This is a genomic window from Bacillota bacterium (assembly GCA_013178305.1).
GTDB lineage: Bacteria > Bacillota > Sulfobacillia > JABLXB01 > JABLXB01 > JABLXB01.
This window is the reverse complement of sequence record JABLXB010000007.1, coordinates 1-115343: the sequence shown is the minus strand read 5'-3', so window position 1 is coordinate 115343 and position 115343 is coordinate 1. Positions and strand designations below refer to the sequence as shown.

Annotated in this window: 102 protein-coding genes, 7 tRNA genes, 3 pseudogenes and 2 riboswitches (1 of these 114 running past the window's edge); of the genes and pseudogenes, 27 read left to right on the top strand and 85 right to left on the bottom strand. The window is 61.3% G+C overall.

Annotated features, from left to right (window positions below; translation table 11 throughout):
• The 17 genes from HPY55_13190 to HPY55_13110 form a co-directional block, all read right to left on the bottom strand.
• Nucleotides 1–379: the 5' portion of an endonuclease MutS2 gene (locus tag HPY55_13190; GenBank protein NPV71573.1), read on the bottom strand. 1994 nt of this gene lie to the left of the window's left edge; 379 of the gene's 2373 nt are visible here — the first part of the coding sequence; it begins with the start codon at nt 377–379; its stop codon lies beyond the left edge, outside the window.
• A 56-nt stretch (nt 380–435) separates the two neighbouring features.
• Complete coding sequence (locus HPY55_13185; protein ID NPV71572.1) at nt 436–960, bottom strand: methylated-DNA--[protein]-cysteine S-methyltransferase; 525 nt, start codon at nt 958–960, stop codon at nt 436–438.
• Complete coding sequence (locus HPY55_13180; GenBank protein ID NPV71571.1) at nt 957–1898, bottom strand: metalloenzyme; 942 nt, start codon at nt 1896–1898, stop codon at nt 957–959. The genes HPY55_13185 and HPY55_13180 overlap by 4 nt, the downstream gene beginning before the upstream one ends.
• A gap of 16 nt (nt 1899–1914) precedes the next feature.
• Nucleotides 1915–2541, bottom strand: coding sequence for a DUF421 domain-containing protein (locus HPY55_13175; protein ID NPV71570.1), 627 nt, complete (start codon nt 2539–2541; stop codon nt 1915–1917).
• A gap of 116 nt (nt 2542–2657) precedes the next feature.
• The gene (gene polX, locus HPY55_13170) at nt 2658–4367 is read right to left on the bottom strand and encodes a DNA polymerase/3'-5' exonuclease PolX (GenBank protein NPV71569.1); all 1710 of its coding nucleotides are present in this window, start codon (nt 4365–4367) and stop codon (nt 2658–2660) included.
• Between the two features lie 33 nt (nt 4368–4400).
• A complete protein-coding gene (locus tag HPY55_13165; GenBank protein NPV71568.1) occupies nt 4401–6839 on the bottom strand; it encodes a phenylalanine--tRNA ligase subunit beta in 2439 nt (812 codons plus the stop codon).
• Nucleotides 6840–6865: 26 nt separating this feature from the next.
• Nucleotides 6866–7870: a phenylalanine--tRNA ligase subunit alpha gene (gene pheS / locus HPY55_13160; GenBank protein ID NPV71567.1), complete on the bottom strand. Its 1005-nt coding sequence runs from the start codon at nt 7868–7870 to the stop codon at nt 6866–6868.
• A 503-nt stretch (nt 7871–8373) separates the two neighbouring features.
• On the bottom strand, nt 8374–9198 hold the full coding sequence (locus tag HPY55_13155) for an RNA methyltransferase (protein NPV71566.1): 825 nt from the start codon (nt 9196–9198) through the stop codon (nt 8374–8376).
• Nucleotides 9195–9848 (bottom strand): TrkA family potassium uptake protein, encoded by a 654-nt coding sequence (locus HPY55_13150; GenBank protein NPV71565.1) that lies wholly within the window; start codon nt 9846–9848, stop codon nt 9195–9197. The genes HPY55_13155 and HPY55_13150 overlap by 4 nt, the downstream gene beginning before the upstream one ends.
• 56 nt (nt 9849–9904) lie before the next feature.
• Nucleotides 9905–11224, bottom strand: coding sequence for a Trk family potassium uptake protein (locus tag HPY55_13145; protein ID NPV71564.1), 1320 nt, complete (start codon nt 11222–11224; stop codon nt 9905–9907).
• Between the two features lie 57 nt (nt 11225–11281).
• Nucleotides 11282–11932, bottom strand: coding sequence for a TrkA family potassium uptake protein (locus HPY55_13140; GenBank protein ID NPV71563.1), 651 nt, complete (start codon nt 11930–11932; stop codon nt 11282–11284).
• 19 nt (nt 11933–11951) lie between these two features.
• On the bottom strand, nt 11952–12311 hold the full coding sequence (gene rplT / locus HPY55_13135) for a 50S ribosomal protein L20 (GenBank protein ID NPV71562.1): 360 nt from the start codon (nt 12309–12311) through the stop codon (nt 11952–11954).
• A gap of 21 nt (nt 12312–12332) precedes the next feature.
• Complete coding sequence (rpmI, locus tag HPY55_13130) at nt 12333–12530, bottom strand: 50S ribosomal protein L35 (protein ID NPV71561.1); 198 nt, start codon at nt 12528–12530, stop codon at nt 12333–12335.
• 18 nt (nt 12531–12548) lie between these two features.
• Nucleotides 12549–13064, bottom strand: coding sequence for a translation initiation factor IF-3 (locus HPY55_13125; GenBank protein ID NPV71560.1), 516 nt, complete (start codon nt 13062–13064; stop codon nt 12549–12551).
• Nucleotides 13065–13294: 230 nt separating this feature from the next.
• On the bottom strand, nt 13295–14188 hold the full coding sequence (locus HPY55_13120) for a serine hydrolase (GenBank protein NPV71559.1): 894 nt from the start codon (nt 14186–14188) through the stop codon (nt 13295–13297).
• A 171-nt stretch (nt 14189–14359) separates the two neighbouring features.
• A complete protein-coding gene (locus HPY55_13115) occupies nt 14360–15217 on the bottom strand; it encodes a serine hydrolase (GenBank protein ID NPV71558.1) in 858 nt (285 codons plus the stop codon).
• A gap of 93 nt (nt 15218–15310) precedes the next feature.
• Nucleotides 15311–15973 carry a F420-0:Gamma-glutamyl ligase gene (locus HPY55_13110; protein NPV71557.1) on the bottom strand — a complete coding sequence of 221 codons (663 nt, stop codon included), beginning with the start codon at nt 15971–15973 and terminating at the stop codon, nt 15311–15313.
• A gap of 85 nt (nt 15974–16058) precedes the next feature.
• On the opposite strand from HPY55_13110, the gene HPY55_13105 reads away from it, so the two are divergent.
• Complete coding sequence (locus tag HPY55_13105; protein NPV71556.1) at nt 16059–16979, top strand: N-acetylmuramoyl-L-alanine amidase; 921 nt, start codon at nt 16059–16061, stop codon at nt 16977–16979.
• Here the strand turns inward: HPY55_13105 and HPY55_13100 are convergent.
• The 6 genes from HPY55_13100 to HPY55_13075 all read right to left on the bottom strand — a co-directional run bounded on the left by HPY55_13100 (nt 16976) and on the right by HPY55_13075 (nt 22824).
• Nucleotides 16976–17437, bottom strand: a complete 462-nt coding sequence (locus HPY55_13100) for an arginine decarboxylase, pyruvoyl-dependent (GenBank protein NPV71555.1) — start codon at nt 17435–17437, stop codon at nt 16976–16978. The two genes, HPY55_13105 and HPY55_13100, sit on opposite strands and share 4 nt — an antisense overlap.
• A gap of 100 nt (nt 17438–17537) precedes the next feature.
• Entirely contained in the window at nt 17538–18650 is a 1113-nt protein-coding gene (locus HPY55_13095) for an endospore germination permease (protein NPV71554.1), read from the bottom strand.
• Between the two features lie 17 nt (nt 18651–18667).
• Nucleotides 18668–18883 carry a hypothetical protein gene (locus tag HPY55_13090; GenBank protein ID NPV71553.1) on the bottom strand — a complete coding sequence of 72 codons (216 nt, stop codon included), beginning with the start codon at nt 18881–18883 and terminating at the stop codon, nt 18668–18670.
• A 36-nt stretch (nt 18884–18919) separates the two neighbouring features.
• Nucleotides 18920–20113, bottom strand: coding sequence for a Ger(x)C family spore germination protein (locus HPY55_13085; GenBank protein ID NPV71552.1), 1194 nt, complete (start codon nt 20111–20113; stop codon nt 18920–18922).
• Nucleotides 20110–21207 (bottom strand): endospore germination permease, encoded by a 1098-nt coding sequence (locus tag HPY55_13080; GenBank protein NPV71551.1) that lies wholly within the window; start codon nt 21205–21207, stop codon nt 20110–20112. The genes HPY55_13085 and HPY55_13080 overlap by 4 nt, the downstream gene beginning before the upstream one ends.
• Nucleotides 21208–21219: 12 nt before the next feature.
• Nucleotides 21220–22824, bottom strand: coding sequence for a spore germination protein (locus tag HPY55_13075; protein ID NPV71550.1), 1605 nt, complete (start codon nt 22822–22824; stop codon nt 21220–21222).
• A gap of 228 nt (nt 22825–23052) precedes the next feature.
• On the opposite strand from HPY55_13075, the gene HPY55_13070 reads away from it, so the two are divergent.
• Complete coding sequence (locus tag HPY55_13070) at nt 23053–23385, top strand: CGGC domain-containing protein (GenBank protein NPV71549.1); 333 nt, start codon at nt 23053–23055, stop codon at nt 23383–23385.
• Here HPY55_13070 and HPY55_13065 read toward each other — a convergent pair.
• The 9 genes from HPY55_13065 to HPY55_13025 form a co-directional block, all read right to left on the bottom strand.
• The gene (locus HPY55_13065; protein ID NPV71548.1) at nt 23379–23522 is read right to left on the bottom strand and encodes a hypothetical protein; all 144 of its coding nucleotides are present in this window, start codon (nt 23520–23522) and stop codon (nt 23379–23381) included. The two genes, HPY55_13070 and HPY55_13065, sit on opposite strands and share 7 nt — an antisense overlap.
• Nucleotides 23523–23554: 32 nt before the next feature.
• On the bottom strand, nt 23555–25489 hold the full coding sequence (thrS, locus tag HPY55_13060; protein ID NPV71547.1) for a threonine--tRNA ligase: 1935 nt from the start codon (nt 25487–25489) through the stop codon (nt 23555–23557).
• A 129-nt stretch (nt 25490–25618) separates the two neighbouring features.
• Nucleotides 25619–26533 carry a putative sporulation protein YtxC gene (ytxC, locus tag HPY55_13055; GenBank protein ID NPV71546.1) on the bottom strand — a complete coding sequence of 305 codons (915 nt, stop codon included), beginning with the start codon at nt 26531–26533 and terminating at the stop codon, nt 25619–25621.
• Between the two features lie 97 nt (nt 26534–26630).
• Nucleotides 26631–27185 carry a 2-oxoacid:ferredoxin oxidoreductase subunit gamma gene (locus HPY55_13050; protein ID NPV71545.1) on the bottom strand — a complete coding sequence of 185 codons (555 nt, stop codon included), beginning with the start codon at nt 27183–27185 and terminating at the stop codon, nt 26631–26633.
• A 50-nt stretch (nt 27186–27235) separates the two neighbouring features.
• Nucleotides 27236–28111 carry a 2-oxoacid:ferredoxin oxidoreductase subunit beta gene (locus HPY55_13045; protein NPV71544.1) on the bottom strand — a complete coding sequence of 292 codons (876 nt, stop codon included), beginning with the start codon at nt 28109–28111 and terminating at the stop codon, nt 27236–27238.
• Nucleotides 28108–29247 carry a 2-oxoacid:acceptor oxidoreductase subunit alpha gene (locus HPY55_13040; GenBank protein ID NPV71543.1) on the bottom strand — a complete coding sequence of 380 codons (1140 nt, stop codon included), beginning with the start codon at nt 29245–29247 and terminating at the stop codon, nt 28108–28110. Before HPY55_13040 ends, HPY55_13045 begins: the two co-directional genes overlap by 4 nt.
• A complete protein-coding gene (locus tag HPY55_13035) occupies nt 29231–29449 on the bottom strand; it encodes a 4Fe-4S binding protein (GenBank protein ID NPV71542.1) in 219 nt (72 codons plus the stop codon). Before HPY55_13035 ends, HPY55_13040 begins: the two co-directional genes overlap by 17 nt.
• A 47-nt stretch (nt 29450–29496) precedes the next feature.
• Nucleotides 29497–30699: a butyryl-CoA dehydrogenase gene (locus HPY55_13030; protein ID NPV71541.1), complete on the bottom strand. Its 1203-nt coding sequence runs from the start codon at nt 30697–30699 to the stop codon at nt 29497–29499.
• A 646-nt stretch (nt 30700–31345) separates the two neighbouring features.
• The gene (locus HPY55_13025; protein NPV71540.1) at nt 31346–32317 is read right to left on the bottom strand and encodes a SpoIID/LytB domain-containing protein; all 972 of its coding nucleotides are present in this window, start codon (nt 32315–32317) and stop codon (nt 31346–31348) included.
• A gap of 373 nt (nt 32318–32690) precedes the next feature.
• Nucleotides 32691–32795: riboswitch (TPP riboswitch) on the top strand.
• A gap of 90 nt (nt 32796–32885) precedes the next feature.
• Here HPY55_13025 and HPY55_13020 point away from each other — a divergent pair.
• Nucleotides 32886–34463: an AIR synthase gene (locus HPY55_13020; GenBank protein ID NPV71539.1), complete on the top strand. Its 1578-nt coding sequence runs from the start codon at nt 32886–32888 to the stop codon at nt 34461–34463.
• 68 nt (nt 34464–34531) lie between these two features.
• On the opposite strand, the gene HPY55_13015 is transcribed toward HPY55_13020, so the two are convergent.
• On the bottom strand, nt 34532–34717 hold the full coding sequence (locus tag HPY55_13015; protein NPV71538.1) for a hypothetical protein: 186 nt from the start codon (nt 34715–34717) through the stop codon (nt 34532–34534).
• A 234-nt stretch (nt 34718–34951) separates the two neighbouring features.
• On the opposite strand from HPY55_13015, the gene HPY55_13010 reads away from it, so the two are divergent.
• The 3 genes from HPY55_13010 to HPY55_13000 all read left to right on the top strand — a co-directional run bounded on the left by HPY55_13010 (nt 34952) and on the right by HPY55_13000 (nt 39430).
• A complete protein-coding gene (locus tag HPY55_13010; GenBank protein NPV71537.1) occupies nt 34952–36706 on the top strand; it encodes a sigma 54-interacting transcriptional regulator in 1755 nt (584 codons plus the stop codon).
• A gap of 183 nt (nt 36707–36889) precedes the next feature.
• Nucleotides 36890–38260 (top strand): sodium:glutamate symporter, encoded by a 1371-nt coding sequence (locus tag HPY55_13005; protein ID NPV71536.1) that lies wholly within the window; start codon nt 36890–36892, stop codon nt 38258–38260.
• Nucleotides 38261–38305: 45 nt separating this feature from the next.
• A complete protein-coding gene (locus tag HPY55_13000; GenBank protein ID NPV71535.1) occupies nt 38306–39430 on the top strand; it encodes an ornithine cyclodeaminase in 1125 nt (374 codons plus the stop codon).
• A 120-nt stretch (nt 39431–39550) separates the two neighbouring features.
• Here the strand turns inward: HPY55_13000 and HPY55_12995 are convergent, their stop codons facing one another.
• A complete protein-coding gene (locus HPY55_12995; protein ID NPV71534.1) occupies nt 39551–40912 on the bottom strand; it encodes a hypothetical protein in 1362 nt (453 codons plus the stop codon).
• 237 nt (nt 40913–41149) lie between these two features.
• Here HPY55_12995 and HPY55_12990 point away from each other — a divergent pair.
• Nucleotides 41150–41338 (top strand): annotated as a pseudogene (locus HPY55_12990) (IS256 family transposase).
• A gap of 30 nt (nt 41339–41368) precedes the next feature.
• Nucleotides 41369–41433: riboswitch (TPP riboswitch) on the top strand.
• Between the two features lie 146 nt (nt 41434–41579).
• Nucleotides 41580–42331, top strand: a pseudogene (locus HPY55_12985) (MBL fold metallo-hydrolase).
• Nucleotides 42332–42368: 37 nt separating this feature from the next.
• On the opposite strand, the gene HPY55_12980 reads toward HPY55_12985, so the two are convergent.
• Entirely contained in the window at nt 42369–42548 is a 180-nt protein-coding gene (locus HPY55_12980; GenBank protein ID NPV71533.1) for a hypothetical protein, read from the bottom strand.
• Nucleotides 42549–42928: 380 nt separating this feature from the next.
• Between HPY55_12980 and HPY55_12975 the strand changes: the two genes are divergently transcribed.
• Complete coding sequence (locus HPY55_12975; GenBank protein NPV71532.1) at nt 42929–44494, top strand: DUF1343 domain-containing protein; 1566 nt, start codon at nt 42929–42931, stop codon at nt 44492–44494.
• 342 nt (nt 44495–44836) lie between these two features.
• On the opposite strand, the gene HPY55_12970 is transcribed toward HPY55_12975, so the two are convergent.
• Nucleotides 44837–45253: a type II toxin-antitoxin system VapC family toxin gene (locus HPY55_12970; protein NPV71531.1), complete on the bottom strand. Its 417-nt coding sequence runs from the start codon at nt 45251–45253 to the stop codon at nt 44837–44839.
• The gene (locus tag HPY55_12965) at nt 45250–45507 is read right to left on the bottom strand and encodes an AbrB/MazE/SpoVT family DNA-binding domain-containing protein (protein NPV71530.1); all 258 of its coding nucleotides are present in this window, start codon (nt 45505–45507) and stop codon (nt 45250–45252) included. The genes HPY55_12970 and HPY55_12965 overlap by 4 nt, the downstream gene beginning before the upstream one ends.
• A 468-nt stretch (nt 45508–45975) precedes the next feature.
• Here HPY55_12965 and HPY55_12960 point away from each other — a divergent pair.
• A pseudogene (locus tag HPY55_12960) lies at nt 45976–46107 on the top strand (IS256 family transposase).
• Nucleotides 46108–46175: 68 nt separating this feature from the next.
• On the opposite strand, the gene HPY55_12955 reads toward HPY55_12960, so the two are convergent.
• From HPY55_12955 to HPY55_12890, 14 genes are all read right to left on the bottom strand, one after another.
• Nucleotides 46176–46252, bottom strand: a tRNA-Val gene (locus HPY55_12955).
• A 7-nt stretch (nt 46253–46259) separates the two neighbouring features.
• Nucleotides 46260–46333 (bottom strand) — tRNA-Cys (locus HPY55_12950).
• Between the two features lie 9 nt (nt 46334–46342).
• Nucleotides 46343–46417 (bottom strand) — tRNA-Gly (locus tag HPY55_12945).
• A gap of 7 nt (nt 46418–46424) precedes the next feature.
• Nucleotides 46425–46500 (bottom strand) — tRNA-Phe (locus tag HPY55_12940).
• A gap of 162 nt (nt 46501–46662) precedes the next feature.
• Nucleotides 46663–46740: transfer RNA gene (locus tag HPY55_12935), tRNA-Asp, on the bottom strand.
• 183 nt (nt 46741–46923) lie between these two features.
• Nucleotides 46924–47478: a GNAT family N-acetyltransferase gene (locus HPY55_12930; GenBank protein NPV71529.1), complete on the bottom strand. Its 555-nt coding sequence runs from the start codon at nt 47476–47478 to the stop codon at nt 46924–46926.
• A gap of 122 nt (nt 47479–47600) precedes the next feature.
• Nucleotides 47601–47676, bottom strand: a tRNA-Val gene (locus HPY55_12925).
• 129 nt (nt 47677–47805) lie between these two features.
• Nucleotides 47806–48210, bottom strand: a complete 405-nt coding sequence (locus HPY55_12920) for a hypothetical protein (protein ID NPV71528.1) — start codon at nt 48208–48210, stop codon at nt 47806–47808.
• Nucleotides 48211–48343: 133 nt separating this feature from the next.
• Nucleotides 48344–50119 carry a HAMP domain-containing protein gene (locus HPY55_12915; GenBank protein ID NPV71527.1) on the bottom strand — a complete coding sequence of 592 codons (1776 nt, stop codon included), beginning with the start codon at nt 50117–50119 and terminating at the stop codon, nt 48344–48346.
• The gene (locus HPY55_12910; GenBank protein ID NPV71526.1) at nt 50119–50802 is read right to left on the bottom strand and encodes a response regulator transcription factor; all 684 of its coding nucleotides are present in this window, start codon (nt 50800–50802) and stop codon (nt 50119–50121) included. Before HPY55_12910 ends, HPY55_12915 begins: the two co-directional genes overlap by 1 nt.
• Before the next feature lie 115 nt (nt 50803–50917).
• Nucleotides 50918–51874 carry a DUF4349 domain-containing protein gene (locus HPY55_12905; protein ID NPV71525.1) on the bottom strand — a complete coding sequence of 319 codons (957 nt, stop codon included), beginning with the start codon at nt 51872–51874 and terminating at the stop codon, nt 50918–50920.
• Between the two features lie 85 nt (nt 51875–51959).
• Nucleotides 51960–52295, bottom strand: a complete 336-nt coding sequence (locus HPY55_12900; protein NPV71524.1) for a hypothetical protein — start codon at nt 52293–52295, stop codon at nt 51960–51962.
• Nucleotides 52296–52586: 291 nt separating this feature from the next.
• Complete coding sequence (locus HPY55_12895; protein ID NPV71523.1) at nt 52587–53309, bottom strand: sporulation protein; 723 nt, start codon at nt 53307–53309, stop codon at nt 52587–52589.
• 367 nt (nt 53310–53676) lie between these two features.
• Nucleotides 53677–55287: a DUF3794 domain-containing protein gene (locus HPY55_12890; protein ID NPV71522.1), complete on the bottom strand. Its 1611-nt coding sequence runs from the start codon at nt 55285–55287 to the stop codon at nt 53677–53679.
• A gap of 160 nt (nt 55288–55447) precedes the next feature.
• Between HPY55_12890 and HPY55_12885 the strand changes: the two genes are divergently transcribed.
• Nucleotides 55448–56287 (top strand): glycosyltransferase family 2 protein, encoded by an 840-nt coding sequence (locus tag HPY55_12885; protein ID NPV71521.1) that lies wholly within the window; start codon nt 55448–55450, stop codon nt 56285–56287.
• Nucleotides 56288–56313: 26 nt separating this feature from the next.
• Nucleotides 56314–57384, top strand: a complete 1071-nt coding sequence (locus tag HPY55_12880) for a M23 family metallopeptidase (GenBank protein ID NPV71520.1) — start codon at nt 56314–56316, stop codon at nt 57382–57384.
• A 3-nt stretch (nt 57385–57387) separates the two neighbouring features.
• Here the strand turns inward: HPY55_12880 and HPY55_12875 are convergent, their stop codons facing one another.
• From HPY55_12875 to HPY55_12830, 10 genes are all read right to left on the bottom strand, one after another.
• Entirely contained in the window at nt 57388–58191 is an 804-nt protein-coding gene (locus tag HPY55_12875; GenBank protein NPV71519.1) for a histidine phosphatase family protein, read from the bottom strand.
• Nucleotides 58188–58943 carry an adenosylcobinamide-GDP ribazoletransferase gene (gene cobS / locus HPY55_12870; GenBank protein NPV71518.1) on the bottom strand — a complete coding sequence of 252 codons (756 nt, stop codon included), beginning with the start codon at nt 58941–58943 and terminating at the stop codon, nt 58188–58190. The genes HPY55_12875 and cobS overlap by 4 nt, the downstream gene beginning before the upstream one ends.
• Entirely contained in the window at nt 58940–59590 is a 651-nt protein-coding gene (cobU, locus tag HPY55_12865; protein NPV71517.1) for a bifunctional adenosylcobinamide kinase/adenosylcobinamide-phosphate guanylyltransferase, read from the bottom strand. The genes cobS and cobU overlap by 4 nt, the downstream gene beginning before the upstream one ends.
• Complete coding sequence (locus HPY55_12860; GenBank protein NPV71516.1) at nt 59587–60891, bottom strand: ATP-binding cassette domain-containing protein; 1305 nt, start codon at nt 60889–60891, stop codon at nt 59587–59589. Before HPY55_12860 ends, cobU begins: the two co-directional genes overlap by 4 nt.
• Nucleotides 60892–60895: 4 nt before the next feature.
• On the bottom strand, nt 60896–61909 hold the full coding sequence (locus tag HPY55_12855) for an iron ABC transporter permease (protein NPV71515.1): 1014 nt from the start codon (nt 61907–61909) through the stop codon (nt 60896–60898).
• A 160-nt stretch (nt 61910–62069) separates the two neighbouring features.
• Nucleotides 62070–63125, bottom strand: a complete 1056-nt coding sequence (gene cobT, locus HPY55_12850) for a nicotinate-nucleotide--dimethylbenzimidazole phosphoribosyltransferase (GenBank protein ID NPV71514.1) — start codon at nt 63123–63125, stop codon at nt 62070–62072.
• 109 nt (nt 63126–63234) lie between these two features.
• A complete protein-coding gene (locus tag HPY55_12845) occupies nt 63235–63408 on the bottom strand; it encodes a 4Fe-4S binding protein (GenBank protein ID NPV71513.1) in 174 nt (57 codons plus the stop codon).
• A gap of 40 nt (nt 63409–63448) precedes the next feature.
• On the bottom strand, nt 63449–66235 hold the full coding sequence (locus HPY55_12840) for a PAS domain S-box protein (GenBank protein NPV71512.1): 2787 nt from the start codon (nt 66233–66235) through the stop codon (nt 63449–63451).
• A 162-nt stretch (nt 66236–66397) separates the two neighbouring features.
• Entirely contained in the window at nt 66398–66616 is a 219-nt protein-coding gene (locus tag HPY55_12835; GenBank protein ID NPV71511.1) for a NifU family protein, read from the bottom strand.
• 138 nt (nt 66617–66754) lie between these two features.
• A complete protein-coding gene (locus HPY55_12830) occupies nt 66755–67249 on the bottom strand; it encodes a hypothetical protein (protein ID NPV71510.1) in 495 nt (164 codons plus the stop codon).
• A 157-nt stretch (nt 67250–67406) separates the two neighbouring features.
• Between HPY55_12830 and HPY55_12825 the strand changes: the two genes are divergently transcribed.
• On the top strand, nt 67407–69311 hold the full coding sequence (locus HPY55_12825; GenBank protein NPV71509.1) for a hypothetical protein: 1905 nt from the start codon (nt 67407–67409) through the stop codon (nt 69309–69311).
• Here HPY55_12825 and HPY55_12820 read toward each other — a convergent pair.
• Genes HPY55_12820 through HPY55_12810 form a run of 3 tightly spaced genes read right to left on the bottom strand, consistent with a single transcriptional unit; the run spans nt 69298 to nt 72168 of the window.
• Nucleotides 69298–70404 (bottom strand): AIR synthase, encoded by a 1107-nt coding sequence (locus HPY55_12820; protein ID NPV71508.1) that lies wholly within the window; start codon nt 70402–70404, stop codon nt 69298–69300. The two genes, HPY55_12825 and HPY55_12820, sit on opposite strands and share 14 nt — an antisense overlap.
• Nucleotides 70401–70931: an ECF transporter S component gene (locus HPY55_12815; protein NPV71507.1), complete on the bottom strand. Its 531-nt coding sequence runs from the start codon at nt 70929–70931 to the stop codon at nt 70401–70403. The genes HPY55_12820 and HPY55_12815 overlap by 4 nt, the downstream gene beginning before the upstream one ends.
• Nucleotides 70900–72168 carry an MFS transporter gene (locus HPY55_12810; protein ID NPV71506.1) on the bottom strand — a complete coding sequence of 423 codons (1269 nt, stop codon included), beginning with the start codon at nt 72166–72168 and terminating at the stop codon, nt 70900–70902. Before HPY55_12810 ends, HPY55_12815 begins: the two co-directional genes overlap by 32 nt.
• 202 nt (nt 72169–72370) lie before the next feature.
• On the opposite strand from HPY55_12810, the gene buk reads away from it, so the two are divergent.
• The gene (gene buk / locus HPY55_12805) at nt 72371–73471 is read left to right on the top strand and encodes a butyrate kinase (protein NPV71505.1); all 1101 of its coding nucleotides are present in this window, start codon (nt 72371–72373) and stop codon (nt 73469–73471) included.
• A gap of 178 nt (nt 73472–73649) precedes the next feature.
• On the opposite strand, the gene HPY55_12800 is transcribed toward buk, so the two are convergent.
• The 6 genes from HPY55_12800 to HPY55_12775 all read right to left on the bottom strand — a co-directional run bounded on the left by HPY55_12800 (nt 73650) and on the right by HPY55_12775 (nt 79911).
• Nucleotides 73650–74936 (bottom strand): PTS ascorbate transporter subunit IIC, encoded by a 1287-nt coding sequence (locus HPY55_12800; GenBank protein ID NPV71504.1) that lies wholly within the window; start codon nt 74934–74936, stop codon nt 73650–73652.
• 66 nt (nt 74937–75002) lie between these two features.
• The gene (locus HPY55_12795; GenBank protein ID NPV71503.1) at nt 75003–75311 is read right to left on the bottom strand and encodes a PTS sugar transporter subunit IIB; all 309 of its coding nucleotides are present in this window, start codon (nt 75309–75311) and stop codon (nt 75003–75005) included.
• Nucleotides 75308–75961: a hypothetical protein gene (locus HPY55_12790; protein ID NPV71502.1), complete on the bottom strand. Its 654-nt coding sequence runs from the start codon at nt 75959–75961 to the stop codon at nt 75308–75310. The genes HPY55_12795 and HPY55_12790 overlap by 4 nt, the downstream gene beginning before the upstream one ends.
• Nucleotides 75962–76016: 55 nt before the next feature.
• On the bottom strand, nt 76017–76823 hold the full coding sequence (locus HPY55_12785; protein NPV71501.1) for a TIM barrel protein: 807 nt from the start codon (nt 76821–76823) through the stop codon (nt 76017–76019).
• A complete protein-coding gene (locus HPY55_12780) occupies nt 76820–77668 on the bottom strand; it encodes a BtpA/SgcQ family protein (protein ID NPV71500.1) in 849 nt (282 codons plus the stop codon). Before HPY55_12780 ends, HPY55_12785 begins: the two co-directional genes overlap by 4 nt.
• A complete protein-coding gene (locus HPY55_12775; protein ID NPV71499.1) occupies nt 77665–79911 on the bottom strand; it encodes a PRD domain-containing protein in 2247 nt (748 codons plus the stop codon). The genes HPY55_12780 and HPY55_12775 overlap by 4 nt, the downstream gene beginning before the upstream one ends.
• Nucleotides 79912–80176: 265 nt before the next feature.
• Here HPY55_12775 and rsmD point away from each other — a divergent pair, with 265 nt between their 5' ends.
• Nucleotides 80177–80812: a 16S rRNA (guanine(966)-N(2))-methyltransferase RsmD gene (gene rsmD, locus HPY55_12770; GenBank protein ID NPV71498.1), complete on the top strand. Its 636-nt coding sequence runs from the start codon at nt 80177–80179 to the stop codon at nt 80810–80812.
• Nucleotides 80813–80820: 8 nt separating this feature from the next.
• Here the strand turns inward: rsmD and HPY55_12765 are convergent, their stop codons facing one another.
• The 7 genes from HPY55_12765 to HPY55_12735 all read right to left on the bottom strand — a co-directional run bounded on the left by HPY55_12765 (nt 80821) and on the right by HPY55_12735 (nt 90632).
• Complete coding sequence (locus HPY55_12765; protein NPV71497.1) at nt 80821–82281, bottom strand: sigma 54-interacting transcriptional regulator; 1461 nt, start codon at nt 82279–82281, stop codon at nt 80821–80823.
• 266 nt (nt 82282–82547) lie between these two features.
• Nucleotides 82548–83927 (bottom strand): hypothetical protein, encoded by a 1380-nt coding sequence (locus HPY55_12760; GenBank protein ID NPV71496.1) that lies wholly within the window; start codon nt 83925–83927, stop codon nt 82548–82550.
• 503 nt (nt 83928–84430) lie between these two features.
• Nucleotides 84431–85429 carry an electron transfer flavoprotein subunit alpha/FixB family protein gene (locus HPY55_12755; protein ID NPV71495.1) on the bottom strand — a complete coding sequence of 333 codons (999 nt, stop codon included), beginning with the start codon at nt 85427–85429 and terminating at the stop codon, nt 84431–84433.
• A 36-nt stretch (nt 85430–85465) separates the two neighbouring features.
• On the bottom strand, nt 85466–86272 hold the full coding sequence (locus HPY55_12750; protein NPV71494.1) for an electron transfer flavoprotein subunit beta/FixA family protein: 807 nt from the start codon (nt 86270–86272) through the stop codon (nt 85466–85468).
• Between the two features lie 11 nt (nt 86273–86283).
• Nucleotides 86284–87429 (bottom strand): acyl-CoA dehydrogenase, encoded by a 1146-nt coding sequence (locus HPY55_12745; GenBank protein NPV71493.1) that lies wholly within the window; start codon nt 87427–87429, stop codon nt 86284–86286.
• A 124-nt stretch (nt 87430–87553) separates the two neighbouring features.
• The gene (locus tag HPY55_12740; protein ID NPV71492.1) at nt 87554–89017 is read right to left on the bottom strand and encodes a 4-hydroxyphenylacetate 3-hydroxylase; all 1464 of its coding nucleotides are present in this window, start codon (nt 89015–89017) and stop codon (nt 87554–87556) included.
• Nucleotides 89018–89066: 49 nt separating this feature from the next.
• A complete protein-coding gene (locus tag HPY55_12735) occupies nt 89067–90632 on the bottom strand; it encodes an acyl CoA:acetate/3-ketoacid CoA transferase (GenBank protein NPV71491.1) in 1566 nt (521 codons plus the stop codon).
• A gap of 350 nt (nt 90633–90982) precedes the next feature.
• Here HPY55_12735 and HPY55_12730 point away from each other — a divergent pair, with 350 nt between their 5' ends.
• Complete coding sequence (locus tag HPY55_12730; protein ID NPV71490.1) at nt 90983–91147, top strand: hypothetical protein; 165 nt, start codon at nt 90983–90985, stop codon at nt 91145–91147.
• A 63-nt stretch (nt 91148–91210) separates the two neighbouring features.
• Here HPY55_12730 and HPY55_12725 read toward each other — a convergent pair whose 3' ends face one another.
• From HPY55_12725 to HPY55_12705, 5 genes are all read right to left on the bottom strand, one after another.
• Complete coding sequence (locus HPY55_12725) at nt 91211–92779, bottom strand: hypothetical protein (GenBank protein NPV71489.1); 1569 nt, start codon at nt 92777–92779, stop codon at nt 91211–91213.
• Between the two features lie 67 nt (nt 92780–92846).
• Nucleotides 92847–93485, bottom strand: coding sequence for a sigma-70 family RNA polymerase sigma factor (locus HPY55_12720; GenBank protein NPV71488.1), 639 nt, complete (start codon nt 93483–93485; stop codon nt 92847–92849).
• 122 nt (nt 93486–93607) lie between these two features.
• The gene (locus HPY55_12715; GenBank protein ID NPV71487.1) at nt 93608–95272 is read right to left on the bottom strand and encodes a PAS domain S-box protein; all 1665 of its coding nucleotides are present in this window, start codon (nt 95270–95272) and stop codon (nt 93608–93610) included.
• Nucleotides 95265–95924, bottom strand: a complete 660-nt coding sequence (locus tag HPY55_12710) for a response regulator transcription factor (protein NPV71486.1) — start codon at nt 95922–95924, stop codon at nt 95265–95267. The genes HPY55_12715 and HPY55_12710 overlap by 8 nt, the downstream gene beginning before the upstream one ends.
• Before the next feature lie 130 nt (nt 95925–96054).
• The gene (locus HPY55_12705) at nt 96055–96585 is read right to left on the bottom strand and encodes an RnfABCDGE type electron transport complex subunit G (protein ID NPV71485.1); all 531 of its coding nucleotides are present in this window, start codon (nt 96583–96585) and stop codon (nt 96055–96057) included.
• Between the two features lie 377 nt (nt 96586–96962).
• Here HPY55_12705 and HPY55_12700 point away from each other — a divergent pair, with 377 nt between their 5' ends.
• From HPY55_12700 to HPY55_12670, 7 genes are all read left to right on the top strand, one after another.
• Nucleotides 96963–98168: an ABC transporter substrate-binding protein gene (locus HPY55_12700; protein ID NPV71484.1), complete on the top strand. Its 1206-nt coding sequence runs from the start codon at nt 96963–96965 to the stop codon at nt 98166–98168.
• A 97-nt stretch (nt 98169–98265) separates the two neighbouring features.
• A complete protein-coding gene (locus HPY55_12695; GenBank protein NPV71483.1) occupies nt 98266–99138 on the top strand; it encodes a branched-chain amino acid ABC transporter permease in 873 nt (290 codons plus the stop codon).
• Nucleotides 99139–99152: 14 nt separating this feature from the next.
• Nucleotides 99153–100112 (top strand): branched-chain amino acid ABC transporter permease, encoded by a 960-nt coding sequence (locus HPY55_12690; GenBank protein ID NPV71482.1) that lies wholly within the window; start codon nt 99153–99155, stop codon nt 100110–100112.
• Nucleotides 100109–100957: an ABC transporter ATP-binding protein gene (locus tag HPY55_12685; protein ID NPV71481.1), complete on the top strand. Its 849-nt coding sequence runs from the start codon at nt 100109–100111 to the stop codon at nt 100955–100957. The genes HPY55_12690 and HPY55_12685 overlap by 4 nt, the downstream gene beginning before the upstream one ends.
• A 14-nt stretch (nt 100958–100971) precedes the next feature.
• Nucleotides 100972–101694: an ABC transporter ATP-binding protein gene (locus tag HPY55_12680; GenBank protein ID NPV71480.1), complete on the top strand. Its 723-nt coding sequence runs from the start codon at nt 100972–100974 to the stop codon at nt 101692–101694.
• Between the two features lie 142 nt (nt 101695–101836).
• Nucleotides 101837–101921 (top strand) — tRNA-Leu (locus HPY55_12675).
• Between the two features lie 137 nt (nt 101922–102058).
• Entirely contained in the window at nt 102059–102988 is a 930-nt protein-coding gene (locus tag HPY55_12670; protein ID NPV71479.1) for a phage integrase family protein, read from the top strand.
• Nucleotides 102989–103051: 63 nt separating this feature from the next.
• On the opposite strand, the gene HPY55_12665 is transcribed toward HPY55_12670, so the two are convergent.
• Nucleotides 103052–106834 carry an AAA family ATPase gene (locus HPY55_12665; GenBank protein ID NPV71478.1) on the bottom strand — a complete coding sequence of 1261 codons (3783 nt, stop codon included), beginning with the start codon at nt 106832–106834 and terminating at the stop codon, nt 103052–103054.
• A 726-nt stretch (nt 106835–107560) separates the two neighbouring features.
• Here HPY55_12665 and HPY55_12660 point away from each other — a divergent pair.
• On the top strand, nt 107561–108145 hold the full coding sequence (locus tag HPY55_12660; GenBank protein NPV71477.1) for a hypothetical protein: 585 nt from the start codon (nt 107561–107563) through the stop codon (nt 108143–108145).
• 124 nt (nt 108146–108269) lie between these two features.
• Nucleotides 108270–108995 (top strand): DUF3991 domain-containing protein, encoded by a 726-nt coding sequence (locus HPY55_12655; GenBank protein ID NPV71476.1) that lies wholly within the window; start codon nt 108270–108272, stop codon nt 108993–108995.
• 69 nt (nt 108996–109064) lie between these two features.
• Here the strand turns inward: HPY55_12655 and HPY55_12650 are convergent, their stop codons facing one another.
• Both HPY55_12650 and HPY55_12645 read right to left on the bottom strand, forming a co-directional pair.
• Entirely contained in the window at nt 109065–109781 is a 717-nt protein-coding gene (locus HPY55_12650; GenBank protein NPV71475.1) for an ATP-binding protein, read from the bottom strand.
• A 54-nt stretch (nt 109782–109835) separates the two neighbouring features.
• A complete protein-coding gene (locus tag HPY55_12645) occupies nt 109836–111374 on the bottom strand; it encodes an IS21 family transposase (protein NPV71474.1) in 1539 nt (512 codons plus the stop codon).
• 194 nt (nt 111375–111568) lie between these two features.
• Here HPY55_12645 and HPY55_12640 point away from each other — a divergent pair, with 194 nt between their 5' ends.
• Together HPY55_12640 and HPY55_12635 are read left to right on the top strand one after the other, a co-directional pair.
• Entirely contained in the window at nt 111569–111736 is a 168-nt protein-coding gene (locus HPY55_12640) for a hypothetical protein (GenBank protein NPV71473.1), read from the top strand.
• A 610-nt stretch (nt 111737–112346) separates the two neighbouring features.
• Entirely contained in the window at nt 112347–115184 is a 2838-nt protein-coding gene (locus HPY55_12635) for a DEAD/DEAH box helicase (protein ID NPV71472.1), read from the top strand.
• The last annotated feature ends 159 nt before the right edge of the window (nt 115185–115343 follow it).

The window sequence follows — 115343 nt, the reverse complement described above, 5'->3', positions numbered from 1 at the left end:
TGACCTCGGCCTCGTCGGTCAGGCACTCCATTATCGAAAGCGAGAGGTCTCTCAGGTTGCAGAGCCGCGCCGCGCGCGAATGAAGCGGGGACCCGGGCTGGGTGACCTGCGACAGGAATCGCTTGAGATCGGATGTGACAGAAGCTGTGGCAGCTACGTCCACAAGCTCACCAGGACCGGCAGTACCGCCGAGTTCGCAGCGCTTCACAACCGCCGCGATGTCCCGTATCCCGCGTAGTGGGGGCGATTTCGTCTCGAGTATCGCGGCCGCCTCCGTAGTCTCGGCCAGCGCGCGGCTCGCCTGTCCGCGCTCTGTGCAAGGCGCCACGTCCATCGCTTTCCGCCTGCCGCGATCCGTGATCGCACGCTCGGCCAGCATGGCGACTATCTTATCGAATTCGAGTACTCTCAGAGTCCTCTCATCAACCAACTAAGTCAACACTTCCGTTCCCCGTAGCTCTTGACGCCCTCAATGCCCAGCAGCAGGCGTTTGAGTTCGAGACGCCCCCCGAAACCACCTATCCCGCCCGCCGCGACCACCCGGTGGCAGGGAATGATCAGCGGGACGGGATTGTCCGCGCAGGCCTGCCCCGCGGCCCTCGCGGCGCGGGGGTTCCCCGCCCCTGCGGCAACCTCGCCGTAGGTGCGGACCTCTCCCCAGGGTATGCCGCGCATCACGGCGTACACCCTGCGGGCGAACGGGCCTGTCCCCGTCAGGTCCACGGGGTACGAATAGAACTCGACCCGCTCCTTGCCCTCAAAGTACCTCCGGACGTCCGTGACCAGCCCCCTCCACGGGGCGGGAATGCCGTCCTCCGGCCTCAACGCGGCCCGCGCCATTTCCTCAATCAATACCGCCTCAGAAGGCATCGGCAAGCCGAACGCGGTCAGCCCTCCCGCGGACCACGCGAAGCCGCACCATCCGGCGCCTGTCTCGAAAACCGTCGCTTGCAGACTCATACGCCAGCCCCCTCCCGCACACCGAGCAGCCTCATTACCGCGCCGGCGATGTCGCAGATACTCCTCAAACCGAATATGCGGAACAGTCCGCCCCCCGGTGGCGCCCCGAAGAACATCCCCGGAACGGGGTTACATGTGTGGGACGGAGTCGACAGGTCCTCGATATTACCGTGGTCGCTCGTGATAATAACACAAAGATCGCGCGGGTGTCTCGCTGCAGCGACCCCCAGCGCCGCGCCGAGAAACGCGTCGAGCCTCTCGAGCACGCGCCGCGCCCGCTGCATCTCGCCACGGTGGCCCGTTATGTCGGTGAGGAAGAACTCGAACATCGAGAAGTCGTGCGCCAGCGCGATCCTCGCGGCGCGTATGCCCGCCTCCTCCGGCGACACCTCCGGGACGTCGTAACCGTGTTCTCGCAGGATGCCGGACGTGACGTCGTGGTAGACTGCCTGACCTTCGAGCAGGTCCTTTATCGTCCTGAGCTTGACGCCCGCCCGGAGCGCCGCCATCGTGCTGACCGATGCCGGGTAAGTGCCGTCCTTCATCATGTCGAACGCCTCGTCGCGGTAGGCATTGATGAACGTGACCGACTTCCCCGCCGCGAGCACGCGCCGGTATATGCTGGACCGCTCCAGCACAGCGACGAGTTCGGGCGTCGGGTGCGCGTTGACGTGGCGCCCCGCCAGGGCCGCGGCGTTTTCCCCCGTCAGGATCGTGGTCTGGCCGGTAGCGCTCTGGGGCAGGCCCGGCACGCCAAGTGTGGCGTCGAGCGGGACCGCCGCCACCTCGCCCGACACCACGGCCGCCCCCGCGGGCGGCCCCCCGCGGCGGCCGAAGATTCCGCGCAGAAACGGGATGCCGGCAGTAAGAAAGGGATTGACCGAAGGGTCCTCGGGGCCAATCCCCATGCCGTCAACGAATATCAGGAGAACCTTCATGGATTCCGGTGGGGTCCTACGGGGGCATCCTGAGCCTGGACCGCCGCCCTACCTCCTCAAACAGGTCGTCCGCCCTGGCACGCGCCCTGTGTATGCCCTGCACCATGAGCGCGTCCAGCCTGTTCAACGTCAACACCTGGATTGTTTCGGGGGTAACGGGTTGCTTCTCCTTCTTTTTGATCACGCTTACCTTGCCGTCGGGCTCCAGCACCGCGAGCTGCACGTCCTGGATGTCATCGGTGTCCTTCTGCCTGAGCCCGATGTAGAGGTCGGCGAGGGTGATCTTTTCTCGCCTGAGGTTCTCCTCCAGTATCTGCCCGTCCTGCACCAGGACGGTGGACTGGCCCTGCGTGATCTTCTCGAGTTTCCTGAAACGCATGTTGAGCGTCGCCACCGTGTACTCGAGCGCCCCCAGGATCGCGATGGACAACGCGGCATCAAGTACCCTGATGCGCTTCTCCTCGATCGGAATCGCGGCCACTGACCCGATGATGATTATCACAACCAGGTCGAACGGGGCCATCTGCCCTATCGACCGTTTGCCGACGAGTCTCACCACCGTGAGCGAGACGATGTACAGGATTATGGTCCTGTAGCTGACTATCAGAAGATCGAGCCACAGCGGCAGTTGTTCGCCCTCCACGTGATCCCCCCGGCGCTGGAGTGGCCCCGCGCAACACCAGCGCGGGGCGCCTTGCTCTAGTATGCCGCGGGCGCCGCAAGCCTAAATGACCGGCTGGAGCGGCTGACGGCGCCGGCTCAGCGGATGGCCTCGAGCAGGTCGTCCACAGGCAGGGTGTTCAGGATGTCGTGGCGCGTGGCCCAGGCGCGGCGCGCCACCGCTACCCCATACCTGGTGTCGTGCAGGCAGGTGGTGGCGTGGGCGTCGGTGTTGATCACCAGCCTGCACCCCGCCTTTATCGCCTGCCTGGCCCAGTAATCCGAAAGGTCCAGCCTGTCGGGTGACGCGTTTATCTCGAGGAACGTTCCCGTCTTCGCGGCCATGTCGATGAGACGCCCCACGTTTACCTGGTACGGCTCGCGCCTGCCGATCAACCTCCCCGTGGGGTGCCCGATGACATCGACGTGGGGGCTCTTCATCGCCTTCTCTATTCGCGCGGTCATCGCTTCCTCGTCCATGTGGAACGCGCTGTGAACCGAGGCGGTGACGATGTCGAGGCCGGAGAGCGTCTTATCGTCGAGGTCGAGATCGCCGCTCCTGGCGATGTCCACCTCTATGCCCGCCAGTACCCTGAATCCGTCGAGCCGCGCGTTGACCTCGCTTATCTCCTCAGCCTGCCGCGCGAGCTCCTCCTCATCGAGCCCCCCGGCCACGCCCAGGGACTTCGAGTGATCGGATATCGCCACGTACTCGTGGCCGAGTCCGCGCGCCGCCTGCGCCATCTCCATGATGCTCGCAGTCCCGTCGGTCCACCTCGTGTGCACGTGGAGGTCTCCCTTGATGTCGCCGGCCTCCACCAGGTCCGGTAGCCGGTGCTCCAGGGCGGCCTCGGCCTCGCCCGTGTCCTCCCTGAGTTCCGGAGGGATGTAGTCCATATCGAAGATCCTGTATATGTCCGCTTCCGATGAGACCCCGCGGGGGCGTTCCTCTTCATCGAAGATACCGTATTCGTTTATCTTGAGGCCCCTGTCCTTCGCCATACCCCGCATCCGTACATTGTGCTCCTTCGAGCCCGTGAAGTGATGCAGCGCCGTTACGAACTGCGCGGGAGCGACGGCGAGCAGGTCTACCTGGCCGATGTCCTCCATCTTGACGGACGCCTTCGTGTCCCCGCTGGCCACGATCTCCGTCACGCCCGGAAGCGATGTAAACAATTCGATTAGCCCGGCGGGGTCGGTTGTGGAGGCAACCAGGTCTATGTCGCCGATCGTCTCGCAGCGCCGCCTGATACTCCCGGCCACATCAACGCGCTCAACCCCGCCCACGCCCCTCAGCGCGTCCGCGATCTGCTCGGAAACCGGCCACATGAAGCCGAGCGGTTTGCGCGTTCCGCGGCGCCTGACCTGCTCGACGCCTTTCTTGAGGGCCTGTTCCTTCTTCTCGCCTATCCCGGTGAGACCCTTGAGCCGCCCCTGCGAGAGCGCCGCTTCGAGCCCGGCCAGGTCCCGTATGTTGAGATCCTTCAACAGGACCGACGCCGTCCTCGGCCCGAGGCCCGGCACCTCGAGGAGTTCGAGGATCGTGTGAGGCGCCTTCTCGCGAAGCTTCTCGAGGTGGCGCACGGTCCCCGTCGCCAGGTACTCCTCGATCTTGGCCGCGATGTTCTTCCCGACTCCGGGGATTTCCATGAGGCGCCCATCGCGGGCAAAGTCGCGGATGTCCCCCGGGAGCTTGGCGATGGACTCCGAGGCGCGCCGGTATGCCCTCGCCTTGAACGCCTCCTCGCCGATGATCTCGGTGAGGTCCGCTATCTCGTTGAGCACACGCGATACCTCGAAGTTCTTCACCCGCGTCACCTCCGCGACCGCCTACCGCGGTGTCTACCTCAGGACGAGTCCCTTCGATTCGAGCGCTTCACGCACATCGCCCTGGGCGCGGTCGACCTCCTCGTCCGTCAGTGTGCGGTCCTCCGCGCGATACACGATCGAAAACGCCAGGCTGCGCTTTCCTTCGGGTATCTGGCCCCCGGTGTACAGGTCGAACAGGGTCACACCCTTGAGCAGGACTCCGCCCGCCTGCCTGATGGTGTCCAGGATTTCGGCGACAGGCATGACCTCCGGGGCCACCACCGCGACGTCACGCTCGATAGCCGGGAACCTGGGGAGCGGCGTGAACACCTTCTCCTCGCGCCCGAGCGACAGGATGAGCGTCAGGTCGACCTCGGCGAATGCCGCCCTGCGGGGCAGGTCGTATTCCTGGGCAACCGCCGGGTGGACCTCGCCCAGTATGCCGGCGATCCCGCCTTCCGTCACGATGGCCGCGTGCCGGTACGGGTGCATCGCGTGCGCGATGTCCGCCACCGGAGGCGCCCCATCATTCAGAGGCTCGAACCGGGCGCGAACGCCGGCCCGCTCGAACATCGCCTCCAGGAGGCCCTTGATAAAGAAGAATCCCACCTCCGCCGGCCTCTCACTCCAGTGAGGCGGACCCGAGTGGCCCATGACGGCCACGCCGAGGTGCTCGTTCTCGTCGGGGAGTTCCTGAAGGGGCACGGTCTTCGGATGGAACACCCTGCCTATCTCGAACAGCCTCGCGTCGAGAACCCGGTGTGAGGCGTTGGTCCTCAACGCCTCGAGCAGGCCCGGGAGGAGAGTCGTCCTCATGATGCTCTGCTCCTCGACGAGTGGCTTGGCCAGCGGCGCGGCAACGCGCAGCCGGCTGGACTGCGGTAGTCTGACGCGGTCGAATGACCGCGGGTCGATGATCGAATACGTCGCCACCTCGTCGAGGCCGCAGCCGAGCATCGCTTCGCGCACGACGGCCGCGAAAGCCCGCGCGGCCGGCCGCGACGTGCCCGCCGGCGACCCGCGCAGCATGGTGGGCTCGATGTTATCGTAGCCATACAGGCGCGCTACTTCCTCGCTGATGTCGACCTCCTCGGATATGTCGACGCGCCGCGTAGGCACCGTGACCCGGAGAGCGCCCGCGCCGGGGGCAGCCACCTCGAACCCGTACCGTCGCAGGAGCGCGGCGATCTGGTCGTCGGTGACGGGTGCGCCGACTATCGTCCTGATCCTGTCAGTGCGCACGCGCACGGTCTTTGGCTCCACCTTGACCGGGTGGCAGTCCACGATGTCGGGGGACGGGATGCCCGCCCCGGTCTCCTCCAGGAGCCTTGCGGCCCGCTCCGCGGCGTAAACCTGTCCGTCAGGGTCGACTTGCTTCTCAAACCTCAGCGATGCCTCTGACCGCAGCGCCAGCGCAGCGGCGGTACGGCGCACGTTGAGCGGCTGGAAGTACGCCGATTCGAGCAGCACCTTCCGGGTGGCCGGTGTTACCTCGGTGTCCAGTCCACCCATGACCCCCGCGATACCCACAGCCCGCTCGGCGTCGGCGATCACGAGCATCCTGTCCGTCAGTTCGCGCGTAGCCCCGTCCAGCGTGACGATTGACTCCCCCGCGCCTGCGCGCCTGACGACTATCCGCGAACCCTTCAGGGTGTCGTAATCGAACGCGTGAAGCGGCTGGCCGGACTCCATCATCACGTAGTTAGTCACGTCCACCACGTTGTTGATCGGCCGCAGCCCGGCAGCGATTAGCCTGCGCTGCATCCAGAACGGCGAATGCGCAATCTTCACGTCGTATACCAATTTGCCGGCGTACCGACCGCACAGGTCGGGGTCCACGATCGTTATCGTGATGTCGCGGGCGGACGACCCCGCGTGGGTTGAAGCGTACCCCGCGGGTGGAACTCTGACCTGTCCTCCCGCGAGCGCCGCGACCTCGCGCGCGACCCCCAGCATCGAGAGGCTCGGCGAGTAATTCGGTGTCAGGTCCAGTTCGAGGACGTAGTCATCGAGGTCGAGCGCCCGGACGAGGTCCGTGCCCGCGGATATGCCCTCCAGCCCGAGGATTCCCTCGCCCTCGAGGTGCGGCGCGCCCAGCAGTATCTCGGTCGCCGAGCAGAGCATGCCCTCCGACTCGACCCCCTTGAACTGCGCCTTTCCGATGTGGAGCCCCTCCAGCAGGGTAGCCCCGGGCGCAGCCACGGCCACGGTCTGCCCGCGAGCGAGGCCGGTGGCGCCGCTCACTATCGCCAGGACGCGCTTGCCGGCGTTCACGCGGCAAACGAACAAGCCGGCCGCGCCCGGATGGGGCTCGACGGACTCGATGACCCCAGCCACGAGGCCGGCGACGCCGGCCCACGGCCGGTCGACGTTCTCCACCTTGACCCCAACCATCGTGAGGCGGTCGGCGAGCTCGAGAGCGTCCCAGGGTATGTCAACGTATTCCCGAAGCCAGATCAAAGATACCCTCATGTCTCAAAGCCTCCCCGTGTACCGCCTTAGAATTGCTTGAGGAACCTGAGGTCCCCACTGTAGAACAGGCGGATGTCGTCGATCCCGTACTTGAGCAGCGCGATCCTCTCGACTCCCATGCCGAACGCGAACCCTGTCACCTTTTCGGGGTCGTATCCGCCGTTCTCCAGGACGCGCGGGTGCACCATGCCGGATCCGAGTATCTCGAGCCACCCCGTCCCCCCGCACAGCCTGCAGCCCGAGCCGTGGCAGACGGTGCACGAGACGTCCACCTCCGCGCTGGGCTCGGTGAACGGGAAGTAGCTCGGCCTGAACCTCGTCCTCGCCTCCGGGCCGTAGAACTGCCTCGCGAACTCGGCCAGCGTGCCCTTCAAGTCGCCCAGGCTGACGCCCTCGTCGACGGCCAGCCCCTCGACCTGCGTGAACACCGGGGAATGGGACGCGTCGGCCGGGTCGCGCCGGTACACGCGGCCCGGCACTATAAGCCGGAGGGGGAGTCGCGGCTTCCTCTTCAGCATGCCCCTGACCTGCACCGGCGAGGTATGCGTCCTGAGCAGTATATCCGGGGTGATGTGGAAAGTCGCCTGCATGTCGCGCGCGGGGTGGTCCTTCGGGAAGTTGAGCGCGACGAAGTTGTACCAGTCGGTCTCGACCTCGGGGCCGTCCTCGATCTCGAATCCAAGGCCCGCGAATATCGCCTCGATCTCCTCGATCACCTGCTGAATCACGTGCTTGGTCCCTATGGTCCTCGGGATGCCGGGCAGCGTCACGTCGACGGCCTCCGCGCGAAGGCGTTTCTCCATCTGGGCCGCCTCGAGGGCGGCCTTCGCCCCCGACAGATTCTCCTCGATCGAGTCCCGGAGCTCGTTGGCGATGCGCCCAACCTCCGGCCTCTCGGCCTCGGGCACCGACCCCATACCGCGAAGTGCCTGCGTGAGCTCGCCCTTGCGCCCGAGATACTTGATGCGCAGGCTCTCGACGGCCTCGAGCGTCTGAGCCTCCAGGATGGAGATGCGCGCCTCCTCCCCCATCCGCAGGAGTTCCTGCTTGAGTCCTCCAGCCAACACCGGACCCCCCTCTTCAGTAAAAAGAGGCTTTCGCCTCAAGGGCGAAAGCCTTGCCTCCGTGGTACCACCTCCGGTTGGGTGACTCCTGTCACCCCACTCCGCGGGCACACCCCGTCTTGATCTGAGCCACGTCCCGGGTTCGTGCCCTGCCCTTTTAACGGTGGGCGCCGGCTCGGCCTACTCTGCTTCAGCCTGCGGCTCCGGAGCGAACTTCGACCGGTCCCGCCACGGGGATGCTTCCAGTCCCGGCATTCCCCTCCCTTGGTGGCTCCTCCGGCCTACTCCTCTCCTTCCTAGCCTCTCCGCCTAATTCAGGTTCAACCTGCGATAAATCAAGTACGCTTCAACCCAGCCCGTCAGCTCGAAGATCCTCCAGAACACCTCTGCGCTCATGATCATCTTGCACGCCCTTTCGAAGGCCTCAAGACGCTTGTGCTAAAAAGGATTATAGCATAGTGAAAAATGCGTTACAAGGCGACAGCCCGCTGCCTGCGGGCCTCGTAAAGCATTGCCGTCATTGCCATTGCGGCGTTGAGCGACTCCGCCCTGCCGTAAATTGGCACTGATACCGGTGTACCCCGGCTTCGCACCTCGCCGGACACCCCCGCGGCCTCGCTTCCCACGGCCAGTGCGGCTCGCCCGGTGAGACGCGCCGAATAGACCGCGACGGCCGACGAGGCGTCCCCGTAGTACAGCGAGAACCCCGTTTCCGCCAGCGCGTCGAGCGCCGGGCCGGCGTGCTCCTCGACGGGGCAACTCAAGTGGAAGACCGATCCCATGCTCGCCCTGAGCGCCTTGGGGTTGTATGGGTCGGCGCAGTCGTTGACCAGCACGACCAGCGCGGCGCCGAACGCGTCGGCCGACCGGATGATGGTCCCCACGTTACCGGGGTCCTGCACCCCGTCCAACAGCACTGTGATGGGCTCCTCGCCCGCGCCCCCCGGGGCGCCGGGCAAACGCCGGACCTCGGCGACCGCGTCCGCGAAAGGCACTTTAATCGCCGCCACGATCCCCTGCGGGGATTCGGTCATGGCGACGCTCTTCAGCACGTCCGCCGAAACCTCCAGCAACTCGACGCCGGCCCCGCCGAGAGCGTCGAGCAATGCGCCGCCCCGCTCCGAGCGCCGCATACGCTCGTCGTACGCAGCCAGTACAAAACCGGCCCCCGACTTCAGGGCTTCTTCCACAAGCCGTATGCCCTCTACGACCGTGCAAGCCGTGCGCCGCCTCACCTGCGGTTCCGACAGGCCGCGGATGAACTTCACCCGCTCGTTGCGCGCGCTCGTGATCATCTACTCTCGTCTTCCAGGTTCTTGATGGCGCCGTTCTCGCCGACGATGATCAGCACGTCGCCGTGAAGGATTACGTCGTCCCGCTTCGGCATGAGGTTCACGTCTTTGCCGCGGCGTATGCCTATCACGTTGATTCCATACCGGTTCCTGAGGTCCAGCTCCTGGAGGTTCCGGCCGACGAGCCTCTTCCCGGCCGCGAGTTCCACGATGCTGTACTGCGGAGACAGTTCTATCAGGTCGAGTATGGTGCTCGACGCCAGGTTGTGAGCGACTCGCTTTCCCATCTCCTGCTCCGGGAACACCACCCGGTCCGCGCCTATCTTCGTGAGGACCTTGCCGTGGTGTTCGTTGGCGGCCTTGGCAATAACGTTATGCACGCCGATCTCCTTCAGGAACAGGGTTACCAGGATGCTCGCCTGCAGGTCGCCGAGTGCCACTACGACCACGTCCACATTCCTCAGGCCGAGCGCCCTCAAGCTCTGTTCGTCGGTGGCGTCGCACTGCACTGCTTTGGTAGTGAACTCGGACGCGGCGTTTACGATCGCCTCGTCCTTGTCGACCCCGAGCACGCTGCGGCCCAGTGAATGGAGGCTGCGCGCAACGGACGACCCAAACCTGCCCAGGCCTATCACGGCGAAGTCTTTCACCATCACCCCTCCATTCATGCGCCGTCCTGCGTCACCGCACGCGGTCTTCTACCCTACTTCTAGCCAACGAGCACCTTGTCCTCCGGCAGCCTGACCTGGCCGGCGTGCACGCGCTGCGCGATGGCCACCGCTAGCGTGAGGGGGCCGACCCTTCCCGCGAACATCATGATAATGACGAAGGCCTTCCCCAGAGTAGATAGTGACGGTGTGAGGCCAGTGGAGAGGCCCACCGTCCCGAAGGCGGACGTCGCCTCGAACAGGATTTCAATAAAGAGGGCGTTTTCCGTGATCGTCAACAGTGTGGTGACCAGGACCACGAGTCCCAGCGATATGAACGTTATTGCCAGGCTGCGGTCCACGACGTCCCGGGTCAGTCGCCTGTCGCCGATCTCGACGTCCTGCTTTCCCGACATTATCGCCCATACCGTGGCAAGTATGGTGGCAAAGGTAGTCGTCTTTATCCCGCCGCCCGTCCCACCGGGAGATGCCCCGATAAACATCAGCACAATGGTCAGGAGGAGCCCGGGGATGGTCATCTTACCCGTTGGCAGCGTGTTGAAACCCGCCGTCCTCGGGGTCACCGAGTGGAAATAGGAGGCGAGGAACTTGGCGTGAGGCGGTAGCGGCGATAGCGTGGCGGGGTTACGGTACTCGAACGCGAATATCAGGACGGTGCCAAGGACGAGCAACGCCGCTGTGACCTTAAGCGCGAGCCGCGAGTGCAGGGACAGCCTGCCCCGCCGTCCCAATTTGGTCGAGTACAGTTCGGTGACCACGCTGAACCCTATCCCGCCGATGAGGATGAGCGATGTCACGACCAGGTTGACGAACCAGTCGCCCACGTAGGTCATGAAGCTCCTCCCGAAAAGGTCGAACCCCGCGTTGCAGAACGCGGATATCGCGTGGAAGATACCGAAGTAGACGGCCCTGCCCGGCGCCATGTCAAACGTGAACCGTGACGCCAATAGCACGGCGCCGGCGCCTTCTATTATGAGGGTCGCGATCAGTATCGCCCTCGTCAGCCTGACGAGGCCCGCTATCTGCGTGAGCCCGGTGGCCTCCTGGATCAACAGTCTCTCCCTAAGCGAAATCCGCTTCCCCATCAGGAACGCGAACGCCGTGGAGACCGTCATGATACCGAGCCCGCCCACCTGGATCAAGAGCAGGATGATGAGCTGTCCCGGCACGCTCCAGTGACTCCCCGTATCCACGGTGACGAGGCCCGTCACGCACACCGCCGACGTCGAGGTAAACAGGGCGTCGATATACGGCGTGATTTTGCCGGGGGCCCTCGTCCAGGGCAACATGAGCAGCACGCTGCCGGTGAGAATGACCGCGGCGAAGCCGAGCGCCAGCACCTGCGCGGGTGTCAGCCTCATCTTCCATTGCGAATGGTTTATCACTATCCCACTTCCGCACGGTGCGATATCCTGAGCCTACGCTCTGTGCTCGAGACTCCTGATACTTGCGTTACGCCCTATGATTACGAGGACGTCGTTTTCGCCTATGACCCTGTCGGGCTGAGGGGCCAGGTCAACCTGGTTATCCCGCTTGATCGCTACCACGTTGACCCCGTACCGCTGGCGAAGGCGTAGCTGCTCGAGGGTCTTGCCCACCATGTCGCCACTGGCCATCATCTCGACAACGGCGCATTCGGAACCCAGTTCCATCAGGTCGAGCACGTTGTCAGCCACAAGGTTCTCGGCGAGCTTCGCGGCCATTTCCCTCTCGGGGAACACGACGGTGTCCGCTCCCACCTTGGCCAGGATCTTGCCATGGAGATCGCCGTGCGCCTTCGCAACGACCTTCTTGATCCCGAGTTCCTTGAGGTTGAGCGTGATCAGCACGCTCGATTCCAGGTTGGCGCCGACGCTTACGACAGCGCAGTCGAAGTTTCTCAGCCCCAACCGGTTCAGCACCTCTATGTCGGCGCCGTCGGCCACGATCGCGTGAGTAAGGGATTCGCCCAGGGCCTGCACCCTGGCCGGGTCGTTGTCGATGCCGAGCACTTCGTTCCCGCTCGCCTCGAGCGCCCTGGCGACCTCACCGCCGAAGCGCCCGAGACCGATCACGACATACTGCTTCACAAGCCGGGGCCTCCCTCAGTCAGGCCTTCAGGCCCTGCCTCGCAACCTCGACCATCCTGACGAACGCATCGGAGTCTCTTACGGCCAGGTCCGCGAGCATCTTCCGGTTCACCGCTACGCCGGCCTTGCGAAGACCGTTCATCATGCGACTATACGACATACCCTCGTTCCTCGCGGCGGCGTTGATCCTCGCTATCCAGAGCCTCCTGAACTCCCTCTTCTTGGCTCTCCTGTCCCTCAGAGCGTACGAGAGCGCCTTCATGACCGTCTCGTTCGCCATCCGGAAAACCTTGGACTTCCTGCCCCAGTATCCTTTTGCGAGCTTTAGAAGCTTCTTGTGGCGTCTCCGGGTGGTGACGCCGGTCTTAACGCGTGCCATGAAAACCCGACCTCCCGTGAACTATCTGTAAGGCAACAGCCTCCGCGCCCTGGCGGAGTCAGCCCCGCTGGCGACCGTCGCTTTACGCAGCCAGCGCCTGCGCTTGGCGGCCTTGACCTCGAGCTTGTGGGTCTTGCCCGCCTTCATCCGGCGTACCTTGCCGGACCCAGTGAACCGCATTCTCTTGGCTGCTCCACGATGCGTTTTCATCTTTGGCATGGAAAAGTGCCCTCCTAATTAGCCGGCCTGCTTGGGCGTAAGAATCATTATCATATTCCTTCCCTCGATCCTGGGCGCCCGCTCGATCAGGCCTACCTGCGCTACTTCCTGCGCGAGCCTTTCCAGAACCTGCCGCCCCAGTTCGGAATGGACGATTTCACGCCCGCGAAACGTGATCGTAACCTTGACCTTGTCCCCCTCTTGCAGGAACCTGGCGGTGTTTTTCGCCTTGACACTGAAGTCATGCTCCTCGATGGTGGGCCTCATCTTGACTTCCTTGACGTCGAACACCCGCTGCTTCTTGCGCGCTTCCTTGGCCCTCTTAGACTGCTCGTACTTGAACCTGCCGTAGTCCATGATGCGGCACACTGGAGGACGCGCCGTCGGAGCGACCTCGACGAGGTCCACTCCCTTCTCCGACGCCAGCTTGAGGGCGTCCCGGAACTGGACTATCCCCAGCTGCTCGCCTGTATCGGATACCAACCTGACTTCTCGGGCCCGGATTGCTTCATTAATCCGAAGGTCCTTAGATATAGTTCAGCCACCCCCTGTCTCTGATCACTTGCCTATGATGGACAACAAAAAAGCGGGCCCCCACCCGCTCTCAGCCGTCATCCAACCCGCCCCGGAGGGCGAACCGTCTACCAGGCTTGTGGTGACCTTACAGGCAACCGGCCGTAAGGTGAGAAGCGGATGGCTTCTACTTCGCTGGGACTTTCCAAGTATACCATGGGGTCTTCGCAGGCGTCAAATGCGCGGCCTCGTCAATTGCCGCCGTATACCTGCTCCTGATAATCGTACACCATCCTGGAAATGTCCGCTATCTTGCTGAATCCCGCCTCGGCGTCGGGCTGGCCCTTCGACAAGATGCAGATGACGTACGGATGCCTCGAGAACACTACGCCGGCATCATTGGAGACCCCCGTGATATCGCCCTCCTTGTGAGCCACCCGCACCCCTTTGGGCAGGCGCCCCGGAAGACCCACGTGCCAGATGCTGTGCGACAGGTCGTCGAGGAGCCTCTGACCGAGATCCGGTCTCTCGCGCGATAGACTCAGTATGGCCTGCAGGTAAACGGCCATATCCCGCGCGGTCGTCGAGTCCTCGCCGTTCACGTGAGGCTGCGAGGCGCCGAGCGATGACATGTACTTGACCAGGTTTCCCGCCCCAACGTACCTGACGAGCATGGCCTTCGTGACGTTATCGCTGAGGGTTATCGCCAGGTTGGCCAGGACCCTCACCGAATAGGTCCACCCGGGCTGCGCGAAGAACTGCATCGCGCCCGCGCCGCCACGGTAGTCGGTGTCCGGCCGGTAGGCCACCTGGTCGTCCCAGGTCATTTCCCCCCGCGAGACGAGGTGGTTTATGTACAGAACCAGCGGCACCTTGACCAGGCTCGCCTGGGGTATGGGGGTGTCCGGGTTGACACCGAACGTCTTGCCCGAGTCGAGATCGATGAAGTATATCCCCCACGTGGCGGGATCCCGCGAAAGGTACGCCCTTATCCTGGATTCAAGGGGTGCGTATCCAGGATGCCCGGAAGCCTCAGCGCCGGCCGGAGCCACCGCGGGGTTCACAGACGCCGCCTGAGCCACAGCCATCGCAAGCGTCAGGACGGCAAGAACGGTGATTGCAACGACGGTCCTGTGCCTTCTCAATGGTCCACCCCGCATCCTCACCTGATTGTTTGACCCGCCGCGATCCAGCGCGACGACCAGAGCTTAACATAAAGTGAGGGTGGCGGGGAAGATGATAACTGCTGGTAGAAGGGTTTTCGGCAACTGCGCTTCCGGTTGCGCGGGCGGGTGCCGGCGGTGTGGCGCCGGCACCTACTGGCTGCTGAGGTAGTCGTAGACGATCCGCGAGATCCGCCCTATCGCATTGAAGCCGGGCACCTCGGTGTCGCCGACGTCCTCTGTAAGCACGCTGAGCACATACGGCCGCCTGTCGAGGAACACTATCCCCGCGTCGGTGGCTACAGTGCCGGCGGCTCCGACCTTGTGGGCGACCTTCACCCCATCCGGAAGGTCCTGGGGGATACCCTCGTTGGTTATGGTGTGGCTGAGGTCGTAGATGAAGGTCCCACCGAGGCCCGGGTTGGCCTCGGCGAATTGCCGCGTCGCCCTCACATAGAGGCCGAGGTCCCTCGCGGTTGAAACGTACCTGTTATCCGGGAACAGGACCGTGCCACCGAGACTCGCCATGAACGACCGGATATTATCGAGGCCGAGCCTCCTGATGAGCATCTTCGTGGCCGCGTTGTCGCTTATGGTTATCGCCAGGTTTCCGAGAGTCCTCAGGGAGTACCGGTTGCCTGGCGCGGCCGTATACTGGATGACCCCGGACCCCGTGGCGTAGTCGGAATCCGGTCGGTATGAGACCATCTCCTCCAGCGACACCTCGCCGCGGGCAGCCAGCGTGTACAGGTAGAGCACGATCGGCACCTTGATCGAACTCGCGGCGTACATCGGGGTCTCGGAGTCGATCCCCAGTTCGGAGCCGCTCTCGAAATCATAGATGTAGACGGCGAACTTGCCCCTCTGGCTGCCAATATACGACTGGATCGACTGCCTCAGCGGCTGCCAGTCGGGCCCTGCGCCCTTCTGCCCGTATGGCGGCGCGGGCCTCCTCAGCCTGGGAATCCTCGTTCCGAAATAAGCGATCGCGGCCAGAGCGACCACCGCCACCAGTCCAGCCGCGATCAGTCTCCGAGTCGAAATAGCGCTCTCTCCTTTCCCGTGCTGGTTGCCGGATATTATCGTGTCACCAGCGTGCGGGTTCTATCCGGCGTTCTGCACGGGATCGGTGGACAACCTCTTCAGCACGACTATGGGCGTCTGCTCGTCGTCATTTCCCATCGGGTTCCTTTCGAGCGCCCTTGCCACGGCCGCGCGGTCGAGGTTCCTCGTAGCAGCCATGAAGTCCACGCAGCGGATGTCGTTCACATCCACGATGGCGGCTTCGAGCCCCGTGCGGTCGCGAATGGCGTCCACCACGGCCTGACCGTCCCTGGGCGCAAGTACGATGTGCTCATCAAACGGGTACAGGGTCCCCGCAATGTCGTCGATGGCTGCGAGCCCCCTGCCGGCGATCCTGTAGAATAGCCCTCTTATGCCAACGGCCTTCGCGAGACCTCCGACGACAGCCGCTGCCAGGACTCTCGGGACTCCCGCCTCGCTTATCGCCAACTGCATGGCCTGAGGGGTCGCGAGGCTCCCGTGCTTCTGCGGAAACCGGCACAGGAACCTCGCAAGAAACCCGGGCTTCACGCCCCGCGAGAGCACCGCCCTACCCTGGCTGACGGCCACGGCGCTCTCGGAGATCGCCACCACGTCACCGGACGTGGCCACCCCGCGGACGTACTGGCACACCACGTCCACAATGTCCTCGCCCGCGGAGATGAGGTGCGTCCTGAGCGGTATCAGGGCGTATGAGTCAGTCATGCTCACCCTCCCATCACGCTCGGGGATTTGCGTCTAGCCGGGCGTGCTACAACATAGCCCTATTCGTGGGAAGCGCGGAGTGTGATTGTCTACGGACAGGCTGGTGACCAACATACAGGCGGGGCCGCCCAAAAGCGCGACCGCGCACGCTGGGCCGGCAGACCTCTCGACCCGGATCCTGGTGGAATCGACCGTGGCGCTGGAGCCCGGGATCTCCTCGCGGAAGTCCGGGCGAGGCAGCGTGCTGGTCCTGGAATTTGGTGGGGTGCGGCTTAACATGCCGGATTGCTCTATCCCGGTGTACGACGGCCTCATCGACCACCTCGTTGCCTGGACGGCGCCGGCGGGTTCGGTCCTTGAGGCGTACCTCGAGCACGACGTCCCGTACTCCGTGGACTCCGTGGCCGGCGTGCCGCACAGGCTGGAGATCCGCTTCGACATGAAGCCCATCTACCGTGTGCTGGCAGGCAGGACGCTGGTCGTGGACGCCGGTCACGGCGGCATGGACCCGGGCAGGTGCGGCCCCGTGGATCTGGTCGAGAAGCACGTCGTGCTGGACCTCGCCAGGCGGCTCAAATCGGCGATCGAACGGGCGGGTATGCGCTGCATCATGACAAGAAACGGTGACGTGTTCCTGTCGTGGGAAGCGAGGCTCGAGCTCGTCAACCGCCATGGCGCAGCGGCGTTCGTTTCGCTTCATACCGGTGGGGCCTCGGAGTCCGCCGTGCGTGGGGCGGGAGTGGCTTACGCCGGCCCGCGCGGTGAAGGCCTGGCACGGCTCGTGCTGGGCGAACTCACGAAGAGGCTCCACCTCCCGTCCAGAGGCATACGGCCGTCCTCGTTGGCCTCAGCGCCCCCTGTGCCCGCGGCCGTGGTAGAGTTCGTGACAATTACCAACCCCGTTGACGAGGGCCTGGTCAGGAGCTACGTGTTCATGGACCGTGTCGCCCAGGCCGTCCTCAACGGGATCAAGAACTTCTACTGGGAAGCGGAGCCGGCGGGTTAATCGTACCACAGCAGCACGGCGGCGAACACGGACCCGCACCGGGCGACCGTGTGCTCGACGGCCCGCACGTAATACTCCGTGGCTTTCAACCCACGGCGCTCGAGAGATTCGTGCACCATCCGTTCGAGCAGGGCCTCTACTTCCTCTTTCGGGCGCCTGCCCGAATACTCCATTATCATCCCGAACGTGTGGCCCGTCAGCCCGACGGCGACCCCTGCCGAAATGACCTGGCCCGGATCCTGGCTCGTGATTGTCCCGTAGGCAACCGGGACCAGAGACCCCGGCGGCACGGCCGGTGTTTCCACCAGCCTGGCCCCCGGCGGGACTATGCTGGAAACCTTGAGCAGATTGAGATTTCCGAGACCGGCGTCCAGGAGGGCAGCGTCAAAAGCGGTGAGCGGCGTGCCTCCCTCGGCGCGCCCGGCGGTGAGACTGAACGTGGTGGGGGTGATGAGCATCTGCCTGACTCCCTTCATTCAAGGGTGAGCCTGTTGCCCCCTCATATTACGCTGAATCCTGCTCCGATGACAGCGAGAGTCAAGGCTACCTGCACCCCGGTTACGCAGCCCGATCAGGTCCGACCAAAGATACCGCGAGAAGCAGCAGGGGGATACCCACTTCGAAGGGGAGGCTGTACACCGGCCAGACTTTCACGGCAAAATCGATTTGCTCCATGATGTTCTCATAGACCAGAACGGATAGCGCGGTCATTATTACCCCCGAAGGGAGGAGGAGGGGCCTGTAATCTTTTAGATTGAGCATTTGAGCGCTGCCGGTAACGAAAACAAACAGGCATACCGCTATCTTGATCAGCCCCGACAGTATCCAGACCGATATCGAAATAGCATCGATCCGCTCGGGAGCAGCAACAATACTTATGCATCTGGTTAAAGAATGGGTGGGGTACAGGTAGTCAAGCGCTGTGACGCCGAAGACCGCCACCACTGCCACCGTGATCAGGGTCAGCAGGGTTCCTGCGCCGGCCATGGCAACGATATGGGCTCGCCTGGCCTTTTCCTGTTCGTCCAGGTACGGGATGATCATCGTAAAAAGGACCGTTTCACCGAAAGGAAAGGTGATGGGGATCAGGGAAGTCTTCAGAACCGGTAGCAATCCATTTTCGAAAGGTGGAAGGAGTTTCTTCAGATCGAAGCCCTCGATACTCAACGACAGGACCAGGACGAATATTATCGATACAACCACCAGGAACGTCAAACCCTCGTTGAATCTGCACAGGACCTCGAGACCCCCGTACAATGCCAGGACAACGACCAGCATGATTACGGCGTGAAACACAATGCGAGGGGTTTCGGGCATCAGCGTAATGACCATGAAATCGCCGAAATTCCGAACAACCAGGGCTCCCAGGTGCAGAGCGAACCACATGAAAAGCAGCCCCACCATCTTGCCAGGAACCCTCGCGAGGATGACCTGGGCATACTGAACCAGCGTTTGCCGGGGGTACCTCATGCCCAGGGTGGTATGAAGCATGGTGAGCCCTATCCCCGTTACGGTCGCCAGGGCGATAGTCATCCACCCGTCCTGCTTGGCGCCCTTCACCGCCGCGGAGGGGATGATGATGAAGGCGTTCGCCAGGAGGAAATTCAACATCAGGAGCAGCTCCTGCCTGTAAGATATCCTGATTTCGTCCCGTGCGTTCGTGCCTTTCATGAACTGCGTCGCTCCGCCTATTTCAGTAATTCCGACAGCGGCCTGAACAGCGCCTCAATGGCCTTGGTGGGGTTAGGCAGCCTTACCCCCAGCGCCTGCGGGATGCTCAAGGCCATGCCGATCAACAGGTATATCGAAAAGGCCGCCAGTTCCCGCCACATCTTCTTCTTTACCAGGCCGGGCACCTCAAACAGGACGATACCGGCGAACAACGCGATGAGCAAGCCGACCACGTCTCATCCCCCTTATATGCCGGCTTCTGAGCAAGCCTATTCTTCCATGGTATCGGCGCGCCTGGTCGAGAGACCGATCTCGCGCACGTGCGCTTCGGCGGCAATACTGACGTCCGCCCTGGCGAATTCCTCGTCCCACCGGTCTTTCAGATGCCGCCACTCCTTTTTGTACCTCCGGTGAAAAGCATCGCCGAAGCCGAATATGTCCACGCCGTATTCCTTCTGCGCTTTCTCCAGGACGGCGGCTATCCTTCTCCTTACATCCTCCGCTATCGCGTTTTCCAACGCCTTGATCTTCTCCGGTTTGGACAGGTCCTCGCGGCTCTGCTGTTCCACCATGTCGCCCTCCAGTCTGACTTTCACCTCGAACCGCGGGCGCACCCCGTCGTATCTCGGCACAACGCTTGTGCTTCCCTGCCTGATCCGGATGGATATCTCCTTGTCGGGCTCGCCCGGGCTCGGAACGGTGATCATGCCCCTGCGGATCTCACCCTTTACCCAGAGGAGGCCCCTGGTTTCGCTATCATCCAGCCACCCCACGAGCCTGTGCTCCTTGAACACCGCCACGCCAGAGATCTCAACCTGCCTGTGCGGCTCCGGTTCCTTCTCCTCGGTCGGCCCAGCGGCAATGCCCGCTTCTCTTGCCACAACGCGGGTCGCCACGGGCTGCACCCCTTTACTGGCCAGCATTTCCGTGAACTCCCTGAGCTGGACGGTGAACCCAATCTTCATCCTGGCGAGGAGCCCGGCGGCCTGCGCCGAGGTCTTCTCCAGGTAAGAACAGGTTTCGAGGAAATGCCTCGCTTCTCCCTCGGACACCATTACCCCCATCGTCTCGCGGGGTTGCCTGTCCCGGTTGAAGAAATCCATGATCGTATCGGTTCCCTCCAGGGCCATTGCCTCTCCGATTACCAGGATAACGCAATGACCCCAGTAGATTTCGCGAGGGACCATCATGGCGAGGCGCCTGGCAGCTTCCTCGACGGTCTTGCCCTCCGCGGAAACCACCCAGCATGCGGGTTCCCGCCCCCTGGCGCCCCCTTCGCCGCCACCGTAGAAACCGCCGGGCCTGGCGATTTGCACCGTCAACCGGATCCGCCCGTCCGGGGCCAGGTCAACCCCTGTGCCCAGGACAATGGCAATTTCGGTGATTTCCTTTCGGCTCCAGCAGCCTCCAAGGCAGCCGGCCAGGGATACCAGCAAGAGGAACACGGCGGTCTTCCTGATCAACGGTTTTCCCCTCCCCTCCCCCTGATGAAGGCGACGATGAGCAATGCCAGCGGGATTCCCGCTTCAAAGACGATCAACGCGTAAGGAGGCCAGCCTCCGGCGATGAAGTCGAACAGATCCACGATGCTCGGGCAAAGGGATGCAAGTCCCATCAGGACCACTCCTACCGGCGCCACGAGCGGGCGGTAATCCTTGAGTCCCAGCCACTGTGCGCTGCCCAGCACGGCGGCATAGTAGAACACCCCGATTTTCGCGATCCCGCCGAATATCCACACCGCCACGGTTACGGACTCAAGCCGCTCCAGGAAGCCGGCGACGGAAACCGCCCGTACCGCGCTGAAGACAGGAAAGGTCCAGTGGCTCGTCATGTTCGGGCCAAAAGTGAGCAGCGTCACCAGTATGCTCACCGCCATGAACAGACTGGTTCCCAATATGGCCAGCATGGCGACCCTGTGTGCGTCGGATGGCTTCCTGAGATAGGGAATGAACATGGAGAAGATCACGATCTCTCCCAGCCAGCTTGCGGGCGTGGCGGCCCCTTTCACAACGGACGAAAGGCCGCTGTCCAGCACGGGCAGGAGCCTGGCCAATTTCATGTCTTTCACGGTCAAAATGAAGACAGCTAGCAGCAAGGTCATGACATGAGGCAGGAACATCTGGTTAAACCGGCTCAAGACCTCCAGGCCATTGCGCACCGCGTAGGCTGCCACGGCGATCCCCACGAGGAAGAAGATCATGAAGGGGGTGTCGGGCATCATGGCGACGCACAGGAAGGACGCAAATACGTCTATTATCAGGCCATTCGTATGCAGAAGCCACCAGATGTACAGAAGGCCGACGATCTTCCCAGGCACTTTGCCCAGGATCTCCTCAGCGTACTGAAAAAGGGTTTTGCCCGGGAAACGGAGGCTCAGGGTGACTACCAGCCGGGCGATCACCAGGCCCACCGCGGTGGCGAGGATAACCGACAGCCAGGCATCCTGTCTCGCGGACCTCGCCACTACGGACGGGATAGTAAGGATTGCCGTAGGCAGAATCGTGCTTATCATCAACAGTATAGCCTGACCGGAGTCGATTTTCCCCCGTTCCAGCATCTGACCAGCCCTTCAGTCTTCCGTTCGCGTCGGCGGAGGCGACGGCCTCAATCCCTGCGCCTCCCTGACCCGGTTCTGCCTTACGATCGACCTGGGCCGGGTGAGCATGGCCCACCAGGGCGCTCTGAACACAGTGTCCTTGAGGTCAGCGGTGGGGACCATCGGGGACAGGTACGGAACCCCAAAGGAGCGCAGCGCGCACAGGTGAATGCCGATTACAGCTATCCCGCCGATCACCCCGAGCAGGCCCAGTGTGGCCGCCAGGACTATTAAGACGAACCTCAACAGGCGAAACGCAATACTTGCGCTGTACATCAGGACGAACGAGCCGATGCCGGTAAGGGCCACCACGATGACAGTCGAGGCGGCAACCAATCCCGCCCGCACAGCAGCCTCCCCGATAACCAGGGCGCCGACAATGCTCACCGCCTGGCCAATCGGCCGTGGGAGGCGGATCCCTGCCTCCCTCAGGACTTCAAAACTCAGCTCCATGATGAGCACCTCGATGAGAACCGGGTAGGGAACCGCTTCTCTCTGCGCGGCGATGCTCAGAAGAAGCGTGGTCGGGAGCAGCTCGTGGTGGAAGCTTACCACGGCAATATACAGCGCAGGCAGGACGAGCGAAATGGTCATGGAAATGAAACGGACTATCCGTACTGCCGTGGCGTAAAGAAAGCGTTCGTAGTAGTCCTCCGAGGCGTGAAGATACTCTATGTACAGGTTGGGCACGGTCAATACGAAGGGGGTCCCGTCAACCAGGATGGCCACTCTTCCCTCGAGTAGCATTGCCGCCACACGGTCGGGCTTCTCGGTATGGTTGACTGTGGGGAAAACGCTCCAGGGGTTATCTTCGATCAATTCCTCGATGTAACCGCTTTCCAGGACGGCGTCGACTTTTATCCTTCCCAGCCGGTTCTTTACTTCTGCCACCAGCTTGTCGTTGACAATGCTCTCGACATAAGCTATGGCTACATCGGTGTCGGTAACCTCACCTAGCCTGAAGAACTCGATTTTCAGGTTGGGGCTCTTGATCCTCCGCCGGATCAGCGACGTATTGGTCCGCAAGGTTTCGACAAAGGACTCCCGTGACCCTCGAACCGTCGGTTCTGCTTCCGGGTCGGCGATGGGACGCGCTTCCCACCCCCTGGCCCCGTTGATGATGGCGGTGGCGTGTCCGTCCACGAGCAAAGCGGTATCGCCGGACAGGATGGCCTGGATGACATCCTGTAGCCTGCCGGTTTCCCTGACCTGGTGTATGCACAGGCCGCGTTGCTTGATGAATTCAAGGGCCTTTGCCCTGGAGATCGTCCGGCCTGGTACGACCATCGCCACTTCCAGGGCCAGCGCCCTCATGATCTGGTCGCTGACCTGCGCTTTGTCCGCCAGCCCGTCCGTATAGATCAGGGCAAGCCTCACCCGTTCGTTCTGGGCAAAAACGAACTCCCGGTAGACCACGTCGCTGCACCTGTCGAGGATGGCCTTGATTGACCGGAGGTTGGTTTCCAGGTCCGGGCTCAGGGGTTCCTCTGAAGATGTGCTGGAAAGGGCAATGTCCTGGCCCTTCTTCCTGCCTCGATCTGGCAGCACGGCTCTGGTCGCCTTGCGGAAACCGAACATTTGCCCTCCTCTTTTCTCGTAACGCCGTGCCAATGAGTATCACGGCAACTGCATTCCACAACGTGGTTTGCTGTGCATTATCTGCCAGTTATGGCTTCGTTATACCTGAGAAGCAACGGGGGAGAGGGAGTCGGAGGGCCTTGACTGAATGTGGGCGTGCGCTCTACTATGTCAACTAGCAAGGCACTGTGGACTCAGACACGGCTCTTAGGGGAGGCGGACCCGGCAATGCGAATCGGCTTGATCAGGTGTATGCAGACAGAGGATATGTGCCCCGCTACAACCGACTTCAAGGTGATGAGAGAGAAAAAGCAGGCATTTGAGGGTGTGGAGGGGGACATCGAGGTAATCGGTGTCAGCACCTGCGGTGGATGCCCAGGCAAGAAAGCGATAACCAGAGCCATCGAGATGGTCAAGCGCGGAGCAGACGCGATTGCCCTGGCATCCTGCATAACGAAGGGTAACCCAATCGGCTTCCCCTGCCCGCACGCAGACAGAATGAGAGAGGCGATCCAGAAGAGACTAGGTGACACGGTGAGACTGATAGACTACACTCACTGACAGACGCCCCCGCCGGGATCCTTCACCAGGTCGCCGGGCGGCAACACCGGCTTCCCCCTGTTCTTGAAGAATCGCCCGACGAGTGGTTCTTTCTCCTGCGTAGCCCGAACATGCTTCCCCGTCTCGTCTGCGATCACGAGCTTCGTCCCGGGCCTGGCAGACTAAGTTCTCAGGAGCGCCCCGCCCTGCGCGGGTCCGCCTCGCGCGCGGCCTCCGCCACGAACTGCTCGAGCGGCCTCTTCCCGAGGTCGCCCTCACCGCGCTTACGCACAGAAACCTCGTCCATGGTGGCCTCTTTGTCGCCGACGATCAGCATGAACGGCACTTTCTCCATCTCAGCCTGGCGTATCTTGTAATTGACCTTCTCGTTCCTGGTGTCCACCTCGGACCTCAGGCCGGCCGCCATGAGCCTTGTCTGTACCGCCATGGCGTAGCCGTGATGCCGCTCCGCGATAGGCAGAACCTTCACCTGCACCGGCGCCAGCCACAGCGGGAACGCGCCGGCATAGTGCTCGATCAGCCCGCCGAAGAACCGCTCCATCGAGCCGAGCACCGTGCGGTGCACCATGACCGGCCGGTGCATCTGGCCGTCCTCACCGACATACGTCATGTCGAACCTCTCGGGGAGGTTGAAGTCGGCCTGTATCGTCGGTCCCTGCCAGCCGCGGTTCAGCGCGTCCTTCAGCGTAATATCGATCGCCGGCCCGTAGAACTTCGCCTCTCCCTCGCCAATAACGTACGGGAGACCCTTCCTCTGCAGAGCGTTCTTCAATGCGGCTTCGGAGATCTCCCATATCTCGTCGGTGCCGGCGTACTTGGCCTTATTGCTGGGGTCTCTGACCGACAACATCATCTCGTAGTTCTCGTACCCGAACGCCCTCATCATGAACTGCGCGAGATCGATGACCCCGACAATCTCGTCCTCGAGCTGGTCGGGCCTGCAGAATATGTGCGCGTCGTCCTGGGTGAATCCCCTGACGCGCAGCAGGCCGTGAAGCACACCGGAGCGTTCGTAGCGGTATACAGTACCGAGTTCCGCCCACCTCATCGGCAGGTCACGATAGCTCCGCGTCGCCGACTTGTACATCAGGATGTGGAACGGGCAATTCATCGGCTTGAGCAGGTATTCCACCTCGTCGATCTTCATAGGGGAGTACATGTTCTCGCGGTACCAGTCCCAGTGGCCGCTCGTCTTCCACAGGTCCAGTTTGGCGATGTGAGGGCTGTACACGATGTCGTAGCCGCGTCGCCGGTGCTCATGGCGCCAGAAGTCCTCGATGAGCTGGCGCACCAGGCCGCCCTTGGGATGCCAGTAGATGAGCCCGGGTCCACCCTCCTCGTGCATGGAGAACAGGTCGAGCTCCTTCCCGAGCCTGCGGTGGTCTCGCCGCTTGGCCTCTTCGAGGCGCGCGACGTACTTGTCGAGCGTGGCCTGGTCCTCGAACGAGGTACCGTATATCCTCTGCAGCATGGGGTTTTTCTCGTCCCCGCGCCAGTACGCCCCAGCCACGCTGAGTATCTTGAACGCCTTCACCATTCCGGTCGAAGGCAGATGCGGGCCGGCGCAGAGGTCGACGAATTCCCCCTGCGTGTAGTACGAGATCTGCTCGCCCTCCGGCAGGTCGTTTATCAACTCCACCTTGTAGTTCTCGCCCTTGTCCTTGAAAAGGCGAACCGCCTCTTCCCTCGGGGTCTCGTGACGCTCGACGGCATAGTCCGCCTCGACGATATTGCGCATCTCGGCCTCGATCCTCTCGAGGTCCTCTGGCGTAAACGGCCTGTCCACGTCGAAATCATAGTAAAAGCCGTCCTGTATGGCCGGCCCGATAGCGAGGCGCGCGTTGGGGAACAGGCGTTTCGCCGCATGGGCGAGGATGTGCGACGTGGTGTGCCTGTACACGTCCTGCCCGTCGGCGGAGTCGAATGTGACGAATTCTATCGAGCCGTCGGTCTCAATGGCCTTCCGGAGTTCGATCAGTTTCCCATCGAGTCGCGCGGCAACGGCCCTGGCGGCGTCCTTGCCGCCCGCCTCCTTGGCCACCCTGCCGGCGGTGGTGCCCTTCGGGTACTGGACTACCCCACCGTCCGGAAGCCTCAGGCTCACACTCTCCACTAACACTCCCCCCAATTCGGTCGGCAACGCAAAACCTCCCGCCCTCAAGCGACGGGAGGAAAGGGCGTGTCGCGCGTCGTTTGCCTTTTCATCAAGTATATCCCTGTGGAAGAAAAAGCGTCAAGTTCGCGTGTCCTTGGCGTTGTGGGAAGCCCTGCACCTGTCACAGTCACGGCATACCCTGACCTTGTCGCCGAATATCTTGCGTATCGTCTGTATCCCCGTGGTCTCGTCCTTCCCCGGGGGCAAGTGGAGTGTTATCGACCTGGGGGCGAGTGTGATGAGTGACGATATCAGCAGGTCTTCGCAGTCTCCCTCGCTTTGCCTTATCTCCATGACGAGGTCGTCGAGGTATTCGCGCGCTACCGGCTTCCCCTCGCGATCGCTCAGCCTGAACGACCCCTCCTGCAGTATCACCGCGTGTATCTCATCGAACTTCGGTTCCTGGGCCTCGACGAAATAGCGAAGCAGCCGTATGAATTCCTTGTATTCCTTCTCCATCAGGTAATCGTCTACGGCCTTGTTTACGCATTCCTCGATCTCCTCGACGTAGTCCCTGAGCCTGAACGTGACGAACCCCTCGAGCACCAGTTCGCTGTGTTTGTTCAGGTATTCGACCAGCCGCGAGAGCACGCGGCTCTTGCGGTCCATCTTGTGAAACAGGTCCCTTTCGCCGGTAACCTGTCCTTCGAGACTCTTCCTGACGAATTCCAGCACTCCCTCTCTCTCGTCCCTGGAGAAGTCCCGGTAGTTGTCGTGGATTATCTTCTTGATGAGGCCGCTCTCCCAGTCATTGACGATAACGTCGGATAGGGCGTTCGCGATAAAGTGCCGCAGTATGGTGGCCGTGTCATCGGAGGAAAACCTGTCCTTGTTCCCCCTCACAAGTTTGCAACCGAGGAACGTCAGGTTTCCTCGGTTGGTCTGCTGAACGTCTATGTCGATGCCTTCCTCCTGGAGGGTCTGGAATTCGTAGTTCAGTCTCTCCAGGATCTGGTCGGCATGTCTTGCGGTGCCGATGGAGACGACCTGCATCTGGCGTTCATCTCCCCTGCTATTGTGTCAATATTATATGTGGTGGCCGGGATTTGTATCCAGATGGAAGGCCGTTCCAGTTGTCGAACCCGGCGGTCTAGCCTCCTTTTTGAGCGAGCGCGTAGCCCGCGCGGAATGCCTTTAGCGAGTTCTCGAGATCATCTCCGGAAAAATGTTCCCGCAGCGCCTTCTCGATCGACCCGGCGCTAATCAGCCCCGTCAACCCGGCGGTCGCGCCTATTGCCACGATGTTGGTTGCCTGCGGGGCTCCGCAGCTCTTCGCCTCGGCGCTCAACGGAAATGCGCGGAAATCGAGGCGATTGCCCGCCGCGGTCTCGCAACCGCCGGCCGGCCGTATCGCCGAATCGTACACGACCAGGCATCCTTCGGGCAGTGCCGGCGCCAGCCTGTCGAAAGCGAGTTTCGCGAGGATGATCGCCAGGTTGGGCTCTGTCATGCCGGGATAAACGATCTCGCCCTCGGAGATGACGAGCTCCGACTTCGAGAAGCCGCCCCGCGTTTCGATCCCGTATGACTGGGTCTGGGATGCGTTCTTCCCGTCATACACCGCCGCTTCGCCGAGCAGCAACCCGGCGAATATCAACCCCTGGCCGCCGACTCCTCCGAGTACGACCTGCCATGTATCAGTCATATGCCGTGCCCCCCTGAAGCCGCGCGTTTCCCTACTGTCCTTTCCCGACTCTACCTGCCGCTAACGACCTCGCGAGTCCTGAAGCCGCGGTCGCGCGCCCTCTGCCGTATTTCCTCGTATCTCTGGTTGAAGTCGGGGTCGGTCCTCGAACAGAAGCGGCCGATGACGATGCGCTCCCGCAGGTCGTCCGGACTCATTCCCCCAGCCGCCTTCGCGGTGACGGCTGCCGACTTGAGCCAGTTCATCGACTCCACCGCCGTGCGCATGGAGTTTAGGCGACCAAAGTACGTGGGACAGGTGGACAACACCTCGACGAGGCCGAAGCCCGGCGCGGTGATCGCTTCCTTGATGTACGTCTCGGTCTGCGCCGCATGGTACACCGTCGACCGCGCGACGTAGTTCGCGCCTGCCACGGCCGCGACCCCCGCGATGTCGAGTCCCCTCTCGGGGTCTCCGAACGGCGAGGTGCTGGTTATCTTGTCGCCCGGCGTCGTTGACGAGTACTGGCCGCCGGTCATGCCGTAGTTCAGGTTATTCACCACAATGGCCTTGACGCCGATGTTCCTCCGCGCCGAGTGCAGCAGGTGATTGCCGCCTATCGTCGCGCAGTCTCCGTCGCCCATCAGCGCCAGGACGGTCAAATCCGGCCTGTTAACCTTGACGCCCGTGGCAAGCGGCAGCGCGCGCCCGTGCGTGCCGTGAAGCGCGTTGACGTTCAGGTAGTCGTCGGCCTTGCCCCAGCAGCCAATGCCGGTGACGACCACTACCTGGGAGGGCGACAGGCCCAGCGACGCCAGCGCCCTCACTATCGCGCCCAGCACCACGCCGTTCCCGCAGCCCGGGCACCAGAAATGCGGCAGAGCCCGTTGAAGTAAGAACCGCTTGTACGCCCTGTTTGCGCCGCGCGGCGCCTTCGACTCAGTCATGACAGGGTCCCCCTGATCGCCTCGAGTATCTCCACGGGCCTAATGCCCTCGCCGTTCACCTTGTTCACTCCAACAATTCGCGGTCCGCACGAAACGCGCCTGACCTCGCCGGCAACCTGCCCCAGGTTCATTTCGGGCACCACAATGGCCTTCGCACGCCCGCACACGCGGGTGACAGCCACGTCGGGGAACGGCCACATCGTGACGATGGTGAGACATCCGGCCTTGATCCCCTCCTCACGCGCCGCCATGGCGGCGGCGCGCGCGGCCCGGGCCGTAGCGCCGAACGATACCACCGCAACGTCGCAATCGCCGGTCATGTATTCCCTGGTGAGGCATATTTCGCCGGCCGCCCTGTAGACCTTGTCGTACAGGCGCCGTATCACCCGGGTCGCGTTGTCGGGCGTGTTGTTCGCAAACCCCGTCTCGTCGTGCATCGAACTGTTGGCGCGGCCGAGGTCGGCCAGGCCGGGCGGCGCAAACGAGGGAACGCCGTCGTCGCCCGCGAGGTACGGCATGTACTTGCCTGGCTCGCCGTCGTAGGGCTTCCTCCGTGTCGCGGCCTGCGCAGTCGGCGCGCCCAGGACGACCCTCTCTCGCATGTGCCCCACGATCTCGTCCGCCAGCAGTACTACCGGCGACCTGAACCGCTCGGCGTAGTCGAACGCCGTGATGGTGAGGTCGTAGCAGTCCTGGACCGAAGTGGGGCATAGCGCGATGATCGCGTGGTCCCCGTGAGTACCCCAGCGCGCCTGCATGACGTCGGCTTGCGCTGGTTTGGTGGCGAGCCCGGTGCTGGGCCCCGACCGCTGGATGTTCACTATCACGCAGGGCATCTCGGTCATTATCGCCAGGCCGATGTTCTCCTGCATCAGGGAGAACCCGGGGCCGCTGGTCGCGGTGAACGCCTTGACCCCGGCGAACGACGCCCCGATGATTGCCCCCATGCTGGCGATCTCGTCCTCCATCTGCATGTACACGCCGCCCAGTTCGAGGAGACGGCGCGAGCATATCTCGGCGATTTCGGAGGACGGGGTTATCGGGTATCCGGCGAAGAAACGTGCCCCCGCCGCGAATGCCCCTTCGGCGATCGCCTCGTTCCCCTGCATGTATCGTGTGTCACGAACCTGCGTCATCTTCCCCCTCCTCCACCTCGATGGCAAAATCGGGGCACCTGAGTTCGCAGAGCCTGCATATTGTGCAGGCGCCCGGGGACTGAACGGCAGGAATGCCGTCGGCCCCCGGGGCCAGTACGTCTTGCGGGCAGAACTCGATGCAGATGCCGCAGCGCTTACAGAGCCTCCGGTCGACTTTGATCAACGCTGCTTTCCCGCCCAACTCGACCCATCCCCTCACTATCCGCCGGCCCTGGGGCGCCGGCTATTTCACTCAAACGGCCAGGCTGGAAGGCTGCACCTCAGCGGCTTGTCCTTCCTGTAGCCCAGCGCGTAGTCGCCGTGCAGGAGCTTCTGTATCTCGCGCGCGCCCTCGTAAATGACGGCGCCCTTGCAGTTGCGGTAGAACCTCTCGACGGGGTACTCGTCGGAGTAGCCGTACGCGCCGTGGATCTGCACTGCGTCCGACGCCGCCCTCTCCGAGGCGTCGCAGGCGAACCACTTGGCGAGCGCAGTCTCACGGCTGTTGCGAAGGCCCTTGTTCTTGAGCCAGCCCGCCCTCATCCAGAGAAGCCTCGCGGCGTCGTAATCCCGCGCCATCTGGGCGATCATTTCCTTGATGAGCTGGTGCCGCCCGATCTCAACTCCGAAGGTCTGCCTTTCGTGCGCGTACTTCACGCTCGCGTCCAGGGACGCACGGACAAGGCCGGTCGCGCCGGCCGCCACCGTGTAGCGGCCCTGGTCGATAGCAAACATGGCTATCTTGAAGCCCTCTCCCTCGCGGCCGAGCAAGTTTTCCCTGGGGACCTCGACATCCTGGAACGATATGGACCCCGTGTTGCCGGCCCTGATACCGAGCTTGCCGTGTATCGTGGCGGTCGTGAGGCCCTTCATACCCCTCTCTACTATGAAGGCGGAGATACCGGTGTGGTCACGCTTGCGCTGCTTCTCCCTGTCGGTCCAGGCGAACGTGAGGAAGTTGTCGGCGACGTCGGCCAGCGAGATCCACATCTTCTCGCCGTTGAGGACGTACATGTCATCCTTCTTGTCGGCGACGGTCTGGATCCCCACGGCATCGCTTCCCGCGTTGGGTTCGGTAAGGGCGTAGGTAGCTATCTTCTCACCCTTGGCCTGCGGCACGAGGTATTTTTGCTTCTGTTCCTCGTTGGCCCACGCCATGAGGGTGCAGCAGTTGAGGCCCGCATGGACGGACATGATGACCCTGAGCGAGGTATCGACGTACTCGAGTTCCTCGCAGGCCAGTCCGAGGCTGATGTAATCCATCCCGCCCCCGCCGTACTTCTCAGGAACCGAGATCCCGAGGATCCCCAGTTCGGCCATCTGGCTGAGGACTGTCTTGTCGAACTTGTGCTCGCGGTCGAGGTCCTGTATCTTCGGCGCGCATTCCTGATTCGCGAAGTCGCGTACCATCTTCTCGACCATGCGCTGCTCTTCCGTCAGCTCGAAATCCACCATACGCGTCCCTTCCTTTCTCCCCGTCGAATGGCCTCAAGCGGCGTTACCCGGCTGGGGGCTCATGGAGCCGCATAGGCGACCATGATCGGCCACCCGTGTTACTTCGCCGTTCGGACCCCGCCTCCTTCCCACGCCCGGGAACAAGGTGGCCACCTGAATCGTCGTCAACAGGTGAAACCCGCGCCGCGCACCCGCGCCGCGCTTCGCGACGACAAGCGCCTGGCAGGCGTTTCCTCGTTGACCGTGCACGGTGGCAGGATTATAATGATAACAACAGTACGGGTGTCGTTGAACGCTGAATCCCTTCAGAGGGAACGGGGGACCCAGTACACCGGGGTGAATCCCTGCGAGAGCAGGGTAGGGTTACTTCTTCAACCCGAATCCGTCAGCTAACCTCGTAAGCGTGGAAGGAGGAACATTTCGGGGGCCCAATCGAGGGACCCGGGAGTAGCCTCCTGGGTCCTGTTTGTTTGTGGTGCGGGCGCCGCCGGCGCGCTGAGCGGGCGTCGCGACACAAGGTACACGTTGACAGGATAAAAAGAGCCCGAGGTCGCCTCCCCTTCCTCGGGCATCGCGGGAGCCCCCAGGCAGTTCCCCTCTCCTGGGGGCGGTTGTTTTCCCCGCCGGCGCTCGCGCGCTGCTGCTATTGCCACATCTTCGTCAGATCGACACCCTTGAAGTAGAACTTGATGATGTCCTCCGCCTTCTTCCCCGCTTTGGCCATCGCCTCGGCGCCCCACTGGGACATGCCTACACCGTGACCCCAGCCGCGCCCCTTCATGACGACCTTGCCACCAGACACACTCACGGAATCCAGGAGCGTCGATTTCATCCTCTCAGGCCCAAGGCTGGTCCGCAGTTCGGCTGCGGGAAACTCCTGTCCGTTGATTACGATGGTCAGCGCGCGGCCTGAGGGCCCCTTCTTCCCGATGGAGGCGGACTTGACCCCGCTCACGCTCTTGCCAAGTTTCGCGGCAGCCCCGCTCAGGTCGCCGGCGCTGAACGTGGCGGTCCATGACTTCTGGTCCGCGGGCGCGTTCTGGAGTGACATGGGGTCATCCACCGGTACAGCGTACGGTGCGGATTCCTGCGTGAAGTTCAAGCCTTCCTGCGCAGTGGCGGTCTTGCCACCCGAGTTGGAGTGGAACCACGCGCGTATCGGCTTCCCTCCGAACAGTATGACCATCCCCCGGGTCTCCTGCACGGCGCGCTTGACGTTCTCGTTGATCCTCGACGGATCGTATGCCTGGAAGTGGTCCTTGCTGTCACAGGCGTCGGTGCCGTGAATCGGCCTGACCGTGCCCTCGTCCCTTTTCTGGAGAGTAAAGGTCCTCGCCACGATAGCCTGCGCTTTCAGCGCCTCCATGGGCCAGTCGGGCTGTATCTCCGCGGCCACCACTCCCTGGATGTACTCCTCGAGTTTGATCTGCTTCGTGGTGTTGTCTTTGTGCGAGAACAACGTGAGGGTGGGTTCCTGGCCCGCGGGCGCCGGTCTCCGGAACAAGCGCAGGCTGCACCCCGTCGCCGATGCGAGAACGGCGGTTACGATTACCGCAATCGTCGCGAGGCGCAAGGCGGCGCGCGTGACCGGTTTCTTCCCCAACAGTCGTCTCATCTGAGATCACCCTCCGATTGGCGTGTGTGCCTATTATGCCCAGAGCCGTCGACGATACCCCGACCTAAGGTGTACTGGGATCCCAACGAGGATGAGGACACCGACCACGCGTGCCCGGACAGCGCGCTCAATCGCCAGGCCGACGTGATGTGATCCGCCTTTCGGGCTGCGCGGTCTAGCGCCCGGGTCAAAAGCGAGGCAGCGCCGGGGCGGGCATGCGCTTCCATGTATTGAGCCCGAAGGCGTTTCAGGAAGGGCTCCGTGAGGAGCTCGCGGCCCGTCTCGGTGCTGCCGTTTATCATTGTTCTCGCGGGCGCGCGCCTTTATGCAGCAAATCGTTTGACCATTTATTGGAATCCTGGATTGTGGTATTATTTGACTGACGGGGAGCTCTGGAGGGCTGAGAAAGGCGGCTTGCGCCTGACCCGAGGAACCTGATCAGGGTAATGCCTGCGCAGGGACGATCAAGTATGGTGTCAAGATCTGGCCTGTACCCAAGCCACTCCCGACCCGGGGTGGCTTTCCGTTTTCCGGAGCCCCTGAAATCCACAGCCAGGAGGGTCGAATGGTGATAGGTAAGGTAAACGACGACTTCTTCCGTCGCGCAATCCTGCCCCACACAGGGGCGCATTCCCCACACGTAGTCGTGGGCCCTAAGATGGGTGTTGACGCCGCGGTACTCAAATTCGGAGAGGAATACCTGGTGGTGGCCGAGGACCCCATATTCCCGGGTCCGACGACTTCCCCTGAGGACTACGGTTGGATCACCGTTCACATCGGCGCAAGCGACGTGGCGGTGCTGGGCGTGAAACCCGGGTTCATGACGTATACACTCCTCCTCCCTCCCGGAACCCTGGACGACTATACGGAGCGGCTGGTGAGGAGCATCAGCGATTGCGCGCGTGAACTCGGGATTGCCGTCGTCGGTGGCCACACCGGATTCTACGGGGCGGTGGTCGTTCCGACAATCGGCGGGATAACGGTGTGGGGGACCGGCCGTGAGGTAATCACTCCCGGCGGCGCCCGCGAGGGTGACGTGGTGGTGCTCACGAAGGGCGCGGCGATAGAGGCCGCGGGAATACTCGCCTCTGAACTGGGCGAAAGGCTGTTGGCAGCCGGTGTCGGGCCGGACCTAGTGGACCGCGCCCGTCTACGCTTCAAGGAGATGTCGGTAGTTGCGGACGCCGAGGTCGCTACCAGGGCGGGCGGCGTTCACGCGATGCACGACGCCACCGAAGGCGGAGTGGCCCGCGGCCTCTGGGAAGTAGCCGAGGCGTCGGGGGCCGGTCTTGAGATCGATCGCGCGAAGGTGCCGGTGCCCGCGGACGTAGCCGCAGTGTGTGACCATTTTGGGCTCGACCCGTACGAGGTCATCAGTGAAGGTACTCTCGTGCTCACGTGCGACCCCGCCCGGGCGGAAAACCTGCTAGAGGCGTTCCGGAGTCACGGAATCGAGGCGGCCGTGTGCGGGCGAGTCGTGCCCGCCGGCTCCGGGCGATGGTGGATAGGCGACGACGGGCGTCGCGAACCGCTTACCCCCCCTCCAGTCGACCGGTTCTGGGAGGTCTTCTTTAACGCGCTGGCACTCAAGTCGGACACGCGCACCCCGGCCGAGAGGACGCTCTGTGAGGAACTTGCTGAGGCGGTGAAAGCGCTGGAGAGGGCGGGCATCCTTCCGCTCATCCCCGAAATTGGGGCCAACATCGCCTACGCATCACTGGAGGCGCGTGAGACCAGGGACGTTGCGGCGATCCCGGGCCGCCTCGTCAGGGTCAAAGACCGTGTGGTGCCGACCGGCCAGCCCGAGATGGGCGCTTCGATCTACATGGCGGGGACGCTACTCATCGCGCGTGAGTTCTTCCCCGACACACGCTGCGTGATGAACCTCCGGAACAACCCACGGGTACTGGGGGCATGCGCAAAGGCGGGCCTGGTGGTAGCCGCGATGCCGGCTCCCCCCGATTACCGCCAGAGTGACGACGACTACTCCCGCGACCTGAGGGCCGTGCTGGCCGCGCGGTCGACGCTTCCCGACGTCGTGGACGTGCCCGATCGGATAAACCTGGAGAGGCTGATCCTGGTGTTTGCGACTGGGCTGGATGACCTGCTCCGGAAGGTCAAGGCGATTGCGGAACGGCTGGGCTAGGCCGATTGAAACAAGCAGCGGGGACGTCTGCGCCGGCAGCGCGTCCCCGCTTTGCCTCCGCCGCTTCCCTACTTAGAGGGTTCTTCGTAGACCAGCACACAATCGTCATCGCCCTTCAGCACGTTGCGGTCGTGGCGGAACCCCATCTCGGGATTGAAACCCCTCACCAGCGCGGGGTCGACTTCACAGTACAACCTGCCGAGGTCTTCCGCTCCGAGCGCTTTCCACGTGGCCGCCAGGGGGCAGTATGACACGCGGCTGACACGCCTGCCACCGCCAATTCCTCCTCCAATGCTGAGTCTTCCCTCCTGGTTCTACGTCGCGCTGCGGGACTCCCCCGTACGGTAGCTCCCCACGACAAGTGAATCGTCCCCGCAAGAAAGGAACCGGGCGCAATTCAATAGAACATGACCACTTGCAAGCAGGCTCTATAGGACCAGTCCATTCACCCGGAGAACAGCGCGCAGAAGACGGGGTGGTTCTCAGCGATGCGAGGTTCTCTTCTTAGCACGATCGCCGACGACGTAAATCAGGTGGCTGAAGCCATCAGCCTTGCCGTTGGTTGCGATGTCGAAGTGATCGATTCGAGCCTGATCAGGATAGCTGCGACCGGCTCCGTAAAGAGTACGCAAGGACGACCGCTCCGCCATGGGCACGGCTATTCCTTCATCCTGAACCACAAGCGGCTCCTCGTGATGGATGAGCCCGGGCTGCATTTGATATGCGAACCGTGCGATTTGAAGGGTAGATGCTATTACAAGATCGGTATTGCCGCCCCCATCGTGCTCGAGGGAGAATCGATAGGTGCAATAGGAATAGCTGCTTTCGAAGAGAAGAAGAGAATCCGCCTGAAGGAAAGCCTGCCCGAACTCACGGGATTCATCCAGAAAATGGCCGATCTGCTAGCAAGTAAAGCCAGGGAGCAGCGCCTGCTGGCCTCCCTGCAGGAGACCACGGCCGAGCTGACAGCTATCCTGAACGCGTCCAGTGAAGGGATCGTAGCCTTCGACGATCAGGGCCAGGTGCTGCATCATAACAACGCCGCTTTGCCGCTCCTGTGCGTCAAGACCACCATCGAGATGGAACAAGCAATAAAAGGGATCCTCGATCGTGAAACCAGGCGCCTCAGTCGAATGTCCAGGCAAACAGCCATAGGCACCCGGCGCATCCAGATCGACCTCGAGCCCATTCCGATTCTGGGCCAGAAGCTGTGGCTGTTGATATGCAGGGACTACGCTGCCGTCCGAAAATCGGCCAGCGCTATTGCGCTATCCGACAACAGCGTCTCGTTCGACAGTATCCTTACAGTCGACGACGATATGCTGAAGCTACTATCTATCGCCAGGAAGGTCGCACAGTCGGACTCGACAGTATTGATTAGCGGTGAAAGCGGGACGGGAAAGGAGCTCCTTGCGCGAGCCATACATTCCCAGAGTCGCAGGAGGAATGGCCCGTTCATCCCCATCAATTGCGGCGCGATTCCCGAGTCGTTGCTCGAGAGCGAGCTATTCGGCTATGAACCCGGGGCTTTCACCGGCGCAAGAAAAGACGGGAAGCCGGGGAAATTCGAGCTGGCCGACGGAGGCACGCTATTCCTGGACGAAATCGGAACAATGCCGCTGCATCTCCAGGTAAATCTGCTGCGGGTGATCGAAGACCGCAAAGTGGAGCGCCTGGGAGGCACTCTTGCCACTTCCACCGACGTGAGGATCATCGCCGCAACAAACGACGACCTTGAAGCGAGGGTCAAAGAGGGCAGGTTTCGCGATGACCTTTACTTCCGGATCAAGGTGATTCCCCTCCACATACCCCCCTTACGCCAGAGAAGGGGGGACATACCATTGCTTGCCGATTACTTCGTTCATCAATACGCTGACAGGTTCGGCAAACAGATTGACGGAATCGATGAACCCGTCCTCACAACGCTCAAATCGTACGATTGGCCTGGAAACGTCAGGGAACTGTCAAATGTAATTGAGTTCGCCGTGAACATGGAGGACACTACCTGCCTGACACTGGACAATCTGCCTGCATCTTTGAGATCTGTGAGGTCTCCAACAACCCCGACGAGCAAGCTGGTAGACATTAAATCGGATATCCTCACGCGTTATCTCGAGCAGTTCGGCTGGGATAAGAAAGGCAAGATTCAAACGGCTGATGCCCTGGGCGTGAGCCTGGCTACCATCTACAGGTGGCTCAAGAGATACGGGCTCAAACCCTCTCAGAAAACCATCTTAAGATGACGCCCGTCAGGTGTCATTTCGAGAATAGTGCCTAGCAGCCCTTTCGGTTCATAGGGTCTCACATTGAGAACGCACGGTTCCGACCCCCGCGGATTTTCGCAGTCCCGGGGGCATTTCTCTTATGGAACCATTCTTGCATCTGTGAATTGGAGTCATCACTCTTCGGAAGGAGGAGAGCAAGCGATGAGTTACAGTTCCGCGACCCTGCTGGTGGATTTCGCCTACGCATCCGCCTTTCTACTGGTGGGCAAATTCCTGCGCACAAGGGTCAGGTTCTTCCAGGAGTTCTTCGTGCCGTCCAGCCTCATCGCCGGTTTCCTGGGGCTAATCCTGGGTCCAAACGGATTCAACCTGGTGCAGTTCTCACGCGAAATGGGCGCCTACTCAGGACTACTGATAATACTCGTATTTGTTTCTGTGGGACTTCGCGGGTTCGACTTCTCCGTGAGGCGATGGAGGCAGGACATCGAGCGAATCGGAAGCTACATGTGCTTCAGAGAAATCGCATACATGAGCCAGTACACCCTGCCAATGGTTTTTGCCTACTATATCCTGAGTCCCGTGTTTAGTGGACTTCATCCTGGTTTCGGAATGACGCTGGGGGCGGGATTTATTGGAGGGCACGGGACCGCCGCGGCTATCGGGAATACGTTCGCCAAATACGGCTGGGCGGATGCGACCGACCTGGCCATGACGTCGGCTACTATCGGTATCCTGACAGGCGTTTTCGGCGGCGTAATACTCATAAGGTGGGCAGCCAGAAACGGCATAACCAGATACATCAAGGATTACGGGAACCTGCCTGACGAATTGCGCACCGGATTGATACCCGCAGGGATAAGGGGCGATATTGGAAAAGAGACCGTTTCTCCTCTGTCGATCGACCCCCTAGTCTGGCATTTCGCGCTGGTGCTGGTCCCCTCGGGCATAGGGTATCTGCTGGCGGGATTCATCGCAAAACAGTGGGGCCTGAACGTGCCGTCCTTCTCGGTGGGTTTCCTGGTAGCAGTCCTGATGTACTACATGCTTAGCCTGATCGGAGCCAACAAGTACGTAGATGACAAGGTCATTTCCAGGATAGGAAGCTCGGCGACCGACTTCCTGGTGTTCTTCGGAATCGCAGCCATAAGACTCCCCGTTGTGGTCAAATATGCAGCACCGTTCGGATTACTGATCGCACTGGGCATATTGCTCGTAGTGGGAGTATTCCTGTACTTCGCACCCCGCCTGGTAAGGAAAGACTGGTTCGAACGGGGGATCTTCGTGTACGGCTACGCCACAGGGGTTTACGCCATTGGGTTCATACTCCTGAGGATCGTCGACCCCGACATGAGGTCCAGGACCCTCGATGACACAGCGATCCTGTCTCCGTTTTTCGTCCCCGTTGACCTGCTGGTCATATCCACTGCTCCGATACTACTCTCCACCGGAAGATTCTGGACGATGGTGGGTCCGGCGTTTGCCTACCTGGCATTCTTCTTGCTCCTGCCGCGGATAATGGGCTGGTGGTACGCCAAGTTGCCCCTGGCAAGGCACGATCCGCCCCGGGATTGAGGCGAAACTGGATGCGGGTGTATCTAGAAATGGGAGGTAAGAATGGTGAAGGGGAAGAGGGTTAAGTTCCTGTACCTGTCCGAACCGGACATGATCAAGGCTGGCGTGCTGGACATGCACAAATGCGTGGAAACGATGGTGGAAACATTCGAGCTCGTGGGGAAAGGCGACTATCTCATGGGCGGCCCCGGCGAGAACCATCACGGGATGATGATCTATTTCCCAAAGGAGCGGCGGTTCCCCAATATGCCCGTAGCCGGGCCGGACAGGCGCTTCATGGCGATGGTCGCATATCTGGGCGGGAGGTTCAATGTCTGCGGCGAGAAGTGGTACGGTTCAAACGTGGAGAATCCCACCTGGGGGTTGCCGAGATCCATCCTCCTGGTGGTCCTGAACGACCCAGCAACGTCAGAGCCGCTGGCCATCATGTCGGCGAACCTCATCAGTGCCATGAGGACCGGAGCCATTCCGGGTGTGGCCGCCAGGTACCTGGCGCGGAAGAACTCCGAGGTGATCGGCATCATCGGCGGCGGAGTGATAAGTAAGGCCTGCCTGATGGCGCTGGTTGACGTGCTCGAGAACGCCAGGGAGGTCAGGGTGTATGACATAGTCAGGAGTAAGGCCGAGGAATTCTCGAAGCAGATGAGTGAGCAACTGAAGGTGGACGTACATCCCGTGGACAGTATGGAGCAGGCTGTCGTGGACTGCGATGTCGTCAACGTCGCTACTGCCGGCGAGGCAATGCCGTACGTAAAGACCGAATGGTTGAAAGAGGGATCGATGCTGTCTCTCCCCGCCGGTATCAAACTCGACGAAGAACTGTTGCTTACCTCAAAAGTCGTGGTGGATAACTGGAAGATGCACGCGGCCTGGCGTGACGAGCTCGAGGAATATGAGAAGGGCAGCTCGAAGACCAAAATAGTCCTCGGCACTTCCTACCTGTTCAAGTTGATTGAGGACGGGAAGATATATGAGAGGGACATCGTGAGTCTCGGCCAGGTGGCCATCGGAGAGAAACCGGGTCGGGTTAATGACAAAGAGAGCACGGTGTGTATGATGGGAGGAATGCCTGTAGAGGATGTCGCCTGGGGCTACGCTGTCTATCAGGAAGCCCTGAGACAGGGCATCGGCCAGGAATTGACGTTGTGGGAGGAGCCTTACTGGTTCTAAGCCTCATCTCGGCGGCTGCATTCAAGGTTGCAAGTGATTAGCGGGCCAGATTCTGAGACAGGCCGAAAACGCCAAGGCGTGGTTATTCACGGTCCTAGCTTTTCTACGCAAAAGCCTCGTTTAAGGCACTTCCTCAATCTTTGACGCCAAGACCGCACCTGGTAGATTGTCGTCAAAGACTTCCTTTGAGCTATCATCCCAGAAAACGGTTGTTCCCCGCCAGTACCAGCCGAACTGGTCTGATGACAGGAAGAACGCCTGTTGTTTGGCGACTTTGTTCATCAGGGTGACGCCTGTCTTGTAATCGACGTAGATCCCAAGCAGAGCCGGTTCCTTAGAAAGGCTGTAACGTGCCGTGGCTTCGGGCGGCGCATCGATCTGAAACGATCCGTCCTCTTTCACGATCACCTTCACCGTCGATCTGCCGTCCAACCGCCAGCCCCTGCTCTCGGTTGCAGCAGCAGGGAACACACTCATGATACCAGAAACGCTCTGGGGAACACTGAACTCGACAACCAGGCTACCTGTCTTTCGCTTCGCTTGCTCTGCCAGATGCAACATAAAAGACTCCCTGAAATCGGCGCTGCCCACCCCAAAAGCAGTACGGAAAGACTCCTCATGATTGCCGTTTTCCTTTAGGAAAGCCAGATACTTGGTAACGCCAGATGGTCCATACCATTTTACCAGCAGGTCTACTGCAAGATACGATTGCGCGTGATTGGGATACGCATCTATCTGTTCGTAGACTGTCCTGTAATCCTCAACCAAGGGCTGCACCGTACCATCTGCGACTCTAGAGAGCACCTGTTTCCGAACTTGATGCCAGTAACTGTTTCCCCGCGGTGAACCAACCTTCAGACCTGTGACCGCATTGGCTGCGTACTCTGCAAGTCCCTCGTTTAACCATGCAGGCATGGACTTCGCTAGCCCAGTTTCGCGAAATAGAACGTGGGCGAGCTCGTGTGCTACAGTATGGGAGATTTGATAAGGATCCCTTTCCTCAACCAGAATAGATGTCTGTTTTCCGGCCAAGCCGACAAGGCTTCGCGCCGCTTTTTCGGCCTGTTCCCCACCAGGAGTTCCCAGATCGATCATCTGTTGTAGCCAAGTTCCCCTGTTGCCAAAAGCCCAGATGAAGGGCATGTCCACCTTGAAACCAAGAAATCCGCATACCTTCTGCCACTGCTCAAGTGCAATTTCTTGAACTACCTTGATTACCTCATCGGCTACATCATAACCGGCAATCACCGGAGCTTTCCCAATCACAACCGAACGGAGATTCGGATTCCACCAGACCTTCTCGCCAAGCGCTTCAGAGACCACTCGCAGTGGGACCATCGTACGACCGTCGATAATCAGCGGAGGAACTTCGCTCTGTATATACCGCCCATTGACATACAGCTCAACCGTCGGAAAACCTTTATAGTGCCGTGGAGATGCATGAGCTGCTGGTACGCAACCGAATAGTATGGCAACTGCCAGGCCGACTAGGGCAGCCTTGCGATACACTCAGACCCCTCCCACACACAGTCTCTGGCCGTAATTCCCCTGAGATCCTTCTTCTTCCTTCATAGGCAAAAGGGCGGCTTCATTCGTTTTTATCGAAGTAAAGTCCGTATACTGGTGTAAAAATGGGTAGGCGATGGTAGCAGCAGGAAAGGCCGCCCTCCCTCTGGTAGATGAACGGTTGACGAAAACCCATCACCGGAGGTGTGGTGGCTTAAGGGCAGGGGACTCAGAGGGGTGGACCTGGTGGTCTCGGACGACCACAAGGGCCTGGTCAAGGCCATTACGACGCACTTTCAGAGCGCAACCTGGCAGCGCTGCCAGACGCACTTTGTGCGGAACATCCTGGATGCCTGCCCCAAGTCACTGCAGGGAGAACTACATGGGCGGCTGAGGCTCGTCTGACGAGGCCTGGTCTACCGGCCACCGTTAAACCTCCCTTGGCCCTTGAACCTGATCTGGATAATGCCAGCGTAGGAAAGTGGTGACCGATTTGGACCAAGGCCGCTCGGCGGGCAAGATTCTGGGGGGCCGGCGTCGAATACGGCTTGCGCGAGCCCGGCAACGGGCCTTTGGAATTCATGGCCAGGAGAAGAGACTCGACAGCGCATGAAGCGAAATGCTGTGGGGAGAGGGTGTTGAAATGGGACCCGTGAACCCTGTCAGAGTCAGGTTTCTCGGCAGTGGGGATGCGTTCGGCAGCGGAGGGCGCCTGCCACCTGCATCCACATCGAGTCGGGGGGAGTCCAGTTCCTGCTCGACTGCGGACCGTCGTGTCTGCCTGCAATGCGCCTGTCCAACATCGATCCCAACCAGGTCGAGATGGTCGTTCTGACCCACCTTCATGGCGATCACTTCGGCGGTCTGCCGTTTCTCATTTTGGACGCCAAGCTGATCAGCCGGCGCACGGTGCCCCTCACTGTCGTGGGTCCCAGTGGCACTGAGCAGAGGGTGTATCAAGCCATGGAGGTATTGTTCCCGGGTTCCTCGGGTGCCGACAGAAGGTTCACACTACACTTCGCAGAACTCGAACCGGGCAGGCCGTTTGAGCAACACGGCGTGAGAGTGACTTCATTCCTGGCAGATCATGCGTCTGGAGCGCCCGCCCTGGCCGTTCGCGTTGAGTGCGGGGGCAAGGTCATTGCCTACACCGGGGACACGCAGTGGACGGACAACCTGATTCCAGCAGGACGGGGGGCAGACCTGCTGATTGCCGAGTGCTACTTTCATCACAAGAAAGTGAAGTATCACCTGGATTATGAAACGCTCATGGAGCATTCTGGCGAGCTCGGGGCCAAGAGACTGGTCCTGACGCACATGAGTCAAGACATGCTCGGAGCGCTCGACGAGGTTGACTGTGAATGGGCCTGCGACGGGCGAGAATTCGAGGTGTAGGCATGAGGTGACGACTGCCGGACCGGTAGCAGGAGATTCATGTGGCAAGGCCCTGGGAACAGGCCATGTACTGAGCGTTCGCCGTCGTGGTTCCCGCCATGAAGGCTCCCATCGGGTACAGCCATCCCAGGAACGGGGGGGCCACGTTGATCGCCGCATGCACGGCCAGGTAGTCCGGCTTGACCGTGCCCGGCTTCACGAGACTGACAAGAGCCACGAACCCGAGGTAAGGGAGGAACGCGTACGGCCCCTTTGTATGTTTGTTCGGTGTCCTTCACTATGAAGGACTTGGCAATGGGGGTTCGGAGACGCGGACATAGGGCCAGGCGCGAGATGAGGTGATTTGGGTGGAGAATATCCCCTGGGAAGACGCCACAAACACCCGCAGGTCCACACGAAGCTATGAGGCGCGTGAAGTCGACGAGGCGACCATGTCCAGGCTCAGAAGCTTTGTGACCGGCCCGAAGGTTCCACGGGAATGGCGTGGTACAGGGTGAACGGGCGATTTGCATCACGCCGCTTGGATACTGTCCGTTGGAACCCGGCGGCGATTCCTGTCGTCCAAACAGCAGAGAATTCGACAGAAGGAGACAACAGATGCGCAAAGCACTTGCACTACTGGTCACAACAGCGATCGTACTACTCCCTCTCAGCTCACCAGCCAGAGCAGCAGTCCCCCCCTTCAAACTGGGCAATGAGGTGCTGTACAGTCGCTACCATCATTTGATTAAAGGCAAGCGGGTCGGACTGATCACCAATCAGAGTGGAGTGAACAGCCAGGGGCGCAGCACCATCGACGTCCTGGCCAGCGACCCATCGTTGCAGCTCACGGCCCTCTACGGGCCCGAGCACGGCATCGATGGCAAGGCGAGCGCGGGCGCTTCGGTGGAGTCCTATATGCACCCTACCTTGAACATCCCGGTTTACAGTCTCTTTGGCGCAACGCGTATGCCCACCGAGGCTATGCTGAAGGACATAGATGTACTCCTGTACGATGTGCAGGACATCGGGGCCCGCACCTATACGTATATTTCCACGCTTAATTACGCCATGAAAGCGGCCAAGCAGTACGGCAAGCCGGTCATCGTGCTCGATCGCCCCAACCCGCTTGGCGGCGAGACTGTCGAGGCGCCCGTGCTGGAAGACGCCTTCGAGACTTTTGTTGGCGTCGATAACCTGCCGATGGCGCACGGGATGACCGTTGGAGAGTTGGCTCGCTTCTTCAACCGCGAAATCGGCGCCAATCTGACAGTCGTGCCGATGGAAGGCTATACCCGCGACGTGATCTACCAGGACACGGGGCTTCCGTGGGTGGCCACGTCGCCCAATATACCGGACATCGATTCAGTGTTCGGTTACATGGCGACCGGCCTGGGTGAAGGGACCGGCATCCATCAGGCAGACAGGTTCAAGTGGATCGGCGGCAAGGGCATCGATGCCGAACGCTTCGCCGAGTTGCTTAAAGCCGCAAATCTGCCCGGCGTGAACTTCATTCCCGAGGTGATCGGAACGGACGGCGGCGTCAGGTTGCAGATTACCGACTACCGCAAGTTTAACCCGGCCAGGACAGGCCTCTATGCGCTGGCCTACGCCAAGCAGTTGAACAACTTCACCGTGCCCAGGAGCGGCTCGACCCCTGCCAGCGTGGTCATGTTCGACAAGATCATGGGCACCAACCGGGTGGGAGAATGGCTGGAGCAGAGACTCTCACCACAGGAGATGGAGAGTCGCTACGCAGCCGAGCTGGCGGCGTTCAAGGAGCAGCGCCAGCAATACCTGATCTACGGGTATGCGGGTAAGCCAGGGCAGATCGGTGTCATCGTCAACAACGTCCCGGTTTTCTTCGACTCAGAGCCCTACATCGACGGAAGCAACCGCACCATGGTTCCGCTGCGTGCAATCGCGGAGAGCCTCGGTGCGCTGGTGCACTGGGATGGTGACCGCCGGCTGGTCACGATCGTCAAGGGTGAGTTGACGGTCAAGTTGACCATCGGCAGCAGGACCGCCGAGGTGAACGGCCTGCGGAAGTCCATGGACACGGTTCCTGTCATTCGGCAGAACCGCACCATGGTGCCACTGCGTTATGTGGGTGAGTTCCTGGGCGCTTCCGTAGACTGGGACGGCGCCAGCCGCACTGTGACAGTGGACCTCGCCCATGGTTAGCCAGGGAGCTGCAGGGAAAAAGAGGGGCGTCCACCCATACTGCAGGTAAGGCCCGGCAGGCAAAACAATAGTCCGGGGCAAGTGGACTTGAACCAACGGTTTCATGGTCCCGAACCATGCGCGGTCTCAAATCGATGTATTGTGGAGTGTCCCATAATGCCGTCTGCCTGGGGCGATTCCACACGCAATTCGCAAAGTGTCACCCAGATCCATCACTTTCCGGGCGGTGCGTTAGCAAAATGTTTGCAGACGCAGCGACTCACATTGGCAACGATACGTGGTCATCCGAAGCAACAAGCCCGTGCAGTGGAGACGCTCTACTGCAATTACAGCCGGGGTGTATCACGGTCCTATCCAGAGGAGTTCGACTTCATCTTGCGCTCGGAGTTCGGGGTCTCCTGTCACCAGGGCCGCGCCCAGTTGCCTCGCGAGGGCCACACCAAAGCAATCAGCGTAGGACATCCGGTATGCCGCTTTGTAGTGCGCCGCCTGGAGAGTCACCTCACGGGAGGCGTTCACCTGCCTGACCGGAAGGCCGTCAATGGTCGCCAGCGCTATCTGAGCGGCCTGAACTGATTCCTCCCGTTCGATGATGTAGAGAACCTCGCCCAGATTGACCATACACACACTGAGCAGAGTGTCTCCACGCCTCGCCCGTTCAAGAAGATCCGCCACGACTGCACCGCCGGCCTCGCCCTGCAGCCATGCCAGAATAGCATAACTGTCAAGGACATATCGGGGCTTGGTCTTGCCGTTCATGGTTCGATCTCTCTGTCCCTTTTGCGCTCCTCCAATAGGCTCTGGGTGAGCCTGCGGCCCTTGAGCATCCCAAATCCCTGCTTGATGGGGTCCCTTGAAACAGGCACAATCCCCATGACTCCGCCGTAGTCCACGAAGCGGACTGCGGCTCCCTTCGCCAGCCCGTACTTGTTCCGCAACTCCTGCGGGATCACGACCCAGCCCTTTTCTGACACGCGGCGGGTATCCGGATCATTGGACATCTGTGTTTTCATCGGGAAGCCTCCCTGTTACACTGTCGTCATCACCAGTATAACCGGCACCCGAATGCGGCGCAATGTCAATCCACTTGAGGGTCTTGCGATAAAGGCTCTTTGGGCCCTTTTGGGCGTCGGCAAGACCGTCTCGGTTCACGGTCCTGTGTCGAGTACGGCGCTAATCCGACCATTAGAGGCTCAGATTCACCTGCTCCCCGAGCCCTTGTCCAGATTAGCCGACACGTCGCCCTTGGTTCTCTCCTTCAGGCTGTTTCTCTGATTTTTCAGGTCCTTTACGCCGCAGCCATCTGCACTATCCGCCTGAGGTCTGCCCACTTCTCCCGCTTAGCCATCGACAGTGCGCTGGCCAGCGTCACCAATAGGCTTCTCACTTTTGGACTGGCTACGCAAGACGGGCATGGAGAAGAACGCCGATTTCCTCAGGGAGTCGGTACAGGTGCTGGCCCAGGCGCTAATTGACCTCGAAGTTTCGAAGAGGTCCTAGAGGCCGAGATGGCGGATCACCTTGGCTATGCAAAGCACAGTCCTGAGGGAGACAACTCGGGGAACAGTCGCAACGGGTACAGCAGAAAGACTCTCAAGACGCGCCAGGGTGAAATGGACGACCTTCCATCATCCACCAAATGAAAAACCCCGCGAAGCATCGCGGGGCTGCGCTTTCACTATGGTGGGCGGTAGAGGAGTTGAACCTCTGACCTCATGCATGTCAAGCATGCGCTCTAACCAACTGAGCTAACCGCCCTCATATCTGGAGGCGACACCCGGATTCGAACCGGGGATAAGGGTTTTGCAGACCCCTGCCTTGCCTCTTGGCTATGTCGCCACAAATTACTGGAGCGGAAGACGGGATTCGAACCCGCGACCCTCGCCTTGGCAAGGCGATGCTCCACCGCTGAGCCACTTCCGCTCGATAATGGTGCCGCAGGCCAGAATCGAACTGGCGACACGCGGATTTTCAGTCCGCTGCTCTACCTACTGAGCTACCGCGGCACTATGTGCTGCCCGGTTGTCAAGCACACAGCCTGCGTGTCGCTCCATAACCGCTGCTGTGCAAAAGATATGATAGCATACGCCGCATGCGTCGTCAAGGAAGCGGACAAAGGCCCGGGAAAACAGAATCCCGGCCGTTTACCTGGCCGGGCTGGATTTCTATGGCGGAGGCGACGGGATTCGAACCCGCGGTCTCATGCGTGACAGGCATGTATGTTTGACCGGCTACACCACGCCTCCGCGCTTTTACTGCGAACGCCTAACCCCAGCGTGCGAGGCGGCAGACTCCGCGAACCTTAGTATACAACAAAGGGGAATGCATATCAAGCAGTAACCTGCATACTTCATTTTACCGCGTGGGGGCGCGGGGCGGACGGGCGCTGGGAAGCCTGAGCGTCACGCCGTCGGGCTCGTCCGCGCGCCCTACTCAAGGGCGTCATTGAGCAGCACCCAATGCAGGTGGTCCTCCCACCTGCCGTTTATCTTGAGGTACTTGCTCGCCAGGCCTTCGTTGTGAAAACCCAGCTTCTGTACCACTCGCAGGGAAGGCCTGTTCGAGGGCATGATGTTCGCCTCGATCCTGTGAAGGCGATAATCGTTGAACATGACGTCGATCCCTTTCCTGACGGCCTCCGTCATGTACCCCTTGTTTATCTCGTCCTTGTCAAGCTTATACCCGAGGAAGCACGACTGAAACGAACCCCTCACCAGCTCATTGAACGCGACCAGTCCTATTACCCTCTCGGCGCAACCTTTCTTGAAAACCCACAGCCTCAATGACGTCCCGTTCAGGAAGCCAGCGAGGTCATTCTCCAGGATCTTCTCGTGGAATTCCACGGTGAAGTAGGTTTCGTCCCTTAGCGCCTCCCAGGGTCTCAGGAATTCCATGTTTCGCAAGTGATAGTCCAGCACCAGCCCAGCGTGTTCCACGCCCAGCATCTTTAGGATCAGCCTATCCGTTTCATAGACGCTCTGCATAGGGGCGCCTCCAGTGATGCGCGATCCTGTCAAAAGGACGGGTGGCGTTCCTCCACCGAAGAGCCGCCACCCTGTCTACGACTACATAGAATACACCAACTAATAGGTATTGTTGTCTGAAATGGTGGGCGAAACAGGATTTGAACCTGTGGCCCCCTGCGTGTAAGGCAGGTGCTCTAACCGCTGAGCTATTCGCCCATGCTGCACGACCTAGTATACAATACCGCGAGGTCGTCGTCAAAGTGTCACCGGCTTGAGGCACACTCTCCTCCCAGCAGTACGTCCATTCCGTCGCGCCTTCGAAACCCGCGTCGCGGAGCAGCGACTTCAACACAAGTGTGTCCACCCTTCAGGCCGCAGTAGCTCCTCGGCCTCGAGTTCTTGCCTGTTCTCGATGGGCATGATGCTCCCGGTGGGGTTGTGGTGCATGGGGATCACGAAGATGATCTTGGGCCGGTGCTGGCGCAGCAGTCGGCCCACTGAATCGAGGGCGATACCCTCCGGCATCACCACGTCACCGGGGTCCACAAGCGTCTCGGCGACCAGACTCACACCCTGCTGCGCGCCCGACGTGAGGATGACCTCTCGGCAGGCCTCCGGCCCCGCGGGTGGCAATCTGCCCTGCGATGTACCTGCGCAGCGGTCCATACCCCCCTGTATCATCGACCTCATCCGGTCGGCAACCTGCAGGTACAGCGCACGGGACCCGTCGTTGTTCAGGTTGAAGTGCATGCAGGAGCCCTCCTACTATTGAGCGTCCTACCGTGGCGAGCCTCCACGGCGAATCGGGGTTTCGAACGTCCGGGAACCCGGGTTGTGCGTGCGGCCACGCCTTCTCGAGTTCCCATAGCTTCGCCGCCGCGGACTATGCGCCTGTAGTCGCGGGAAGCGCCTTTGGCAGCGCGATCGAGAACCTGGAGCCTTTTCCGGGCTCGCTTTCGACCCAGATACGCCCACCGTGCACCTCGACCAGGTGTTTCGCTATCGCAAGCCCGAGTCCGGTGCCTCGGGGCCTCGCCGTGCGCGCGGCCGACGCCCGGTAGAACCTCTCGAATACGTGCGGCAGGTCCGCGGGATCGATTCCCATCCCGGTGTCCTCAACGGTAGTCACGTACTCCGTCCCGGCGTCGAGGACGGCGAGCCTCACGATCCCACCCTTGGGGGTAAACTGGATGGCGTTGTTGAGCAGGTTTGTGAGCGCCTGACCGATACGGTCGGGGTCGATCTTTGTTACCATCCGGGCGTCCGGTATGTCTGTCTGCAATTCGACGCCCGCCTTGCCGGTCGCTATCTGCACGCTCTCCGCCGCTTCGCGGGCCACGCGGCCAAAGTCGTCGAGCACAACCTGCAGTCCGAGCCGCCCGGACTCCAGCCTGGTGTAGTCGAACAAATCGTTTATGAGGCGGTTTAGCCGCCTGACTTCCTCGTAAGCGATTTCAAGGTAGTGCCGCGACCGCTCCTCTCCCTCAACCACGCCGTCAAGGAGCGCCTCGATGAAACCCTGCACCGACGTCACAGGCGTCCTGAGTTCGTGGGATATGCTTGACACGAAATCGCTCTTCATCTTCTCGAGTTCACTCTGCTCCGTGACGTCGCGGAAAATCACGAGGACGCCTGGTCTGCCCGGCCCGGTCGAGTATTGGACCGACCGGACGTCGTACGTGGCCTTGCCGGCCGAGTATTCCGCGGCGAGCTCCTGCTCTCCGGCGACGGCGCGGGCGAGCATGTCCGACAGCTGCGGGTTTCCTACGCACACCCCGAACGGTTGTCCGACCACACCCGCGGCCGAGACCCCCAGAATTGCCTCCGCGGCTGGGTTAACAAGGGCAAGTGAACCCGAAGGATCGAACGCGATAAGGCCGTCCTTCATGGACGACAGCACTGCGTGCATCCTGGATTTCTCGGCGGAAAGGCTCGAGACCAGCGAACCGATTTCGGCTGCCATGCTGTTGAAGGCGTTCCCGAGCGAAGCCACCTCGTCGACCCCCGAGACCCTGACCCTCTGCGTCAGGTCACCCGATGCCAGGCGTCGTGCGGCTGAGGACAGCCGGTTCAGCGGACCACAGATCGTCCCCGAAACGCCATACGCGATCGCGGCGGCGATTATCGCCGCCACAGCGCCCGCCCACCCCAACAGCGGCAGAAGCCGTCGGCTGGCGTACTGGACGGCCCCCAGCGGTCGTGCGAGCAGCACGACGCCTTCCACCGCGCCCGATTCCTTGATTGGATAGGCGACGACGACCGAGGTTTCGCCGAACAGCGGTATCGCAGCCCCGCGTGGCTTGCCGTCCTGGACCGCGCCCTTGATCAGGTTCATTACCTGCCTCGAACCGAGTGCGCCCGTGGCATCGCGAAGGCCCTGGCCGGCGTCCCTTGACGAGGCCAGCACGGTCCCGTCGTTGGAGAGGACGAGGACCGACGCGTCGGCGAGGTTGGCGGCCAGTTTGATGAACCGCTCCCTGAAGTTCGATTCGCGCGCGACTCGCGCGATCTCCTTGCCCTGCGATATGAGCGTCTCCTCGGCTACCCTGACGGCGTACCTGCGGGTGAGTTGCTGCAGCGACAGTGTCAGCGCAAGCAGCGCCACCAGCGCCACGAGGATGTACGTCGCCAGGAGGCGTGACCGGATCGACCTGAACATCAGCGTCGCACCCCGCGGAACTTGTACCCGACCCCCCACACGGTGATTATGTAGCATGGCTCGTCCGGGTCGGGCTCTATCTTCTCGCGCAGCCTCCGGACGTGGACGTCGACGGTCCGGAGGTCGCCGTAATAGGCATAGTCCCAAACCTGCTCGAGGAGGTTCTCTCTCGTGAAAACCTGATTGGGCCTCGACGCGAGGAGCCACAGGAGGTCGAACTCCTTCGCTGTGCACTGGACCGGCTCGCCCCTCACGGTTACCTCGCGGGCAGTCCTGTTGACGGTGAAGTCGGGGAACTCAAGCACGTCTTCGGCGGCTGCGCGACTCCGCCGCAGCACCGACCTGACCCTGGCGAGCAACTCCCTCGGGCTGAAAGGTTTGGTGACATAATCGTCGGCGCCCGTGTCCAGTCCCTGGATTTTGTCGCCCTCTTCGCTCTTTGCCGAGAGCATGATCACGGGGGCGTCACCCAGCGACTTCAGGCGCGAGCACACCTGTATCCCATCGATTCCCGGCAGCATGACGTCGAGGACAACCAGGTCCGGCCTGAGCTCGTCCGCCAGGGCCACGGCCTTCTCGCCGTCCTCGGCCTCGTGTACCTGGTAGCCGTCCTTCTCGAGGTACAGCCTCACGAGTTCGCGGATATTGGCTTCGTCGTCCACAACCAGCACTTTCGCAGGCAAATCGAGTCCCTCCCGGAGTCTCCTCCCAGTCCATCCTAGCACAGCGCAGCCGGGGCATAAAGAACCGCCACCCCTGTGGCACGGGGTGGCGAGCCGGACCACGCTCCGGCACCTTTCAGCCGGCCGGGGGACTCGTGGGGCCGCCCCTTCTGAAGATCCTCTTGCGAATATTGAGCGCTATCCAGGTCACGGCTCCGAGTATGACCAGCACCGGCGCGGTGCCCATTAGAAACACAACGAGTCCGGCCCCCGCTGCAACGAGGTGGTTAACGGTGGAGACGAACGCCGAAGCGCCGCGCGACCAGGCTGACCCGAGTGGCCTGGTAGAGACGTTTTGACTGGCAGCCGGCGTCTCACGCAAGGCGACCGTGATCGTGGATATCTCCACCCTGTTCTTGAGGAACCGGAGCCTCCCCGACAGCGAGTCGCACTCCTGGCCGACCCTCTCCAGTTCCTTCTCGATCTGCAGGATTTCCTCGACCTTCTTGGCCTGGGAGAGGATCTCGCGAAGCCTCTTCTGCTGCTCCTTGAGGTTGGCGATCCGCGACTCGAGGTCGATGTACTGCTCGGTCACGTCCTCGGTAAACACCCTGCGGTTGGTGATCTTCCCCAGCGACTCCACAGCCTGGAGCACGTCGAGGAACCGCTCCGAGGGGACCCTGGCCGTTATCTTGGCGAACCGCTCGTCTCCGCTGCGTGAACCGGAGGACGAGTCCTGCACGTACCCGCCCGCCTGCTCGGTCTTCAATTCGATCTGGCGGAGCGCGTCGGCGAGGTTCTCCACGTCGATGGACAGGTCGGCGTTCTTGATGATCTTCCGGTCCAGCGAGGCGGCGTAGACCGTCGAGTCAGCCGGCCCGGCCTCACCCTTGCCCGTGGTAGGAGGCTTTGCCGGCGCCTGCGGCGACTGCGCTCCAGGCGGAGACGAGGCCGGGCGGGAGGACTGTCCCATCCCCGGGGCGCCACACCCAGCCAGAGCGAGCATCATCAGCACGAGGCCGGCGGCCAATGCGAGCCGTACGAGTCCGCGGCCGCGGACAGGCTTCACGAAAACCGGTATGATCTGGTCCACAACATCACACTCCCCGGCACGTTGTCACACAAGTACTGACGGAGTGAAGCAGCCAGGGTTCCAGTGACGATGCAAACCCGTCGTGCTATTTTCCGAACTTCTCGAGGAAGTAATGCCACGCGCTCGTGCTCACGTGCTTCTCGCCCTTCTCGTCCTTGCCGCCCACCTCGCCCGGCGTGAGCGGCCGGAAGCCGCCCAGCGCCGTCGCAATCAGCTGTCCGTAATCATGGCAATGTACGCAGCGTGCAACACGGTCATCGGTTTGACCGGACCCGTGCAGGACGGGCTTATCGGAAGGCCCTTCTCCATCTTGAGTAACAAGTTGCCGGGCAATTTCGGTTTTCCAGTCGCTACGTCTATACGAGAATAGGGGTCCTGCCACCGACGAAATCGTAACCGTCAGGTGAGGCCTGTTGGTCAACCGCGTCGACAAAGCCGGGCTTGACCAGGTTGTCCATCGAGCACTTCGCCCACACCGGGACTTTGACCGTTAGCGACTACGGCCGGACAACGCGTGACAGGCTACACAGGCGATGCAATACTGCCCGCCAAGGAGGGTCCTGGCGGAACACGACGAGCACGAGGATTGGGCGAAAATGGAAGGGCCCTGCAGCAGGGCCCTTCCATCAGCATCCGGTCGCCGTGTAAGCCGGCGAGCAGGATTCTCAGGCGGTCCGGAAAGCCTGGCGGACGCCCTCGTGCCCGGCGCCCGTCAGGGTTTGGCAATGAACATCTGGGTGAAAAGCAGGCCGTACCTGCTGCTCTTCGCGACGCCGATACCGATGTGAGTGAACATGGTGTTGAGTATGTTCGCCCTGTGTCCCGGGCTGTTCATGAGCCCGTTGTGCGCCATCTCGACAGTGGGCGCGCCGGCGAGGTTCTCACCCGCGGCCCTGTAGGTTATGCCCGCCTTCTTCATCATGTCGAACGGGGAACCGTACGTTGGAGAGAGATGGTCGAAATAACCCTTGTCGCTCATGTCCTGGCTCTTCAGCCTGGCCAGCTCGACCAGCCTCATGTCGATCTCCAGCGGCTTCAGCCCGGCCGCGACGCGCTCCTTGTTGACGAGGTCATACATCTGCTTCTCTTCCGCAGTCAAACCGGTAGGCGCGGGCGGTGGCTCGGGCTTCGGATCAGGCGGCTGCACGGGCGGTGGGTCAGGGTTGGTGGGCGGCTGCGCGGGCGGTGGCTCGGGCCTGGGGTCCGGCGTAACCGGTATCCTCACCCTGAACTTGCGGTACACCGCGTTTCCGGTGACCGGGTCCCGGTATCGCATGACTATGTAGCGGTACGACCCGGATGAGCTTGTCGAGGCGCGGGTAAGCGACTCGCCCGACAATCCGCTCGGCGACCCGCCGGAGCACTCGATTACGCGCCCCTGGACGATTGTGACGGTGGCAGCCGCGGCGGGCATGGCCGCTAGACACGCAAGCATCGCCGCGACAACCAGGATGCCGACTGCCTTGGCCGTCTTTCTCAATCTCCATCCTCCCTTCGGTTTGGGCCCCGCGGGTGGCAGGGCCTGGGTAGCTTCCTACGAGTTACATCCTACGCCGTATTCTGTATACATTACAAACCGCATCTAGCACCAAATTTGTTCCAGTGCGGTGTTATGCGACCCACTTATGTAAATGCATGGTCCTGCTGGAGGATGGTGGTCACTCAGGAAGCCATGCTGCCACCTGTAAGAAAAAGGAATGGCCGCGTCGCTGCGGCCGTTATCGCACGGGGGCCCGCGACTACTTACGTATTCGCAGGCCGAGGCCATTTTCTGACCTGATATGCTGTTCTCCGGGTCTACCCTAACCTCTCGGCATGCAGTCGCTCCTCACAAGATGCGCGAAGATGAACCCAATCCTGCCATCCGCCAACCTCACTCTGAACCACTGGTCCTCCATGCCCACTATGACGACCTCAGTACTCCTGGTCAGGGTGGCAATCGGCGCCCCTTCGGTACTCGCCGTCGGCCTCACGTTCACATAATCGCCAGTAATGACGCCCATGCAGACCGCCTCGACCGCGATTATCTTGACGACGATCTGTACCTGCCTGGTCTGGACGATCCTGGCCGTTATCTTCAGGACGATCTGCACGGCGATTGGGTCGCCCGTTCCGACGTCGTAGGACACGTGCTCCACGTCGACCTGCACCGTGGCAGTCATGTCCTTCTTGGCTTCGGGGATGTGCACGAAGTCCGCGAACGCGACGTCGTGGCGGACGACGTGCACGGTCTGTCCGGGCACGAGACCTTCGTACACCGTCTTCAGGTGGATGACACCCTCGATGAGAACCTTGCGGTCGATGACAGTGACCCGCTGGATCTGAATCGAGGTCTCGTGTTTGACCACCGACACCACATCCGGCTTCTCTTCCGGAATGTCCAGCACGCTTTGCACGATGGCCTGCTTGGTCCTCTCGGCGAGTACCTCCTGGATGCGTACGAGTTCCTTCTCCAGGTTGCACCCCGGCGGCAGGTCCTTGACGTCGGTGACGACCTCGAGCAGGCGGGTCTTGGTGGCCTTCACATGCACCCTGAGGACGACTCTCGCCACGATGACCCTGCCGTTGCCGATGATCTCGAACGAAGCGAACTCAACGTCACAGTCCGCGGTCACAGTCATGTCGGGTTCGAGCCCGGGTATTTCGACGAATGCCTCAAAGAATCCCGTCCCGTGGACGACGTGCACAGTCTGGTATGGCGAGTCACTCTCGTAGATGATGCGCGCGGTGATCTGGCCCCTGACAACGGCCTTGCCGTTGATGATGTCGATGTCGGTGATCTCGCACTCGGTCACAGAATCGATCACCTGTAGAGCGTTCGGCTTGACGTCGGGAAGCACGATCTCCGTGCGCGTCACTATCTGCGTCTCTTCTTGCCCGACGATGTCCTCGGCGCGGAAAACGTGCTTGGTGACATGCACTCCCGCGATGCCCAGGACGTCGGTGACCACCTTAAGGCAGGTCGGCTTCAGGACCTTCGCGCGTAGCCGGATGATGGCCCTGACCTGGACACGCCTGCTGGGCGGGGAAATCACCTCGAAAGAAACGCTCTCAATGTCCACCTTGGCGTCAACGGTCATGTCTTCCTCAGCGCCCTCGACATGCACGAAGGTGCTGAAGGTGACGTTAGCGTGGAATACGTGCACCGTCTGCTCGGGAACGGCCGCTTCGTACACCACCTTGAGTTGCAGGACACCTTCGACTATGACCTTGTCCGTGATGATCTCGACTTTGGTGACCTCGACCTCTGTAATGCTGTCAATGACCTGCACAGCCGGCGGCTTGATCTCCGGGATATCGACCTCGCTGCTGATGTTTATCTGGGATGTCTTTTCACCGATGACCTCTTCGAGCTGGAGGAGTTCCGTGATTACTTTGCAGCCGCTCATGTTTGCGCTCGTCATTCCGCTCATCGTTCCCCTCCTTTCTTCACATGGAAGGATTATGTCTACACAGGCCTCTTCAGTAATATATATTCCGTGCCCCCTCCCTTCGCCACAGAACGCCGCCACGCACCACGCGGCCGCAGCATAGGATGGAGAAGCAGGCCGATGACCTGAGGGGGGGTCCCCCGTGACGGTGGGAGATGGCCCTGACTCCAGTGTATGCGCCGTCATCCCGGTGCGGAACGAAGAAGACTCCATCGTCGCCGCCGTGTCCAACGCGAAGGCGGCTGGGGCCGGTGGTGTCCACGTGGTGGTTAACGGGTCGAGCGACCGGACCGCCGGGGTGGCGCTGGGAATCTGGCCTCCGGTGAGTGTCCACGTGTTCGCCGAGCCACTCGGGGTCGACGTGCCGAGGGCGATCGGCGCCGCGTTGTGCCTAGCGGGTGGCCGGTTCTCAGCCGTGCTATTCCTTGACGGGGACATGGCTGGGCCCGTCGGCAGGTTGATGCGGGGCCTGGTCGAGCCGGTCGCGCGGGGCGAGTTGGACCTGGCGCTCACGGACTGCACGGGGGGTGTTGTTACGACTGCCGCCAGGGGCTGGCGCGGACTGTTCGCCGAGGTCACGGAGGCCAGGCTTGAGCTCAACCGGCGCCTGGGGCTGGTCAGCCTGATCGGAGCGGCCTCTCCCTCCCACGGGCCGTTCGCCTGTTCGCCCGAGCTGCTGCGCCGCGCAGGACCCATTCTGTTCGCCGTGCCGCCATGCCTTCTGGCCGTCGCGGCCCTCAACGGGCTACAGGTGGGCGTAGGGATGCGGGTCAGGCACGATGCGCTCGGTTCGCCCGACCGCGGGCCCGAGCACGCGAGGATGATCGCAGACACCATCATCGGGGACTGCGCCGAGGCGCTCGCGTACTTTGAGGGACTGCCCAGGACGCGGGCGTACGAAGGGCGTGCCCGCGACGGGCTCAATCCGTCGCGACGGGCCGATATATTGGAGAGGGCCGTCCAGTCCATCCTGGCGAGTTAGTGCCAGCATACGCCCAATTGAGAAGGATGCCGCGCCCGCGCCATGGAATACAGTCGGCAGGGTTGTCGGGAGGAGAGCTGGCCATAAGCAGGATCGTCCTCATACTCGTTCTCGTCATGTTCGCCGTGGGTATATCCCTGGGGGTCGTCGCCTGGCGCGCCTCCATCACGGCTGAGCCTCCTCCGGCCAGGTCTACCCCACCAGCGCCCGGTTCAACCGCGCCCACCCAGCCCGCGGTGGCGGCTCCATCCACCCCGCCCGCACCGGCGGACCCGCAGACTGCGCCGCCGCCTGCACCGCCCACCCCGCCGCCGGCAGCCGTCTCGGCGAAACCGTCTGCCGTGAAACAGGGTGATGTCGTGCTGGTCACGGTCGAAGGCACCGGCGAGGCAGCCGAGGTCTCCGTAGTCATCACCGGTCCTGGCAGCGCCCGCGAGACGCACAGGGCGTTTGTCTCGGAGGGTTCAGCGAGGGTGCTTGTCCCTGTTGGAGTGACCAGGGCGCCGGGCTCGTACAAGGTGGATGCGGTCGCCGGCGACCTGAAGGTGATACCTGCCGCTCTCACCGTCGAGAAAAAGGAATTCCCGTCCTCGAGGATCACGGTGGACAAGAAGACCGTCGAACTCACGCAGGATCAGGCGCGCGTCAAGGCCGACCAGGAGAAGGTGAAGGCGGCGAGGTCCCGCACGAGCCCCGAGCCGCTATGGAACCAGCCGTTCACCCTTCCCGTGGACGCCCCGATGGGAACGCCGTTCGGGTTCATCAGGTATGTCAACGGGGTCGAGTGGGGGCGTCACTGGGGGATCGACTTCGGGGCGCGCGACGGCGCGCCGGTGCGCGCCGCTAACGCCGGGCGGGTCGTACTGGCGGAAGCGCTGCTCCTCAGCGGGAATACCATCATTGTCGACCACGGGCTGAACGTGTTTACGTCGTACCTCCACCTGTCGAGGGTTGACGTTAAGGCCGGCGGAACTGTAAAGAGGGGTGACGTCATCGGAAGGGTTGGTTCCACAGGGTTCTCGACCGGCTCGCACCTGCACTGGTCGGCGACGGTAGGCGCGTCTTCGATAAACCCTCTCGCACTGCTCGGGCTGTAGCCCCTATTCCGGGAGGGCGTCCATAGTCTCAACGTCGAGGGCGCAGCATGCCGTTTCCGGCTCGCCAGCCGCACCGGCCGATACGAACCGCCTCCACGCCCGGGTATCCCCTCGCAGTACCGCGAACGTGCCCGGCCGAGCCCCGAGTCGCCAGAAACCCTGGTCGAGGGGCAGGCCGAGGACGGTGCACAGCACCGCCCTGATGGGGCCGCCGTGGCAGACAACTACGATGCGGGTGCCCTGGCCGTCGACGGGGCGGCCGCTACGATCCGCGACGGTGCGGGCGTCGCGACCGGCCTCGCCAGCGGCGGTGGCCCCTGCGCTCCACGCGCGGACGGCGTCCCTCAACGCGGCAAGCGCCCTGTCGCGAACATCCGCGAGTGTTTCGCCGTTGGGGGGATGAACCGTGGCGGGGGACTCAAGCCACGCGCCGTACAGGTCCGGATAGTTCGACTCGATCTCGTCGTGAGTCAGCGACTCCCAGTCGCCGAAACACATCTCGCGCAGGCGGCGGTCCCGCAGCACTGTGATGCCGTGAGCCGCGGCTATGCGTGACGCAGTCTCGAACGCGCGACTCAGGTCGCTCGAGTACACAGCCGCTACGTCCCACTGTGACATATACGAGGCCAGCGCGGCAGCCTGTGCGGCGCCCGTGGCGCTCAACGGTATATCGCGGTGGCCCTGGTAACGGGCTTCGGCGTTCCACTGCGTTTGCCCGTGCCGCACGAGCACCAGCTGCAGGGCATCGAGACCGGCGCCGGCGACGCCGGCGCCATCCGCGGGAGCAAGGCGGCGGTCGGCCGTCATATCAATGCCACCCACAGGATCAGTGCGACTGCCTCCGTTATCTCGCACACCGCGCCGTACACGTCGCCGGTCAGCCCCCCCAGCGCCCGGTTCGCGGACGCGGCGGCGAGGAACCCTACAGTGGCCGCTCCAGTGATGGTGAGGAGGGCGATGGCACCCGCCGATCCGAACGCTATCGCGGCGCCACCCAGCACCCCGGCGACCGCCGGCAGTGGCGCCAGACCACGAGAAAACGCCCCCATCCCCTGCTCGCGGGCGTACGGGAACAGGATGAGGCAGCATACGATCGATATCCGGCCGGCCACGACAGCGCTCAACAGTCCCACGCTTCGCGGACCCGCCGGGACGGAGGCGAGCGCCGAGAACTTGACGAGCAGCACGAGCAGGCCGGCCACCACGCCCATCGCGCCGACCCTGCTGTCCTTCATTATCTCGAGGGATTCCCCCCTGCCCCTGTGGCTGAGCAGCCCGTCGGCGGCGTCCATGAGCCCATCGAGGTGCATTGCGCCCGTGAGCGTGGCCCAGGCCGCGACGGTGACGGCTGCCGATACGAGCGGAGGCAGGAATCTGGACGCGGTGGCGTGCGCCACCGCGAGAATGACACCTATCAGGGCGCCCGCGAACGGGTAGAACTTGACCGAGCCGGCCAGCCTTTCGGGGTCGGGTGCAGTCCTGAGCGGAACCGGCAGCCGAGTCAGGAACTGCAGCGCCAGGGCCAGATCGTGGAAGAAGTAGCGGATGTCGTCCGTCATGGTGGCGGCCACCCCGAGACTACCGGCGCCGGTTTGATTCGCACGGGTATCCCCGACCACACCGCCCAAACCTCATCAGCCGAGGTGGCGACGAGCTGGTTGACGCGACCGGCTACGTCGCGGTACACGCGCGCGGCCGGATACTCGGGGACGACGCCCAGTCCGACTTCGTTCCCGACGATCACGGCGTTCAGGCTGGATGCCCTGGTCTCTGCGATGAACTCACGCACCCTCTCGACACACTCGTCGCCGCGGCGCTCAAGCTCGGCGAAGGCTCGTTCGTCCATCTCCCTGTCATCTACTCCCAGCCACAGTCCCCCGAGCAAGATGTTCGACACGAATATCGTCAGGCAATCCAGCAGGACGACGGAGGGCGCGCCGCCCTCCTTCACCGAATCGCGCAGCGCAGGAGCCAGGTGGAACGGCGCCTCGACGACTCTCCACGCAGGGGGTCGCCTGCGCCTGTGGTTCTCGATGCGCCTCGCCATTTCGGGGTCCAGCGGCCTGGCCGTCGCGATGTACAGGACTTCGCGGCCGCAGGCGGCGGCCATCTTCTCCCCGAGAGCGCTCTTGCCACTCCTGACCCCTCCGGTGATGAAGACCAGCGATGCGGCGCCCCCCTGAGGCCCTCCCTGCGGCGCGGTCATGAGGAACCCCCCCGTGTTCCGGCAAGCAGCCGCTCGACCGCGGCGACGGCGTCCTCGTCGCGTTCACACCAGACCACGCGCGCGCCGGAACCCGTCTCACTCGCGCGTTCGATCTTGCCGAACGCCGACACTGCCTGCCCGCCGGTGTAATCGCGCGACGAGATCCCCGCGCGGTCCACCACAATGAGCGGTGTTCCCGCCTCTATGGCTGAAGTCGCGGCCTCGAGATTCTTCAGGTTACCGGGGCCGAACGGGATGTCGACGAGTATTACAGCCGACGCCCCTTTTATCAGGGCGAGCGTCTTGTCGAGGTCGCCCTGCGCGATGGGCGAGAATGGCGGGACCTCAACGAGATCGGCCCCCAGCGCCTTCGCCTGCACCCAGTCGGCGTCTCCCGCGTTGAGGGCGCCGGCCGAGATCCGGAACCCGCGGGCGGAGAGCATCTCCAGAATGTGGGACGCCATGCCCCCGCCGCCTATCACGTGTACGCGCTCGGGGCGCGCGTCGTGCCCCGCCCTGGACGGCTTCGGCAGGACGATCACGTGGGGCCGCCCGTGCGCCGGATGACGCGTGATCATCACCTCGCTGCCGTACGCCAGCCTTATGTTTTCGGAGGTGAGAACCTCCTCAGGGGTGCCACTGCTCAGGACCTTACCCCCATGGAGGAGCATCAGCGACTTGCAGTACTGCGCCGCCAGGTTCAGGTCGTGGAGGACGATCACGACCGAAATGCCACGCTCGCGGTTCATGTTCGACACCAGGTCCATCACGTCCACCTGGTAGCTTATGTCGAGGAAGGTGGTGGGCTCGTCCATCAACAGGATCTCCGGTTGCTGGGCGAGCGCCCTTGCGATGAGGACGCGTTGCCTCTCACCCGAACTGAGCTCCGTGACCTTTCTACCCTCCAGGTGGGCGATGCCGGTGGAGGCGAGCGCGGCCCGCGCGATCCCCACATCCACCTCCGACTCCCGCTCGAACCTGTTCAAGTGCGGGAACCGGCCCATAATCACGACGTCCATCACGCTGAAGCCGAACTCGGTGCGCGCATCCTGGCCCACCACGGCGATGCGCCTGGCGACGCTCGTGGCATCCTGATCGAACACATCGCGGCCGTCCAGCAGCACCGCCCCGCGGGTCGGGCGGAGCACGCGGCTCATGACCCTCAACAGAGTGGACTTACCCGAGCCGTTAGGGCCGACTATGCCTGTGAAGTCGCCCTTGCTGACCTCGAAGGTGAGTCCGTTGAGGACGGGGGCTGAGCCGAAAGAGCACTCGATTCCGTTGACCGCGATCCTTATCAAATGCTCATGCCCCCGGGTTCCCCCTTCGAGTGCGCTGGTTCTGCCTCAGGAGGTACAGGAAGAACGGCCCTCCAACGAGCGAGGTGATGATCCCCACGGGGATCTCCTGGGGCGCCAGTATCGTACGCCCGGCGGTGTCGGCCAGCACGGTCGCGGCCGCGCCTGCAAGCGCGGACGCCGGCACCAGGAACCTGTGGTCGGGCCCGACCATCCTGCATATATGGGGGATCACCATCCCGACGAACCCGATAATCCCTGACGACGCCACGGAAACGGCGGTGAGCAGCGAAGCCGTCCAGACGAGGACGTTTCTGACAAGGTTGACATTCACGCCAAGGTGGGTAGCCGTCTCCTCGCCCAGGACCATAGCGTTCAGGTCCCTCGCCAGGACGATCGAGCACGCCAGCCCCGCGACCGAGTACGGCAGCGCCATGGTCACGAGGTCCCATCCCGCGTTCGAGAACCCACCCACCAGCCACAGCCAAACCTGATGGACCCTGTTGCCCGAAGCGTAGGCGACCCCGGAGATGGCCGCGGACAGGAACGCGCTGGCGGCGACGCCGGCAAGCAGGAGGCCGGTCACCGATGCCCTCCCATCCACCGACGCGAGATGCTGCACGACGAGGATCGTGAGCAGCGCGCCCACCATGGCGAACAGCGGGAGCGCGCCCAGGCCTCCGAGCGTGAACTGCGGGTTAAACGCTATTACGATTACGGCCCCCAGTGAGGCGCCGGACGAGACGCCCAGTACGTACGGGTCCGCCAGGGGGTTCATGAACACACCCTGCAGTACGGCCCCGGCCACGGCGAGGTCCGCGCCCACGAGGCCCGCAAGGAGCACGCGAGGGAGCCTGATGCCCAGGAGTATCCCCGAGTCCCCTCCATCGCCACCGGTCAAAGACGTAAACACCTGGAGCGGCGAAATCCTCACTGCCCCAATGCAAAGAGACAGGAACAACGCGAACGTCAGGACCGCCGCCAGCAGCCATACGGTGGCGCCCTGCCTGGCACGGAGCACTCCATCACCCGTTTTCGGGACCGTCTTCGAGCGCGACCGTCCCTGCGCTCAAGATGAATTATACCGGCCCAGTAGCCCCGCGGCAACGTCGCACGCCCGCAACCGGCCGCAACGGAGGGGGCCGCTGCCCGCCAGTTGCCGGGCGGCCACGCTCCGCGGATCAGGTGGAGCGCTCCGAAACCCCCGCCTCCGCGAACGTTGCCATCTCCCTGAGCACTTTCATAGAGGCATCTATCAGGTGGAACGCGAGCACCGCCCCCGTCCCCTCGCCGAGCCTCATCCTCATGTGCAGCATCGGCTCGAGCCCGATTATCTTCAGTATCGCCCCGTGGCCTGGCTCCTCGGACAGGTGCGATGCCACCATGAAATGCCTCACGTTGGGCTGCATCCTCTCGGCCACCAGTGCCCCGGCGGAAGAGATGAAGCCGTCGACCACCACGGGGACCCTGCGGCCGGCAGCGCTGATGATGGCGCCGGCTATCGCTCCGATCTCGAGCCCGCCGACCTTGTGAAGGACGTCGAGCGGGTCCGCGGGGTCCGGCCGGTTGACGGCGAGCGCCTTCCTTATGACGTCCGCCTTCAGCCTTAGCCTCGCGTCGTCGACTCCTGTGCCACGACCGGTGATCTCCCCGACGTCCATTCCGCTGAACGCCGCAAGAATCGCGCTGCTCGCGGTGGTGTTGCCGATGCCCATGTCGCCGGTGGCGATCATGGCCGCGCCGCCGTCGATCGCGTCGTGGGCCAGCCTGATCCCGGCCTCGACGGAGGCTACCGCTTCCTCTCGTGACATCGCAGGTCCAGCGGCCATGTTGGCGGTACCCTTCCTCACCTTGACATTCCTCAACCCTTCGCCGGCGACGTCGGCAGCGACCCCCACGTCCGCCACGACCACCCCGGCTCCCGCATGCCGCGCGAGTACGTTTATCGCCGCGCCACCCCTGAGGAAGTTGAGTACCATCTGGGGGGTCACCTCGGACGGGTATGCGCTGACGCCCTCCGCGGTAACTCCGTGGTCCCCCGCCATCACGAGGACCACCCTGCTGGACAGGTCCGGCGCTATTCGGCCGGTGATGCCGGCTATCTTGACAGCCACATCCTCCAGCATGCCAAGGCTCCCCGGCGGTTTCGTCAGGGAATCCAGCCTCGCCTTGCAGCGGGCTACAGCGTCATCATCCGGCAGCCCAACCTCGGAGATCGCCTTCGTAAGCAGTTCCATCGTGAATCCCTCTCTTTGACAGTGTCGCTTAATCGAAAGTCCTCAGCCGTACGGCTGAGGACTTTGCCATCATCCTCGAAAATCGTTCGTCCACGGGCAGGCCCCAGGGCTACTTCTTCTCGCCGATTATGGCGCCCACCGGGCACACGTCGGCGCAGGTCCCGCAGTCGGTGCATTTCGAGGGGTCGATGCTGTACTTGTCACCCTCAACTATCGCTCCCGAGGGGCACTCGGACTGGCAGGCTCCGCAAGCAGCGCAGTCATCATTGATCTTGAATGCCACTTCATTATACCCTCCCTTCTGAAGCGCCAAAGCAACTGAGTTATTCGTCGGTGTGGTTCGAATTCCTACCGGCTCCGCCGAAAACGGCGACGAACTTGGCGACCACTACCGGGTCGAACTGTGTCCCAGCGTTACGCTGGAGATCTCGCACCGCCTCCACGTGCGTCATCGCGCGGCGGTACGGTCGTCCCGATACCATGGCGTCGTACGCGTCGATGACGGCGAGTACCCTGGCGCCGAGGGATATCGCTGTCCCCCGGAGTCCGAGCGGGTAACCCTTCCCGTCCCAGCGCTCGTGGTGCTGCAGCACAAGCTCCGCGATGTGGCCGAGTTCCGGTGATGATGCTGCGATCCTGTATCCGATCTCGCTGTGACGCTCCATCATGCGGCGTTCCTCAGGAGTGAGTCCGCTCTTCTTGGAGAGTATCGACTGTGGAACCCCGACCTTCCCGATATCGTGCAGCACCGCAGCCACGGCGATGTTGGGTAGATCGGTGCCGGAGAGGCCGACCGCCCCGCCCAACCTGATGGACATCTCGTAGAGCCTCGAGGCGCGTTCCTCGGTCATGTCATCGCGATCTTTGAGGGCCCCCAGCAGCGCGCGGATTATGGAGTCCCTGGCGCTCTCGGCGAAGAGCAGCTTGTGCCTGTACATCGCGTCGTCGGCAAGGCGGTAAAGGTCCCGCATTGACCCCGACCCGCACGCGTACCCGTACGCAAGGCTGATCGGGAGGTCAGGGTTCTCGCGGTTGTACGAGTCCATCTCGCCCTGCAGCCTCCTGCACCTGTCCCCCGCCTCGTCCTCGCCTGCCGCCAGGAGCGCCACGAACTCGTCACCACCCACGCGGGCTAGAAAGACGTCGTCGTCGAAGACCTTCCCCAGAATAGAGGCGGTGGTCTTCAGGACCTCGTCACCCGTGGTGTGTCCCAGGATGTCGTTTACGAGCTTGAGCCCGTTCAGGTCGCAAACGACCATGCACATCCTCGAATCCTCCGGGACCTGGTCCAGCTTCTCCTCGAAACTGGCGCGGTTGTATAGCCCCGTCAGCGGGTCGTATATGCTGTAGAAGCGGATCTTCTCCTCCGCTTCGATACGGTCGGTGATGTTGCGGCCAATACCCTCGATTACGACGCTCTCGCCGTCTTTCAGGTAGATAACCTTGTGTTCCAGCCACATCTGCCGGCCGTCCTTGTGGTAGAACCGGACCGTGTACTGCGCGCCGGGCCTGGCTTCGTAAAGGCCGGTCATCACGCTTTCCATCAACGGCCTGTCGTCGGGATGTGTTATTCGCAGCGTAAGTGTGGGATCAGCGTAGAACTCCTCGGGTGCGTAGCCCGTGACCCCCTCGATAGCGGGGTTAACGTACTCAACGCGCGGGTCCGGTTTGAGCCTGAACCTGTATATGGCGTCGGGAGCGTTCTCGGCGAGGCGCCTGTACCTCTCCTCCGAGGCCTTCAGAGCGGCCTCCGCCTGGCGCCTGCGTTCCTCTTCCGCCGACGAGTGCATGCTGAATGCGATGTCTCTCGCGAGTTCCTCCAGGAGGTTCCTTTCCTCTTCGTCCTCGGGCGAACGCGTCCACACCGCTATCACGCCGTACCTGTCGTCCAGGTTGACCAGTGGGACCGCCCACAGCCTGTGCTCGCCCGAGGTCTTGACCTGGGTTCTACGGGTGTCAAATGCCTTCTTCACGAGAGCGGAGGTGACCGAATCATCGAACGGCTGTCCCGGGGCGTCCGAGGCCGTCTTCGCGCACAACAGCTCAAGAGCACCGGGTGCGCTACCGCCGCCGGATGCGCGATCGGCGCCGGCTGCACTATCCGTGCCGGTAGCGCCGTCCGGCACGTAGAACGACACCCTGAAGTAGGGTCCCACTCTGAGGAGCACCTTGCACGCGCGGACCAGTAGCTTGTCGCGGTCCCTCTCGCGGACCATCGCCTGGTTTATGTCTGCGATTGCCTTGAGTACGGCCGTCAGGTGTCGTACCCGTTCCTGCTGCCGGAACCCGGCCATGACCATCCCGAGATCGGCGGCGATGCTTTGAATCAGGTCCCTGTCGTCCGCTGATAGCCGCCGGTCCGGTTTCCCGCGAAGCTCGGGTCCCGTGATGATAATCTGCGCGGTAACGTCGCTGCCCGCCACTACGTCAAATTTACCGAGAACCACGGCGCCGTCGCACGGCCGCCCGAACGTCCTCCCGCCGGAGATGATGCTCGCGCCGATCGATCCGTCCTCCCGGAGCGCGACCGATAGCGACCGGCAAGCCTGCTCCAGAACGGTGTCGAGGTCTCCGGACTTGACAAGCGTATCGTGTATCCTGTGCAGACACGAAAGGTGAGAGACACGCTTTCTGAGGGACTCCGCCAGCGCGGCCATCTCGGCCTCTTTCTGGCGGTTGAGAGTGACATCGTGAAGCACACCGACGACCCGGACGTCCCCGTCCTTGAGCGGCAGCGGGACGAGTCTGCTGGAGTAGATGCGCTTCCCCACCGGGAACTGGATACTGTCCTCGTATTCCAGGGGGGTCCGGCAGCCCGCGCACTTCCGGTATCTCGCGGCCACCCTGTCGGCGGCCTCCGGCGGGAGGAGGTGGTACGGTGAACGACCGACTACCTCGGAGGACGTGAAGCCGGTCAGGTCCTCGAACGCCGGGTTTGCGGCCTCGTATACGATCTCACCGTTCTGGCGCACCCTCACCAGGAACAGCGCGTCCGACGAGTTGTGAAATACTGTGCGGTATACTCTCTCGGGGCTTAGCCCTGACGGAGCAGGTTTCCCTGCCGCGGATTCCGTGCCGGATTCAAGATCGCCTTCAGCCTTCGCCGGCACCAAAAGTGACCTCCTGAAGCGGGAGAATCTGATATTGGGTTTCATCATTCGACATGGTGGAGTCGTTCCCTGCCTTGAAGCACATATGTAAACAAGGCGGCGGGAACGCAAACCCCCCGGAGGTCCGGGGGGTTCGAGCGCCAACGCTGTGCGGCCTGGCGGTTAGACTGCTTCCACTCGTTTGACCTCGGGGACCTCGGCCTTTACGATCCGCTCGATGGCGTTCTTGAGCGTCATCTGCGCCATTGGGCACGAGCCACACGCGCCCCTGAGTCTCACCTTAACAACCCCGTCCGCGACGTCGACGAGTTCAACGTCACCGCCGTCCGCCTGCAGGTTGGGCCTGACTCTCGACAGAGCCTGTTCTACCTTCTCCTTCACCGTTACACCCCTTTCCCGGGTTGTCTACGCTATATCATACCATTCCCCGCGGGGGTATTCACCCCGTATCTCAACGGGCGGCATACACCGCGCGGCGCGCACCGGCGTACGGCGGCGTGCGGTCGCCTGCTTCTGCGCCTACCTCTTCTTTAACGTGAATACCAGCCTGCACACGGGGTCGCCCTTGCCCTTGCGCGTCTGGATGTCCAGGTCAAAGCCCGGGAACCTGGTCATCAGGCCGCGGTCGCCTTCCATCGCCCAGTCGCACAGCCTGTCGTGTTCTTCGGGGGTTGCGCCCAGCCGGTCCCACGCCTGCATCAGGGGGCAGTAGTTGAACTCTATGACCGCCTTTTCCGGCCCGGCCTCCTTTATCTCCATCTGAAAAACGTCCGTGACGATGGGGTTCGCAAACTCCTTGACGAAGGACTGCAGGTCGGTAGTCGGGTTCATTCTGGCCCCTTTCATCTTCCCGAACTCGAAAATGGACTTGCGGGCGAGTTCCTCCGCGTTGACCCCGCCCTTCTGCGCGTTGTCGAGGAGCAGCTTGAACCAGGTAGCGCGGTCTTCTATTGCCCTGCGTACCGCCTCAGTCAGTTCGCCCCTTGATACAGTCCCCTTGCTGCAACAAGACATCCGTCCGCCCTCCATTCCCCGCCGCCGTGCGCTTGCGGCGGGCGGTGAGTTTCGCAGAGGCGGGAATTCGCCGTAGCGGGTTCACGTTCCTATCTGGTGCTACTACGCTGTTCAGCACCGTGCAGCCGCGCAATAGAAATTGAGTGTGATGCTACTCGTGAGGAAGCCTGTGGACCGGTGGTTCAGCACAGCCGCGGCAGGGGCTACGGCGGCAAAGGTGGTAGCGCGGGTGATGCTCCTGATCCTGGCGGGAGTGGTCGGGTTCGCCGCGGGCGTTGCGCCCGCCCAGTATAGAGGACCCGGGGTCAGGCGTCACCATCGTCCGGCGGTCATCGGGGTGTTGTCGTGTGGGCAGCGGCCGGCATCGCCGGGGGTTCAGGCGGCGTCGCAGCTACTGAGCGAGGAAGGGTATGCCGTCCGCGTACTGGCGGAGGAAGCAGTACGCTCCGCGGGCGGTCCCGCGTTGGCCAGCGAGTACGCGGCGATCATCATTCCCGAGGGGACGCCGTGCGGCGCGGTGTCGGGGGTTCTGGTAGACTACGCTGCTGCGGGAGGAAGTATCCTCGCTGCGCACGACCCGCCCCCGGGTCTATGGCGCGTACTGGGCATCCGCCCGGGACCGGCGCGAGTCCACGAGGTTGCGGGAGAACCGCTCCCCCCCGCCGCACCGTTCACGGGCCGGTGGATTATCCCCGCGGGTTCGGAGCTCGCTCCCGAGTTCGACAGATCGATAATCCAGCGCGGCGCAGTCCAGGCGTATGGCTACCCCCCGGTCGAGGACGAACACGCCTCCGTTTCGGTGGCAGGTGACGCAGCGACGGTGCTCGCCACGACCCGGCCGGTCGCCAGCCAGCCTCCCCCGTGTTCGGGCCAGGTGTTAGCGCAGGCGCCGCTCGTCACCGAATGCCCGACCACCGGGGGTGGAGTCGCGCTCTACGTCAACGCCAGGCTGTTCGCTCACAAATGGAGGTCGAACAACGACTTCATCTGCCGGCCGGTGATTCGCTACTTCCTCGGCCGCAAGGTCAGGGCCCCCAGGATAATACCCGCACCCGGCGGCGTATCGGGTCTCGTTCTGAACATGCACGTGTGTTCGGGGGCTTATTCCCCGGACCTCGGCAGGTTGCTCGCCAGGGGCGCCTTCCCACGGTCTATGCCGCTCTCCAGCCACATTACCGCCGGGCCCGACTGCAACCGCCACGGCGACGGGCTCGGGGTCAACGCTTCGGACGCCAGAGGTGGCAGGCCCTACGTACGGGCGCTGGCGAGGCTCGGTTCAGTGGGGGCGCACGGGGGGTGGATGCACAACTACTGGGCGTTCAACTTCGCCAGGATGGCTCCCGGCGAGAAACGACGTTTTATCGAGCTCAACGTCTCCGGCCTCAGATCGCTTGTCGGGGAAGTCGTGGAGTACAGCGCACCCGCGGGTGCTCACGACGAAACCGTGAATGACGCGCTCGCACTGCTGGGGTTCAAAGCGACAGCCTTCCCGTCCGCCCCATGCTCACCCCCGACCAGGGTCTGGTTCTCGGGGCGCGCCGATACCCGCTTCTGGCATTTCCCCTACACCGGGACCGCATACGGCCTGTGTTTCGAGAACATGACAGCCGCCCGCACCCCCCGGCAGATCGCCCTGGACATGGCGGATTTGCTGGGAGAGATCGAGTCAAGGCGTCAGGTACGGCTGTTCTACTTCCACCCGGGCGTGATAGCCAGAGAACCGGCCATGTGGGAGAGGGTCACCGGGAGGATTCAGGAGGCGATTTCGTCGGGCCGGCTCACGTGCAGGACTATGAACGCATACGTGCGGTTCCTCGATAAGCACGAGTCGGCGCGCCTGACAGTCGAACCGCTTCCCGGCTCCGGCGCCGGACGCCTGTTCACGGTGCGGGCGCCGCAGGGCGTGGACGAACTCTGTGTCGCCGTATACTGCGGCGATAGCGGGGAAAAAGTCGAAGACGGCCAGGGCAGCGCGGCCGGGTGGTCAGCGGAGTATTCCGGCGGGTGGGTTTACGTCCGCCTGAAAGGAGAGTCCAGCGAGGCGAAGTTCATCGTGAGGTAGGACGCCCGCGAACCACACCGCGAAGCGTGTCGCGCATGCCGTCGAGGCGACTCCTCGCCGCCCAGATGTGGTCTGACTCCGGTGCGCCCGCGGAGATCTCTCTGCCGCCGGCGACCAGCACCCTGCCGCCGGTTGTGAATTCGCCTATTGTGGCGGCCTCAATAGAGGCGCCGCGCAGGGATCCCAGTATATCCCGCGACGCGCCGGGCCTGGCCGCTATGAGCATCGCGCCGCTCGACACAAGCCTTAGCGGGTCCACCCCCGCCACGCGGCAGATGGCGGCGGTCTCCTCCCTGACGGGTACGTCGTTCAGCCTGATCGTGAATCCCATCGACGCGCCGGAGGCTGCTGGCGCCCCGGCCATCTCCCACAGCGCCCCGAGCACGCCTCCCTCGGTGACGTCGTGCATGGCGGTCGCACCGCAGCGGGCTGCTATGAGCCCTTCGCGGACCACGCTGATCTCCCGGATGAACTCCCTCGCTCTCTCGACGAGTTCCTCGCCGAGCGATGCGGCGAGCACGTCGCCGAAATCGGTCGCAAGGATCGCAGTCCCTTCGAGTCCAGCGCCTTTAGTCATTATTATCGCATCACCCGGAGCGGCCCCCGATTTCGTCACGAGACCATCCGCCGGCGCGAGGCCTACGGCCGTGGTCGAGATCACCGGCTGCACGACGGCCGCCGTCACCTCGGTGTGGCCGCCCAGCACCTCAATCCCGAGTTCTCGAGCGGCTGCGTCCACCCCGGCCATGACCCTCTCCACGTCGCTTACCCGGGAACCCTGGGGAGACAAAAGGGTCACGAGCACACCCACGGGTTCAGCCCCGTTGGCCGCCACGTCGTTGCACGCGATGTGCACGGACAACCATCCGATCTCCCCCTCGGCGCCTGTGATGGGGTCCGTCGACATCACCACGAGATCCCGTGAAGGGTCTATGGCGCACGAATCCTCACCCACCGACGCGTGCAGCACGACCTCGCTCCTGGCTTTGCCCCTGCGGCTGAGGACGCTGCGGGCAAGCACCTCCACGGGGAGTTTGCCGGTCTTCAATTCGCCGGGGACATCGTATGACATGTAGCGGTCACGCTCGCTCATTCGCCCGACCCCCTGATGCTCAATGCGGGGCACGCACGCGTGATGGCCGAAGTGACGAACCAGGCGATGGCCGCGCCGGCGCCGCCCTGGGCCAGGTCGCGCGCCACCTCGATGGGAACTGCGGCTGCGCCGTAGATGACCCATGCGCCGAGTGCGTAGCCGGCGATCATGACGCCGGTGCCGTGCGCCAGCGCCACGACGTCCTTGCGGGCGCCGCGCCCGTCGGACATACGGCCGATCACGTATCCCTCGAACCCGTGTACCAGGAGGCTGACCGGGGCCCACACCATCAGCCCAAGCACCACGTCCGCCAGTGCAGAACCCACCGCACCGACGGTGGCGCCCATCCGCCTGCCGCCGAGCAGGGCGGCGGTGCATATCACCGCCTCACCGAAGTGGAAGAACAGCCGCGAACCGAACGCGGGCACACGCAGGAGTGTGGTAGCGGCTACGGTGAGAGCAATCATGACTGCGGCTATAGCCATCTGCCTGGACCTAACCGACAGGAGCATGTGATCGCCCTTCACGCCTCTCTCCTCCCCGGGATTCGTAATTCCACCAGAGCGCCGTGCCCACCGTCAGTGCCCCGACAAGCGCACCGCCCACCACCAGGCTCGCGGCAGACCCCATGAACTTGGCAACCACGCCCAGCATGAACGAGGCCGCTATCCTCCCCAGAGAGCACGCTGTCGAGTCCACGGCCATGGCGATCGGTCGTTCCTCCGGTGTCGTCGCCATAGCTATCTGCATGGTCGTGAGTACCGGGAGTATACCCGAGCCCGCTCCCATTATAGCGGTGGCGCCCACAAGGAGCGGCGGCGTCCTGGCCAACGGCACGAACATCATGAAAACTGCGCTCGCGAGGAGCGATACGAACATCAGCGGGATGACCCTGACCGTCCCGAGTATCGTGCCCAGCCCGATGCGCGCCATAGTCATGGACGTGGTGCGCACCGTTATTATTCCGCCGATGGCCGCCACCGCGTAAGCGCGGTCCTCCAGGTGAAGCGGGAAGAACGTCTCTATCACGGCCCAGAACATAAATGTCGTGAACGACACCAGCGTCGTGAGGACGAGGGCGGGGTTGGACAGCACGGCCAGCCCCGAGCCCACCGAGCCCGCGACGGCGTCCCGCAGCATGCCGGGGTTAACCCTGTCGTTGCACGCCGGAAGGAGCCCGCACGCGAGCAGGCTTAACGCCAATGCCACGGCGTACACCACGAAGACCGTGCGGTACCCGAGATAGCCCGCCACAAGGCCGGCCGAGGCCGGTCCCAGCGCCGCGCCGATTGCCGTGATCGACATCATGAGGCCGAGCATCTTCCCGCGATTGCGCTCCGGTATTACCTCGGTCATGTACGAGGTCTGTGTGGGCCAGAACAGGGCATTCGCTATCCCGAACAGAATTTGCGGGAGACACAGCAGCCAGTGTCCGGGACTGAGCGCGTACGCGCCGGCCGCCAGGAAGCCGACCGTCAATGAGTACTGGAACACCCCTCTGGACCCGATCGACGATGCGATTGCCCCGCCTGGTATGCTCACGAGTACCGACAGGAGAGGTGGGAACATCGTATACAGGCCGACGAGCATGTCGTCCGCGCCGAGCCGCCGGGCGTACAACGGAAAGAAAGGAGCGACCAGGAACCACGCGTAGCCTTGAAGGAAGGTCAGGACGCCGATAACCCAGAACTCCCTGCCTCTTCCGTCGAACGTACAGTCCAGCCGGTGCTCGAACGCCCGGAACAACCGCTGCAGCGACGCCACCATTCACCCTCCGGTCCAGGGAGTTATTTCGTCACCATCCGGCGCTAACCTTCCCCGGCGGGGTCCGGAAGGTTCGAGGCGACCGGTGACGAATAGTACAGCTTGGCTAACTGTGAGCAGGCTGGGCGGGATGAGGCGTGAGCCTGCACCTGATGAACCGCTCGCCAGTCAAGTGACACTGAATTGCGGGAGGGACGATTCGATGACGAAAGCCGGTCCGCTAGTCCTGGCGGTCAATCCGGGTTCCACCTCGACGAAGGTGGCGCTGTTCGAAGGCGAAAACCGCATATTCGAAGAGACGGTTCAGCACAGCGTCGAAGATCTCTCGAGATTTCCTGGTCTCGCCGATCAGTACGAGTACAGGAAATCGTTCGTCGTGGAGGCGCTCGGCCGCCACGGCTACAATGTTGAGGATCTCGACACCGTGGTAGGCAGGGGCGGATTGCTGAGACCCATGGCCGGGGGGACGTACAGGGTCACACCGGAGATGGTGGACGATTGCCTGCACAGACCACGCCGGGTGCACGCGTCTAACCTCGGAGCTCCCATAGCGATGGGGATAGCGCGCAATTTCGGCATACCAGTGTTCGTGGTGGACCCGCCCTGCGTGGACGAGTTCGAGGACATCGCGCGGATCAGCGGCCTCCCCGAGGTGCCACGGGAGTCACTCCTCCACGCACTCAACCTGAAGGCCATAGCGCGGCGCGCGGCGAACGACCTCGGCAAGGAATACGAGGACTTGAACCTGGTCGTGGCGCACCTCGGAGGTGGCTTCTCGATAACCGCCCACAGGAAGGGCCGGATGGTGGACGGCACCGACGCATCGTCAAGCGGCGCATTTGCTCCGGAGCGCGCGGGAGACCTACCGGCCACGGGGCTCATCAACATGTGCTTCTCAGGTAAGTACACGCACAAGGAAATGATCCAGAAGATGATGGGTAAGGGTGGGCTCGTCGCGCACCTCGGCACGAACAGCGTCATTGAAGTCGAAAAGAGGATTGCCGCGGGAGACAAGTACGCCGAGCTCGTGTATAACGCCGAAGCGTACCAGGTGGCCAAGTGGATCGGTCAGATGGCGGTCGTGCTCGAAGGTAAGGTCGACGCCATCGTCATCGGCGGTGGGCTCGCCCACTCGAAGATGTTCATCAGCCTGGTCAAGTCGAGGGTTGAGTGGATAGCCCCAGTCATGGTTTACCCGGGTTCCGACGAGATGAGGGCGCTGGCGCTCGGCGCGTTGCGGGTGCTCCGGGGGGAGGAAAAAGCCAAGGACTATGTGCCGATCACCACTGCCAGAACCGCGTAGACTGTAAAGGAACCCCGGGTACGCCAGTAAGCGATCCCAGGGCGCGGTTTTAGGGGCCGGACGCCATCCGATGTAGCAGAATCCGGGGCCGCCGGACCGCTGGCTCGTGCAGTAAGATCGGGGCGGCGACAGGCAGGTCGCCGCCCTTGATCATGACCGGGACCGCACCGATCGTGTATTACCCTCGAACCAGACCGATTAGCGACTTGGTGCCGCCCAGTATCAAAGCCCAGAACACCGACCAGTCAAAGTTACCGATGTAGCCACCGCTCAGCCCGGTGAGCCTGAACACCAGGGCCACACCAAACACGGCCATCATGCCAACCAGCACACCGCAGATGATAACGGCCCGGACGCCGCCCCTCTTGTTAGCGAACACCCCTATGGGCCCACCATCGAAAAACAGCGGTATCATGCCGGGGATTGGGATTACCGGCCAACGTACCCCCAACAAAACAGCCATGGCCGTCACCTCACCCAGGAACTTCGACAGGAAGCCAAGCGTGACCGACTTCGGGCCGAAAGGCAGGAATGCGGCGACATCAACCGCAGGGATCGCGCCGGGTATCACCTTCTCGGAAATGCCCTTGAACGCGGGTACTATCTCGGCGATGAACATACGTACGCCGCTCAGCACCACGGTTAGGGCTACAGTGAACTCAACGCCGCGGAGTAAGCCGTAGATGAGCCAGTGCTGCCCGGCAGAGTATTTCGACACGATCGCTGGCCCGGCCAGAACAGCAATGATCCCGAAAAAGACCGTCATCAGGATCGTCGACATAACCGAGAAATCCTCCAGTATGGACAGCCAGCCAGGCAAATGGATCTCCTCCGCGCTCTGCTTCGGGTCGCCCACCTTGGGAGCGAGCCAGCCCGCGAGCAGCACGCCGGCCATCTGCTGGTGCCCGTCCGTGAAGTCGGGCGCCCCGATGACCTCTTCCGCCTGCTTGATGCACAAATAGGGTAGCAGCGTCCAGTAGGTGCCGAGGAGGATGCCGCCGACCACGACGCCCGTCGTGCCGGTAAGCCCGAACATGTACTGGAGCAACCACGTCATGAAGACCGCGTGCATAAGCATGACGTGGCCGGTCAGGAACACGACCTTAAACTTCGTGGTCCGCGCGATGATGAGGTTGACCACGAATCCGGTCACCATCATGGGGCCGGTAAACGCCGCCGCGTCCTTGAGCGCCGCCAGGGCCGCGGCCTGGCCGGAGTATGGTTCGAGCTGCACGCCGGTCAGCGCAAACCTGTCGTACAACATGCTCATGACGGGCTTCAAGGAGCCTGTTAGCAGGCCCGAACCAGCGGTGAGCAGGCTTATGCCGAGGATTGTCTTGATGGTGCCGGTGGCGGTGTCCTTTCCGGACTTCCCCTGCAGGGCAAGACCGATCAAGGTCACCAGGCCCAACAGGATCGGCGGTTTTGTGAGTAGCTGGTCTATGATGAACTTCAGAATTGCCATGTCGACACCTCCTTGTCTTGGAGCCGGTCGCACGCGGCCCGAGAAGCCGCGACGTATGAGTTCCTCCTAGCGTTGACCCTCGGACTCCTTGATCTCCTCAATTGCGGCGGCAAGGTTCTTCTTGAGGCTCTCCTTGTCCATCACGTTGACGATACTCACCACTCTGCATCCGCCTAGGTTCAGGGATTTGGCAAGGTGGCTGAACGTGACGACGATATCGGCTCTCTGACCCACCCCCTTCGCTTGGCCGGAGTCGATCGCGTCCACTTTCCCGGCGACTCCCAGCTCTCTCAAAGCCTTCTCCGTGTTCATCCTCAGGATCAGGCTGCTGCCCATGCCCACGCCGCAAACGGTCACAACTTTGAGCTCTCTCACTTTGCCGCCCCTTTCTGGCCGTACTGCGTATCGTAGAACTGCTTCGCCTCGCGCACTACGTCCGGTGGTAGAACGGGTGGCGTCCCGAGGCTGGCCGCCTTGAAGTAGATCCGTGCGGCCTCTTCAACGGTCACCGCCACCGCCAGAGCCCTGGTGACGGTGGGTCCGAAAGCAAGGACGCCGTGGGATCGCAGGAGTATCGCCGGGTTTTCTGCAATACCTTCTACGAGATCCGCGGCCCCATCGGTGCCCGCAACCGCCAGCTCGCTGACCGGCACCTCCACTCCAAGCACGTTGGCCATCGTGGTCGTGATGACCGGGAGCGGCCTGTTCATCACGGCCAGCGCGGTAGCACACGGCGAGTGCGTGTGTATTACGCCACTGAACATGGGGTTGAGCGCGTATGCCCGCAGGTGCATCTGGGTGTCTACCGACGGTCGCCACCGCCCCTCGACAACCCTGCCGGACATGTCCACCACTACGAGGTCCTCGGGCTTGAGGGTGTCGTAGGCCATTCCACTCGGTGTGATGACAACGTGGCCGGTGTTCCTGTCGCGCCCGCTCGCATTGCCGCCGGCGAGCGACACCAGGCTGTACTTGACAAGTCCCATTGCAGCGTCCAGTACCTCGCGCCGAAGAGCGTCCAACATATTTGGCATCCCCTTCCGTGACCAGGAGGCCCGTCGAGTGATGTGTAGCCCTGTCCTACGTGAGCAGCCTGTCCCAGAAGACCTTACTCTCCCTCGGAACCCGGTCGGGGTCATCTGGATCGGGTAGCAGTTCCACGATAAGGAAGCCATCGTACCCCACAGCGCCCAGCGAGCTTACGCATTCCTCGAACGGGACGTGGCCTTCGCCCCACCACTTGCCCAGGTAGTAGTCGGGGATAGCGTCCTTAACGTGGACTGAAGCGATGTGCCCCGCGGCTTTCCGTATCTCCTCGACAGGGGACAGGCCCGCGGCGATGGCGTTGCCGATGTCGAGGTATATGCCCAGATTCGGCGAGCCGAACTCATCCAGTATGGGCTTGATCTTGTCGACCGAATTGAGGAACGGCACTGTGGTTGGTTCTATTGCGATGATAACGCCCTCGCGTTCCGCGATCCGGATCGAACGATAGATAGCTTCCTTGAAAAGCGGCAGGCAATCGTCGCCGCTTCGCTCGTTGGTCGGATCTCTGCCGGGGAACAACACCACTCTGCCCCCGAGGTCCGCCACGAGCCGTATACACTCTATCAGCATTGACACCGCCAGGTCACGCATCCTCGGGTCGGGGCTCGATGTGTTGAAGATCCTGTGAGCGCTCCAGCAAATGGACGGGATTTCCACCCCAACGCGCCTGCAGAGTCGGGAGATCTCACGCCTTTCCGAATCCCGCCACAGTCGCGGCAACAGCCTCTCGTGGTCGACGTCGAGCTCCACGCCCTCGTAGCCGAACCTGGCAGCCCGCTCGATACGTTCGGGGTAATCCATCTCAAACGGGAACGCCCTGGATATCAACCCCATCCTCATCGGCGGGCCCCCTCGCGGGCTGGTCGTCCTTGCGGGTCCTGCTGCCTGAACGCATTCACTGCCGACATGTAGCGCTTCACCTTGGCCACGTCAACGGGTTTCCATGAGACGTTGTCAACTTTGAGGTTGGTGCTGGCAAAGACGCCGTCCGCAACCGAGAGGATGCTCGCCACGTTCTCCTGGGTTGAACCCGTGTTGCAGAACACCGGGAGGCCACCCGAATTGCGCCGGGCCACGTCGAGGTCCTCCAGCGTCGGTGCCCTACCGGGGCCCGGGCCGGGCAGCGCAAGCGCGTCGGGCAGCGAAGACCACGCCATGTCCTTGACGACGTCCGAGATGCTTCGTGGAGCGACGCTTGCTCCAAGAATGATGCCGACCAGGTAAATCATCTTGATACCCCGTGCATCGATGGCGCGGCGGTACCTCTGGACCTCTGCCGGGTTGACCGAGATCTGTCCCATCTCACCTGCGTACGACCCTGAGAAGAGGCCGCGTACAAACGAGGCCCCTGTGGCCTTCGCCACGGCCAGCGTGGCGTGCGGGTCCCACCAGACCTGCACCCCGAACGGGAGCTTCACCTGGCGGATGATATCCAGGACGACTCGGGCCATGCACGCGGCAGTCTCGGGACCGACCCGCTCGAGCCACGGCCTGTCGTAGTGGTTGCCGAATATGAGCCCATCGACACCGCCCTCCTTCAGGGCCAGCGCGTCTTGAAGCGCGGCCTCAACCACGCCGGTCAATCCCGTGGAACTGTCGTAGTCGGGAGCACCTGGCAGGGCAGGCAGATAGACCGTTCCGATAGTGACCTTGGGTACGCCGAATATCTCATCGAGCCAGCTCATTCAGCCGCTCCCTCCTTCGCAGCCCCTGCTGCCTGGGGTCCCCCGCTTGCGCCTCTCCGGACGAGTGCACTCACTGCCCCCGGGCAGCTCGCTATCCTGATTGTCTCGAGGTTTCCGGGAGCACCGAGAAACTCCATCAACTGAGAGAGCGCCAGCAAGTGACTGCTGTTGTCCGTTGCTGCCAGGGCCACGATCACGTCCACAGGATCGTTCTCAGGGTGGCCAAACTCCACGGGCTTGTCGAGCGTTATGAGGCTGATCGCGACACGGTGGACACCGTTTTCGGGCCTGGCGTGGGGCATGGCGACTCCGGGGCAGATAACAACGTAGCAGCCGAGCTCGTGTATCATGTCGACCATCGCGTCAACATAACGTGGCTCCACGGCTTTATCGCCGACAAGGACCTCTCCCGCGCTCCTGACTGCCGATTGCCAGTCGCTTGCAGGTACTTTCAGTCTTATAGTTCTCTCCGTGAGCACGTCTGACAGCATCGGCATTACTCCTCCCAATAGACCGCCCTTCGACCACAGGAACTTGCGGAGCAGGGCCATTATCTTACCTTGCATGGGGCCAACGCACTTGACTTCGGCGAATTCGTTTACGGTGTCGGTAATGTCCTTGACAAGTGGGGCAAGGTTGCACGGTAACTCGCCCCCGGCCGGCCTGAACCCGGCATCTCTCAAGCGAGCGATGTCATTGGGGAGCAACAGCGGGTTCACTTCCACCACGGGGACCGGCAGTCCCGGAAGAGCGACTGTCGTGACCACGGCATCGGCTCCCTCCGTGACGCGTGCGGTGTCCGAGGCAACGTCCCTGTATCCAACCTGCCTGATCACCTGTACCCCCTCGAACTCCGCCTCCAGCCTTGAGGTCAGTATCGCGGATGTGCCGGCGCCAGTTCCGCACACGACCACAACCCTCCGGGGCGTGGGATGGGCCCTGCGTTGCCGCTCAACCGCGGCGCCGATGTGCATGGCTATGTAGCCAATCTCCTCGTTGGAGACCGGACGGCCGAAGCGGAATTCCAGCCCCCTGCAGGCCTCAGCTGTCGCAGTGAAGATAGCCGGATAGCTCTGCTTTACATAGTCGGACAGGGGATTACTGATGGGCAAACCGAATTTCAACCGGTGGAGCGCAGGTTTCAGGTGAAGGGCCAACCACAGCATCAGCTGCTGATCGTCCCTGAGGCGGACGCCCAGTCGCAGTCCGGCGTACTCCGCTATCTCCTCGGCAACCCGCATCGCCTCGGAGTCCTGCAGGTGGTCGGGTAGCCTGGCCTCGTGCGCAGGTCCTCCGATGCCGGCGCTCTCAGCGGACGTGTTGGCCTGGATTTTGGCGCCGAGGAGGTGAAGGGTTATGAATCCCGCCTCCGCGTCGGGGACAATAATGCCGAACTCATGCTCGATCTGCGCGACCATGTGCCTTGCGGTTTCGAACTCCTTGCGGTGCGAAAGGTCTTCAAGCTCCGAAGGGCCCATTTCGATCTTGTGACCCTCGGACAGCCGCTTCACTGCTACAGCCAGATGCAGCATGAGCGTGCCGAATGACCTATCGGCGAACGTCACCCCGAGCTCGGCTTCGGCCGCCCGAATGATATGTTCGAGTCTGGTCAAGTCAACCCCGGAGAACATCTCGCGGAGGCGGGGCACGGCCGGCCACGGCGTGAGGCCGGCAGGCAGGACGGGTTCCTTGCCCTGAACACACTCGGCAACCTGTTCGGCGCCAAGGCACTCCGTTATGAGGTCCGTAACCGCCCTCCGCCTGCACGGTTCAGGGCCGCGTACGAGTATGCCCTCCCCACGGCGTCGCTGCAGGGTCAGCCCCCTTGACTCCAGCCAAGCCGAGACAGCCTGAAGGTCCTGCGTGACCGTCCTGTAGCTTACCATCAGCTTGCGGGCGAGACTGCCTATGGAAAGCGCAGTGGTAGCATCGAGGAGAGACGAGAGTATAGCCAGACGTCGCTCGTCTTTTGAAAGGTTGTACTCCCGTGGCGTAGACTCGGAGAGCCGGCCCAGGATGGTTGTCAAATCGGCTCTGCCGCCGTCGAGCGATACCCCGGTCCGCGGTTTCCGCCTGAGCACCGAAAAGCCGTTTGCCGAAAGCCAGTCGTCAATCGCCTCCAGGTCATATCGGATCGTCCTCGGGCTGACCCCAAGCCTGCGAGCCAGCCGGGACACCGTTATGGGCTGGTTGCCCTGCAGTGTGATGACGGAAAGAATCTTCGCGCGCCTTGCGTCTATCAACCCGGTCGTCACCCCGTTCGATCCGAGCCTTTGATCCAAGTTGTGGCTCGTCTTGCTGCAGGTTTGTCATAACTCTTCGGTAGTCTAAACGGCTTATCCTCGCGCGCAATGCGGCAATTATGTTCACAGGCATTGTGGCAAGACGTTCTGTTATGCACGCCACCGCGCGATTTCGAGGGAATCCTGGGCGCTCTGAAGAACTGTTTCAGCGCCTGGGGACAATGCTCTAGTAGGCAGTCTTCCGTAGCGTCGGGGAGGTGCTGGATTGCTGAGGGTGATCGCCGGCTCGGCGAAAGGCCGCAGGCTCCACAGCGTGCCGGGCACAACTACCAGGCCGGCACTCGCGAGGGTCCGCGCGGCCGTGTTCAACATAGCGCAGCCGTTCGTCGAAGACTGCAGGTTCCTGGACCTTTTCGCCGGTACGGGCGCATACTCTGTGGAGGCGCTCAGCCGCGGCGCAAGCCACGCGACCCTGGTCGACCTGGACCCGCGCGCCGTCGCCGTAATCAAGCGGAACCTGGCGATGTGTGGTTTCACCGGGAAGTCAACGGTAATCCAGGGTGACGTATTGAGGATCGTGAACCGGCTCCGGCGAGAGGGAAGCGCCTACGACTTCATCATGGTGGCGCCACCCTACTTCCGTCACCTCGGGCCGAAGGCGATGGAGAAGGTGGCCTCGCTCGGGCTGCTCGCCGAAGGCGGGCTGTGCTTCGTCCAGCACGACGTCAAGGAGAAGATACCGCCGGAATTCGGCGACCTCGTGTTGATCAGGAAGTACACGTACGGGACGAACGCGCTGTCGCTCTATCGCCACCGCGGCTTGTGCAGCGGCGGCGCCGGCACGATGGCCACCGACGCGCTAGTCACCGATCCTGTCGTCAACAGACCGTGGGTAGAGTGACAGTGGTTCTACAGACAGAGATGTCTCGCTTTTCTGACTACCGTGGACTGGTTGACCTGCAAAGCCCTGGCTGCTTTGCGACTGCTGCCGTATTCCTCCAACGCCATACTGATGAGCTGCTTCTCGACCTCTTCCAGCGCGGTTCGCAAAGGAATGATTCCCATCACCATGACCTCAACGTCCCTGGGCTTCGACTGGCCCCGTATGGAAGCGGGAAGATGGTCCACGGTGATCTCTTCGCCCCTGGTCATTACCACCACGCGCTCGATGACGTTTTGAAGCTCACGGACATTACCGGGCCAGTTGTAGGTCATGAATCTGTCTATGACTTCGGGGCACAAGTACTTCCGCAGATTATACCGCTGATTGATCTGCTCGAGAAAGTGCAGGGCCAGCGACGGAATGTCCTGCTTGCGGTTCCTCAACGGCGGGACCTCAATTGAAATCACGTTGAGGCGGTAGAACAGGTCTTCCCGGAATTTCCCCTGGGAAACCAGAGCCTCCAGATCCTTGTTGGTAGCAGCAATAATACGGGTGTCCACTGCGATCAGCTTGACCCCGCCTACCCGCATTATCTCGTGGTCCTGGAGAACGCGAAGCAACTTCACCTGCAGACATAGCGGCAGCTCCGCGATTTCGTCGAGGAAAAGCACTCCCGTCTCCGCAAGTTCGAACATCCCCGGCTTGCCCTGCTTCCTGGCTCCCGTGAACGCACCCGAGGCATACCCGAACAGCTCGGACTCCAGCAGGCTGTCTGGAATCGCCCCGCAGTTAATCTTGATGAGAGGCCCCCCGGAGCGGCTGCTCAAGCGGTGTATAGTCTTGGCGATGACCTCTTTGCCCACTCCCGACTCTCCGGTAATCAGGACGGTAGAGTCAACCTTGGCTACCTGAGCGGCCGCCTCCAGGACTCGTTCCATGGCCGGGCTGGCGGCCACCAACCCCTCGTGCTTGGCTTGCTGCGCACGCATGTGCTGGAGCTCAGCGGTATACATCATGTTGAGCCTCTGCGTTTCCTCGAGCTGCGCTTTCAGGGTGACAAGCTCGGTGATGTCCCTGATATTGCAGACGACCCTCTTCATCTCTCCGTTACCGTCGAATATGGGGGTGGCCGTAGCCATTATCTTCTGGCCCTTCTTCTTGCCGGCGGTCATCTCCAGCATTACGGTCATGCGCTTCCTGGCCTGGATAGCTGCCGCAGCTGCCGACCGCGAGTAGAGCCCCTGGGCCACCATATAGTTGACTGTCTTGCCCACCGCGTATTCCCGGGAGATCCCACAAATGCGTTCCCAGGCCTCGTTGACCTTCAGCACTTTTCCCTGCCCGTCGGTGATGAACATGCCGTCGTACGAGGCTTCGAGGATGCTGTCCAGTTCCTCACTCAGTCGCTGAGCCTTCATCAGATCGGGGCAGGGCGACTCCTCGCCCGGGCCCTCGGCGCCAGCCGTTCCCTTGGGGAGTAAGGCCATCAGTGCCTGAAATCTCTTGCAGCACGGGTTCTTTTCGGGATCGCGGTTCCGGGAGGTCTCGGGGGAACTGACCGGGGCAGGGTTCATGCAATCGGGTACAGCCACGATCATCACCTACCCATAGGGACGTGATTGCGGCGACAGTGTCACTACGATTGTACACCAGATTGGAGATCAACGGCATCACAAACCCGTACGCTGTCCAGAAACACGGACAGGCGGATGCGGTTCTTCACCCGCCCGTCAAGCAGATCCCCGGAATTGGTCTATGCTGCCCTGGATGCCGGTCCCGCGCCTGCCGGAGCCGCGTCACTCTCCTTGTGCCACGAGTGCTCCAGCAGGAGGTACAGTGCAATCCCCACGCCGAGTCCCCAGGCCGCGCCCTTCGTGGCGAGTACGGCCCCGATGACACCGGCGATCCCGCGCTGGAGATTCGTCTGCAACATCTCCATGGCCAGGTATGCGCAGAGGTAGCCCTGGATCATCAACGTGAGTGCCATGCCGATCGCCACGCCGGGCTTGAAAACGCTCACCACAGGTCCTACCAGAAGGGCGATGCTCATCCCCCAGAAGATCGACGTCGCGCCACCCCAGTAGCTGTCTTCCTGGTCCCTGGTGGCGTTGATGTACCTGTTCACGACCAGCGCCTGTCCTCCCGTCCACTGGGGGCCTGCCAGCGGTAGATATGGCATGAAAAATGACTCGAAGAGGTTGCGGATCGCGCAGAAAATGCTGTTCCGGTTCGGATTGAATATGACCCGCTCGTCGTCGCGGGCCTCGTCGGCGGTCTTGAGTAGGCTCGAAAGGACAAGCACGTCACCAAACGCGATTATGTATGCGGTGATAGCCATCGGAATGGCTGCAACGAAGTATTCGGCCGGCGGGAACCCCACGCTGAACAACGAGACCTTCTGAACCAACTCCGAGAACCTGAACGGCGTCATACCCCACGATATCTGTGGGATCTTCACCTCGCCGATGAGGATCCCGAACACGTATGACAGGGCAAACGGGACGGCGATACCGAATTGCGCGATGTACTTGAATATGGGGTATCTCTTACGCAGCGGTTGCACCGTCTTCGAGAACAGCATGAAGAAGGACACCGCCACGCCGACCAGAATCGCGTTGGGAAACTGTGAGACCCTGCCCTTAACCCCGAACTCCCCGATGATAGAAGCCATGCCGGCGCCGAGGAGGATTCCACCCTTCATCGAAACCGGCACCCTGTTGACCGCCGTCCCGGCAAGCCGCAGAACGCCCATCAGCAGGAAGGCAGCACCCACTATCATCTGCAACGCAATCATCGCCTGTATGCGCGCCGGCCCTTCGGGGAAGCCCGCCAGAAACGCGACATACAGGGGTATTCCCGGCGTAATCCATCCCGCTACAGCCGGATCCCCGAAACTCGTATGCAACAGGTAAAGGAAGTTGTTCATGATGACCATGGTAATTCCGAGTTCGAATGGAATCCCGAGGGACGAGGTAAAAACCGCCGTAACGCCCATCGGCACGACTACCAGGATCGCACCCTGAATGAAATCGGGCCATTCTATCCCGTAGTGAACGAACGGGATTCTCAACCTCAATGACCCCAGCATATAGGGCTGTTCGTCACCGTGCCGGCGCTTGGGACCGATGTGCAGAGACAAGGTAATAGCCCCCTTTCCTTGTCCAGGTTCCCCTGGCAGATACTCAACACAACGACAAGTCCGACGTTTCCTGCGAAGGCCGGGTTGAGTTCACCCCCTTCCTTTCGGAGGCCGGCCACTCCCGACTGGCGCGACTTCCACTGCCCTGCAACTGCACCGCCTGGGGTTTGCGGTTGTGAGCGCGGGCGCCTGTACCACTAAATCCAAGCAAGTACTGTGCCGGGCAATGGCAACGCCTGCCCGGGGTAACCGGGAGCGGTCGCTGCCGACCAGGATTGGAATGCGAAGAGACGTGCGCCGCCGAGTGGCCTGAGGGGGCCGGGGATATCACCTTTGCCGGAGGCATGGTGGAGCCGGATGATGCAGGTAAGCATCACCAGTTGTTGCAGTCGAACATCAGTCACGTCCCGGCTTCACAGTCCAGGAGGGTGGGGGAACAGCGACGCCACCGGCGCTCAGGCGGTGGCGTCGCGACGATCCGAAGCGAGAAACGCGGGTTACCCCGCATCATCGAGTCTCTCCAGAATGGCAGACGCAACAGTTGCCGCGTCGCCTATGACGGCGTAGTCCGAGACCTCGAATATCGGGGCCTTCGGATCGGTATTCACGCTCACAACCAATCCGGAATCCTTCATCCCGACGACATGGTGAGTGGCCCCTGAGATACCGAAGCCTATATAAAATTTGGGGCGTATTGTCTTACCGCTGGTACCGATCATAGTGTGTTCACCCTCGGTCCAGCCGGCGTCGAGGGCGGGTCTGGTACACCCCACCGCGCCCCCAAGCCTCGACGCGAGATCCTGCAGAAGCCTCCAGTTCTCAGCGCCGCCAACGCCCCAGCCGCCAGCAACTACCACGTCGGCCTGTTCCAGAGGCAAACCAGGCGGCGTTTCCTTCACAATCCCCCTGGTACGCAGGGGCGAGTTGAGTCTACTCAACGACTCGACCTGTTCACGCAGCACAAGGCCCTTACCGGCCTCGTTGACCGGCCGGAAGATGCCGGGCTTCACGCTTGCCATCTGCGGCCGCTGGCTGGGACACAGTATGTCCCCCAGTACTTTGCCTCCGAATGCCGGAACGACCTGTATAAGCTCCCCCCCGGGGCCGAGGCGGAGGTCCACGCAGTGAGCGGCGAGTCCGGTCCCGAGCTTTGCAGCGACCGTCGGGGCGAGTTCCCCGCCAATGGCGGTGGCTCCGAACAGGACGATATCGGGCTTCTCCCGCCGGATGAGTTCTTCCAGCACCACGCCGTATGTATCGTTCTGATACATCCGCAGGCGGGGGTCATCCACCACCAGTATCCTGTCCGCACCGTGGGCGGCCAGGTCTGGAGCGAGGGATTCGACCTCACAGCCGAGGAGTACCGACACGACCTCTGCCCCACCGGATTGGTCCGACAGGGTCCTCGCGCGGCCGAGGAGCTCCAGGCTTACACCGGCAAGTCTGCCGCCTATCTGTTCCGCGATAACCCAGATGCCCATACTACTACTGGGCAACTGCTCTTCACCTCCTTCCCGCGGCTCGCTCCAGGATTACGCCTTCAGCACTCCCGCGGCCCGCATAATGGCGATGATCTCCGCGGCTATTTGTCCCGGTTCCTCCTTGAGTACCTTCCCCTCACGCCTTGCCTCCAGGACTCGAAGCTCGCCTGGCTGAGTGGGCGAGCCGGCAAGTCCGAAACACCCGGCGCCCACCTGGAGGTCGCCGCATTGCCAGACCTGAAGTCTCTTGCTCTGTGCGGCCACGATCCCCATCAGGGTAGCGTATCGCGGGGTGTTCATGTCCCTGGCGATGCCAAGGACCAGCGGGAGCCGGCCTTCCACCTCGAGGAAACCGTTTTCTATCTTGCTCTTCATGAGCAAGGTCCCATCTTCCGCCCATTTGATCTCCCGCACGTTGGTGAGGTGGCCTACCCCCAGGACCTCCCCGAGTTGGGACGGGACGTGAGCCGTCCCACCGTCAGCGCTCTCGCTGCCGGTGAGTACGAGATCGAAATGGCCGATCTTCGTGATGCCGGCAGCCAGAGCCCTGACCGTCGCCAGGGTATCCGCCCCTGCAAAAGCACGGTCGCTCAGCAGGTATGCCTCATCGACGCCCATGGCCAGGACCTCACGGAGGGTCTCCGCGGCCTCGGGGGGCGCCATGGTAATGGAGACGACCGTGCCTCCAATCTCGTCCCTGATCTGTAACGCGGCCTCGATAGCATGCTTGTCGCCCGGATTGATCACCGTCGGGATTCCCTGTCTCACAAGGAGCTTCGTTTTCGGGTCGATTGTGATCCTGTCATAGTGTGACGGGTCCGGGACCGGTTTCACGCAGACAACAATGCTCAGGCCCAAGGTCTTCCCCCCTACGCCAGGGAGCTGCCGGCGATGATGATCTGCATGATGTGAGAAGTGCCGCCCGATGGTATCGTAGCCACAGCATCTCGCAGGTAGCGGCCGACGGGATAGTCGTTGACCACGCCGTAGCCACCCATCAGGTCTATCGTGCGCTTGGCGGCGCGTACGGCAGCCTCGGTGGCAAAGAACTTCGCCATGGCTACTTCGTTGGAGCATGGGGCTCCGCTGTCCTTGAGGCCCATGGCGTTGTAAGTCATCAGCCTGGCTGCCTCGTAGTCCGTGCGGTTCTCCGCGATCGCAAACTGGATGTTCGTCAACTTCGCAAGGGGTTTACCGTAGATAACCCTTTCCTTTGCGAACTTCACCGAATCCTCCAGGCAGGCGCGCAGCAGCCCGACGCTTATCGCCGCCATGCCTGCTCGTCCGACTTCGCCAATCGCTGAGAGCGCCAGTTTGGCGCCACCACCGACGCCGCCCACGACAGCGTCCTCGTCTACCTTAACGTTGCTGAGGTTAACATCGCCCATGAAGGACCCGCGCAAGCCGAATTTGCTCTCCTTCCTGCCCGGCCCGAATCCCTCCGTGCCCGCCTTGATAATGAACGCCGTCAGCTGTGGACGCCCTTTCGGGTCGACGCCCGTCTTTGCCGTAACAACGTTGATGTCGGCGATGTGGGAGTTGGTGATGAAGCACTTGCGGCCGTTTATCACCCACTGCCCGTCAACGAACTCGGCGCTGGCCTGCTGTCCCATGAAGTCCGACCCGCCCGTCGGCTCGGTCACCGAGAGGCCACCGATCTTTGCCCCCGAACACAGTTCGGGCAGGTACTTTTTCTTCTGCTCCTCGGTTCCGTAATAAAGGATGGCTGCGACGCCCAGGTGATGGGTCATCAAGGCCATCGCGAACCCGGCCGCGTGCCGCGAGATTTCTTCCAGGATGATCGCCCGCTCGGTGTGGCCGAGGCCTGCCCCGCCGTACTGGGCAGGAACGAAAACGCCGTTGAACCCCATGGCTCCCATCTTCCTGAGAAGATCCACCGGACACTTGTCTTCAGTGTCAAGGCTCGACGCGATCGGAGCGATTTCCTTTTCGACAAAATCCTTCACTACCTTGCGCAGCAGATCCTGCTGCTGGGTAAACTGAACCGCTGGCATAGACTCCCCTCCATTCTCCTCACGTGATGGCATTGTACCAACTGCCCCCACCGCCCCCTGGTCTTACTCTACCAACCCCGGGGCATATTGTTAAAGCTTCGTCTCTCACCTCGCTACACCCGACCTATTTCCTGGGAGGAGTCGGGTCAGGCACGTCTTCGTCAATACCCGCGATCGCTTTGGCGTAGCCCGCGAACTCCTCCATGGGGGTCCTCGCCCTCACGACGAGCCTTGCGCCGTCGGGTGAGCCACCACCGTGCATGCAACCCGGGACTCCGGCGCCGAGCGTAAGCCACTCCACGAGCCGGGCCGCCCTTGCGCGCGTTTCCGCCGAAGGAGCTCCGGCCTTCACGTACTTCTTGACAAGATGGCCGTACGATGGGCTGTTGAAGTCCTCGGACGATGGGAAGCAGCCGGTCTCGACGATGCCTCCGCCGATGTCCTGGCAGAGTCGTTTTGTCTCATACGGCAAAGTGGCTACGTGAACCTTGTTTGTGTGGGCCATGAGGGAGTCGGATATCCAGGGGCCCGCGGGATGCTGTCGCCCGAGGGCCATCGCGCCGATTCCGACTCCGTAGGTGGTCTCATTGTTTACAGCCATGTCAACGAGCTTGTTCGCGAACGTCTTGTGCGAGAGGCCGTTCGCCCTCGCCATGAGCATGGCCGCCCCGATCATGACGTCGCCCTGTCCCGCGACGCACGCGCCTATGCACGCCCTGTAGTTTGCGGTGAAGTACTCGATGATCTTTCCGGTGTACTTGTGCTCCTTGCACATGAAGACCCTCTCGTTCGGGACGAACACGTTCTCGAACAGGAGGTAAGCCTGCGTAATACCGGTCTCCGGGACATCGAAACCGTTCTCGAGTTCGCGGCCGTCACTGGGGCGGCGCGTTTCCACTATCGTGAGGCCGTCTATGTCGCGCGGCACGACGCAGGCGACGGCGAAATCCTGGTCGGCTTCCCCATAAGCACCGCCGGGAAGGATGAAGACCTCGTTGGACGCAGCCACGCCGCAGATCATTACCTTGGCGCCGCGTATCACTATGCCGTCTTCCCTCACCTCCACTACGCGGAGGTTGCTGTCCAGATCCGCCTGTTGCGACGGCCTGAGGCTGCGGTCCCCCTTGGCGTCGGTAAGTGCCCCGGCAACGACGAGGCCCTTGTCCTGGGCCATCGTTATCCAGTCCCGTAAACGCTCCTGATACCTGGTCCCAAATTCCCTGTCAATGTCGTGGCAGACTGCCCACATGACGTTCTGGGCGTTCCAGCCCACGCACAACCCGCCTGTGCACGTACCCGTCAACCTGTACATAGCCCTCTTGAGCCTGGAATTGGCCATGATCTCGTCCAAGCTCGTCATCATCGAGTTGAACCTGTGGATCTTCTCGCCCGAGAACGAGGACGTGGTGGTGAACAGATCCGCGTATTTTGGATCGTATGCGGCGTCAAACGCGCGGGCGTGGCTTTCGACCGTCCGCCGCGTGGCCTGATCCGTGGTTACGTCCTCGATCAGCCGGCCGAACTTGTAGATGTTGGGCCTCATTTCCCTGAGCGATTGCAGGTAAACCTGTCTCGTCTTCAAAGCCATGATAATCCCTCCCTGGAGGCTGTTTTTCGTTAGGTATCCCGTGGCGCCCTTACGACGGAAACCCATTCTTCAAGCCCATCGCACCGTCCGCGAATATCCTGGGGTCCATTCCGCGCAGTCCGGCGGCGACGAGCGGCCGGAAATCCATCTGGTCCAGCACATCCCGCTCCAGGTCGATGCCGGGTGCGATCTCGGTCAGCGTGAACCCCTCAGGTCTGAGCTCGAAGACGGCGCGCTCGGTGATGTACAGCACTCTCCTCCCTATGCTGCGGGCATACTCGCCGCTGAACGTGATATGCTCTACCTTTTGGACCATCTTCTTGATCTTGCCTTCCTTGACGACCGTGACTCGCCCGTTTTCAACGGCGATCTCCAGGCCGCCGGCGGTCAAAGTCCCCGCGAACACCACCTTCTTCGCGCTCTGGCTGATGTTGACGAACCCACCGGCCCCGGCGATCCTCGGCCCGAACTTGCTCACGTTGACGTTGCCGGAACAGTCGGCCTCGGCGAGTCCGAGCACCGCGAGGTCAAGCCCGCCGCCGTCGTAGAAGTCGAACATGTATGGGTGGTCGATGATCGCTTCGGGGTTCAGCGAGCAGCCGAAATTCAGCCCGGACTGTGGGACTCCCCCAATAAGCCCGGGCTCCACGGTCATCGTAAGGTAGTCTGCAAGTCCCTCTTCGGCGGCGATGGCTCCAACGCCCTCGGGCATGCCTATGCCCAGGTTGATCACGGCATTGGGGACCAGTTCCATTGCCGCCCTCCGGCAGATTATCTTCCTGTCGCTCATGGGGAGGGGTGCGATCGCTTTCAGCGGCAGTTTGATGTCCCCGCAGAAAGCCGGGTTATACTGCTCAACCATGGTTTGCCAGTGGTTCTCGGGTTTGGCTACGACCACTGCGTCAACCATGATGCCGGGGACCTTTACTTTGCGCGGGTCGAGGGTGCCAGCCTGGGTGACCCTTTCCACCTGGGCGATCACCTTCCCTCCGGACCCCTTGGCAGCAAGCGCCAGGGCCAGGAACTCCAAGGAGATACCTTCTTTTTCGATCGCGATGTTACCTTTCTCATCCGCGGTAGTTCCTCTGATGACGGAGACATCTACGGGAAAGGATTTGTAGAACAGGAACTCCTCACCGTCGATCTCCATCAATTCGACGATGTCCCTGGTTGTGACCTTGTTGAGTTTGCCCCCCGTTTCCCTCGGGTCGACGAAAGTCCGGAGCCCTATACGCGTCAGTACCCCGGGCTTGCGGCCGGCAATCGCGCGGTAAAGGTGCATCATCACACCCTGCGGCAGGTTGTAGGCCTCGATCTTGTTCTCGATCGCCAGATTGACCAGATCGGGCTGAAGGTTCCAGTGGCCGGAGATTACCCGCTTTACCATTCCCTCCTTCGCCCAGCGGTTCAGCCCCCAGTTCGACTTACCGTCGTTCTGGCTGGCGCCGAATGTTAGGGTGAGCTCGCGTGGCTCACCCGTTTCGAGGAAGCGCCTCTCGATTGCTTTTGAGATTTCTTCGGGATGGCCCATGCCTATGAAGCCGCTGATGCCCACAGTGTCTCCGGAGTTAATGAGCCGCACGGCCTCGTTGGCGGTCATAAGTTTGTTCTTCATTTGCATCACTCCCGCGAAGGAAATCCTGGCAGGGCCCGTGGCGCCCACCACCGGCGCAGGAATGCGCCTCCGCTCTCTCGTTCCCCAGGCTTGCTGCCCACTATGAAATGCAATATTCATGCCGGGATGATGCGCCAATCGATCACGATTCGCAGGGTTGAGGCTTTCATGGCGGGCTTTCCGCATGCAGAAGGAGCCGCGAGGATTGCTCGCCCGGCGTGGCTGCTGATGCCGCCGCGCATCGGGGCAGCCCTGGAAACGCCCTTGCGTCTTCCGGAGGATACCAAGTAATTTACGCGAATCAGCAACTCAAGCTAATGAGTAGACAACGACAGGGGAGGTCTGACGCCTTGTTTGCGAGAACAGCGTTCTCCGGAATGGGTTTACTCTTCGGCCTGGTGTACATCGCGCTGATCGTTTACTTCTTCGTCCTGGTATCCCGCGCGACCACGGCCCTGGAGAGGATAGCGTCGGCGCTGGAATCGAAGGACCAACCAACCGAACACAAGACCTGAAAAGCGGAGGGCGCGCACCCAGCGTACGCGCCCTCCGGTATACACGCCCTTGACTCGCAGGTCTTAACTCGTAGGCCGCTGTCCCGCCTGATCCCCCGGAGCCGCCTGTGACGACGACGGTGGCTGGGTCTGCTGGGGCGGCTGCTGGGCCGGCTGGTTCTGACCCACTGACTGCGACGGCCGGGCCACCTGCGCAGGCCCGTTGGCCGTCGCCGGAGCGGGCGTTGCCTGAGCGGGCGGCTGGGCGCCGGGCCCCAGTTTGATCTGCTTGCTCAGCGGGAAGTACCTGCTGACCCCCAGCAACTCCTTGCTGACCTGCTTCCCGTCCACGTATACGAGCCGCTCCGACCTGACGACGTACCCGGGCTTGCCTTCCCTGACCTTGACCTGCCCCTTCGGCATCCTGGGGTCCTGCACGGTCTCCTCGCCGAACTCAACCTTCTTGAGGACTTCGGTCTTTATCGCGACCTTCGGGTCGCCATCCAGGTCGCCGAACATACTGATGTTGACCTTACCACCCGAAACGCTCGACTTCAGCAGCACGTAGTTCGGCGTGTTGTTCCTGAACTTGAAGTCGACCTCGCCGTACGAGACAGCCGCGTCGCGCCCGAGCGGGACGTAGTCCACCGTCAGGCTGTGGGAGTGACGCTCCACCACCTCGAGGTTCGCCAGCAGGACGACGTTGTACAGGGTCGTGGACAACTGGCAGACGCCGCCGCCAAGACCCTTCCTCACCTCGTTGCGCCAGTATACCGGCGTTTCCTTGTACCCGTCCTCGGCGTTCCTCGGCCCCACCACGTCGTTGAAGGAGAACACCTCGCCGGGTGCGAGCATGTAGTTATCCAGCTTGAGCGCCGCGAGCCTGATGTTGTCGGTCCTGTCGTTGTCCTTGTTGTGCGCCGTCGAAAACGACGATATCTTCCGCCTTATCCCCAGGCCCCTCAGGTTCTGCTCTGTTACCTCGGGCGTAACGATATCCAGAGGGATCGTCACCTCGGATATGACAGCCGCCCATTTGCCGTCCTTCACAAGCGACGCCCTCAGATTCTCCCCGTTGACGGATACTCCGGGGATCTCGGGGATTATCTGGACGTTGTCCTTGTCGTCCACCGATAGCCTCGCGTCGTACGCCTGCTTGTCGAGTGCCGAGCGGTATCGCCCGACGGTCTCGTTGAACCTGGCGTCGTCGAGCGTGACCAGCAGGTTGAAGTCGCGTCGCGACTCCGGCTTCGAGGGCAAGTACGTCGTGGGCAGGCTGTTGACCGTGTCCTCGATCCTCGGCTTCAAACCGAGCTGCGCGAGCGTGACGACCTCCTGGAACGCCTGGCCAGAAGCCTGGCCGGGGTTGCTCGTTCGGACCGTGATCTTGCGGCTCTCCCAGGCGAGCGATTCGCGCACCTTTGTGACCGCTTCGGGGCGGGTCAGCCCGCCCACGTGGATGCCGGCCACGTATGTACCGCCCGGGATCCTCGGCTGCGCCACGGCGACCATCGATGCGGCGCCGGCGCTGCATAGCAGTATGACAACGGCTATGGCGGTGGCCGCGAGCCTGACCTTCCGCCTGGCCCTGCTTCTATTCTCGGTCCTCGTTACGAGGACGGTCTGCGTTCCCACGATGATACTTGCAGACATGTTGCTCTCCTCTTTCCAAACCCTTCTCAGTGCGGGCGCGCGGGCGTCCGTGCGAATCCGCCGGCCGTCAGACCGCCAACGGCATCAGGCGAGACGCCGGCGCGGGGACTTCACCCCACCTGGACTCGAGAAAGCGGTCGGCGCCACGGGCCAGAAGGCGCTCCTTCAGGGCCAGCCGGCCCCGGTTCAGCCGCGACTTTACCGTACCGATCGGGCAACCGACCACGTCCGCGATCTCCCGGTACGAGAGGTCCTGCAGGTCGTGGAGCACCACTACCGTCCGGTAGTCCACGGGGAGCGACGCTACGGCGCGCCGTACCACCTCTCCGACCTCCGCGGCCTCCACCGCGTCGCAAGGGCCCGGTGAGTCATCGGACAGCGCCCACAGGAACTCCCCGTCCTCGACGCTCACGGGAGCATCCAGAGATACCGTACGCCTCCTCGACCTTCGCCTCGCGCGGTCTACGCACACGTTCGACGCGATCCTGTAAAGCCACGATACAAAAGACGAATCCCCGCGGAAGCAGCTTATTGACGTGCACACCCTCAGGAATGTTTCCTGCGCCAGGTCCGCTGCGTCGTCGGGGTTCCCGGTCAGCCTGTAGATGAAGTTATAGATGCGCTTCTCGTGGACCGCTATGAGTTCTTCGAGCGCTGCCCTGTCCCCCGATTTCGCCTTGTGAACGAGTTGCTCGACGTTTTCCACTCAGATCATCCCCTGCCCAAAGCCGTTTCCTAATTATGACTCTATCAGAGCGGCCCCCGGCAGGGTATTAGATCCTATGCGTAAACAAGCCTGGAAAAGACGCCTAGTGGAATGAGCCGGCGCTAAGCATTCTTGCGTATCGGAACTTCGAGCCCCACCGTGGTGCCCCGCGAAGGGCTCGATGACACCTTGAGTTCGCCCCCGATGAGCTGTGCGCGTTCGTTCATTCCGACTATGCCCAGCCTTCCATGCGCGGCGAACTTGCGGTGGGCGTCTTCGGCGTCGAAGCCGGTCCCGTCGTCCTGGATGATGAGCCTGATCGTGTCGGCGGCGTATTCAACGCGAACCGTCGCCGAAGCAGCCTGCGCGTGTTTGGTGACGTTGTTCAGCGCCTCCTGCGCTATCCTGAACAACGCCACCTCGAGGTCCGGCGGGAGCCTCCTCGGCTCGCCCTCCACGACAACCGCGCTCTTGATGGCATAGTGCTCCTGTATGTCGGAGACCAGCCACTCCAGCGCGGGTATCAGCCCGAGGTCGTCCAGGACCGGGGGCCTCAGATCCCTCGTAAACCTCCGAACGTTCCCGAGCGTCGTGTCAACCAGCTTCGCCAGTTCCTCCAGGCGGCGGCACGCCTCCGCCGGGTCACCCTTCACGTACCTGATAGCCATCTCCAGCCTCCGCGAGAGGGCGATGAGCGCCTGGGCGGTGTCGTCGTGGAGTTCACGCGCCACCCGTTTACGCTCTTCTTCCTGCACCCGCGTCACGAGGGCCAGATAATCCCGCATTTCCGATTGCCGCTGTCTCGACTGGCGGATCTCCTGCTCCATCCGGCGCTGCTCGGTGACGTCACGCGCTATCCCCTGCTGCCCCGCGTACTGCCCATCGCGGGTCAGGATTGACGCGCGGACGTCCAGGAGTACCATGTCCCCCTTCGCCGAGCCCGCCTTCGGGGTTGCGACCCACTCGTACGACACCTGCGAGCTACCGGCATCCACGCTGCTCTTGAGGGCGTTCCTCGCGCCCTCCCAGGACTCCGGCGTGACGATCTCCGAGTAGTACTGGCCCACGAGTTCCTCGGGCCTGTAACCCAGGATGTCGTACACCCGCGAGTTGAGGAAGGCGAACCGCCCGCTGGCATCGAGCGAGAACACTATGTCACTCGCGTTCTCGGTCAGCCTCCTGTATTGATCCTCGGATTTCTCCAGGTTGGCAAACAGCCTCGCGCGGCTGATTATGACCGCGGCCTGCCTCGCCATGATCGCGAACAACCGGAGGCCCTGCCGGTCTAACCGCGAATCGGCGTCCGGGGTTTCGCCGTTCCGCATGCCCAGCAACATTACTCCCAGCACGCCCTCGGCGGCGACCATCGGGGCCAGGTAAAGCACCTTGAACTTTGAGAAGTCAACGACGTCCTGAAGGCCGGCGGGGTCGGTAATTTCCAATACCCCATCGTGATCCAGCACGCGCGCAAACACGCTGCGCTCGTGGATGCGGAGGGCGATGGTCTCGCCGCCTAGAGCGGGACCACCGGCCTGGTCGCCTGGAGGAGCGTCGTCCGAGTGGGCCGGGTCCGCATCACCGGAGGCTGCGACCGCGGCGAGCGTGACGGACTTCCGGCCTTCCCCGTATAGGAATACGCCCGCCTCGCTCACGTTGAAGAACTGCCTCGCGAACTGCGCGATCCTCGGCAGGGCGTCGTCGAGGTCGACGACCCCCGAGACGAGATCCATCATCTCGAGAAGCACGCCCGCGCGGAGCGTGCCCGTGCGTCCCGCCTCCCTACTCAAGCTTTATCCATCCCCTCTTGACCCCGAGGATCACCGCCTCCGTGCGCGACCCCACCTGGAGCTTGGAGAATATGTTACCGAGGTGAACCTGCACCGTCCTGGGGCTTATCCGCAAAGTCCCCGCTATCTCCTTGTTGCTCATGCCCCGCGCGGCAAGGCCGAGGACTTCGAGCTCCCTTTCACTCAACGATTCCTCGTCGTCTTTCGGGGCGGCCTCGGTGCGGCTTCTCGCCGCCATGCGCGACAGCACTTTCCTGGCGACGGACGGGTGCAATACCGACTCACCGGATGAAACGGCCCTGATGGCCTGGATGAGCTCGGCGCCCCTGGCGTTCTTGAGGAGGTATCCCGCCGCCCCGGCTTCCAGCACCGCGAACACGTATGCATCATCGTCGTACGCGCTGAACACGAGCACCGCGGTCTGCGGCGCGCGCTGCTTGATGAGGCGCGTCGCCTCGAGACCATTGGTGCCCGGCATGGCTACGTCCATTACGACTACCTTGGGCCGGGTATTTTGTGTAAGTTCCACCGCCTCATCGCCGTCGGACGCCTCGGCCACCACTTCGATGTCCGGTTCCCGTTCGAGGAGTTCCCGCGTGCCCTCTCTGACTATGGTGTGGTCATCTGCCAGCAGGACGGTGATCTTGTCCAACCCATACTCCTCCTTCGCGGTGCCAGTCCAACCCAATTGTACCACCCTGAGGGGCCAAAGACACAGCGAGCGGCGGGGGAGTACCCCGCCGCATCGTCAAACACTCAACCACCGCTCGTGGCTGCTCCCCCTATTTGGTCTTCTGGGCATTCGCAAACGACTGCAGCGCCTTCTTGATCCCCGCCGTAGCGCCCCTGGAGGAAATCGTAGCGCCCGAGATCGCGTCCACGTCCTGCCCGACAGCCAGGGCGGACGCAGGGGTTTTGCCGGCGAATTGCTTGAGGAACGATTCCCCTTCGATCTTCGAGCCCAGGCCCGCGGTCTCGCTGTGGCTCAGCACCTTCACCTTGAGCACCTTGCCGGTGGGGTCAACGCCCACAACCATGCTGATCGGGCTCGAGCCGTAGCCTTTCGACTCAACCGGGATGGCGACGCCAACGGTCTTGCCGCCTTTCGTCCCGTAGTAAAGTGAGACGCCGCCGTCCTTCACTTCTTTGAAAGAATCGGCTTCGGGCAAGACGGCGTTCAACGCCGCGTTGAAGTCCCGGACCTTCCGCTCTTCAATGACCGGCCTGGTGGTCTGGTATACCCAGGCCAGACTGCCGGCCGCGACCGCGCAAACGATCATCAGGATGAGCCCCAGTCTCAGGATTTCTTTCACCGGTCGTTCCCCCCTACGGACGCTGTAACCCTACCCTATGCTAGCAGGACAGACTCGCAACGTCAACCCAAACGGTGGTGTTCTTCTACAGGCCGGAGACCGGCTCCTGCCTCCACTTTCCATCCTTTCGCGTGAAGGTCCCTGTCGCGGAATACCGAATGATTATGGCCACGAGCTGCGTACTGTACATACTGGACGAAAGAATTGAAGTGAAATCCAATAAATTTTCGATAGGTTTTACGTCATTTGCGTCGAATTTAGCCCTATCATGCGTGAGGGAAGGGGGGTTGCGCCTCACCCAAAACGAGCCCCGGAAACCGGAAATCATCAGGTTAGATCGTGGTTTCTGAAGCCCATTCAGAGGGAGGTCCGCCGAAATGAAGAGACTCATCGCAGCAGCAGTTTCGCTAATGCTCGTCGTGGCGCTGCTCGCAGGCTGCGGCCAGCCGGCGAAGCCCGCGGAGCCTGCCAAGCCCGCCGAACCGCCGAAGCCGGCAGGCCCCGAGCCAATCAAGTTCGGTTACCTGGCACACGTGACGGGCGATGGCGCTGTCTGGGGCCAGGCGGAAGTCAACGGCGCAAAGATAGCCATTGAAGAGATCAATAAGGCCGGTGGCGTGCTTGGCCGCCCGCTCGAAATGATCGTGGCAGACGGCCGCGGCAACGCAGCCGACTCTGTCAACGCCGTGAAGAAGGTCCTTTCCGAGCACAAGATCGTCGCCCTGCTCGGCTCGAACTACAGCGGCGTGAACATCGCGACCGGCGCGGTTGTCGCCGAGGCCAAGATCCCGCAGATCGGATCGTTCGCCACCAACCCGAAGGTGACCGTGGACGACGCCGGCAACCCGAAGCCCTGGTCGTTCAGGCTTTGCTTCATCGACCCGTATCAGGGCAAGGTCATCGCGCACTTCCTCTACAAGGAGATTGGGAAGAAGAGCGCGGCCGTCCTCTATGACGTCACCTCCGACTACTCCACCGGTCTGACCGAGTACTTCATCAAGAGCTTCGAGGCGCTCGGCGGCAAGGTCGTCGGCAAGTGGGCGTTCAAGGAGGGCGACGTCGACTTCAGGCCGCAGCTCAGCCAGATCAAGGCGAAGAAGCCCGAGGCGATCGTACTTCCGAACCTGTACAAGGAAATCGCCCTGCCTGCCAAGCAGGCGCGCGAACTCGGAATCAAGGACGCCGTGTTCATGGGTGGCGACGGCGCATCCGTGAAGATGCTCGAGATGGCCGGCCCCGAGCTCCAGGGGAGCTTCTGGGTGACGCACATGTCGATCGAGGATCCGCCCATCGCCGAGCTCGACAAGAAGTACACGGCGAAGTTCGGGAAGAGCGAGGAGTGGTCCAACTTCACGATGGGCTATGACCTCACGTACTTCCTCGCCGACTGCATCAAGAGGGCCGGCAAGGCCGAGGGTCAGGCCATCCGCGACGCAGCGGAGGCCGCGAAAGACGTCAAGCTTGCGCAGGGCCCGATCACCATGGATCCGAAGACCCACAACCCGCTGGACAAGGTAGCATCGATCCTGCAGGCCAAGGGCGACAAACTCGTATTCTACAAGAAATACGCGCCGAAGGACTGACGCGTAGAGTGTTGAGATTGCGGGGCCGAGGACCTGGATCCCGGCCCCGTAATCATACTCTCCGCCCGAACCCGAACAAGGGGTGAACGCAGTGGCAATGCTCTTGCAGCAGACGGTAAACGGGTTGTCGATCGGGTCCGTCTACGCGCTGATCGCGGTCGGTTACTCACTAATTTACAGCATCCTGCAGTTCAGCAACTTCGCCCACGGGAGTTTCCTGGTGGCCGGCGCCTACGCCGGGTTCTTCGTCCTGTCTATGAAGATTTTCCCTATGTATATCGGGGTCGTTGCCGCATTCGTGTTCAGCGGAATCACAGCCACGGTGGTTGAGAGGCTTGCATACAGGCCCATACGCGCTCACGGCGCCAAGACACTGTATTTCATAATCGCGTCGATGGGTATTTCGATTTTCTGCGAGAACTTCATCATCGCGGGCATTGGCCCGCAGTTCAGGACGTATCCCCCGCTGCTCCCCTTCAAATCGTTTTCGTTTGGAGAGTTCACCGTCGGGATTCTGGACATCGTGTCCGCGACGGTTGCTATTGTGTTCCTTGCCCTGCTGCAGTACTTCATCGCCAGGACCAAGACCGGCATGGCCATACGCGCCGCCGCGTTCGACCTGCAGGTTGCGGGCGTCATGGGCGTCAACGTGAACAGGATCCTGACGACCGTGTTCTTCATCGCGGGGTTCCTGGCCGGCATCGCCGGGGTGGTGCTCGGCGTCAAGTACACGGTGTACCCGCAACTCGGCTACCTCACGATCAAGGCGTTCGTCGCTGCCATATTCGGCGGGCTGGGAAGCCTGCCCGGAGCCATCGTCGGGTCGTTGCTGCTCGGGTTGCTCGAGACCTACACGGCGGCGTTCGTTTCGACGACCCTGCGCGATCTCATAGTTTTCTTCACGCTCATCCTTGTGCTGCTATTCAGGCCCAACGGCATCATGGGCATCTATACCGAGGAAAAGGTCTGAGGGGAGGGTGGAGCATGCTGTCTAACTATCATCAGAGCGTACTGACGCTGATGTCGATAAACGTGGTGGCGGTCACCGGCGTCGCCCTCCTGACGGGGTTCACCGGCCTGTTCAGTTTCGGCCACGCGGGCTACATGTCGATCGGGGCTTATACAGCCGCAATGCTGGTGGTCCGCGCCAAGCTCCCATTCCTCCTCGCCCTGCCCCTCGGTGGCGCCATGGCCTGCCTCGTCAGCCTCATCATGTACCCGACGCTTCGGCTCAAGGGCGACTACTTCGCCATCGCGGCGCTCGGCTTCGGTGAAGCAGTGCGCCTCATCATGGACAACGGCGGGACGTTCACCGGCGGGGCGCGCGGGTTCCCCGGCATCCCTACGATGACCAGGCTCCCGGTCGCGCTGGTGTTCGCCGCGCTGGCGCTGTACTTCATGCGCAACATCCTCTACTCGCGCTTTGGGCGGGCGCTGATCGCCATCCGCGAGGACAGGCTCGCGGCGCAGTCACTCGGGATTAACGTCGCGCACAGCCAGATGATGTCGCTGGCGATAAGCGCGTTTTACTGCGGAACCGCGGGCGGGCTATTCGCGTTCTTCATGAGCTTCGTCCAGCCCCGGATGTTCGACATGGCCAAGTCTACCGAGCTTGCGTCGAGCATCGTCTTCGGCGGGCTGGGCAGCCTGACGGGGTCAGCCGTGGCGGCCGGGATCCTGACCTCCATACCCGAGGTATTCAGACCACTGATGACGTGGCGTATGGTGTTCTACGGCCTGGCGCTGGTGTTGACGATAGTACTCAGGCCGAGCGGTCTGCTCGGCACCTGGGAGCTCTCGGTGAACGGCATCCTCAAGGTGTTCGGGGTTTCGCGCGACTGGACGCCCGGCTCGAGACCGCCGGCAGGCACAGGTGCCGGCGCGGCCGGCGCGACGGGCGGCTTGGGCCCGCGCACGCCGGGCCGCTCGGGAGGTGGCAAGTGATGTTGTTCGAGATCGAACACCTTACGAAGAAATTCGGCGGCCTCACCGCCGTCAGCGATTTCAGCCTCCAGATGCAGAAGGGTGAACTGGTGGGCCTCATCGGGCCGAACGGCGCGGGCAAGACCACCGTGTTCAACCTCGTTACGGGGATATACAAACCCACCGAGGGCCGTGTTCGGCTGGAAGGCAAGGACATCACAGGGTTCCCCCCCCACGAGATCGGGCGGCTCGGCATCGCCCGTACCTTCCAGAATCTCAGGCTATTCAAGGGCCTGCCGGCGATCCAGAACGTGACGACCGCCGTGCAGCTCGGCTACAAATACAACTTCGCCTCGGCGTTGATCCGGACTCCGGCCTTCCTGAAGCAGGAGCGCGAGATCCGCGACAAGGCTATGGAGTACCTCGAAATCGTGGGGCTGGGCGGCCACTGGAATTCGCACGCCGGCAGCCTCCCTTACGGGTTGCAGCGTAAGCTCGAAATCGCCCGGGCACTGGCGTTGTCGCCGAAGCTACTGCTGCTCGACGAGCCGGCGGCCGGTATGAATCCCGACGAATCGCTGGATCTCATGGACCTCATCCAGGGCCTCCGCAAGAGGTTCGATCTGACGATACTGGTCATCGAGCATCACATGGAGCTCGTGATGGGTATCTGCGAACGCATCTTCGTATTGAATTTCGGCGCCACGATCGCCCACGGCAACCCGGCCGAGATCCAGGCGAACCAGGAGGTCATCACCGCCTACCTCGGCGAAGAGGTCGAGGACTATGACGAGGAAGACGCCGCTGCTGCTGCGGGTGCGGCGGGCGGGGGCTCGAACGGCTCATCCGGGAAGGTGGGGCGCTAATGGCGGGCAAGGCAATGCTCAAGATCGAAGGCCTACACGTGAATTACGGCGCCATCCAGGCGCTCAAGGACGTCTCCCTGGAGGTCAATGAGGGCGAGATCGTCAGTATCGTCGGCGCCAACGGCGCGGGCAAGAGCACGCTGCTGAACACCATCGCGGGACTGGTCAAACCCGCGAAGGGGTCAATCACGTTCCAGGGGAAACCCGTTCCGCGCGCATCCCACCAGGTAGTCGAGGCCGGCATCGCGCTCGTACCCGAGGGCAGGCGCATATTCGGCACTCTTACGGTGCGCGAGAACTTACTCATGGGCGCGTACCTCCGCAGGGACCAGAAAGAGATCCAGGCGGACCTCGAGTGGGTGTACCAGATCTTCCCGCGCATGAAGGAGCGGCTAACCCAGGTCGCGAGCACGCTGTCGGGCGGCGAGCAGCAGATGCTCTCCATCAGCCGCGGGCTTATGTCCCGCCCGAAGCTCCTGCTCCTCGACGAACCGTCGCTCGGGCTGGCCCCCGTGCTCGTGCAGGAGATATTCCGCCAGATCAGGCGCGTCAACCACCAGGGCGTCACGGTGCTCATGGTTGAACAGAACGCCAACCAGGCATTGCGACTCGCCGCGCGGGCATACGTCATGCAGACCGGCCGCGTCGTGATGTCGGGAACGGGCCGCGAGATGCTGGCCAACCCCGAGGTGCAGGACGCGTATCTCGGCAAGCGGCGCAGGGCGGCCGGAGCGTAATCCAGTAGCGAGCAGGCAGCGGAGGCCTAGCGCTCGCAAATGGTGGCTGACGAGGGGTTTTGCCGGGCGGGCGCAGGCCGCCCCGGTCGTTGACATCGCAGGTAGGGAACCTTATAATAAGTAATGCACAATTTCAGAGCGTGTCGGGATGGCGGAATTGGCAGACGCGTACGTTTGAGGGGCGTATGGTGAACACCGTGCGGGTTCAAGTCCCGCTCCCGACACCATGTCGAAGATTAACGGGGTTTTCGGTCAGGATGACGGCCGGAACCCCGGTTTTGGTTTTCGTGGGGCAAGCGGCGGGGACGTTTGGGTCTGGGATGAGCCTCCTTCACTGTTTAGCCAGGTAAGGAGGCGTTTAATTATGGCGAGAGTGTTGAGGCTGAGGAAGGCTGCAGCGGCCACCTGGCAAGAGGCGATGCAGCAGTACCTGTGGTTCAAGCAGGCTCAAGGCTTGCGCGACATCACTATCAAGGGTCACCGCGACGTCATCGGCCTGTTCTTCAGGCGCCACCCTGACGCTTGGACTGGTGAGCTCCTCGAGTCCGTCTACTCGTTCATGGGCGAGAGGATCAAGCCAGCCACCTACAACATCCGCCGGAACTACCTCCGCCAGTTCTTTGACTGGTGCGTCAAGGAAGGAGTATTCACCGACAACTCCCTGGACGGCTTCAAGAAGCGCAAGGACGATGGCCGCATGACGTGCTTGGACATTGATACGGTGAGACGCTTGATCGCTCTGCCTGATCGTACAAGCTTTGCCGGGCTTCGTGACTACGCTTTGCTGTGCTTTGTGCTGGATACCGGGGCCAGGCCTGGGGAAGCCTTCTCGCTCAAGCCGGACGACTTCAACCTCAGGGCGCTTGAAGCCAGAATACCCCCAGGAGTCGCCAAGACGGGAGTATCGCGGACCTTGCCACTCTCCCCCATCACGGCTCAAGCGGTCAGGACGCTCATGTCAAGCAGGCACCCAAGCTGGGATTCAAGCGTTCCTGTGTTCTGCAGCGCCGAGGGGACTCCGCTCAGAAACGATACCTGGGGCGACAGGCTGGAGAAGTATGCGAAGGAGCTAGGGGTCAAGTTCCACCCATACGCGCTGAGGCACACGTTTGCGACGCAGTTCCTGAGGGCGGGAGGCAATGCGCTGGCGCTACAGAGGCTTATGGGGCATAGCACGCTGGAGATGACGAAGAGGTACGTGCACTTGACGGAGGGGGATGTGAGGAAGGAGCATAGTAAGGCGAGCCCGCTGATAATGGTCAAGCAGGAAGGATGTAGGATGAGGGGATTGTGAGAGCGGGGACCCCCCGCTTCTTCCTAATCGTGAAGTCCTGGGTGACGCGCCTTACAGCCACTGTTATGTCGGTCGTCCTTCGACGAAATCTCTCTTCTCTTCGCACTCTATTCTTCGGCGAAGCGCTTCTACGTAATGCTGTACGTGCGCCCTGTGAGTGAGAAGCTCTATTGTATTCAAGTGAGGCAGAATGGCCTCGTAGTACTCGACTCGGCCTTTGAGTACCGGAATTTCGCTTCCCCGCCAAGTCCAGAGACTCGGCTCAAGTGGCAGTCTTCTGAAGACTTCGAAGTCCTTGTTCCGTTCGAGGAATAGCACGAGAAACTGGAGTCGCCGCTCAGCCGGAAACTCGGCAATCAAACTGAAAACGAATTGCATGAAATCAGCGTCTCCGGATCTGCTTTCGATTAGTCTACTCAGGCACCAATCTTGCCTCTCCTGTACCTTCGCGTCCGGAGGCTTGTCTTCCCTGGTGCGGAAAAACGTTACTAGGTAGGCTGACCAAAGACACCGCCGATTTCTCTCATTCGCGTAGATACGTTCAACTGCTCGTTCCACCAATTCTTGGAAATCCTCGCGCTCCCAAATAAAGGTGTAATCGCGGGGGTCATCGTAACGCCCAAGATGTTCTTTTCGCCCATACATCCAGTCTATGTAGTCAACAATGAACGTGCGGTCCATATCCAAGATCTTGGCGAAGACCTCTCCGTTGTAATCAGAATGTTCATCAACTGCTTGCACAGCCAAGTAACACCGCTTGAGTAGGGCTGGGTTCCCGCCAAATACCTCTACTAGACTCTTGCCGATTTCCGTGTGCGGATTGAACAGCGAGCAGAGAGCAAAGGCGTTCTTTGAATCCTTCGCAGTTTTCGCCAATACAATCTCAGTAACCTTAAGAACAACCTTCGGATCAAGATTCTGATACTTCGTCAGGAAGTCCATACGTTGTGGCATTTCTTCCCGTCTAGATCTCCGATAAAGAGAATACAGCAGCCTGAGATGCCTGACGGTAATGTCTCCAATAGGAACTGATATGCATAAGGCAAACAGCCATCTCCTTCTTGAAGTGTAGCGATGGCAACATCGGCTTAAGATTACAAAGGCCTGACATGCCCCAGAAACCTCTACGAGCCTGCTTACCGGCAGTGTGGGGTCAATCGCGAGTGGTTCTCCGAGAGACAGGTAATCGTCAAGTACTTCAACGTAGAGCGCAGGCTTGCGCTCACTCAGAACGAGAAGCACTTCAGTTACCCAATACCGAAACCGATATTCCTCCGTACCTTGGTCCAGCCACTTCAAGATCTCAAGGCAATGTTTGAAGAATTGCCGATACTCAGTCAAACCATAGTTGGCAAAGCACTGTTCAATCTGGCTTCTTCTTAACCGCTGGCACTCCTCATAGTCGATTCCAGATCTCATCATAACAAACTCATCCTGTGTCAGAATTTCTGCGAGATTGTATACGGCATTTCTAAACCTATAGCGCAGACCCGCGTCGAAAGGAATCCCCATTCTGTCCAACAAGTGGAGAAACCCCTGGGCCACTACACAATGACGATAGACGTTGGGATCCAGGTTTTCTTCAATGAAACGAATGACCTCTTGCGCGTCGTGCGTTATGACCCCTAGGGCCTCAGATTCATGCAGTGACTTCTCGTAGTTGAGAAGGAAGTCAAGTACAGTCCCACGCGCCGATGGTGTCCTCCATAATCGAAAGAGACGATTCCACAGCAAAGCGCGTAGTCTTCGAACATCAGGAGTCAGGCTGAGTGGAAACCTGATTATCCTCACGGCGTTGTCTCTCTTCGATTCAAGGCTCTCGAACTGAGTCTGGAGATATTGCTGTGCTACGGCAATGAAAACCTTCAAAAACCTATCATCCGTGCCGTCTTTTGTCCGCTCCCACAGAACACGCACTACTGTCTCTTGCATATAGAATCTACGCATGAAAGAGGTGTGTCTGAACCCGAAATCGATTGCCAGAACATGTAGAACTCGCTGCACTTCGTTGGGTCGCTTTGCCAAATAGTCCAGGACAAGCTCTACTGCGATTTTCACTTCCGCATCGTCTGGGGAATTCCAGAAGTGACTCAAGATACTCAGAACAGAGGGGGATGGAACACATGGGTCTGCTTTCATCTCTAGCCCAGGAGGACATGATGGCACGGATTCCAGCTTTGACACATAGTCCTTGATCCATGCTAGGGTCTCGGTGCTCTTGACAAACCAGAACACATCCATGAGGCTGAGCAGGCCCTTCATGTCTTCTCGGTCCTTGAGCTCCTGCCAGAAATCGCCAACCTGTGAGCGTAACTGCTCCATCAATTGTTCGCTCAAAAATGCGTCTAGGACAGGATACAGGGCGTGGACCAGCTGATCCCTGAGAGTTGGGAAGAAGTGCGCCAGGAGCATCGAGAAGTCGAGCACTTTATCACGGAAGAAACAAAGATTAAAAAGGTAGGTGGCAAGGATCTGATCGGAGACCCGAACCACTTCGGATTCATACATATCAAGTATCTCTAGATCGTGGAGTCGCCTCGCTAGCCCCCAAAAGGCTTCAGTAGGCACTCCGAATACTGCTTCAATGGATTTCGTCCTTTTTTCGTCAGTGCGGTCTACCGCCCCGAAGAAGACCACAATGCCAGCCACTCTGAGGAGGTTCTTGTCGTCCAGATCCGTAAGGTCTTGCCTGACAGATCTATAGTACTCATCGTACAAGGCCGATACATTGACAATGCTTCGGAGTGTATTCTCTCGATTGGCTACCTGCGCAGCCATGATGGCGAGGCGAGGGTTGCCCCCCGAGATGTCAGCGATCCTGTCAAGATAGAGTAGGTTACTTATGCCGTACTCCTTCATGATGATCTCCTTAATCTGCTCATCCTTGAGGGGCGGCACCTCGACCGAAATTGGCTTTCCGTACGGTCGAGCCATTTCCCAGACTCTATCAACAGCATAGTCACGCACGGTGGCAATAATCTTAACCACTCTGCCTTCGCCCCGGTCGTGTAGGAGTTGAAGAACGTACTCAAAGCGGTTCACCCGATTGGCATCGTCAGCAAAGATGAGGTAGTGCCCCGGCTCAGAGAAATGAACACGGAGATCCTGAAACAGATCGACATACCTATTGAAGATGCAGCGGACCTTGTATTCAGGATGCTCCGCTTCAAAGCGATGACAGACCTCCAGCGCCAGCCTTGATTTCCCGACTCCCGGTCGACCAGATACAAGGACCATCTCTCTCTCCTCTAGTGCACGCAATGCATGTTTCAACTCCTCCTCCCTGAAATGAAACGGAGTATTCAGGGGGGCGGCCATCAATTGGCGATTGTACGCCGCGACAAACACTTCGGGGCTGATTACCTGCCCCGTATCGACCTCAATGCCTAAGAAGTCCTTGGCTATTTCGGGGTATTTCTCGTAGAGATCGTGGGAGATGGGTCCAATGCCAAAGATGGAAAGATTGACACCATGCTTCTGGCATTCTTGCCTGAGCACATCCTCCTCACCTGGCTTCAAGACTGACGTATGACAGAAGACCACCTCTTGAACCTTCTTAACCGCAATTCCTGTCCTAGCCTCGTCAAAACACTTGCGCAGGTCATTCAAGAGTTTCGGGAACAATTGGCTCTGTTGAGTCGTGTATTCAGCGAACACATACTTCCCGTTAGGCAGCGGTACATAGGTGTCAGGCGTCCCATCCCGCGTTTTGTCGGCACCCGCTACGGCCCCCAAAGGGTTGACTAACCCATAGCCCTTCTTGTAGAGATAGGCGTCGGCCAGTTTCTGAAACGCCGCGTCCCCCAGACCCTTCAGACCATTCTGTATCTGATTGACCTTAGACATCTCGGAAACCCCCCAACCGCTCGGCGTCCCGATGCCACCCTTTCTGTCATTTCTGTAAATTCGCCGCCTATCCTTGTGAGCATTCTACATTTGTGAACTCGTAGACAGACCCCCCATGCGTCAAGGGTTTCGTCACGTAGAAGAAAGGCGCTTCACACCTCTTCATACGGCCGAAGTCAAGTAGTAGGGTGCAGAGGACAGAGGGGTTCGCGTCGGCCCCTTCGGGGCCTCCGCTCCGCGGGGCTGGAAAGAAGACTTCGGTGTACGATTATTGACGCCAATCTTGAAAACCTCCTCCGTCTTGTTACCCGCTTCCCTCTGGCGCGCTGCAATCTACAGTTCAGCACGGTGGCATCTTGCAAACCTCTGTACCTCTGCACAACTGGCAGGAAACCGTTAGTGCATCCAGAGAAGATCCAGTGGACATTGCGCTTCCCCGCACTGATGCGGCAACACTTAAGGAGGGCTGCGCCGTGCTTGCAGACGAAATCCGCAGATTCGTCTTCCGAGAGTACATTGAACCTGCTCGTTTACGGGGTGAACACGAGGTGACGATCAGGGCCGGAGACGTTCACGATCGGATGGGCTTAGTGAGTAGAATGCCTGCAGTCTGTGGTGCTATTGGAGCCGACAAGTTCCAGGATGAATATCGAGTACGGCTAATCAACCGGAAAGGCCCGAACAACGGGGCTAACGCCCGACGGCCGCATCTCACGCTGGAATTCTGTGCCGCTGTTCGGAGGGGAATCGCTCGAGGACGTTGTTGCAGCCGGCGACTCTGACGACCGCAGAAGGGCGAAGGATCTCAACATGCCCTACCAGATCCCGGTTACTCTAAACCAGGTCTCGGGCCACATCTTGAGTACGCTGTTCTACCTGGTTCGCAGTAGCTCCAGTCTTCGCAAAGTCTCATCTGCATGCCGTTACGCAACTCGCTGCGGGCTCAGGGTTGTGCGCCGGGTTCCTGCCATCGAGCAGATCAGGCGCGCCCGGGAGTCTGTCTACTTGAGCGTAGACGTAGCCCGGGAACCGCTGTTCGTGAACCAGTCGTACGGAGGCTTCCGCTCCCTGAAAGGAAGCCCCACCTACCTCAAGGCGTCGCTGTTCGAGAGGGTGCACGGCGAGCTGCTGAACCTATCACTTGATCTCGGCCTCCCGATGTCTACAATCACCGAAGCCGCACTGGTCGCCGGACTCGCCCAATCGGCGGTCTGGATACCGGATGCCTACACGGACATGTTTGCCTTGGCCGTTCTTGAGTTCTGTGAGTACCTGGAGGGGAGGGCCCGGTTGACCACCGGAGCTCAGTGATTTTGTTAACAGGCGGTCTTACGGATCTGTATTTAGATATACGTCCTACCCTAGGATACCAGGACAAAAGGACAATAGGAAAGTAGGCCAAAAGGACACCTGCCTCGGGATGGAGGGAACGGGCTTGTATGGGCATCAGCAGGTGCAGCTTGCCCGCCGGATTGACTTGGTGGATTATCTGACCGAACGTGGCTTCAATCTCATTCCTGAGGGTAAGCAGTTCAGGGTCGCAGGATATGGAGGCCTCATTATCACTGGCAACACATGGTACTGGCATTCGGTAGGCATTGGTGGCAACGCGATCGACTTCCTGATGCAGTTTTTCGGCATGGGATTCGCACAGGCCGTGGACGAGTTGCTCCGAAACGATTCCCCTTTCGGTGCCACTTCGTCACCAGCTCCCCACACGGAGACTTCCGCGCCGAAGCATTGTTTCCAGCCACTGCACCCTTCTGCCCATTCCAGGCGGGTTCTAAAGCACCTTGTTCAGCATAGGGGCCTCCCCATACGACTTGTTGCCGAGGTCATGAGAGACGGTCTCTTGTACTCAGACAACAAGTGCAATGCGGTCTTTCCGTGCCTCGACTCAAACGGGCAAATGCGGGGGGCTGTCCTGTGCGGGAGCAACCCCAACAGGCCCTTCAAAGGTATGGCTGCTGGAAGCGACTCCTCGTATGGTTGGCTGTGGGCACCAAAGAGCCCTTCCACATTGACAACCGTGACAGAGAGCCCGATCGATGCCATGTCGTTGGCCGTGCTTCGACCACTCGTTAGGGCAGGCCATCTCCTGAGCTTGAACGGTCTAAGGTGGCAGACTCTGACGCGGTTCCTGGTGTCGCGCGTCACGTAATTCCTCACCGCTCGCGTCAAGGAATTCCCCACCCTGTGTGTCAGGGAATTCCTCACCCGTTTCCTGTAATTACGCTAGTCCATCCGGTTCACCTCCCTGGGTCCTATCGGGCCGGCCGCGGGCGCGGTAGCTCCGCCCGTCCATCAGGACGTAGTGTGAGCTGTTGATGAGGCGGTCGAGCGCGCCCTCGGCGAGCACGGGGTTGGCAAACAGCGCGTACCACTCTTGCGTAGGGCGGTTGGATACTACGACCGTCGAACGCTTAAGATGCCTTTCGCATACCAGTTCGAACAGGTCCTCGGAGTTCCTGGCGTCGAAATCCCTGAGCCCGAAGTCGTCCAGGATGAGCAGGTCAGGTGAGACATAGGCGTGCAGTCGCTGTTCCCAGTTGCCGGCGATTCGGCCGCCGGCGAGGTCTCCCAGCATACGGCTTGTCTTCACGTAGCGCACGCTGTATCCCCTCTGGCAAGCGGCATGACCAATCGCTTGGGCCACGTGGCTCTTGCCGACGCCCACCGGCCCGCAGATCACCACGGACTCGGCGCGCTCCACAAAGCCACACGTGGCGAGATCACGGATCATCTCCGCGGGGATCTTGGGATTGTATCTGAAATCGAACTCGGCCAAGCTTCTCACCTCATCGAACCGCGCCTTCTTCACTCTCATGGCGAGAGCCTTCTGGTTCCTGCGCTGTATCTCGTCTTCGAGGAGCCATTCCAGGAAAACCAGGTAACCATGGTTGTCATGTTGCGCCTGCTCAAGCCTTGTTTCGAGCGAATCGAGCATCCCGCCGAGCTTGAGGGCCTTTAACTTGGTGGCAAGATGATGTGTGTGCACGATTCATACCCCCTTCTGCGGTAAGTCGAACGCGAACGCGTTCGAACCGTGGAGGTACGCCCCGATCCGCGCACTGCGGTCCGTGGGTTCCTCCGTAAAGGACATGTCCATCCGGTTATCGAGGATTCGCTTGACAGTGCGGTAGTGGGGATCGTCACAGGAGAGCGCCATCTTGCAGGCGGTGTTGAGCCTTCTGGCTCCATGCTTCTGTTCGAGCTGCAGTATCCCCTGGGCCTGCCTCAGGTGGATGAGCGCCCCCTGGTTCAGGAGTGCGAGCACCACATCGTGAACCGGGGTCCCGATTTGCCGGGCTTTATGCAGGCATACCTGGGGCGTGTGCAGAAAAAATGCTGTCTTCTCCTCGGGCAGGTCCGTCATGTCCGTACTGGTTCCCCGGTCAAACCGCCTAATATGCGTCTTCACCAGGTCCTCACCGTGGTAGAATTCAACCGTCTTCTCGCCCACGCGTACCGAGAGTGTCCGGCCCAGGAGCTTGAACGGCACTGAGTACCGGGCCCTCATCACCTGGCAGTGAGAGTCAGGGGCCACTTTTGCTGTGGTCAACTCGAACACCTCGAAGCGCTCGGCGGGCAACGGGAGCATATGCTGCTTCTCGTTCTGCTCATAGTACTCGAACGGTCTCCAACGTGTTGTCCCGTGAATGCGGGCGCCGGCGTCCTCAACACACCAGCGCCGGCTGTGTTGCCGCATGTGCGCGACGTTGCCGAACCGCATCCCAGTCCACATGCTTTCCCGAACGTAACTAACCTGTCTCTCGACCCGCGGCTTGTCTTTTGGATGACCGGCTCGACAAGGGTCTACCAACGTGCCGTAGTGCCTGGCCAGGCGCGCGTACTCAAGATTGATCTCGGGATCGTATATGTCAGGCTTGACCACGCCGTCCTTCAGGTTGTCGAGCACCAGCCTCCTCGGCGCCCGGCCAAAAAACTCGAACGCCTCTATGTGGCAATGAAGCCAGGTAGGACTGTCCAGCCGAAACACCGGCTCCACGAACATATGCCTGCTGTAGCTCAATACCATGATGAAGGCCCATACCCTCAACTGCTTGTTCGTCGCGGGATCCTGCCAGGGGCCCAGATAGCCGAAATCTATCTGGGACTCTTCTCCCGGCGGCACATCCGGCCTCCATACCGTGACCTGGTTTCCCGTTATGACCTCGGGCATGACATCCCGCCAGCGTCGAAACGAACTGAGGCTCAGCCCGGGCAGCGTGGGTACCACCTGCCTCTTCCAGACTGTGATCACTCTGTTCTTGCCCAGCGCGTCGCGTATCTCATCCTTGTGCGGCTCCAAAAGCAAATACGTCGGCGAACGCTGAGCGTGGTCCAATTCGGAAAACCGCTGCTTGAGCAACGCGACCCATTCCTCGCGCTCGAGATGGCTTTCCCGGGTGACGCCTGCGCTGAGCACACCGTTGACGTACTTTCGGACCGTCTTGCGATCCACCCCAAGGCTCTCAGCGATCGACTTGACGCTCCGACCCGCTTGCCAGTGCTCCAGAATCTCGATGATTTGGTTCAAGTTCCATGACCTCCGTGCCACCCCGACACCTCCAAGACCAACAAGATGTACGGGAGGCGGTGTTCTACAGAAGAACACAGTGCCACCTTTTGGGTGGGGAATTACGTGACACGGGGGTGGGGAATTATGTGACGCGGGCGCCGATCACGGGTGGGGAATTACGTGACGTGTGACACCTGGATGACCACGGTGATGTGCGGACAGTAGCTCTTGCCCTCGACAACGACGACCCAGGGCGCAACAACTCAGCGAAGTTTGAGTTGAACTTAACCAATCTCGGGTACGGCGTGATTGACATGAGTCCACCTAAGGAGTATAAGGACTGGAACGACGCCCTGACTGGGAAGATGTGGAGGCGGTGATCTGAAGACTCATCGTGCATCCTGTGGTTGAATCCGCTTCTGCGGGGTGTCGGGGGTGGTCTCAGGAACGTCCAGTATCCCCACCAGCACAGCCTTGTTTGCCGCCCGAACCCAAACCCCACAGCCCCACACGGAATCGAGCCCGTAGACCGTCCTGCCGACCTAATGGCAGCTGATTCCATATCGAGCGGCGGACTGCAGGACCACGCCACCACACGGTGCCGTTCTTGTCGAACGACTCCTCCATCAACCGACATGAATTCCATTGATTCCCTCGAACTCCCTACATGGAGACGAGCGTTGTGGCACACGGCAGCCTCGACAGAAAGACTTAAAGCAAATGTCCCCGAACAACGCATTGTCAGCGACAATATTAATCCTCAGAGTCTCTTGTCACGATGTTGTGGCGTATGGAAAGTGGGAGCGCCAACAAGGATTGCGGGACTTGGGATCAATATGCACTCCTAATGTCTCACCTGATCGGAGGAAGGATGGCAGTGAGTGGCTGTCACCTTAGCCCAGAAGAACCGACACAACGGCGTCCAGCGGAGGATCTTTGGGAGATGTTGTCTAATATGGTATCCCAAAACCAACAGAGAGGGGCAAGCTCATGCAACAATTGGTTGACCGCTTTGGATTCTTGCCCGAAGTCGTCAACATCTGGCGAGCAGAGGTGGGGGATTCTCTACTAGAGGTGCAAGTGAAAGCCCTGGAGTATGGCTTGCTGAATGGGGCCAGTCTTCTCGTTACCGCCCCAAGCTCGTCAGGCAAAACGTTCGTGGGAGAAATGGCCGCAATCAACGCATACTACAAAAGGAAGAGGACCTTCTTCCTTGTCCCGATGAAGGCACTTGCAGAGGAGAGATACGCAGAGTTCAAGTCGAAGTACGAGGCGTTTGGACTCGAAATTGCTGTTTCTAGCCACGACCGAACAGAATTTGACAGCAGTATTCTAAATGGCCGTTTTCATATTGCAGTAGTGGTATTCGAGAAAATGAATGTGTTGATGACACAGCACCCGGCAGTTGTCAACAATTGCGGGTTAGTTGTCGTTGATGAGATCCAGACTCTCAACGACCCGGAAAGAGGACCTGAGTTAGAGATACTTCTCACCAAAATCAAAACCGCAAACGAGAAGGCCAGGGAGCCGATTCAGATCGTCTGCTTGTCGGCGGTCTTGGGTGACCTAAACGGATTGGACAGGTGGCTCGGCGCAACTCATTGCGACGTTCGTTCAAGGCCATTGGAGCTGCATGAGGCTGTCCTATCACCGGACGGAACCCTTCGTATCCGAGAATCCATCACAGGGATTGAACGGACCGAGGTGCTCCAAGGAATTTCGGGGGTCGCCATTCCTAAGAACACTTTCGGCGCGGCGTCCAGAGCCAGAATGGAGCAATCGATTCTCGAGCGTCTGAGTATTATCTGCAGAAAGCCAGTTTCAGAAGGCAAACACGTGCTCATTTTCAGAAAGTGGAGGCCTATAGCGCGTGATACGGCCCAGTATCTGTCTAAGACTCTCGGCCTACCTCCGGCAACAAGAATCATTCAAGAACTGCGGGACGTCGAGAGCACTAATTCCGAGAACGCCCTGCACGAATGCCTGAACGGTGGTGTGGCGTTTCATACTGCAGACCTAGCCGTGGAGACACGGCTCGCCCTTGAAAAGGCCTTTCGAGACCCCCAAGGGCAGATCGGAGTGATGGTTGCTACTAGCACTCTATCTGTAGGAGTGAACCTCCCGAGCTCGATAGTAGTCATCCCAGATACCCTTAAGCCGGACTCACAGAGCGAAGGCCGCCTTCTCGAAACCCCCATCACCACTTCAGAATACAAGAACATGGCCGGTCGTGCCGGTCGGACAAGGTTTGGAGAGGAAGGACTCTCAATATTGGTGGCCAACTCCGCAGCCGAAGCGTCTCAATACTGGCAGACATATGTGAAGGGGCAGTTCGAATCTCTGAGACCACCCCTCGAAGGCAAGGACCACAGGAAGATAATACTGGGACTCTTGGCAAGCGGGTTGTGTAAGAATGAGGTCGATATAAGTAACCTGCTTCTTGCTTCCTACACAGGTTTTGTTTCTTGGAACAAGGGGCCGGCGACTAGGCAGGCTCTCGAAGACTCCATAAAGAGGTCTTGCGAGTTCCTCATTCAAAATGGGCTTATCGAACGTTGTGACGGAACGGATCTCGCTGCGACAAAGATGGGCAGGTTGTGTGGGGTTAGCGGAGTCCAAGTGGAGACTTTTGTTGTTCTCAGAGAGACTGTCGAGAAGATAGACCCGGCCAGATGGGATCCTTGGGAAGTCATTTTCCCGTGCATGCATCCCAGAGAGGTGGCCAGGGACATCGACATATACCTTACCCGGGAATCGGACCCCATGATAATACAACGCCTGGAAGAGATTGACCCTCCTAATCGCAATGGGCTACTGACATGGTCAAACAATACTACCAAGAGCGTCGAACGAACACAAGGGCGGGTGAAGGCCTTTCTCATTCTTCGCGATTGGATTCACGGAATAGAGACAAGCAAGATTGAGGATACGTACGGCGTACGGAATCGTTTTCTATCGGCGACTATTCGGACTATCAGTGAGCGATCTTCGTGGTTAGTCGAGGTTATAGCCCGAATCGCACTTCAGTTGGACTGCGGTGCATCTTTCGTGGAGCAACTCTACGTATTGAGTGAGAGACTGCGCTACGGCGTGCCCGAAGAAGGGATCGCTCTCCGTAAGCTGGGCGTGCGCGGAGTGACTCGAACAGTAGTACGGAGACTCGTTGACAACGGATTTGCCTCACCGGATCGAATACTCGACACGCCCCCAGCAGATTTCAAGAACATCATTAATCCCTCTTTGGCCCAGCGCATTCAGGAAGCGTACACCAACGATATTCAGGATTCGCTTGAACGCAGCAAGTATACGCAGATTAACCGACTCAATAGACGCGGGAACGACGCAACATTGTTGCGAGCCATCTATGAGGAGGAATCCAAAGCGCTAGAGGCCGCCGTGGTCAACCTCCTGAATGCTCCTCCCCTGAACCTCCCGGCAAGACGCATCGAGACTCAGCGGCAAGGAGAGCCCGACATTGTCATGACAATTGATGCAGGGACCCTGGTCGCATCGGTTACAGCGTCGAAGACCAACATCTCAGACAGCAAATGTGCGGAGATAATCCGATCTGGAGCCGCCTATAATGCGGCATCCTACGTTGTTTTTGGAAGGCCGGGATTTCACCGTTTAGCCATAGAGAACTCGGCTAATATTAATACGCAGTTGGCCCCTGGTAAGTCATATAAGCTGATGACTGTGCAGGATTTGGGCGAACTTTATGTGAGGGTCGTTGAAGGCGACATTACCCGTGACTTATTCATCGAGACCCTCATGAGACAGAAAGGCTTGGTAAAGTCTAGGCAGATTCGCAGTGACGGGCAAGGATGATTTGAGGCTGCAGCGGGCACTGCCTGTTATGGTGCGTTCGTTACAATAAAAGTGATCCAGTAATGCCGCAAACGCTCGTCTTAAAGTGATCCACCCCGACCACTAATCCTGTATCCTCATACTTGGCAGAACGCGGATGCAGGAGGTTAAGGAAGTGAT

What these genes read in the sequence shown, in the direction of transcription:
- HPY55_13185 (NPV71572.1), bottom strand. Translation starts at nt 960, where the DNA reads ATGAGTCTGCAAGCGACGGTTTTCGAGACAGGCGCCGGATGGTGCGGC.
- HPY55_13180 (NPV71571.1), bottom strand. Translation starts at nt 1,898, where the DNA reads ATGAAGGTTCTCCTGATATTCGTTGACGGCATGGGGATTGGCCCCGAG.
- HPY55_13165 (NPV71568.1), bottom strand. Translation starts at nt 6,839, where the DNA reads ATGAGGGTATCTTTGATCTGGCTTCGGGAATACGTTGACATACCCTGG.
- pheS (NPV71567.1), bottom strand. Translation starts at nt 7,870, where the DNA reads ATGGGGGAGGAGGCGCGCATCTCCATCCTGGAGGCTCAGACGCTCGAG.
- HPY55_13155 (NPV71566.1), bottom strand. Translation starts at nt 9,198, where the DNA reads ATGATCACGAGCGCGCGCAACGAGCGGGTGAAGTTCATCCGCGGCCTG.
- HPY55_13150 (NPV71565.1), bottom strand. Translation starts at nt 9,848, where the DNA reads ATGGTGAAAGACTTCGCCGTGATAGGCCTGGGCAGGTTTGGGTCGTCC.
- HPY55_13145 (NPV71564.1), bottom strand. Translation starts at nt 11,224, where the DNA reads ATGAGGCTGACACCCGCGCAGGTGCTGGCGCTCGGCTTCGCCGCGGTC.
- rplT (NPV71562.1), bottom strand. Translation starts at nt 12,311, where the DNA reads ATGGCACGCGTTAAGACCGGCGTCACCACCCGGAGACGCCACAAGAAG.
- rpmI (NPV71561.1), bottom strand. Translation starts at nt 12,530, where the DNA reads ATGCCAAAGATGAAAACGCATCGTGGAGCAGCCAAGAGAATGCGGTTC.
- HPY55_13110 (NPV71557.1), bottom strand. Translation starts at nt 15,973, where the DNA reads ATGACTGACTCATACGCCCTGATACCGCTCAGGACGCACCTCATCTCC.
- HPY55_13100 (NPV71555.1), bottom strand. Translation starts at nt 17,437, where the DNA reads ATGCTCATCACCCCCACCACGTTCAGTCTCACCGCCGGGCGCGCCGAG.
- HPY55_13095 (NPV71554.1), bottom strand. Translation starts at nt 18,650, where the DNA reads ATGAAAGGCACGAACGCACGGGACGAAATCAGGATATCTTACAGGCAG.
- HPY55_13080 (NPV71551.1), bottom strand. Translation starts at nt 21,207, where the DNA reads ATGCTGGAACGGGGGAAAATCGACTCCGGTCAGGCTATACTGTTGATG.
- HPY55_13075 (NPV71550.1), bottom strand. Translation starts at nt 22,824, where the DNA reads ATGTTCGGTTTCCGCAAGGCGACCAGAGCCGTGCTGCCAGATCGAGGC.
- HPY55_13070 (NPV71549.1), top strand. Translation starts at nt 23,053, where the DNA reads ATGCGAATCGGCTTGATCAGGTGTATGCAGACAGAGGATATGTGCCCC.
- ytxC (NPV71546.1), bottom strand. Translation starts at nt 26,533, where the DNA reads ATGCAGGTCGTCTCCATCGGCACCGCAAGACATGCCGACCAGATCCTG.
- HPY55_13050 (NPV71545.1), bottom strand. Translation starts at nt 27,185, where the DNA reads ATGACTGATACATGGCAGGTCGTACTCGGAGGAGTCGGCGGCCAGGGG.
- HPY55_13045 (NPV71544.1), bottom strand. Translation starts at nt 28,111, where the DNA reads ATGACTGAGTCGAAGGCGCCGCGCGGCGCAAACAGGGCGTACAAGCGG.
- HPY55_13040 (NPV71543.1), bottom strand. Translation starts at nt 29,247, where the DNA reads ATGACGCAGGTTCGTGACACACGATACATGCAGGGGAACGAGGCGATC.
- HPY55_13025 (NPV71540.1), bottom strand. Translation starts at nt 32,317, where the DNA reads ATGAGACGACTGTTGGGGAAGAAACCGGTCACGCGCGCCGCCTTGCGC.
- HPY55_13010 (NPV71537.1), top strand. Translation starts at nt 34,952, where the DNA reads ATGCGAGGTTCTCTTCTTAGCACGATCGCCGACGACGTAAATCAGGTG.
- HPY55_13005 (NPV71536.1), top strand. Translation starts at nt 36,890, where the DNA reads ATGAGTTACAGTTCCGCGACCCTGCTGGTGGATTTCGCCTACGCATCC.
- HPY55_12975 (NPV71532.1), top strand. Translation starts at nt 42,929, where the DNA reads ATGCGCAAAGCACTTGCACTACTGGTCACAACAGCGATCGTACTACTC.
- HPY55_12970 (NPV71531.1), bottom strand. Translation starts at nt 45,253, where the DNA reads ATGAACGGCAAGACCAAGCCCCGATATGTCCTTGACAGTTATGCTATT.
- HPY55_12965 (NPV71530.1), bottom strand. Translation starts at nt 45,507, where the DNA reads ATGAAAACACAGATGTCCAATGATCCGGATACCCGCCGCGTGTCAGAA.
- HPY55_12930 (NPV71529.1), bottom strand. Translation starts at nt 47,478, where the DNA reads ATGCAGAGCGTCTATGAAACGGATAGGCTGATCCTAAAGATGCTGGGC.
- HPY55_12920 (NPV71528.1), bottom strand. Translation starts at nt 48,210, where the DNA reads ATGCACTTCAACCTGAACAACGACGGGTCCCGTGCGCTGTACCTGCAG.
- HPY55_12915 (NPV71527.1), bottom strand. Translation starts at nt 50,119, where the DNA reads ATGTTCAGGTCGATCCGGTCACGCCTCCTGGCGACGTACATCCTCGTG.
- HPY55_12895 (NPV71523.1), bottom strand. Translation starts at nt 53,309, where the DNA reads ATGCTTGCGTGTCTAGCGGCCATGCCCGCCGCGGCTGCCACCGTCACA.
- HPY55_12890 (NPV71522.1), bottom strand. Translation starts at nt 55,287, where the DNA reads ATGAGCGGAATGACGAGCGCAAACATGAGCGGCTGCAAAGTAATCACG.
- HPY55_12880 (NPV71520.1), top strand. Translation starts at nt 56,314, where the DNA reads ATGCCGCGCCCGCGCCATGGAATACAGTCGGCAGGGTTGTCGGGAGGA.
- HPY55_12875 (NPV71519.1), bottom strand. Translation starts at nt 58,191, where the DNA reads ATGACGGCCGACCGCCGCCTTGCTCCCGCGGATGGCGCCGGCGTCGCC.
- cobS (NPV71518.1), bottom strand. Translation starts at nt 58,943, where the DNA reads ATGACGGACGACATCCGCTACTTCTTCCACGATCTGGCCCTGGCGCTG.
- cobU (NPV71517.1), bottom strand. Translation starts at nt 59,590, where the DNA reads ATGACCGCGCCGCAGGGAGGGCCTCAGGGGGGCGCCGCATCGCTGGTC.
- cobT (NPV71514.1), bottom strand. Translation starts at nt 63,125, where the DNA reads ATGGAACTGCTTACGAAGGCGATCTCCGAGGTTGGGCTGCCGGATGAT.
- HPY55_12830 (NPV71510.1), bottom strand. Translation starts at nt 67,249, where the DNA reads ATGTCTTGTTGCAGCAAGGGGACTGTATCAAGGGGCGAACTGACTGAG.
- HPY55_12820 (NPV71508.1), bottom strand. Translation starts at nt 70,404, where the DNA reads ATGAGCGAGCGTGACCGCTACATGTCATACGATGTCCCCGGCGAATTG.
- buk (NPV71505.1), top strand. Translation starts at nt 72,371, where the DNA reads ATGACGAAAGCCGGTCCGCTAGTCCTGGCGGTCAATCCGGGTTCCACC.
- HPY55_12800 (NPV71504.1), bottom strand. Translation starts at nt 74,936, where the DNA reads ATGGCAATTCTGAAGTTCATCATAGACCAGCTACTCACAAAACCGCCG.
- HPY55_12790 (NPV71502.1), bottom strand. Translation starts at nt 75,961, where the DNA reads ATGTTGGACGCTCTTCGGCGCGAGGTACTGGACGCTGCAATGGGACTT.
- HPY55_12785 (NPV71501.1), bottom strand. Translation starts at nt 76,823, where the DNA reads ATGAGGATGGGGTTGATATCCAGGGCGTTCCCGTTTGAGATGGATTAC.
- HPY55_12780 (NPV71500.1), bottom strand. Translation starts at nt 77,668, where the DNA reads ATGAGCTGGCTCGATGAGATATTCGGCGTACCCAAGGTCACTATCGGA.
- HPY55_12765 (NPV71497.1), bottom strand. Translation starts at nt 82,281, where the DNA reads ATGGCCTTACTCCCCAAGGGAACGGCTGGCGCCGAGGGCCCGGGCGAG.
- HPY55_12745 (NPV71493.1), bottom strand. Translation starts at nt 87,429, where the DNA reads ATGCCAGCGGTTCAGTTTACCCAGCAGCAGGATCTGCTGCGCAAGGTA.
- HPY55_12740 (NPV71492.1), bottom strand. Translation starts at nt 89,017, where the DNA reads ATGGCTTTGAAGACGAGACAGGTTTACCTGCAATCGCTCAGGGAAATG.
- HPY55_12735 (NPV71491.1), bottom strand. Translation starts at nt 90,632, where the DNA reads ATGAAGAACAAACTTATGACCGCCAACGAGGCCGTGCGGCTCATTAAC.
- HPY55_12725 (NPV71489.1), bottom strand. Translation starts at nt 92,779, where the DNA reads ATGTCTGCAAGTATCATCGTGGGAACGCAGACCGTCCTCGTAACGAGG.
- HPY55_12700 (NPV71484.1), top strand. Translation starts at nt 96,963, where the DNA reads ATGAAGAGACTCATCGCAGCAGCAGTTTCGCTAATGCTCGTCGTGGCG.
- HPY55_12695 (NPV71483.1), top strand. Translation starts at nt 98,266, where the DNA reads ATGCTCTTGCAGCAGACGGTAAACGGGTTGTCGATCGGGTCCGTCTAC.
- HPY55_12690 (NPV71482.1), top strand. Translation starts at nt 99,153, where the DNA reads ATGCTGTCTAACTATCATCAGAGCGTACTGACGCTGATGTCGATAAAC.
- HPY55_12680 (NPV71480.1), top strand. Translation starts at nt 100,972, where the DNA reads ATGCTCAAGATCGAAGGCCTACACGTGAATTACGGCGCCATCCAGGCG.
- HPY55_12670 (NPV71479.1), top strand. Translation starts at nt 102,059, where the DNA reads ATGGCGAGAGTGTTGAGGCTGAGGAAGGCTGCAGCGGCCACCTGGCAA.
- HPY55_12665 (NPV71478.1), bottom strand. Translation starts at nt 106,834, where the DNA reads ATGTCTAAGGTCAATCAGATACAGAATGGTCTGAAGGGTCTGGGGGAC.
- HPY55_12650 (NPV71475.1), bottom strand. Translation starts at nt 109,781, where the DNA reads ATGCTCGATTCGCTCGAAACAAGGCTTGAGCAGGCGCAACATGACAAC.
- HPY55_12635 (NPV71472.1), top strand. Translation starts at nt 112,347, where the DNA reads ATGCAACAATTGGTTGACCGCTTTGGATTCTTGCCCGAAGTCGTCAAC.